We start from the raw sequence: 115,343 nt of genomic DNA, 5'->3' as shown, positions 1-115,343 counted from the left end.
CTTCTGGCTGTCGCCGCAGACCTTCGCGGTGGGTGTGATCGGGCCTGGCAACGTCGGTGCCGCGCTGCTGGACCAGCTGCTGGCCGCGCGCCCGCAGTTGCTGGCCAAGGCCAATGTCGACCTGCGCCTGCGCGCACTGGCCTCGCGTTCGCGCATGCGGCTGGATGCGGATGGGCTGCATGCCGACTGGCGCGAAGCCCTTCAGCAGGCGGGTGAGCCCAGCGATCTGGATCGCTTCACCGAACACCTGCTGGCCGCGCACCTGCCGCATGCGGTGGTGATCGACTGCAGTGGCAGTGCCGAGGTGGCCGAGCGCTATGAGGGCTGGTTGGCAGCCGGCATCCACGTGGTCACCCCGAACAAACAGGCCGGCGCCGGGCCGCTGCCGCGCTACCAGCGCATCCGCGCCGCGGCGGCGGCCAGTGGTGCGCGTTTCCGCTACGAGGCCACGGTGGGCGCGGGCCTGCCGGTGATCACCACGCTGCGTGACCTGGTCGATACCGGTGACGAGGTGCTGGCCATCGAAGGCATCTTCTCCGGCACGCTGGCCTGGCTGTTCAACCGCTTCGATGGCAGCCAGCCGTTCTCGCAGCTGGTCGCGCAGGCGCGGTCGATGGGCTACACCGAGCCGGACCCGCGTGACGATCTTTCGGGCGTGGACGTGGCGCGCAAGCTGGTGATCCTGGCCCGCGAAGCCGGCCACCCGCTCAGTCTTGAGCAGGTGGAAGTGGAAAGCCTGGTGCCGGCGCTGCTGCGCGAGGGCAGCGTGGATGACTTCATGGCGCGGCTGGGCGAGTCCGACGCCAGCCTGCTGCAACGCCTGCAGGATGCGCGGGCGCGTGGCGCGGTGCTGCGCTATGTGGCACAGCTGGGTGCCGACGGCGCCTCGGTGGGGCTGCAGGAACTGCCGGCCGATCATGCCTTCGCCAACCTGCGGCTGACCGACAACGTGGTGCAGTTCCGCACCCGTCGCTACTGCGACAACCCGTTGGTGGTGCAGGGGCCGGGTGCGGGTCCGGAGGTGACGGCAGCGGGTGTGTTCGCGGACCTGCTGCGGGTCGCCGCCGGTGAAGGAGCGCGGCTGTGATCGCACGTGCGTTCGCGCCTGCCTCGGTGGCCAACGTGGCAGTGGGCTTTGACATTCTCGGCCATGCCATTGCCGGTATCGGCGATACCGTGAGCGTGCGCCGCATCGACGAGCCGGCGGTGCGGATCGATGCGATCCGTGGCAGTGCCGTCGCGCTGCCACTGGACGCCGCCGGCAACACCGCCGGGGCTGCGCTGATGTCGCTGCGCGAAGGCCTGGGCCTGGATTTCGGATTCGCGGTGGAGATCGACAAGGGCATCCCGTTCGGTTCCGGCATGGGCGGTTCGGCAGCGTCGAGTGTCGCGGCGCTGGTCGCCGCCAATGCGCTGCTGCAGGCCCCGTTGCCGCGCGAAGCGCTGTACCCCTACGCGCTGGACGGTGAGGCGGTGGCCAGTGGTGGCCGTCACGGTGACAACGTCGGCCCGCTGCTGCTGGGTGGTCTGGCGCTGTGTACGGCCGATCGCCTGTTGCCGGTCCCGGTGCCTGCCAGCTGGCACAGCCTGCTGGTGCATCCGCACGCGGTGCTGGAAACGCGCCGTGCCCGCCAGGCCCTGCAGGGCAGCTATGCGCTGGGCGAGTTCGTGGCCCAGAGCGCGAACCTCGCGCTGGTGCTCAGTGGTTGCCATCGCAGTGATGCGACGCTGGTACGCGCGGGACTGCGCGACGTGCTGATCGAACCGCGACGGGCCGGATTGATTGCCGGCTTCGAGGCCGCCCGTGATGCAGCGCTGTCGGCCCATGCAATGGGCGCGGGCATCTCCGGTGCCGGACCCAGTGTGTTCGCCTGGTTCGAGGATGCCGACCAGGCCCGTGCCGCCGTGGCGCCGGTGCAGGCAGCGTTCGCTGCGGCCGGCTTCGGCAGTGACGCCTGGGTATCGCCGCTGGATGCGCCGGGAGCCCGGCTGTGCTGAATCCTTCCCCTTCTCTGGAAACCGATCCCATGCAATTTGTTTCGACCCGCGGCCAGTCGCCCGCCGTTGGCCTCAGCGCGGCGATCGCCGCCGGATTGGCGCCCGATGGCGGGCTGTATGTTCCCGCGCATCTGCCGGCCGCGCGCGAGCTGCAGGCCGGGGCGACCCTGGCCGATACCGCCGCCGATCTGCTGGCACCGTTCTTTGCGGGCGATGCACTCGAGACTGCGCTTCCGGGGATCTGCCGCGAAGCGTTCGACTTCCCGGTACCGCTGCGTGCGCTCGGCGAGGGTGACCATGTGCTGGAGCTGTTCCATGGGCCGACGGCGGCATTCAAGGATATCGGCGCGCGCTTCCTGGCCGGTACGCTGTCGCGCCTGCAGGGCGGCAAGGATCGCGATCTGACGATCGTCGTCGCCACGTCCGGCGATACGGGTGCCGCCGTTGCGGCGGCCTTCCATCGCCAGCCGGGCGTGCGCGTGGTGGTGCTGTATCCGGAGGGCCGCGTGTCTCCGCGCCAGGCGCATCAGCTCGGTTGTTTCGGCGACAACATCCAGGCCCTGCGCGTGACGGGCGCATTCGACGATTGCCAGGCGATGGTCAAGCAGGCGCTGGCCGACCGCGAACTGCAGGCGCAGGTGCCGTTGAGCTCGGCCAACAGCATCAGCCTGGGCCGACTGCTGCCGCAGATGAGCTACTACGCGCATGCAGCGTTGACCCACTACGCCGCGCATCGTCGCCGGCTCAACCTGGTGGTGCCGACCGGCAATCTGGGCAACGCGATGGCGGCCGTGCTGGCGCGCGCGCTGGGCGTGCCGATCGGCCAGGTCGTGCTGGCCACCAATGCCAATGCCGTGCTGCCGGCGTACTTCAATGGTGGCGACTACCAGCCGCAGGCCAGTGTGGCGACGGTGGCCAATGCAATGGACGTGGGTGCGCCGAGCAACTTCGAGCGACTGCGCTGGCTCTACCACGGCGACGACGCAGAGCTGCGTGCAGCTTTCCGCGCGTTCGCGGTGGATGACGTGACCATCCGCGCGACGATTGCGGCAGCGCATGCCAGCCGCGGCGAGCTGTTCTGCCCGCACACGGCGACGGCGGTGAAGGTGCTGCAGGATCTGCGCGCGCGCGGTGCCAAGGGCGACTGGGCGGTGGTGGCTACGGCGCATCCAGCCAAGTTCGAGGCTGTGGTCGAGCCGCTGATCGGCGAAACGGTGGCGGTGCCGCCTGCGCTGGATGCGTTGCTGCAGCGACCGGCGCACGCCGAACCATTGGCGGCAGATTACGCGGCGTTGCGCGAGGTGTTGCTGCGTTGATCGCAGATGGAGGCGGTTGCCGGCCAGCGGCCGGCACCACCCGTGTTGCATCCTTCCGGTAGTGCCGGCCGCTGGCCGGCAACCCAACCAGCCGCGATACGGTCAGATCAACCCTTCACCGGCCAGCGTGCGCAGCCCATCCTCGTCGAGGATCTCCACCACGTTCAGGTGGGGCAGGGCGATCAGCCCCTGCTGGCGCAGCTTGGTGAAGGTGCGGCTGACCGTTTCCATGGTCAGGCCCAGATGGTCGGCGATATCGCCGCGGCCCATCGGCAGCGACACGCGCAGGCCGTCGCCCCCCAGCTTGGCCTCGCGCGCGGCCAGGCGCAGCAGGAAATCGGCCAGCTTCTCGGCCGGCTGCAGGCGTGCCAGCGCCAGCGCAGCATCCTGTGCGGCATCCAGTTCCTGGCAGGCGCGCTGCAGCAGCTTGCGCTCCAGGTGCGGGAAGCGGCTGCGCAGGGCCTTCATCTGTGGCAGCGCGACGCGGCACACGCGGCTGTCGGCGATGGCCTCGATGTCGTAGCGGTGGTGGTCGCTGCCGCTCAGGCCCAGGTAGTCGCCGGGCAGCACGAAACCGTTGATCTGGCGCCGGCCGTCGGCCAGGGTGCGCACCAGGCGCAGTGCGCCGGCGGTCAATGTATAGACATGGTCGCGCTCTTCGCCGGTGCGGGCCAGCGTGCTGCCCATGCTGACCTGCTGCGAGACGGTGACCTGTTCCAGCGCCTGCACTTCGTCTGGCGACAGCGCCGAGCACACCGCAAGGTGCCGAACCGAGCAGTGCAGGCAGTCCAGCGTGGTGCAGGACGGCGAGGCGGGATCGTTGGTGGCGGGCGGAGCGCCGGAAGGCCGTGACATGTTGCGGGGGGCGTATCGCGGGCGGGGAGGGCCTTATGATACTTCAAGCGGCCGTTCGACCCTGCCGGAGGCGGGGGCGCTAGAATGTTGCCCCCTCCCACGTCCCGTTCCAGCAGGAGTTCCGCCCGTGATCAAGCCCCGTACCCCGCCCGGCACCCTTGAGCTGCTGCCGCGCGAGCAGATTGCGTTCCAGCGCATGCTGGACGTCATCCGCCGCAACTACGAGCGCTTCGGGTTCCTGCCGGTGGAGACGCCGGTGTTCGAGCTGTCCGACGTGCTGCTGACCAAGTCCGGTGGTGAGACCGAGCGCCAGGTGTATTTCGTGCAGTCCACCGGCGCGCTGGCCAACGCGGCCGAGTCGGGCGACCGTTCGCTGCCGGAAATGGCGCTGCGCTTCGACCTGACCGTGCCGCTGGCACGCTACGTGGCCGAGCACGAACACGAACTGACCTTCCCGTTCCGCCGTTACCAGATGCAGCGCGTGTACCGCGGCGAGCGTGCCCAGCGCGGTCGTTTCCGCGAGTTCTACCAGTGCGACATCGACGTGATCGGCAAGGACAGCCTGAGCGTGCGGTACGACGCTGAAGTGCTGGCGGTCATCCATGCGGTGTTCTCGGAACTGCGCATCGGTGACTTCAGCATCCAGCTGAACAACCGCAAGCTGATGCGCGGCTTCTTCGAGAGCCTGGGCGTGGCTGAAGGCGAGCGCCAGCTGGCGGTGCTGCGCGAAGTGGACAAGCTGGACAAGCGTGGCGCCGATTACGTTCGCGAGACGCTGGTGGGCGAGGGCTTCAACATCCCGGCAGAACAGGTCGAGAAGATCCTGGCCTTCGTCGCTGTGCGTTCGCAGGGCCATGCCGATGCGCTGGCGCAGCTGGCCACGCTGGAAGCCGACGCCGGTTCTTCGGAGATCCTGCGTACCGGCGTCGCCGAACTGCGCGAAGTGCTGCAGCTGGTGCAGGCGCTGGGCGTGCCGGAAACCGCATACTGCCTGAACTTCTCCATTGCGCGCGGCCTGGACTATTACACCGGCACCGTCTACGAGACCACGCTGACCGACCACCCGCAGATCGGCTCGATCTGTTCGGGCGGCCGTTACGAAGACCTGGCCAGCCACTACAGCAAGTCGAAGCTGCCGGGCGTGGGTATCTCCATCGGCCTGTCGCGCCTGTTCTGGCAGCTGCGCGAGGCGGGCCTGATCGACGGCATCGAAGCCAGCAGCGTGCAGGCGCTGGTGGCGCTGATGGACGAGCAGGGCATGCCGCAGTCGCTGGACATCGCGCGCCGCCTGCGCGCCGGTGGCATCAATACCGAAGTGCAGATGGAGCCGAAGAAGATCGGCAAGCAGTTCCAGTACGCGGCCAAGGCCGGCATCCGCTTCGTGGTGCTGGCCGGTGAAGACGAGCTCGCGCGCGGCGTGGTGGCGGTGAAGGACCTGCTGCGTGAACAGCAGTTCGAAGTGTCGCGCGACGAGCTGGCCAGCACCCTGCTGGTGGAGCTGGAGCAGTCCAGGGCGATGGTGTGAAGCCGGCCGTCGCAGGGGTACTCACCGTGCTCCTGTTGGCGGGCTGCCAGAGTGACCCGGTGCTGCGCAGTGATCGGCTGGGCCCGGCGCAGTACCGGCTGCAGGTTGATCGCTGTCACGTGATCGACCGCGCGCAGCTTGAGGGCGACCTGCGGGCCCTGGCCTCGCGGACGTGCCCGGCGGGTGCAGGGGCGTTGCAGAACATCCAGTCCCTGCCGAGCCGGCAGGGCAGCCTGTTCGGGGAGTGCCCGCGGCGCGGGACGCTGCAGGCGGAGGTGCGTTGCCTGCCCTGAGTCGAGCCAGGTTGTTGATTTGAAAGCAGAACGCCCGCCCTTTGGTGGGCGTTCTGCATTTCCGGCATCCGGTCCAGGGGTCAGATCCGTTTTCCTTTGGAAAACGGATCTGACCCCTGGAGGCTCCGATTTGACGCACTGCGCAAGAATGCGCTAATGTACTAACGCGCTATTACATTGATGCATGGACCCGACCCCGTGAAAGCCCGCCTCGAGATTGCCGCCAAAGACCCGAAGGCCGACCTGGAAGCCCTGGCCCGGGCCTTTGCCGCGCTGCGCGAGCCGGAGCAGGTCGAGGCCTTCCTGCGCGACCTGTGCACCCCGGCCGAGCTGGAGGCCATGGCCGACCGCTGGAAGGTGGTGCCGCTGCTGCAGCAGGGCGTGCCGTACCGCGAGATCCACGAGCGCACCGGCGTCAGCGTGACCACCACCGGACGGGTGGCACGCACGCTCGAGCATGGCCATCGAGGCTATGCCGCCGCCATCGACCGCCTTGCTTCGCGCTGATCCGCGCCCCGTTCCGAACTTCGAGACCTCCCCCATGAGTGCAACCCAGGCAGCGCCGGCACGAGACCGGCTGCGTATCGCCATCCAGAAGAGTGGCCGGCTGGCCGAGCCCGCCCGCAACCTGCTCAGCGCCTGTGGTCTGAGCTGGCGCGAAAGCCGCGACAAGCTGTTCTGCTACGGCGAATCGCTGCCGGTGGACCTGTTGCTGGTGCGCGACGACGACATCCCCGGCCTGATCGCCGATGGCGTCTGCGACCTCGGCATCGTCGGTCGCAATGAACTGGACGAGCAGGCCGCAGCGCGTCGCCAGATCGGCCTGCCGGACGCCTACCAGGCGCTGCGCGGGCTGGGCTTCGGCCAGTGCCGGCTGATGCTGGCGGTGCCCGAGGAATGGCAGTGGCAGGGTCCGGCGCAGCTGGCCGGCACCCGCATCGCCACCAGCTACCCGGCCATCCTCAAGCAGTGGCTGGCGGAGCAGGGCGTGGACGCGCAGGTGGTCGAGCTGTCCGGGTCGGTGGAAATCGCCCCGCGCCTGGGTACCGCCGACCTGATCTGCGATCTGGTCTCCAGCGGCGCCACGCTGCGTGCCAACCAGTTGACCCCGGTACACAACCTGCTCGACAGCGAGGCGGTGCTGGCTGGTGCGATGCGCGTGCCGGATGACGCACGTGCATCGCTGCGCGCGATGCTGCTGCGCCGCCTCGACGGCGTGGTGCAGCGCCAGGACCGCAAGCTGCTGATGTTCCGTGCCAGCGAAGATCGCGTCGACGCGCTGGCGCAGCTGCTGGCCGATGCCGAGCCGCTGGTGCGGCTGCCGGCCGATGGTGGCGCGCTGCGCCTGCAGACCATGTGCCCCGGCCCGCTGAGCTGGCAGCGCATGGAAGAACTCGAGCGCGCGGGCGCGCAGGGCCTGATGGTACTGAGCGTGGAGCGATCGCTGGCATGAACCGTCTGATCTGGTCCCGGCTTGATGAGGCCGCGCGCAGCGCGGCATTGACCCGCCCGGTGCAGGCCGTGGCGCAGCAGACCCGCGATGCCGTAGCGGCCCTGATCGCGCAGGTGCGTGCACAGGGCGACGATGCGCTGCGTGCGATTACGGCGCGTTTCGATGGCGTCGAGCTGGCCTCGTTTGAAGTTTCCGAAGCCGAATTCGCCGCTGCCGAAGCCGCCGTGCCCGCCGAACTGCGACAGGCGATGGTGGACGCCGCCGAACGCATTGCGCGCTTCCACGCCGCTGGCATGGGCAAAGGCTATGCAGTTGAAACCGCGCCGGGCGTGGTCTGCGAACGCATGCTGCGCCCGATCGGCCGGGTGGGCCTGTACGTACCGGCTGGCAGCGCGCCGTTGCCGTCCACCGCGTTGATGCTGGGCGTTCCGGCGCAGCTGGCCGGTTGCCCGCAGGTGGTGCTGTGCACCCCGCCGCGCGCCGACGGCAGTGCCGATCCGGCAGTGCTGGTAGCCGCCCGCCTGACCGGCGTGCAGCGCGTGTTCAAGCTGGGCGGCGCGCAGGCGATCGCGGCGATGGCCTATGGCACGGCCAGCATTCCGGCCTGCGACAAGCTGTTCGGGCCGGGCAACAGCTTCGTTACCGAAGCCAAGCAGCAGGTCGCACAGGACGGCGCCGCCGCCATCGACATGCCTGCCGGTCCTTCGGAGGTGCTGGTGATTGCCGATGCTGGCGCCAATCCGGCGTTCGTCGCCGCCGACCTGCTGTCGCAGGCCGAGCACGGTCCGGATTCTCAGGTGCTGCTGCTGACCGACGACGCCGTGATGCTGGCGGCGGTCGAAGCCGAGGTTGAGCGCCAGGTGGCCCTGCTGCCGCGCCAGCAGATCGCGCGCCAGGCACTGTCGGCATCGCGGCTGGTGCAGGTCGATGCGTTGGACGAGGCGTTCGCGATCAGCAACCGCTATGCACCAGAGCACCTGATCCTGGCCCTGCGTGATCCGCGCGCATGGCTGGACAAGGTGCAGGCGGCCGGCTCGGTGTTCCTGGGCGATTACACCCCCGAAGCACTGGGTGACTACTGCAGCGGCACCAACCACGTATTGCCCACCGCCGGTGCCGCGCGTGCCTACAGCGGCGTGAGCGTTGCCAGCTTCCAGAACCTGATCAGCGTGCAGAGCGCCAGCGCCGCCGGCCTGGCCGCGATCGGCGGCTGCGCGCGCATCATCGCCCGTGCCGAAGGCCTGGATGCGCACGAGCGTGCCGTTGCGTTGCGCATGGAGGTGGCGGCATGAGCGCGGCGATCGATGAGGTGCTGGCACTGGTGCGCCCGGACCTGCAGGCCTTCGCCGGCTACAGCTCGGCACGCAGCGCGGCGGTGCAGGGCGAGGTCTGGTTGAATGCCAATGAGTCGGCCTGGGCCAATGCGGCCGATCCCGCAGGCAGCAGCCGGCGCTATCCGGAGCCGCAGCCGCTCGCGCTGCGCGAGGGACTGGCGGCGCTGTACGGCGTGACGCCACAGCAGCTGCTGATCGGTCGCGGCAGCGACGAAGCCATTGATCTGCTGGTGCGCGCGCTGTGCGTGCCGGGTCGCGATGGCGTGCTGGTCACGCCGCCGGTGTTTGGCATGTACGCCGTCTGCGCACGCCTGCAGGGTGCCGCCTTGATTGAAGTGCCGCTGGTGGACAGCGAGGATGGACTGCGCACCGATCTGGATGCGGTGATCGACGCGGCCAAGGCGCAGGGTGCCAAGCTGGTGTTCCTGTGTGCGCCGTCGAACCCGGCCGGCAGTGACATCGCCCTGGATGAGGTCGAGCGCGTGGCGGTTGCGCTGCGCGGGCAGGCGCTGGTCGTGGTGGACGAGGCCTATGTCGAGTATGCACAACGGCCGTCGGCGACCACGTTGCTGGCCGCGCACGCCAATCTGGCGGTGCTGCGCACGCTGTCGAAGGCGCACGCGCTCGCGGCCGCCCGCGTTGGCACGCTGATCGCTGCCCCGGAGCTGATTGCCCTGCTGCGTCGCTGCCAGGCGCCGTACCCGGTGCCGACGCCGTGCGCGGAACTGGCCGTGCAGGCACTGCAGCCGGCCGCGCTGGCGCGCACCGCCGAGCGCGTGACCACGGTGATCGCCGAGCGCGAGCGCCTGCGTGCAGCCCTGGTCGGCCTGCCCGGCGTGTGCCGGGTGTATGCCTCGGCCGGCAACTACCTGCTGGTCCGCTTCGCCGATCCCCAGTCCGCGTTCGATACGCTGCTGGCTGCGGGCGTGGTGGTGCGCGACCAGCGCGCTGCGCCGCAGCTGGGTGATGCGCTGCGCATCAGCATCGGCAGCCCCGAAGAGAATGACCGCGTGCTTGCGGCCCTGTCGGCGCGGAGGGCCGCAGCATGACCCCGATCCTGTTCATTGACCGCGACGGCACTCTCATCGAGGAGCCGTCCGACTTCCAGATCGACGCCTACGAAAAGCTGCGCTTCGTGCCGCAGGTGATCCCGGCGCTGCTGAAGCTGCGTGATGCCGGCTACCAGTTCGTGATCGTCACCAACCAGGACGGCCTCGGCAGCGACAGCTACCCGCGCGCCAGCTTCGATGGCCCCAACGACCTGATGCTGCAGATCTTCGAGAGCCAGGGCATCACCTTCCGTGACGTGCTGATCGATTCCAGCTGGCCGCAGGACAATGCGCCGACCCGCAAGCCGGGCATCGGCCTGATGACCGCCTACCTGCAGGACCGCAGCATCGACTGGGCACGCTCGGGCATGGTCGGTGACCGGATCACCGACCTGCAGTTTGCCGCCAACCTCAACATCCGTGGTTTCCAGCTGCGCACCGCGCAGTTTGGTGGGCAGTGGGACTGGCCGGGAATCGCCCATGCGCTGGCCGACGCGCCGCGCACCGCCGTTGTCCAGCGCAGCACCAAAGAAACGAAGATCCGCGTTGAGCTGGACCTGGACCGCGCGGGCGATGCACGCATTGCCACCGGCCTGCCGTTCTTCGACCACATGCTGGAGCAGATCGGCAAGCACGGCGGCTTCGCGCTGGACATCCAGGCCGAGGGTGACCTGCACATCGACGAGCACCACACCATCGAGGACACCGGGCTGGCCCTGGGCCAGGCCCTGCGCGAGGCGTTGGGCGACAAGCGCGGCATTGGCCGTTACGGCTTCACCCTGCCCATGGACGAGACCCTGGCCAGCGCTGCGCTGGACTTCAGCGGCCGTCCCTATTTCGTGTTCGAGGGCGAGTTCAAGCGCGAGCGCGTGGGCGATATGCCGACCGAGCTGGTGCCGCACTTCTTCCGTTCGCTGTGCGATGCCAGCGGTTTGAACCTCAACCTGCAGGTGCGCGGCGACAATGATCACCACAAGGTGGAGGCCTGCTTCAAGGCGCTGGCGCGCGCGCTGCGTCCGGCGCTGGCCCGGCAGGGCACGGCACTGCCGAGTACCAAGGGGGCGTTGTGAGCGATGTTGCGCTGATCGATGCCGGTGGCGCCAACCTGGGCTCGGTGCGCTACGCACTGGAGCGCCTGGGCGCGACGGTGCGGCTGGTGCGCGATGCGGACGGCCTGGTTGGTGCGCGGCGGGTGATCCTGCCCGGCGTCGGCGCCGCCGGTCCCGGCATGCAGCGCCTGCACGCTCAGGGCCTGGTGGAACCGCTGCAGCGACTGGAGGTGCCGTTGATGGGCATCTGCCTTGGCATGCAGCTGCTGTTCGAACGCTCCGAGGAAGCGGGCGTAGAGACACTGGGACTGATTCCGGGCGTGGTACGCAAGCTGGTGCCGGCCTGTGGCATCCGCGTGCCGCACATGGGCTGGAACCGCCTGCTGCCGCTGCGCGAATCGCTGTTGCTGCAGGGCGTGCCGGAACGCGCCAGCGCCTACTTCGTGCACAGCTATGCGGCGCCGCTCAATACCCACACCGTCGCTGCCTGCGACCACGGTGGCCTGTTCACCGCCGTGGTGGAGCAGGGGCGCTACTACGGCGCACAGTTCCATCCCGAGCGCTCCGGCGAGACCGGCTCGCTGATGCTGCGCAACTTCCTCGAGGGCACTGCTGCATGAGTTTCATCGTCTACCCCGCGCTGGATATCCGCGACGGCCGCGTGGTGCGGCTGCGCCAGGGCGACTACGCGCAGGAAACCTCCTATGGGGATGACCCTGTGCCGCGCGCGCAGGCCTTCGCCGCGCAGGGCGCGCAGTGGATGCACCTGGTCGACCTGGATGCCGCACGGGCCGGTGGCTACACGCTGGCGCCGCTGTTGGCATCCATTCGCGCGCAGACCCCGCTGCAGGTGCAGACCGGCGGTGGCGTGCGCGGCCGCGACGATGTGGCGCGCATCCTCGAAGCTGGCGCCGGCCGCGTGGTGGTGGGTTCGCTGGCGGTGCGTCGTCCCGATGAAGTGGTCGGCTGGCTGGAGGAATTCGGCGCCGATCGCATCACGATTGCGCTGGACGCGCGCCAGGACGCCCAGGGGCAATGGCAGCTGCCGGTGCACGGATGGACCAAGAATGCCGGGGTGACCCTGGATGACCTGGCCCGGCGCTACGCACGCGCCGGCATGCGCCATCTGCTGTGCACCGACATCGCCCGCGACGGCATGCTGGCCGGGCCCAACATCAGCCTGTACCAGCACCTGTCGGCGCTGTTGCCGGGTGTGGCGGTGCAGGCGTCCGGTGGCATCCGTGACGTGGCCGATGTGGCCGAGGCGCGTGCTGCCGGCTGCGGCGGTGCCATCCTCGGCAAGGCACTGCTGGAGCAGCGCATGGACCTGAGCGAGGCGTTGGCATGTTGAGCCGCCGCATCATTCCGTGCCTGGACGTGCGCGATGGCCGCGTGGTCAAGGGCGTGCGCTTCCGCGATCACGTCGACATGGGCGACATCGCCGAGTTGGCGCAGCGCTATCGCGACCAGGGCGCGGACGAGCTGGTGTTCTATGACATCGGCGCCAGTCCCGAAGCGCGTTCGGTGGACGTGGCGTGGATCGAGCGCATCGCGCGCCTGATCGACATTCCGTTCTGCGTGGCCGGTGGCATCGACAGCGTGGAAACCGCGCGCCGCGTGCTGTTCGCCGGTGCCGACAAGGTGTCGATCAATTCGCCGGCGCTGGGCCGGCCGGAGCTGATCACCGAGCTGGCGGACGAGTTCGGCGTGCAGTGCGTTGTGGTGGGGGTCGATTCGGTGCGCGAGGCCGACGGGCAATGGCGGGTGCGTCGTTTCAGCGGCGATCCGGACAAGACCCAGGCGGTGCCGCTGCGCACGCTCGACTGGATCGTCGAAGCGCAACGGCGTGGAGCCGGTGAGATCGTGCTGAACTGCATGGACAGCGACGGTGTGCGCCGTGGCTACGATGTCGTGCAGCTGCAGCAGGCGCGGGCGCTGTGCCAGGTGCCGCTGATTGCATCCGGTGGTGCCGGAGCGATGGAGCACTTCGCCGACGCCTTCGACCAGGCCGACGTCGACGGTGCGTTGGCGGCCAGTGTGTTCCACAGCGGCACCATCGCCATTCCAGAATTGAAGCGCTACCTGCGCGGACAGCAGATCGAGGTGCGGGATGTCTATTGAAGTGAGGCCATCGCTGGATGCGCTGCAGGCGCTGGACTGGGGCAAGGGCGACGGCCTGCTGCCGGCCGTGGTGCAGGATGCCGATACCCTGCAGGTGCTGATGCTGGGCTATGTCAGCGCCGAATCGCTGGCGGCTACGCTGGCCATCGGCCACATGACCTTTTTCAGCCGCAGCAAGCAGCGGTTGTGGACCAAGGGCGAGCAGTCCGGCAACGTGCTGGTGGTGCAGTCGATCCGTGTCGACTGCGACGCCGATACGCTGCTGGTGATGGCGCGCCCGGCCGGGCCGACCTGCCACACCGGTGCCGAGAGCTGTTTCGACCAGGCGCCGAAGGATTTCCTGGGTGGGCTGGGCCAGCTGGTGGCCATGCGTGACGCGCAGCGCCCTCCCGGCAGCTACACCACCAGCCTGTTTGAAGGCGGCATCCGCCGCATCGCGCAGAAGGTGGGTGAGGAGGGCGTGGAGACCGCATTGGCCGCCGTGGCGCAGGATGATGAGGCATTGCTGGGCGAGGCGTCGGACCTGCTGTACCACCTGCTGGTGCTGCTGCGCGCGCGCGGGCTGTCGCTGGATGATGCGCGCGCGGTGCTGGAAAAACGCCATCGTTGAAGCGTGGTAGTGCCGGCCGCTGGCCGGCAACCAGCCGATGCCCGACGATCATGAGGTTGCCGGCCAGCGGCCGGCACTACCGGGAATGCGTCACCGCGTGCGCGATGTCATCAACGGAATCTACAATAGGCGGTCTTTCTTTCCCGGACCGCCCATGAAACTGCCTGCCGCCTGGCTGTGCTGCCTGTTGCTGACCTCGCCGGCCTGGGCCGCGGACACCGTGGTCAGCGGCAAGGTCTATCTGGAGCGTGACGGCAAGCCCGGCCGCGGTGCGACCGATCCGGGCCTGGCCGGGGTGCAGGTTTCCAACGGCGAGACCATCGTCAAGACTGCCGCTGACGGCAGCTACAGCCTGCCGGTGCGCGACGGCCAGACCGTATTCGTGATCAAGCCCGATGCCTACGCCTTCCCGAAGGCGGCGGACGGCCTGCCTTCGTTCTGGCGCCACTACCGCCCGAACGGCTCGCCGGCGCTGAAGTACGGCGGCATCGCCGCGACCAGCGACGTCACCCGCAACTGGGACTTCGCCCTGCAGTCGGATCGGCATGACAGCCGTCGTGGTTTCCAGATGCTGGTATTCACCGATTCGCAGACCGCCAGCCTGAGGGACATCGGCTACTACCAGCAGTCGATCGTGGCGCCACTGGTCGGCCAGACCAGGGCACGCATGGGCACCACCCTGGGCGACATCGTCAACGACGACCTGACCCTGTACCCGGCGATCAACAAGGTCACCACCGAACTCGGCGTGCCGTGGTTCCACGTGCCGGGCAACCATGACCTCGACTTCGATGCGGCCAGCGACGAACACTCACTGGACAGCTGGCGCAACATCTACGGCCCGGACACCTACGCGGTGGAAGAGGGCGGCGCCAGTTTCGTGTTCCTGGACGACGTGGTGTACGACCCCAAGGCCAGGCCGAAGTACATCGGCGGCCTGCGCGAAGACCAGTTCGCCTTCCTCGCCAGCTACCTGAAGGGCCTGCACAAGGACCGCCTGCTGGTGCTGGGCATGCACATCCCGCTGTTCGACGCGGCGCCGGGGCGCGAGACCTTCCGCCATGCTGACCGCCAGCGCCTGTTCGACCTGCTGAAGGACTTCCGCAACGTACTGGTGCTCAGCGGCCACAGCCACACCCAGCAGCACGTCTACCACGGCAAGGCCGAGGGCTGGAACGGCGACAAGCCACTGCACGAATACAACGTCGGTGCCAACTGCGGTGCGTTCTGGTCGGGCGTGAAGAATGCCGCTGGCGTGCCGGACAGCACCATGAGCGACGGCACGCCGAAGGGCTATGCATTGCTCGACGTGGCCGGCAACGGCAGCTATCGCCTGCAGTACCGCGTGGCCGGCAGGCCGGCCAGCGAGCAGGTCGGCCTGCACGCGCCGAAGGTGCTGCGCCAGGGGGCCTACCCGGCGTGGGGTGTCTACGCCAACGTCTACATGGGCGAGGATCGGAGCGTGGTCGAGTACCGTGTCGATGGCGGCGCCTGGCAGCCGATGAAGCAGGTCAGCCAGCCCGACCCGCGCCTGATGGTGGAGAACGTGGCCGATGATCTGGCCAGCAGCCTGCGCGGCTACGACCGTTCGCCGGAGGCCACTGCGTCGCCGCACCTGTGGCGTGGCGCGCTGCCGACCGATCTTGCAGTGGGCAGCCATAAGGTCGAGGTACGCTCCACCCAGCCTGATGGCGCAGTGTTCACCGCCACCACCAGCTACAGCCTGCAGACTGCCCAGCCCTGACCCCCGCGCACCAGCGCTCCAGCGAAAGGCCCCCGCATGGATATCCGCTTCATGGCCGGCACCACGCCGGTGACCCTCAGCCGCCACTGGTTCACCGGCGCGATGCTGCTGCAGAGCGCCACCGAGAAGGTCTGGGTGCAGCACCCGCTGCATCCGGGCACCCACTTCTCGTTCTCGCTGGTACAGTCGTGGCTGCGCCACATCGCCGGCCACGAAGTGCTGGTCGAGCGCACCCGGCCGCTGTTGTTCGCCGGCTTCCGCCCACAGCGCCTGCGCGTGCTGGTGGATGGGGTGCAGGTGGCCGAACAGGAAGGCATGTAGGTTCACCTGAACCACCGGCGCGCTAGGCAAAGCCGTCCCGATGCCTGAGAATCGGGGCGATTCAATCGATCCAAGCAGGCCAGCGTGACCATCGCAGCAGCGTCAACGGTTTCCTCCGACTCCGCCCGCGGCGGTCTTCCGCGCCGTCTGGTCGTCGCCGATGTCGGCGGCACCTTTGCCCGGCTCGCGCTGGCAGAAACCCGACCCGGCCAGACGCCGCTGCTGGGCAGCCACCGTACCTATGCCTGTGCCGAGCATTCCAGCCTGGCCGCGATCCTGGCCGATTTCACCGCCGGCCTCGGCCAACCGGTGCAGACCGCGGTGGTCGCCATCGCTGGCCTGCTGGATGGCGATGTGCTGATCAACTCGAACCTGCCGTGGACGGTCTCGCTGTCGGCCACCCGCGCGCAGTCCGGGCTGCACGAACTGCAGCTGATCAATGATTTCGAAGCGGTGGCGCTGGCCATCCCCTACCTGCAGCCGGAAACCCTGGTGCCACTGAACGGCGACGCCGATCCGGCGCAGGCCTTCCCGGCGCTGGTGCTGGGCGCGGGTACCGGGCTGGGCGCCGCGCTGCGTTTCGCTGATGGCGAGCGTCCGGTGCTGGCCAGCGAGATCGGTCATGCCGCGCTGGGCGCCGGCAACGCGCTGGAACTGCAGGTGCTGGGCCGTCTGCTGCAGCGTTGGCCGCACGTGGACAACGAGCGCGTGCTGTCCGGCAGCGGCCTGATGAACCTGTATCCGTGCCTGTGCGAACTGCGCGGCGTCACCCCGGTGTGGAACAGTACGGAGGCGCTGATCGGCGCCGCGCGTGGCGGTGAGGATGCACTGGCGGTGGAAACGTTGCAGGTCTTCTGTGCGTGGCTGGGCAGCCTGGCCGGCGACGCGGCGATCGCCGTCGGCGCGCGCTCGGTGTACCTGGCCGGTGGCATTTCCGCGCATGTGCAGGATTTCCTGGCCGATGGCCGCTTCCGTGAGCGCTTCCTCAACAAGGGCGTGCTGACCGAGGTGCTGCGCCAGGTGCCGGTGTGGCGCGTGGAGCATGGCCAGCTGGGCGTGCTCGGCGCAGCGGTCTGGCACGCCGCACGGCAGCCCACGCACGACTGATCGGCAGGGTTGGCATCGGGCCGGCCGTGCATTGCAGACTGGGAGGGGAAAATGGTGGATCGCAGGCAGTTCCTGCAGGCCGGTGCACTGGCCGCAGGCATGGCGGCATTGCCGGGCGTGCAGGCGCGCACGCAGGGTGGGGCCCGGGTGGTCTCCACCTGGGACTTCGGCGTACCGGCCAACCAGGCCGCGTGGAAGGTGCTGGCGCAGGGTGGCAGCGCGCTGGATGCGGTGGAGGCGGGCGCACGCTGGGCCGAGAGCGAGCTGTGCAACCCTACCGTTGGCCATTGCGGCAATCCGGATCGCGACGGCGTGCTGAGCCTGGATGCGAGCATCATGGACGGCGATGGCCGTTGTGGTGCAGTGGCCGCGCTGGTGGACATCCTGCATCCGGTGTCGGTGGCCCGCAAAGTGATGGAGAACAGCCCGCATGTGCTGCTGGTCGGCGAGGGCGCGCAGCAGTTCGCGGTGCAGCAGGGGTTCGAGCGCAAGCATCTGCTGACGCCGCAGGCCGAAGCGGCCTGGCGCGAGTGGCTGAAGACCGAGAAGTACCAGCCGCAGATCAATGCCGAGCGCCGTGGCATTCCCGGCAACAGCGACAACCACGACACCATCGGCATGCTGGCACTGGATGCCAAGGGCCAGCTGGCCGGTGCCTGCACCACCAGCGGCATGGCGTGGAAACTGCACGGTCGCGTTGGCGACAGTCCGATCATCGGCGCCGGCCTGTACGTCGACAACGACGTCGGCGCGGCAACTGCTTCGGGGGTGGGTGAAGAGATGATCCGCAACGCGGCTTCGTTCCTGGTGGTCGAGCTGATGCGCCAGGGGCGTTCACCGGCGCAGGCCTGCCGTGAAGCCATCGACCGCGTGGTGCGCAAGCGCCCGGAAGCGAGCAGAACGTTGCAGGTGTGCTTCCTGGCCATGAACAAGCAGGGCGAGGTCGGCGCCTATGCGCTGCATCGTGGCTTCGTCTATGCGGTGTGCGATGCGCAGCGCCAGGATGACCTGCGTGACTCGCCGTCGATCTACACGAGCACCCAGGCGTGAGTACGCGGCTGACCCTGGAGATCGCCAGCAACTCGCTGGCCTCGGCGCTGGCTGCGCAGGCTGGCGGCGCCGACCGCATCGAACTGTTCGACAACCTGGCCGAGGGCGGCACCACGCCGTCGTTCGCCAGCATCGCGATGGCCCGCGAGCGCCTGTCGATTCCGCTGTTCGTGCTGGTGCGGCCACGCCCGGGCGACTTCCACTACGACGCGCTGGAAACCGAACTGATGCTGCGTGACATCGCGCAGTGCCGCGCGCTGGGTTGCGATGGCGTGGTGATCGGCGCGCTGGACGTGCAGGGCGGCATCGACCTGGCGCTGTGCCGGGAACTGGTGCAGGCCGCCGGGCCGTTGCAGGTGACCTTCCATCGCGCCTTCGACGCCGCCCGCGATCTGCCGGCGGCGCTGGAGCAGGTGATCGGGCTGGGCTGCCAGCGCGTGCTGACCTCGGGCGGGCAGGCCAGCGCCGAGGCCGGTGCCGATGTGCTGGCGGGCCTGGTCACCCAGGCGGCGGGGCGCATCACGGTGATGGCTGGCGCCGGATTGGCCCCGGGCAACATCGCAACCGTCGCGCGGCAGACCGGCTGTACCGAACTGCACGCCTCCGCAAAAGGCCTGCGCCGCTCGGCGATGCAGTTCCAGAACCCGGCGCTGCGCGGTCTGGACCCGGACTGGAGCCAGACCGCCACCGCTACCGTGGCCGCGCTGCGGCAGGCGCTGGACGGCTGATCGAATCCGTCGGGCATGGCCCGGGGTCAGATCCCTTCTGCGAAGGGATCTGACCCCTGTCGCAACCCCGGCCGCAGGCACGCGACGGACAAAACCGTTCCGCGCGCGGTTGTCGTGATCATGTCACTACTTCGTGCGCCGTTCTGTCAGCGATGTTTCGCAACTCTTTGATTGTTCTGGACACCGGCAGCCGATAGCGGCAATCCGCCGGCTGTTGCTGCGTTGCCGCATGCCGGGCGTGGTTCAGCTGTGCTTTAGTTTGGATCGATCCACAGGGGAGGTGCCATATCGGTCGTGAACCGATCCAAGCGCCTGGATCCGTCGTAGTGCCGCGCCACCGTCCGCCCGTGCGTCCACATCTTCGAAGAGCAACCACCCATGGCTCAGATCGTCCACAAGCGTCGCCACCTGCTGTCCCAGGCCCTGATCCTGGCCCTGTTGCCGCTGGCAGCCAGCGCGCAGGAAGCTGCCAGTTCGTCCACCAAGGATCTGGACGCGGTCACCGTCACCGGCTCGCGCATCAAGCGCGCCAGCGTCGAGGGCCCGGCGCCGGTCAACGTGATCACCGCCGCGCAGATCCAGAAGGAAGGCTTTGTCAGCGTGTACGACGCGCTGAAGACCCTCACCGAGGCCACAGGCACCGTTGAAGCCGCATCGCAATGGGGCTCGCATACGCCCAATGCCAGCGGCCTGAACCTGCGCGGGATGGGCCCGAACCGCTCGCTGCTGCTGGTCAATGGCCGTCGTGTAGCGGATTACCCGCTGCCCTACGGTGGCGAAACCAACTTCTCCAACTACGGCAACATTCCGGCCGCGGCGGTGGAGCGCATTGAAGTGCTGACCGGTGGCGCCTCGGCCATCTACGGTTCGGATGCGATCGCCGGCGTGGTCAACGTCATCCTCAAAACCAACTACGACGGCGACGAAGTGCGCGTGCGCGGCGGCACTTCCACCGAAGGCGGACGTGATACCTGGGATCTGTCCTGGGCCGGTGGCAAGACCGGCGACAACTGGAGCGTGACCTACGCGCTGCAGTACACCAAGCGCGACCCGCTGTTCGGGCGTGATCGCCCGCAGATGGACGATGCCGACGATGCGCCGTACCCGTCCTGGAACATGGAACAACGCAAGGTCGGCTTCCGTCCCACCGCCGGTCTGGCGCTGATCGATCCGACCACGGGCCAGCGCCTGGCGCCGCCCACCGGCACCTGCGAAAAATTCGACGGCGAGTATTACACCGCCGATCGATTGGTCTACAACTACGCCGCCAACCGCATCACCAACACCGGCCGCCTGTGCGGCATGAGCGCCGACTACGCCAACTGGCTGCTTACCGGCGGCGCCGAGAACGTGTCCGGAAACCTGTACGCCACCTTCGATTTCAGCAATGACCTGCAGGCCTGGACCAACCTGGCGGTGTATCGCTCCGAAGCGATCTGGGGCACCAATCCGCCCGGCGTGTCGCTGATCGACGATGACAACGGCTATTACTGGGATGCCAACCGCAACCGGCCGATCCTGGGCGTGCGCCAGTTCACCCCGAACGAAGTCGGGGGCCTGGATACGCTGCGCAACACCAACCGCGAACTGTCCTGGGACTGGAGCGCGGGCCTGCGCGGGCGTCTGGCCGACCGTTTTGACTGGAGTGCCACGGTGGGGCGTTCCTATTACCGCGTGGAAGAACGGCAGAACGTGGTCGACAAGCAGAAGTCGTATGACTACTTCCTTGGCCCGCGCCTGGGCACCACCGCCGATGGCGAGGCGATCTATGCGTTGAACGAATCGCGCTGGTGGAACCCGCTGACGCCGGACCAGTACTGGCAGATGGGGACCGTGGCGAAGAACCGCGCGGCGTCATGGGTCAACCAGGCGTCGGCGGATATCACCGGCGAGCTGTTCCAGGGCTGGGCCGGCCCGATTTCGTTTGCGGCGGTGGCTGAAGTCGCGCAGCAGGGCTATCACCTCAGTCCGGACCCGCGCGCTGGCATCGACTTCGACCTGCAGAATGTCGATCGCGGCGGCGGTGAGCGTACCCGCTACTCGGCCGGCGTCGAGTTCAAGATCCCGCTGTTGGACAGCGTGACCGCCACTGCGGCCGCGCGCTACGACCGCTATGGCAACTACAAGGCCGATGACAGCAGCGAAGCGCTGGACATCGGCAGCCAGAAGGAAACCACCTGGAACGTCGGCCTGGAATGGCGCCCGGTCGAATCGCTGCTGGTGCGTGGCTCATACGCCACCAGCTTCCATGCGCCGGACATGCATTACCTGCTGGGCCAGCCGAGCAGTTCGGAAGTGCAGACCTATGACCGCCTGCGCTGCATCCAGAGCGGCGCGTACCTGGTCAACAACTGTGGCGTGGGCAACACCGACGTCTGGTACACGTTCGACGTGAACCGGCGTGGGACGCCGCTGCTGCGCTCGGAGACCGGTGATTCGTGGACGGTCGGCTTCGTCTGGGACGTGCTGCCGAACCTGTCGGTCAGTGCCGACTACTGGGCGATCAAGCTGGAAGACATGATCGTCGACGTCGGCGCCGATGAGGTGCTGGCCAGCGAGGCCGGCTGCCTGACCGGCAAGAACATGGACGGTACGCCATGGGCCAACCCGGCCGGTGGCGAGTACTGCGCCGGCATCCTGGCCCGCGTGAACCGTGACAGCAACGGTCGCCTGGTATCGATCGAGCGCGGCCCGTTCAACCTGGCCAGCCGCGAGGTGCGCGGCATCGACCTGACCGCGCGCTATCGCCTGGAAACCGCGCGGTGGGGCAGCTTCCAGCTGGGCGTGAACTACACCAACCAGATCTCGACCAAGGAGCAACGCTACGCCGCCGACCCGAATCCGGAACGCCGCGATCGCGACCTGCGCAGCAAGCTGCGCGCGAGCCTGGCCTGGCAGCGCGGCAACTGGAACGCCAACGTCTATGCCGACCGCATCGGTTCGGTGCCGGGCGTGCGCTACCACTGGGGTACCGACCGCCTGGACAACCCTGGTGGCTGCCTGCCGTTCGCCGATGGCTACGTGCCCAGTGACAGCCCGTCGCTGAACTGCCTGGAGCCGGCACGGCTGCCGGATGGTTCGGTGAACCCGAACCCCAACGCCGGGCAGCAGACGGCGCGCTACTACGGTCGAGTGGGGCCGTTCATCACCTGGAACTTCAACGTGGGCTACCAGGTGACCGAACACGCGAAGGTAAACGTGTACGTCAACAACGCCTTCAACGCCGCCAGCTGGAACCACAAGGACCCGTACAAGCTGGATTACGACTTCGCTCCGACCCGCCTGCTGGGCGCGGTCGGCCGCGAGTTCGCGTTGGAGTATGTGTTCACCTTCTGAGGTGACCTGCCTCCGCCGGTAGGTCCACGCCATGCGTGGATATGGACACCCGGGTGCCCATTCAGGAAATGCGGACAGGCTGGATTTGACCTTCCCACGATGGCAAGGTTTAGCCTGTCCGCATCCAGAAGGAGCCCCGGGAATCCGATCATGAGCACGCCCCGCGCCGCTGCAGCCCCCGCAAGCCCTGCCACCATCAGCCTGCCCATCGAGGGCATGACCTGTGCCAGCTGTGTCGGCCGGGTCGAGGCGGCGCTGTCCAGGGTCGAAGGTGTGGGCAGTGTTTCGGTCAATCTGGCCACCGAGCGCGCGGATATCCGCCCGTCCGGTCCGGTCGATCGGGCCGCGTTGATCCAGGCGGTGGAGCGGGTGGGCTACGACGTGCCCGCTGCCACCACCGAGCTGTCGGTCGAGGGCATGACCTGTGCGTCCTGCGTGGGCCGAGTCGAACGTGCGCTGTTGGCCGTGCCCGGCGTCAGCCAGGCCAGCGTGAACCTGGCCACGGAGCGCGCCACGGTGCGTGGCGTGGCGGAAGTTGCAGCGCTGGTCGCCGCGATCGACAAGGCCGGCTATGACGCACGCGTGATTGAAGCCGGCGTGCAGTCCGATGACGAGGCCGCGGAAAAGAAGGATGCCGAGCGCGCCGAACTGAAGCGCGACCTGATCGTGGCGTCCGCGCTGGCGCTGCCGGTGTTCGTGCTGGAGATGGGGTCGCACCTGATCCCCGGCATGCACGAATGGGTGATGTCCACCATCGGCATGCAGGCCAGCTGGTACCTGCAGTTCGTGCTGACCGCGCTGGTGCTCGCCATCCCGGGCCGCCGCTTCTACCAGAAGGGCATCCCCGCGCTGCTGCGGCTGGCGCCGGACATGAATTCGCTGGTGGCGGTGGGCACTGCCGCAGCGTTTGGCTACTCGGTGGTGGCGACGTTCCTGCCGACGCTGTTGCCGGCGGGCACGGTGAACGTCTACTACGAAGCAGCGGCGGTGATCGTTGCGCTGATCCTGCTCGGCCGCTTCCTTGAGGCCCGGGCCAAGGGCCGCACCTCCGAGGCGATCAAGCGACTGGTCAATCTGCAGGCGAAGGTTGCCCACGTGGTCCGTGACGGCCGGACGGTGGATGTCCCGGTCAATGAAGTGCTGAGCGGCGACGTGGTGGAAGTGCGCCCGGGCGAGCGCGTGCCGGTCGACGGCGAAGTGGTCGAGGGCCGCAGCTACATCGACGAGTCGATGATCAGCGGCGAGCCGATCCCGGTCGAGAAGCAGCCGGGCAGCAGCGTGGTGGGCGGTACGGTCAACCAGAAGGGCGCACTGACGGTACGTGCCACGGCGGTGGGCGCGCAGACCATGCTGGCGCAGATCATCCGCATGGTCGAACAGGCGCAGGGCTCGAAGCTGCCGATCCAGGCGGTGGTCGACAAGGTCACCCTGTGGTTCGTGCCGGCGGTGATGCTGGCCGCGCTGGCGACCTTCGCAGTCTGGCTGATCTTCGGGCCCTCGCCAGCGCTGAGCTTCGCGCTGGTCAATGCGGTGGCGGTGCTGATCATTGCCTGCCCGTGCGCGATGGGGTTGGCGACGCCGACCTCGATCATGGTCGGGACCGGCCGTGGCGCCGAGATGGGTGTGCTGTTCCGCAAGGGTGAAGCGCTCCAGTTGTTGAAGGATGCACAGGTGGTGGCGGTGGACAAGACCGGCACGCTGACCGAAGGGCGCCCGCGCCTGACCGATCTGGAGATTGCTGCCGGCTTCGATCACAACACGGTGCTGGCGGCAGTTGCCGCAACGGAGTCGCGCTCGGAGCATCCCATCGCCCGCGCGATTGTTGATGCCGCGACCGGCCAGGGCATCGCGTTGCCGGGCATGGTCGACTTCGAATCGGTCACCGGCATGGGCGTGCGGGCCAGTGTCGAGGGTGCACGCGTGGAGGTCGGTGCCGATCGCTTCATGCGCGACCTGGGCGTGGACATCACTTTGTTTGCGACGCTGGCGGCAGAGCTGGGCACCCAGGGCAAGTCGCCGCTGTATGCCGCCATCGACGGCCGCCTGGCCGCAATCATCGCGGTATCCGATCCGATCAAGCCGAGCACGCCGGCCGCAATCGCGGCACTGCATCAGCTCGGCCTTAAGGTGGCGATGATCACCGGTGACAACGCTGGTACCGCGCAGGCGATCGCGCGCCAGCTCGGCATCGACGAAGTGGTGGCCGAGGTGCTGCCGGAAGGCAAGGTCGAGGCGGTGCGCCGCTTGAAGGCCACACATGGCCATGTCGCCTTCGTCGGCGACGGCATCAACGATGCGCCGGCGCTGGCCGAGGCCGATGTCGGCCTGGCCATCGGCACCGGCACCGATATCGCGGTCGAGTCGGCCGATGTGGTGCTGATGTCGGGCAACCTGCAGGGCGTGCCGAATGCCATTGCACTATCGAAGGCAACGCTGGGCAACATCCGCCAGAACCTGTTCTGGGCCTTCGCTTACAACACCGCATTGATTCCGGTGGCGGCCGGCGTGCTGTATCCGGTCTGGGGCGTGCTGCTGTCGCCGGTGTTCGCGGCCGGTGCGATGGCACTGTCCAGCGTGTTCGTGCTTGGCAACGCGCTGCGCCTGCGCCGCTTCCAGCCGCCGATGGCGGACGCCCCCGCCGTCACTCAGTGAGGGGGATGCCATGAACATCGGTGAAGCCGCCAAGGCCTCCAGCGTGTCGGCGAAGATGATCCGCTACTACGAACAGATCGGCCTGATTCCCGCCGCTGATAGAACCGAGTCGGGCTACCGGGCGTATTCGCAGGCGGATATCCACCGCCTGCGCTTCATCCGCCGCGCGCGCGACCTCGGCTTCCAGGTGGCCGAGATCGGCGACCTGCTGGGCCTGTGGAACGACACCTCGCGGCACAGCGCCGACGTCAAGCACCTGGCCGAACAGCACATTGCCGACCTGGAACAGCGCATCGAGCACATGCGGCAGATGGCCGACACGCTGAAATCGCTGATCAGTTGTTGTGCGGGCGACGAGCGCCCGGAGTGCCCGATCCTGCAGCGGCTGGGTGAGGATGATCAGACGCCGGTGCCGGTCGATACCGCGAAGACCGGTGCGGTGCGGCGGCGTACGCACAAGCATTGACTCGATATCGCATGCATGAAAAAGCCTGCCGGGTGCAGCAGCACCGGGCGGGCTTTTCTGTGTGAGACGGGGGCAGGGGATCAGGCAGTACGCGGCGGGAAGCCGGCATCGTTCACCGCGGCGAACACCTGTTCCTGCGACGCGGTGGTCTGCACCTTGACCAGCCCGGTCGGCGGATCGGCCACCACGCTGGCGTTCGGATCGATCTGCTGGATCGCACGGGTCACGCTGCGCGCACAGCCGCCGCAGGTCATGCCGTCGACATGGAATTCCATCTGTAGCTCCTTCGCTGCTCTTGGGATGGGACCAGTGTGCACCTTCCAACGATGGCAGGGTCAAGCGTCGGGCTGAACGACGAACAAGGCGCGGACAAAAAAAACGGCAGCCACCTGTACCAGCGCGGCTGCCGTGGAGGAACGTCCCCGCCAGGGCAGGGCATGGGTTGCACCGGGGCGCGCCCGGGCAACCCGGTGTTGCCTTAGAACTTCCAGGTAGCGCCGAAGTACAGCTGGCGGCCTGCATAGGTATTGGAGATCAGGCGTGCCTTGGTGTCGCTTCCCAGGTGCACGCGCTGCTCCGACTTGGTGGCATTGATCACCGAGGCGGTCAGGGTCCAGTCCGGGGTCAGGTTGTAGGCCACGTTCAGGTCCAGCTGGTCATACGGCTCGGTGTAGACGGTGAGGCCATTGTTGAGCCCACCGACCACCTGGCCGCGACGGTTGAACGAGGCGCGCGCGAGGAATTTCTCGTTCTCGTAGAAGACCGTCACGTTGGCCTGGTTCTTGGCGCTGCCGACCAGCGGCGAGGAGCCGATTTCCTGCCCGTCCAGAACAATGGAAGCCAGGTTGGTGTCGTTGTAGGTGTAGTTGGCCTGCACGCCGAAGCCGAAATCGAAGGTGTACTGGCCATACAGCTCGACGCCCTGCGATACACCATCGCGGCCATTGGCCTGGGTCTCGTAGCGCTGCACGTTCACCGCTTCACCGTTGATGACCATGGGCGTGTCGCGCACCACCGGCAGGGTGAAGTTGTCCACGTTCTTGCGGAACAGGCTGGCGCCGGCGACCGCGCCCGGCTGGAAGTACCACTCCAGGCCCAGGTCGAACTGGGTGGCCTTGAACGGCTCCAGCTGCTTGTTGCTGCCCTGGCCGACCCAGCCTGCGGTCGATGCGCCACCGGCAACGCGGCGATCATTGACGTACTCCTCGCTGTAGTAGCTCAGTGCGCCCGGTGCTGCGATGTCGGTGTAGCCAGGGCGGGCGATCACCTTTGATGCGGCACCACGCAGCACCAGCGTGTCGGTGATGTCCCATGCAATGTTGAAACTCGGCAGCACGTCGGTGTAGGTGCGGTCCACGCCGATCAGGCTGTAGGTCTTGCTCTGCGCCAGGTCGTGCGGCAGGCGCACGAAGCCGCTCTCGCAGCTGTAGGTCGGGTAGGCCGCAGCGGCGGGGTCGGTGCACGCCATCGGCGCGCCGGACGCGTTGTCCAGGAAGTAGTCGTTGAACTTCTCGATCGAGTCGGAAGACTGCGCGAACTGCTTGGTGCGCACCACACGCACGCCGACATTGCCGCGCAGGCGCTCGGTGCGGAAGTTGGCCTGGAAGTAGCCGGAGTAGATCTTCTCGTTGACGTTGTAGACGAAGTCTTCCTCGGTACGGTTGTGCGAACCACCGTAGGTCTTGTTCAGATAGTCGATGTACGCCGGGTAGTTGATGCCCGGGAACACGTTGGCATTGAAGCCACCGGCAATGTTGCTGATCGGGTTCGACAGGAAGAAGCCGGGCTGCGCATCGCCGGCAGTCGGATCGCAGCCACTCTGGTAGCGGCTGTTGTCATAGTCGGCCGGGTCACGGCCCGGGCATACCCAGTAGGTGTTGCCGGTGTTGCGGTGGACCTTGCCATCACGGTATTTGGCACCGAACTGGATCGAATCCAGCCAACCGGACTCGAACAGCTTGGTCACGTCGGCCTGGAAGTAGTTCTGCTTGACCTCGGTGCGCTTCCACGACGAATCGGTCGAGCCGGTGTCGACTTCGGCGATGCCGTTCATCAATTGCTGCTGCAGGTCGGGCGAGAAGGTGGCAGACGGCGTGCCGGTCAGGTCCCATGCGCTGTACTGGTTACCGGACAGGTAGTCGTTGCCGACCTTGCGGCGCGGCTTGGCCGACATGCGGAAGTTCATCGACGGACCACCTTCGGACCAGGTGCGGCCACCGGTGAACGAGGCCTTCCACAGCGGGCTGATGTCCCAGTCGATGGTCAGGTCGGCGGTCTGCGACAGCGCCTTTTCCTTGCTGTAGCCACCGGTCAGCTGCGGTGTCGGAATCGTGCAGTCGTCCGGGCCCCAGCCGCCGGGCTTGAGGCCGGCGGCCTTGGCCTGGTCTTCGCTGCAGTAGTAGGTCTTTCCAGCCAGCTTTTCGAATTGGGCACCCGTGACGGTGTTGCCGCTGGCATCGAAGTCCAGGCCATTGAGAAGGCGGCCTCCGGCCCAGTTGCCGTCCTGGTTGTAGCGCGCCATGCTCCATTCCGGAATCTTCAGCATGTTCTGGGTGTAGTCACCCTGCAGCTCGAAGCGGAAGTAGTTGGCGGTCATCGTGACGTTGTCGACCGGCTTGAACTGGAAGGTCAGCTGGCCGCCCTTGCGCTCGCGCTTTTCTTCCTTCACCGCGAAGTTCACCGAGGTCGGCATGAAGAAGTCGCTGTAGTTGCCGCCGGTCTGGTTGTTGAAACCGGACTTGCCCCACCAGTAGTGGATGCCATCCTGCTGCTGCACGTTGCCATAGGCGTCGCGTGCCTTGCCGGCGCCGTACCACTGGTAGTCCTCGGTGCTGGCCTCCATGGTGCGGGTGGTGCGCTTCTGCTGGGTCACGCCGACCAGCACGCCGAAGCGCTCATCCTTGCTGTGCCACGAATACAGGGCCGAGGCCTGCGGGTCGATATCGTGGTGGGTATCGGAGGAGGTGCCCTCGAGCGTGACGAAGCCCGAGTTGGACTCCATGTCCAGCGGACGGCGCGTGTGCAGGATGACCGTGCCGCCGATGCCGCCTTCGTCGATGCGGGCTTCCGGGGACTTGAACAGCTCGGCGCTGGACAGCATGTTCGACGGAAGCAGGGTGTAGTTGAACGAACGGGTGGCTTCGTCGTTGGTTTCCGACGTGGCCACGTAGTTGCCATTCAACTGGGTCAGCGTCAGGTCCGGCGCAAGGCCGCGCACGCTGACACTCTTGCCTTCACCACCGCTGCGGGTGATGACCACGCCGGGCACGCGCTGCAGTGCGTCGGCCACGTTCTTGTCGGGGAACTTGCCGACGTCCTCGGCGGTGATCACTTCGACAACGGCGTTGGCGTCGCGCTTCTGCTCAAGGCTCTTTTCGATGGCGTAGCGGTAGCCGGTGACCTGGACGCTGTCCAGAGTCGTGGCGTCCTGCGAGCCGGTGGACGTGGCCTGCTGCGCGGCGGCGCCTGCCGGAATGACGGCGGCAGCCAGGGCCAGCGCGATGGCCAGCGACAATGCGTCCTGGCCGTGCGTACGTGTTGAATGCTTCATTCCCATCTCTCCCTCTCTCCTGGATTGATCCGGTGACGTGGCACGGACAACTTGAATCGATCTAATTTGAAGTGAATTTGTCGCTGTCGCCATGCAGTGGCAGTAGCACCGCACGCGTGGCCTGGTGTACGTCCTGTTGCTGCTCCCCCAACTCCCGGCCATCGCAGCGTCGTCTTGGATCGATCTAAGCGATGGGCGGGCGATTTTTAGCATGGGTCGTCCTTGGGCGCATGCTGCTCCGCAATATGGTACTGGCGTGGCGTAGGGATGACGGTTTGCTGAAATCAGTGAAATCGTTTTCGTGCGCAGGGAGGGGGGCGGCAGGGCTGCGCCCTGCACCTGCGGGTAGTGCCGGCCGCTGGCCGGCAAGAGCCAAAGCCAAAGCGGCTCTGGGTTGTCTGGGTTTGGCGGTGCGGTGTGGACTGGCAGGACAGGCCGTAAACCCTTCCATGGGGGCTCGATGGCGCCATCCATGGCGCCAACGGTCCTGCCAGCCCACACCGCCCCACCTTTGACAGTTTCCCGGTGACGGTTGGACTGATCCTGGAACGACATGGGGTCCTGGGGTCAGATCCGTTTTCCAAAGGAAAACGGATCTGACCCCAATCGATTTCGTTGTCTGACAGAGATTCATCCACGCATGGCGTGGATCCATCCACAGATCGCGGAAATCTGTCGAAGGCGGGGTGGGTCCGGTTGCGGGGGTGTCCGCGGCATGGATGCCGCGGGCAAGCCCCCAAGGATGGGTCTACGGCGTCCCTCGCAACCGGACCCACCCCGCCATTCCACGGATCGCCGGCTTTTGCTGTTGCTTCGGCTGTTGCTTCTGAGGTTGCCGGCCAGCGGCCGGCACTACCGCGGGTGCAGGGCGCAGCCCTGCCGAACCCCCTCATGCTGCGCCGCAGAATGCATTCGGCTGAACCTGCATGCTCTACTTGAATCGATCTAAATCCACGGTCACGTGGGTCGGGCGTCATTCCAGGGGGAGCCTTCTGCCGGTCCAGGCAGAGCTCAGCGGAACGGTGCCGGAAGGCCCGGGCCGTCTGTCTCTGCGTCATCGACTACAGGAACCCGACATGCGTCCAGTGCCGTCCGCTCCCGCCGTCCCATCATCCTCGCGCCCGCTGGTGCGCCTGGCCTGCCTGATTGCGCTGTCGGCGGCGCCGATGCTGCTGCAGGCCGCGCCGGCAGCGCTGGAGCGCGAGGTCAATACCTTCATCGGCAGCAAGGACGACGGCAATACGTTCCCGGGCGCGTCGGCGCCGTTCGGCCTGATCCAGGTCAGCCCGATCGGCAGCCACTATTCGGGTTGGCGCTATGACGACGAGAAGATCCGTGGCTTCGGCCACTCCTTCATCTCCGGTGCCGGCTGCTGGGAACAGGGCGGCCAGGTGTCGGTGCTGCCGGTCACGGGCTCGATCGGTCCGGGCGGCGATTTCGATACCGGCAACGCCAGGCAGTTCGACCACAAGGCCTACGCCGCGTCCTACACCCACGATGGCGAGGTCGGCCAGGCCGGCTACTATAAGGTGCGGCTGACCAGCTACGGCGGCATCGATGCCGAGGCGACCGCGCGTACCCGTGCTGCGGCCGAGCGCTACACCTTCAGCCAGCGCAGTGGCGATGGCCACGTGCTGGTCAATGTCGGCCAGGCCAACGAGCGCCATTCGGTGATCGGCAGCGTGGTCGATGTGGTCGGCGACCGCGTGGTCGAGGGCAAGCTGGTCACCAAGAGTTTCTGCGGCGGCCATCAGTACACCACCTGGTTCCGCATCGAGTTCGACCGTCCGTTCAAGGCGCATGGCACCTGGGGTGAGGGCGGCGGCCTGCCGGGCGCGCGCCACAGCATGGAAGGCGAGCAGAAGCCGAACGGTGCCTGGCTCAGCTTCGACCTGGCCAAGGGCCAGTCGGTGACGGCGGTCAGCGCGATCTCGCACGTGGATGCCGAAGGCGCGCGCACCAACCTGCGTGCCGAGGGCATGCAGGGTGGGTCGCTGCTCGGTTTCGACCGCATGCGCGCGCTGTCGCAGCAGGACTGGCGTGAGCAGCTGGGCCGTGTACGCGTGCAGGGCGGCACCGCCGATGACCGCACCGTGTTCTACAGCGCGGTCTACCACGCGCTGCTGCAGCCGATGACCGGCAACGATGCCGATGGCCGCTACCGCGGCTATGACGATGGCATCCACCGTGCCGATGGCTGGACCTATTACGAGTACTTCTCGCTGTGGGATACCTACCGCGCGCAGAACCAGTGGCTGGCACTTACCCGCCCGGACGTGGCGCGTGACATCGGCCGTACCCTGCTGGCGATCGATGAGCAGGGCGGTTGGCTGCCGCGCTGGGGCTATGCCAACTTCGAAACCAACATCATGACCGGCGATCCGGTCACCCCGTTCATGGTCGACCTGTGGCGCTTCGGTGCACTCAAGGGCCGTGAATCGCAGGCGTGGGATGCGCTGCGCCGCAATGCCTTCGGCACGCCGCCGCTGAACTCGCGCATGGCCGGCCGCTCCGGCAACCCGACTTACCTGGACAAGGGCTACGTGGCCTATGACCGTGCATTCCCGTCCAAGGGCATGGACGTCGATCCGCACCACGGTGGTTCGGCCACGCTGGAGTACGCGCTGGCCGACTGCGCGCTCTCGCAGATGGCCGACGGCCTGGGCCATGCCCAGGATGCGGCGACGCTGCGCGAGCGCGGCCGCAACTGGCGCAAGGTGTGGGACCCGCAGGTGCGCGACGCCGAGACCGGCTTCACCGGGTTCCCGCGCCCGCGTACCGAGGACGGCCAGTGGTACACCCCGTCCGACGGCCATTACAGCCCGCGTTCGCACCACGGTTTCCACGAGGGCACGGCGTGGCAGTACCAGTGGCTGGCGCAGCAGGACGTGCCGGGCCTGGTCGAAGCGATGGACGGCCGCGAGCAGGCGGGCCGCCGCCTCGATGCGTTCTTCGCGATGGACGCGCTGCAGGCCGATCCGCTCAATGCCGCCCGCAAGGCGTGGGTGGTCGGGCCGTACAGCTACTACAACCAGTTCCGCTACAACCCGAACAACGAGCCGGACCTGCACTCGCCGTGGCTGTACACGCTGATCGGCCAGCCGTGGAAGACCGCGGCCGTGGTGCGTGCGGCGCAGCAGCTGTTCACCAATGCCCCCAACGGCGTGACCGGCAACGATGACCTCGGCACGATGTCGGCCTGGTACCTGTTCAGTGCCATCGGCGTGTACCCGGCGGTGCCGGGCAGCGGCCAGTTCCTGCTGCACACCCCGCGCTTCAGCAAGGTGGAAGTGGACATGGGCAATGGCCGCACCCTGCGCATCGACGCGCCGGGCGCCGATGGCCGCCGCCTGCAGTATGTGCAGGGCGTGCAGGTCGATGGCCAGGCGCATGCACCGGTGTGGCTGGACTGGAACCGCCTGCAGCAGGGCCCGCGCGTGCGCTTTGCGCTGGATGCGAAGGTGCCGGAGCAGGGCTGGGGCACGGCGGTGAAGGACCTGCCGGTATCCTGGTGCGCGGCACCGGGCAGCCAGCTGCGCTGAGCCGGACTGTGCCGTTCGCGGTGACCCAGCGAACGGCACGGCACGACACGGCCCTGATCCATTAGGCTTGAGCCTCCAGCGGAGTCCGGGAAGACGATGAACGACAACGGCAGCAGTCCCAGCAAGCGCGCCGGCAAGGCGGTGACGGTGACCGACATCGCGCGTGCGATCGGCGTGTCACGGGCAACCGTGTCGCTGGTGCTGCGCGGCAGCCCGCTGGTCAATGTCGATACCCGCGCCAAGGTCGAGGCCGAGCTGCGCCGCCAGCGCTATGTCTACAACCGCGCGGCGGCCAACCTGCGCCGGCGCACCTCGTCGAGCATCGCGCTGGTGATCAACGACCTGTCCAACCCGTTCTTCGCCGAATTCGCGTCCGGCGTGGACGAGGCACTGGGCGGGCGCGGTTACGTGACGTTGCTGGGCAGCACCGGGGAATCGCCGGAGCGCCAGCAGGCCGTGCTGTCCACGCTGATGGAGCACACCCCGGCCGGCCTGATCCTGTCGCCGGCCGAGGGCAGCGACACCGCGCAGTTGCGGCAGGCGCTGGGCGCCAATGCCAACGTGCTGCTGTTCAACCGTGAACTGGCCGGGGCTGACTGGGACTTCCTGACCCTGGACAACCAGCACGGCGCCTATCTGGCCACGCGCCACCTGATCGAGCGCGGCCATCGCCAGATCGCCTTCTTCGGCGGCCACGCCGCATCCAGTTCCTGCCACCAGCGCCGCGCCGGTTTCCAGCAGGCGCTGGCCGAGGCCGGGCTGTCGCTGCCGCCGGGTTGGATGATCGAGTCGGCGCCGAACCGCCTGGAAGCAGCAGCGCGCACCGATGAACTGTTTGCCGATGGCCATCGTCCGAGTGCGGCGGTCTGCTACAACGACACCGTCGCGCTGGGCCTGATGCTGGGCTTGAACTCGCGTGGCATCCGTCCCGGTGGCGACTTTGCCGTTACTGGTTTCGACGACATTTCCGAGGCTGCGGTGGCGGTGCCACCGTTGACCACGCTCACTGCCGACCCGCGCGAGCGTGGCCGGCAAGCGGCCGCGCTGCTGCTGCAACGGCTGGACGAACCGGATGCGCCGCCACGGCGCACGATCGCGCCGGTGCAGCTGCGCATCCGCGAAAGCAGTGCTGCGCGACCGAATTGATTCCTTCCGCATACCCCTTCCACGCAACAACGACCTTCCGCGCATCGAGGCGCGTACCGCATGCCGATCTCCGCAACGCCCCGTCCATCGGGTTCCTCGGGCAACGCACCCGCCGTCACCAACGGCAAGGCGTTGGCTGTCGTCACCACGATCTTCTTCATGTGGGGCTTCCTGACCTGCCTCAATGACATCCTTATCCCGCACCTGAAGGCGGTGTTCGAGCTGAACTACGCCAAGGCGATGCTGGTGCAGTTCACCTTCTTCGGCACCTATTTCCTGATGTCGCTGCCGGCGGGGCGGCTGGTGGCGGCGCTGGGCTACAAGAAGGGCATCGTCGCCGGCCTGGTGATCGCCGGCATCGGCGCGCTGGGCTTCTGGCCGGCGGCCGAACTGCGCGTCTATGGCGCCTTCCTCGGCGCACTGTTCGTGCTGGCCACCGGCATTACCGTGCTGCAGGTGGCCGCCAACCCCTACGTCGCGCTGCTGGGCCCGGAGCAGACCAGCTCCAGCCGCCTGACCCTGGCGCAGGCGCTGAACTCGCTGGGCACGGCAATCGCCCCGATCTTCGGCGGCATGCTGATCCTGTCCAACACGGTCAAGAGCGCTGACGACATCGCGGCGCTGCCGGCCGCCGAGCAGCTGGCCTACCGTGCCGCCGAGGCGCAGGCTGTGCAGGGTCCGTACGTGGGCCTGGCGGTGGCGCTGGTGCTGCTGGCGCTGTTCGTATTCCTGTTCCGCCTGCCGGCGCTGAGCGACGCCACCGAGCAGGCCGACCAGGGCCACCACCACAGCTACCTGGATGCGCTGCGCAAGCGCCACCTGCTGCTGGGCGTGCTGGGCATCTTCTTCTACGTCGGCGCCGAAGTGTCGATTGGCAGCTTCCTGGTCAACTACCTGTCGATGCCGAACATCGGTGGCTTCAGCGAGCAGCAGGCCACGCATTACGTGTCGGCCTACTGGACGATGGCGATGATTGGCCGCTTCGCCGGTTCGGCGCTGCTGGCGCGCTTCTCGCCCAGCCGTCTGCTGGCGATCTTCGCGCTGGTCAACGTGGCGCTGCTGGTCACCACCATGCTGAGCTCCGGCAACGTCGCGCTGTACTCGGTGGTGGCCATCGGCCTGTTCAACTCGATCATGTTCCCGACCATCTTCGCGCTGAGCATCGAGCGCCTCGGCCCGCTGACCAACAAGGGGTCCAGCCTGCTGATCATGGCCATCGTCGGCGGTGCCGTGGTGCCGTACCTGCAGGGCGTGCTGGCCGACCACATCGGCGTGCAGGCCAGCTTCATCCTGCCGCTGCTGTGCTACGGCTACATCATTTTCTACGGACTGGTCGGCGCGCGTACGCCGGCCTCCGCAACGCAGGGAGGCTGAGTCCGGAATGGGTGCCATCGTTTGCTTCGGCGAAATTTTGATCGATCTACTAGCACAGCCGCCGGCCTCGGCCGACACCCCGCGTGCGTTCCTGCAGTACGCCGGTGGGGCGCCGGCCAACGTCGCGGTGGCGGCTGCGCGGCTGGGTGCGAAGACCCAGTTCGTCGGCATGCTGGGCCGCGACATGTTCGGCGACTTCCTGGCCGACAGCCTGGTCGAGCACGGCGTGGGTACCGATTACATCGTGCGCACCGACGCGGCCAAGACCGCACTGGCCTTCGTGGCCCTGGATGCCAATGGCGAGCGCAGCTTCAGCTTCTACCGCCCGCCGGCGGCTGACCTGCTGTTCCGTGACAGCGACTTCCAGGCGGCGTGCCTCGACAGCGCGCAGTGCTTCCACGTCTGTTCCAACAGCCTGACCGAGCCGGCCATCGCCGAGGCGACCTTCGCCGGCATGGACCGTGCCCGCGGTGCCGGTGCGGTGGTCAGCCTGGACCTCAACCTGCGTCCTGCCCTGTGGCCGGCGAACGAGGACCCGACGCCGCGCCTGTGGCAGGCGCTGGAACGCGCCGACCTGGTCAAGCTGTCGCGCGAAGAGCTGGACTACCTGGCCGCGCCGCTGGGCGCCGATGGCGAGGCGGCGGTGCTGCGGCGCCTGCTGGCCGCGCGGGCGCGCTGGGTGATCGTCACCGATGGTGCAGCGACGCTGCACTGGTACACCCGCGACAACCACGGCACCGTCACCAGCTTCCGCGTGGCCACGGTCGACACCACCGCGGCCGGTGATGCCTTCGTCGGTGGCGTGCTGGTCGGCCTGCTGGAGCGCGGCGGGGCCGGTGCCGGTTTTACCGCCTTCTGCCAGGACCCCGAGGCGATCACCGCCACGCTGCGCTTTGGCGCAGCGGTCGGCGCGCTGGCTGTTACCCGCAAGGGCGCGTTTGCCGCGATGCCCTCGCTCGATGAAGTGCAGCAGCTGCTGCAGGCACAGGACATTACTGCATGAGCACCTCGCCCGATTTCCGTTCGCCCGCGTTCCTGCGCGCGCACATCGCCGATACCATGGCGTTCTACCACCCGCGCTGCATCGATCCCAACGGTGGCTTCTTCCACTACTTCCGTGATGACGGCAGCATCTACGATGCCAGCCATCGCCACCTGGTGAGCAGCACCCGTTTCGTCTTCAACTACGCGATGGCCTACCGCGAGTTCGGCAATGCCGAGTACCGCGACGCGGTCGAGCACGGCGTGCGCTACCTGCGCGAGGTGCACCGCAACCCCGCCACCGGCGGCTATGCCTGGACCCTGCGTGATGGCAAGGTCGAGGACGACATGAACCACTGCTACGGCGTAGCCTTCGTGCTGCTGGCCTACAGCTGTGCGCTGAAGGCAGGCATCGAACAGGCCCGCGCGTGGATGGACGAGACCTGGCAGCTGCTGGAAGCGCGCTTCTGGGAACCGCAGCACGGGCTCTACAGGGATGAAGCGGACGGCCAGTGGAACTTCACCGGCTACCGTGGACAGAACGCCAACATGCACATGTGCGAGGCGATGCTGGCCGCGTTCGAGGCCAGTGGCGAGCAGCGCTATGTGGAGCGCGCGCTGCAGCTGGCCGACAACATGACCCGCCGCCAGGCGGCCAAGGCCGGCGGGCTGGTCTGGGAGCACTACGATGAGAACTGGGAGATCGACTGGGACTACAACCTGGACGACCCCAAGCACCTGTTCCGCCCGTGGGGCTTCCAGCCGGGGCACCAGACCGAGTGGGCCAAGCTGCTGCTGATCCTCGATCGCCACGTGCAGGCCGACTGGCTGGTGCCGACCGCGCAGCACCTGTTCGACATGGCCGTGGCGCGCAGCTGGGACGAAGCGCGAGGCGGCCTGTACTACGGCTTCGCACCGGAATCGCGCCGGCAGCCGGGCATGGATGGCGCGCCGATCGGCGGCGACAGCTTCGTCTGCGACGACGACAAGTACTTCTGGGTGCAGGCGGAGACGCTGGCGACCGCCGCGCTGATGGCCAAGCGCACCGGTGATGACCGCTACTGGCAGTGGTACGAGCGCATCTGGGCGTACGCGTGGGAGCACTTCGTCGACCATCAGTTCGGCGCCTGGTTCCGCATCCTCGATGCCGACAACCGCAAGTACAGCGACGAGAAGAGCCCGGCCGGCAAGGTGGATTACCACACCATGGGCGCGTGCTACGAAGTGTTGAACGTGGTGCGTTGAGGCGCGTGTCGCCATACGCATGATGAATCGGAATCAGTAGCGCCGGGCCACGCCCGGCGGAAGAACAGGAGCTCCGCGTGCATCGTCTTTCCCTCGTTGTCCGTCTGCTCCTGCTGCTGGTCGCAACGTCGGCCTTCCCGGCAACTGCAGCGCCTCTGCAGGCACAGTGGGAGTTCCGCATGCTGCCCGGCGACGCGCAGGGCGCAGCTCATCCAGGCCTGCAGCAATGGCGTACGGCGACGGTGCCGGGCAGCGTGCACACCGACCTGCTGGCGCATGCGCTGATCCGCGACCCGTACGTGGGTGCGCCCGAAGCGGAGCTGCAATGGATCGGCCTGGCGGCCTGGGAGTACCGCGCGCGCTTCGACGTGGACGCGGCGATGCTGGCCAAGCCCAATGCCGAACTGCGCTTCGACGGGCTGGACACTTATGCCGAAGTCAGCCTCAACGGCAAGCCGCTGCTGCGCGCGGACAACGCGCACCGGACCTGGCGCGCGCGCGTGGAAGGGCATCTGCGCGCCAGGGGCAATGAACTGCAGATCGTGTTCCGTTCGCCAATCCGCACCCTGTTGCCGGGCGTGGAGGCAATGCCACACAAGATCGCTGGCAACTACCCGTCGCCGTATGGCGATGAGCCGAAGGACGCGATGGTCGGCAACTTCGCGCGCAAGCCGGCCTACCACTTCGGCTGGGACTGGGGCCCGCGTTATGTCACCGCCGGGGTCTGGCGCGGGGTCGACCTGCAGGCCTGGGATACGCACCGCCTGACCAGTCTTGCCGTGCGCACCGATGCATTGAGCGCGGAGCAGGCGAAGCTGGCGGTGCTGCTGCAGGTGGAGCAGGGCAGCGCCACCGGTTCTGCGGTCGTCAATGTGGAAGTCCTCGATCCGCAGGGTCGCAGCGTGGCCCAGCAGCAGCGCACCGTACTGCTGAAGCCCGGGCAGAACAGTGTTGAACTACCGATTGAACTGGCGGAACCGAAGCGGTGGTGGCCGGTCGGCCATGGTGCGCAGGATCGCTATACCGTGCAGGCGCGCCTGAATGGCGGTGCCGACGCAACGCTGGTGCGCGAGCAGCGCATCGGCCTGCGCACGGTCGAACTGCGCCGCGAAGAGGACGGCAAGGGCGGGCAGGGCTTCGCCTTCGTCATCAACGGCGTGCAGATCTTCGCCAAGGGCGCCAACGTCATTCCGTTCGATGCCTTCCCCGCACGCGTCGACGCAGCACGCCTGCGCCAGGTGCTGACCGCCGCGCGCGACGCCAACATGAACATGCTGCGCAACTGGGGCGGTGGCTACTACGAGGACGACGCGTTCTTCGACATCGCCGATGAGCTGGGCCTGCTGGTCTGGCAGGACTTCATGTTCGGCGGCGGCATGCAGCCGGGCTACGATCCGGCCTTCCGTGCCAGCGTGGTGGCCGAGGCGCGCGACAACGTGCGCCGGCTGCGCCATCACCCCAGCATCGTGCTGTGGTGTGGCAACAACGAGGAAGAAACCGCCTGGAAGGACTGGGGTCACGGCCGCGACCTGAAGGCGGCCGACCCGGCATTTGCGGCGAAGGTCTGGCAGGGCTATGTCGACCTGTTCGGCAACGACCTGCGCCAGGTGGTGGGCGAGGAAGGACTGGGCGTACCGTACTGGTCCAGTTCGCCCAGCAACGATCTGGACGAGAAGGCCAACGATTCGACCCGCGGCGACAAGCACTACTGGCAGGTCTGGGGCAATCCGGCGCTGCCGGTGCAGGCCTACCTGCGTGAGACGCCGCGCTTCATGTCCGAGTACGGGCTGCAGGCGTGGCCGTCGGTGGCGACGGTGGACCAGATCGCCACCCGCGCCGAGCAGCGCATCGACAGCCCGGTGATCCGCGCGCACCAGAAATTCATGGCCGGCGAGGGCAACAGCCGCCTGCTGCACTACATCGAACAGGGCTATGGCACGCCGAAGGACTTCGAGGACTTCGTCTACCTCAGCCAGGTCATGCAGGCCGATGGCATCGCACTGGCGGCGCTGCATCATCGCGCCTCCCGGCCATACACGATGGGTTCGCTGTACTGGCAGCTCAACGATGTCTGGCCAGGCGCCTCGTGGTCCAGCGTGGATTACTTCGGCCGCTGGAAGGCGCTGCACTTCGCCGCGCGGCGCTTCTTCGCGCCGGTCACGGTAGCCGCGCTGCGCGATGAGGGCAGCACGCGGGTACGCCTGATCAATGACGGTGCGGCGCTGGATGCACGTTGGCGGCTGCGGGTGATGGACGTGGAAGGGAAGGTGCTGCGCCGTCGCGAGGATGCGGTGACGCTGGCGGCGTCGGGTGTGACCTCGATCGGTGATTTCCGCGATGCCGAATTGTTGTCCGGTGCCGACCCGAAGCGCACGGTGGCCGTGTTCGAGCTGCTGCAGAACGGGGCGGTGAGCGCGCGGCAGGTGGTCGGATTCGTCGAAGCCAAGGACCAGATGTTGCCGCGGCAGAAGCTCAAGGCCACGTTGTCCATCGAAGGTGACCACTATCGACTGCGGCTGGAAAGCGCGGCTTACGTGCGCGCGACGTGGATCGACTTCGGTGCGCTGGACGTGCAGGTCGAAGAAAACCTGCTGGATCTGCTGCCGGGTGAAACCCGCGATATCGCGGTGCGTGGCCCGGTGGATCTGGTTACCCTGCGCGAGGCGCTGAGGGTGAAGACCCTCAACGAGCGTTGAGGGATATCCCGCTTTGGTAGGTGCCAACCTTGGTTGGCACACCAGGAGCTTGCCAACCAAGGTTGGCCTCTACCATTTTGCTTACAGCTGGATCTGCTGGAAGTTCTCGACCCGCTCGTGGCCGTTGGCGGCCTGGCCGATGCGCGGCATCGGGTAATCATCCAGGCGATCGATCAGGCGGGTCTGCAGGCCGGCTTCGCGGGCGGCGTCCAATTCCTCCACCACATCCGACAGGAACAGGATCTCGCCGGCCGGCACGCCGATCGCCTGCACGATGCGGTGGTAGCTGTCGGCCTCGCGCTTGCCGCCGATCTCGGTATCGAACCAGCCCGACACCAGCGGGCTGAGGTCACCGGCATCGCTGAAACCGAAGAACAGCTTCTGCGCCGGCACCGAGCCGGAGGAGTACACGTACAGCGGCAGGCCGGCGGCATGCCAGCCCTTCAGCACCGGCGCCACTTCCGGGTAGAAGTGCGCGGTGTAGTCGCCGCGGCGGTAGCCTTCATCCCAGATCAGGCCCTGCAGCGCCTTCAGCGCGGTGTGCTTGCGGTCCTGGTCGACCCAGCCCTGCAGCGTCTCGGCCACCAGGCTGTCCTGGCAGGCGCCGCCGATCTCGGTAGCCACCGCGTCCAGCCAGCGGCGGACCTCCGGCTGCTGGCCATGTTCGGCAACGAACGCCGGCAAGGCCTGGCGGGCATAGGGGAACAGCACGTTCTTGACGAACGAGATGCTGCTGGTGGTGCCTTCGATGTCGGTCAGGATGACGCGGGGCTGCATGGATCAGGACGCCTGGGTAGGTACGTAACGGGGGAACTTCTGCGCGATGTCGGTGCCGGTGAAATGACCCACCCAGCCGTCCGGCTCGGTGAAGAAGCGGATCGCCACGAAGCTCGGTTCATCGCCCATGTCGAACCAGTGGGTGGTGCCATCGGGCACGGCGATCAGGTCGTCCTTCACGCATTCGATCTCATAGACCTTGTCACCCACGTGCAGGGTGAACAGGCCGGAGCCTGCGACGAAGAAGCGCACCTCGTCTTCCTTGTGGAAGTGCTCGTCGAGGAACTTCTTCCGCAGCTCGGCGCGGTTCGGGTTGTCCGGGGCGATCGAGGCGACGTCCACGCTCTTGAAGCCGCGCTCGGCGACCAGGCGGTCGATGTCCGCACGGTAGGCAGCGAACACTTCCTCCTGGCTGGCGCCCGGCGCGACCGGCGCGGTGGCCTGCCAGCGCTCGAAGGTGACGCCGATCTTCTGCAGTTCGGCAGCGATGACCGCGCCGTCCTGGGTGTCCAGCAGCGGCGATTCGGGGCGGGTGTCGTCGTAGATGCGCAGTCGGCTCATGGCGGCAGCTTGAACGTCTCGGGGGGAAGACAGGGTATCAGGGTGGGGCGAGCTGCAGATTCCGGATCGGCATCTGCACCTGCGCGCGGGTTCAGCCGCGCAGCTTGCGCAGTTCCAGTTCGCAGTGGAACAGGAATTCGAAGGCTTCCAGATGACGGCGCGCTTCGGCCATGTCGCGGCCCCAGGCGTACAGGCCGTGGCCGTCGATCAGGTAGCCCCACAGGTTCTGGCGGTCGAGCAGATCATCGACCTGCTTCGAAAGCACGTTCATGTCCTGGGTGTTGGCGAATACCGGCACGTCGATGGCCATCTCGTGGGTGCTGTTGCCGGCGAAGGCCTTCAGCAGTTCGTAGCCTTCCAGTTGCACATGACCCTGCGGCGCGTACAGGCGCGAGGCAATGGTCTGCACCGGCGAATGGGTGTGCAGTACGCAGCCGATTTCCGGGAAGCGGCGGTACAGCTGGGTGTGCAGCAGGGTTTCGGCGGAGGGGCGCAGCGGGCGGCCGACGGCCTTGCCATCGAAGTCCACCACCATGATGTCGTCCTCGATCAGGCGGCCCTTGTCCTTGCCCGAGACGGTGATCGCGGCGTGGCGGTCGTCCAGGCGGTGGGAGAAGTTGCTGCTGGTGGCCGGGGTCCAGCCGGCCTGGGCCAGTTCGCGGACGTTGTCGATCAGCAGCTGGGCCAGTTCGCCCAGGCGGGCGGTGTCGTAGGGGAAGGTGGTGGTGTCCATGGACGGCATTTTACGTGATCCGGCCCGATGCTGGGCCCGCGCGGCGACCGCCTGCCTGTTGCGTGGGCAACGCGAAGCGGTGTGCTGGCAGGCGGCGCGCAGGGGTTGGATCGAGGCAAGCACAGCGCTGGCTGAATGGGGAGGGCAGCGCTCCCGCTGGAAGCGATTCCGGTCGTGGACAGCCCTCTTGCCGCGAAACATCATCGGATTGCCGCAGAAGTTCCGGCGAGCGCCAAGAAAAGGAGTACTTCGATGATCGCGCGCGCGATGGGGATGATGGGGGTGATTGGCATCATGCTTGCCAGCAGTGGCTGCACGATGGAATGGGTGAAGATGGATGCGGGTGCGCGGTCATTCGGCCCCGCCCATTCGAGTTGCAGGGCGCAGGCCGACGATCACTGGCCGGTCAGGAATGAAGTGGCCACGCGCACTGTCTACGAAGACCGCAAGGTGCCCTGCAGGCTTGATGAAGTCTGCGCCATTGACGGCAAGTACAACATGGTACCCATGCCGAAAGAGGAGAGTTACATCGTGGACGTCAACGCGTCCGACCGCAGCAGCGAGTTCAATGCCTGTATGGCCGGTGCCGGCTGGCAGCAGCAGCTCATCTGGTTCAATCGCCGCTAGGCGGAGCCGGCGCGGCGGACGACAGCGGCTCGACCGGTTGCTGCTCAACAGACTCGAGGCAACAGTGGCCAGCGGAGAATGACCTGGCTATGCGAACCGTTCAGGCGTCGAGGCTGGAGACGAGCAGGGAGCAGGACAAGAACACGTACGACGTGGATCGAAAGTACGAGCGCGTGCAGCGACCGGAAATCGAGAAGAATGATGGAGATGGCTACGTGTATGCGACTGGCCGTGGCTGCGGGGCTTGCGCTGTTGACCAGAGGTTGTGCGACCGAATGGGCCCGCTTCAGTGATCATGCTGATCCGCTGGAAGAGTCGCGGTGGCGCTGCAGGGCAGAGGCCAACGAGAAGTGGCCGGAGAAGATGGACGTTGTCGAGCGCACCGAGGAGATCGAGGTACTGACGGTCTGCAAGGAAGGCGAGACATGCGACGTGGATGGCAAATACAAGAAGATGCTGATGCCAAAGACCGAGCGCTACACCGTGGACGTCAACGCCAAGGAGAATCACGAGCACTTCATGGGCTGCATGGGCGGCGCAGGCTGGATACAGAAGACCATCTGGTTTGGCCGCAGATGATCATCGTCGGGCGCCCTGGTCGCTGGGAATGACCATCATCCACGCATGGCGTGGATCTACCGGACGTGCCGGGAAAGTGTCAGGGGCGGGGAGGCATGGGTTCGCGGGGGTGTCCGCGGCATGGATGCCGCGGCCAAGCCTCCAGGGATGGATTCACGGCGTCCCCCGCTAACCCATGCCTCCCCGCCAAACCCTCAACCCAGCTGTTGCTCTGGAAGTTGCTCCGGCTCCGGCGGGTGCAGGGCCGCAGGCCCTGCAATCCCTTCATTTCGCGCGCAGGCGGCTGTGCCGGAACCCGTAGCAGAAATAGATCACGAAACCGACGAACGTCCACACCCCCATCAGCATCCAGTTGTGCATCGTCATCGCCGACAGCAGCGCCAGGCAGCTCAACACGCCCAGGCTGCAGATCAGCCACGCCATCGGCATGCGGAACGGGCGCGGCAGGTCCGGCTGGGTACGGCGCAGGATCAGCACGCCGGCGCAGACTGCGGCGAACGCGATCAGCGTGCCCATCGAGGTCAGCTCGCCCAGGATGTCCAGCGGGAACAGCGCCGCCAGCAGCGCGATGCCGATGCCGGTGATCACGGTGTTGATGTGCGGAGTGCGGTACTTCGGGTGGATCCTGGTGAACACCGGCGGCAGCAGGCCGTCGCGACCCATGATCATGAAGATGCGTGGCTGGCCGATGATCATCACCAGCACCACCGAGGACAGGCCGACCAGCGCGCCGACCTCGACCACCCAGCGCAGCCAGCCCAGCTGCGGATGCGCGGCCACGGCAGTCACCACCGGCTCGTCGGTGCCGAGCAGCTGGAACGGCACCAGGCCGGTCATCACCGCGGCCATCGCGATGTAGAGCACGGTGCAGATCACCAGCGACAGCATCATGCCGAACGGCATGTCACGCTGCGGATTCTTCGATTCCTGCGCCGCCACCGACACCGCTTCGAAACCGATGTAGGCGAAGAACACCATCGCCGCGCCACGCAGCACGCCTTCCATGCCGTACTTGCCAGGCCCTTCGTTGGCGGGAATGAACGGCGTCCAGTTGCTGGTGTCCACGTACTTCCAGCCGACCACGATGACCAGCAGGATCAGGCCGGTCTTGAGCACGACCATCGCCATGTTCATCGCCGAGGACTTGCTGATGCCGACGTAGCACAGCCAGGTCAGCAGCAGTACCAGCGCAGCGGCCGGCAGGTTGGCGATCGCGCCGGTGGGGCGCAGCTGTGCATCGAGTGGGGCGCTGACCAGCGCCGCCGGTAGATGGATGCCGAACTGGCTGAGCAGGCTGAGGAAATAACCGGTCCAGCTGACCGCGACCGCCGAGGCGGAGACGCCGTACTCGAGCACCAGCATCCAGCCGATGAACCAGGCCGAGAGCTCGCCGAAGGTGGCGTAGGTGTAGGTGTAGGCGCTGCCGGAGACCGGCACCATCGAGGCGAATTCGGCGTAGGCCAGCGCGCAGAAGGCGCAGCAGATGGCGGCCAGCACGAAGGACAGCATGATCGCCGGGCCGGCGTGGTTGGCGGCGGCCTGGCCGGTGATGACGAAGATGCCGCCGCCGATCACCGCGCCGATGCCAAGGGCGGTCAGCCCCCAGGGGCCAAGGTGGCGACGCAGGCTCAGGCCGTTGGCGTCTTCATGGGCGGCATGCGGATGCTTGGTGGCCCACAGTTGCTTGAACATGTGTGGTGGTCTTGTCGAAGCGCGCCATGGGCGGCGCGCGGGAAAACGGACGGGCCGGCGCGAGGCCGGCCCGAAGGCGGATCAGGGCGACTTGGCCAGCTTGCTGTTGCGGATGCCGTAGCCCAGGTAGATCAGCAGGCCCAGCAGCGTCCAGCCAACGAACAGGTGCCAATGCACCACGAACGCCTGCCAGAACAGGAACAGGCAGGTGGCCGCACCGAGCGGGCAGATGATCCACACCATCGGCACGCGGAACGGGCGGTGCAGGTCCGGCTTGGAATAGCGCAGTACCAGCACGCCGATGCAGACCGTGGCAAACGCCAGCAGGGTGCCCATCGAGACCAGCTCGCCCAGCACGTTCAGCGGCACCAGGCCGGCCAGCGCGGCGGCGATCACGCCGACCACGATGGTGGCGACGTACGGGGTGCGGAAACGGGCATGGACCTTGCCGAAGAACTTCGGCAGCAGGCCGTCGCGGGAGATGGTATAGGCGATGCGGGTCTGGCCCATCATCATCACCAGCACCACCGAGGACAGGCCGGCGATGGCGCCGACTTCCACGAACGTCTTCAGCCAGGACAGGGTCGGGTAGGGCTCCAGGGCGGTGGCCACCGGCTTGTCGGTGCCCAGCAGGTGGTACGGCATCATGCCGGTCAGCACCGCACAGACGATGATGTAGACGATCGTGCACACGGCCAGCGAGCCGAGCAGGCCGATCGGCATGTTGCGTTGCGGGTCCTTGGTCTCGCCAGCAGCGGTGGAGACCGCATCGAAGCCGATGTACGCGAAGAACACGATGGTGGCGGCGCGGAAGATGCCGCTCCAGCCGAACTCACCCGGCACGCCGGTGTTTTCCGGAATAAACGGGTGCCAGTTGGCCGGGTCGATGTGGGCCGCGCCGATGCCGATGAACAGGCAGATGACAGTGACCTTGATCGCCACGATGATGGCGTTGACGAACGCCGACTGGGTCACGCCGACGTACAGCAGGCCGGACACCGCCGCCACGATCAGCACCGCCGGCAGGTTGAACAGCTTGCCGGAGGAGACGAACTCGCTGCCGGTCCAGGCGATGGGCGCGGCGCTGAGCATGTCCGGGAAGGGCATGTGCAGCGTGGTGGTGATGAAGCTGATCAGGTAGGCCGACCAGCCCACCGCGACCGAGGCCGAGGCGAACAGGTACTCCAGCACCAGGCACCAGCCGATGAACCAGGCCATTCCTTCGCCGAGGGTGGCGTAGGAATAGGAGTAGGCACTGCCGGAGACCGGCATCATCGCCGCGAACTCGGCATAGCACAGGCCTGCCAGCGCACAGGCGAAACCGGCCAGCACGAACGACAGCATGACCGCCGGGCCCGCGTGGTTGGCTGCGGCCTGGCCGGTCAGCACGAAGATGCCTGCGCCGATCACCGCACCCACGCCCAGCAGGATGAGGTGTTTAGCCGTGAGGGTCCGTTTCAACGTGGCTTCGCCGTCCAGGCTGCCTTCGATGGGTTCGCCGGCATCGACGTGCCCGGCCGGCTCGACCGGCTTGACCCTCAACAGAGCTTTCAGCATGCAGTACTTCCTAGTGATCGGATGGGTGGGCGGCCGATACGTTGCCGGCTGCCTTGAATGGTGAAGGCCGTGCGAACGGCCCGCTGTACCTTAGCCAAAGCTGAAGCCAACGCACAAGCGCAATCGCAACAATGAACGGCGATAATGAGCAGTATTTTTCCGAACCGCCCCCATTCATGAGCCAGACCGCCGAAACCCTTGCCGCGCTTGACGATCGCCTGCGCGGCCTGCTCCGGGACTACGCGCGCCGCGAACCCGCCCACGACGCCCTGGCTGCCGAATTCGGCACATTGCTGGATGATCCGGAAGATCCGTTCCGCCGCGAGCGCCTGGCCGGCCACTTCACCGCCAGCTGCTGGCTGGTCAGCGCCGATGGCCAGCGCCTGCTGCTCACCCACCACCGCAAGCTGCAGCGCTGGCTGCAGCTGGGCGGCCACGCCGACGGCGACCGTGACCTGGCCCGGGTGGCGCTGAAGGAAGCCGAGGAGGAGTCGGGGCTGAGCGACCTGGTGCTGGAAGACCCGGCCATCTTCGATCTGGACAAGCACTGGATTCCGGAGCGCAAGGACGTGCCGGGGCACTGGCACTACGACGTGCGTTTCGTGATCCGGGCGCTGGGGGGCGAGGCCTTCGTGCTCAGCGAGGAATCGCTGGACCTGGCCTGGCGGCCGGTGACCGAGGTCGCGGCCGACCCCGAATCGGATGAATCCATGCAGCGCATGGCGCGCCGTTGGCTGGCGCGTTGAAAAAAGGGGACGGAGGGGATTAAGTCGTTAATGCATAAACGACTTAATCCCCTCCGTCCCCTTTTTACCTAGTACAGGATGCGCGTCCGCAGCGTGCCTGGAATCGCGGCCAGTTCGTCGCGGACGGCGGCGGCCTGCGCCTCGCTGGCGGTGATGTCAATCACCACGTAACCCACCTTCGGGTCGGTGCGCAGGAACTGGCCGTCGATGTTGACGTTGTGGCGCGAGAAGATCTCGTTGACCCTGGACAGCACGCCCGGCACGTTCTGGTGGATGTGCAGCAGGCGCAGGCTGTCTTCGTGTTCGGGCAGGGTCACTTCCGGGAAGTTGACCGCCGACAGCGTGCTGCCGTTGTCGCTGTAGCGCACCAGCTTGGCCGCCACCTCCACGCCGATGTTGTCCTGCGCTTCCAGCGTGCTGCCGCCCACGTGCGGGGTCAGGATCACGTTGTCGTGGCGGGTCAGCGGCGATTCGAAGATATCGCCATTGCCCTTCGGTTCGACCGGGAACACGTCCAGCGCGGCGCCACCGACGTGGCCGCTGGCCAGGGCCGCATCCAGTGCATCGATGTCGACCACGGTGCCGCGCGCGGCATTGATCAGGTGCGCGCCCTTGCGCATCTTCGCGAGCTCGGTGCTGCCGATCATCCATTGCGTGGCTGGGGTCTCCGGCACATGCAGGGTGACGATGTCAGCGCGTGCCAGCAGGTCGTCCAGGCTGGCCGCTGCACGGGCATTGCCCAGTGCCAGCTTGGTTTCCACGTCGTGGAAGATCACCTGCATGCCCAGCGATTCGGCCAGCACGCCGACCTGGGTGCCGATGTGGCCGTAACCGATGATGCCCAGCGTCTTGCCGCGCACTTCATGGCTGCCGCTGGCCGACTTCGACCAGCCGCCGCGATGGCATTCGGCGTTCTTCTGCGGAATGCCGCGGGTCAGCATGATCGCCTCGGCGATCACCAGCTCGGCCACGCTGCGGGTGTTGGAGTAGGGCGCGTTGAACACTGGGATGCCGGCCAGCTCGGCCGCGTCCAGGTCGACCTGGTTGGTGCCGATGCAGAAGCAGCCCACCGCGATCAGGCGCTTGGCCTCGGCCAGCACCTCGGCGCTGAGCTGGGTGCGCGAGCGGATGCCGACGATGTGCGCCTCGGCGATGCGCGCCTTCAGTTCGTCCTCGGGCAGCGCCTTGGTGTGCGCCTCGATCTGGCTGTAGCCGGCGGCGCTGAACACCTCCACGGCGGTCTGGCTGACCCCCTCCAGCAACAGCACGCGGATATCCTGCTTCGGGAACGAGGTCTTCTTCGGCGACATGGGGCAACACGGCCAGTGGGACAGGGGCTGACCACTATGCCAGATCGAAGCGCCCATGGTGCAGTGCGCAATTGGTTGCATCCGTAGCTATCTGTATCGCTGCGGGGCTGGACGCTGGCGCGTACCGCTGGCACGCTTGCCCGTCTTCACGCACCGCGTTGGACCGTCATGACCGATTCCCGCATTGCCTCGCTGCAGCAGGCCTGTCCCGGCCTGAAGCTGAAGACCGACCCGGCCGACCTGGAGCATTACGGGCGCGACTGGACCCGGCGCTGGACGCCAGCGCCGCTGGCGATCGCACTGCCGGCCACGGTCGAGGAAGTACAGGCGGTGATGCGCTGGAGTGCGGGCGAGGGCGTGGCCGTGGTGCCGTCCGGCGGCCGTACCGGCCTTTCCGGTGGCGCGGTGGCCGCCAACGGCGAGCTGGTGCTCAGCCTGGAACGGATGAACAAGGCACTGGCCTACGACGCGGTCGATCGCACCCTGGTGGTGCAGGCCGGCATGCCGCTGGAGGCCGTGCACAACGCCGCGCTGGACCACGGCCTGATCTACCCGGTGGACTTCGCTGCGCGCGGGTCGTGCACGATCGGTGGCAACATCGCCACCAATGCCGGCGGCATCCGCGTGATCCGCTATGGCAATACCCGCGAGTGGATCGCCGGGCTGAAGGTGGTTACCGCCAGCGGCGAACTGCTGGAACTCAACAAGGGACTGATCAAGAACTCCAGCGGCTATGACTTCCGCCAGCTGCTGATCGGTTCGGAAGGCACGTTGGGCGTGATCGTCGAGGCGACAGTGAAACTCACCGATCCGCCGCCAGCCAGCAACGTGATGCTGCTGGCAGTACCCAGCTTCGAGGTGCTGATGCAGGTGTTCGCCGCGTTCCGCGCGCGCCTGCAGCTGCAGGCCTTCGAATTCTTCACCGACCGGGCGCTGGAGCACGTGCTGGCGCATGGCGCGCAGGCACCGTTCGACGAGGTGCATCCGTACTACGTCGTCACCGAGTTCGCGGCCAACGACGAGGCACAGGAAGCCGCGGCGATGGCGGCCTTCGAGGACTGCATGGGCAACGGCTGGGTCAGCGACGGTGTGATCAGTGCCAGCGATGCCCAGGCCGCCCAGCTGTGGCGCCTGCGCGAAGGCATCACCGAGTCGCTGGCGCGCTACAAGCCCTACAAGAATGACGTCTCGGTGCGGATCTCGGCGATGCCGGCGTTCCTGGCCGAGACCCAGGCACTGATCGGGCAGGCCTACCCGCACTTCGACGTGGTCTGGTTCGGCCATATCGGCGATGGCAACCTGCACATCAACGTGCTCAAGCCGGACGACACCAGCGACGCCGACTTCGTGGCGCAGTGCGAGCACGTGACCAAGCTGCTGGCGCAGGTGCTGGCCCGCTTCGATGGCAGCATCTCGGCCGAGCACGGCATCGGACTGGTCAAGAAGGGCTACCTGGACAGCACCCGCGGCCCCGCCGAGATCGCGCTCATGAAGGCGGTCAAACGCGCGTTCGATCCCCAAGCGCGGCTGAATCCCGGCAAGCTGTTCGACGCCTGAGCCGGGCAAATCCTTCACGTACCCGTTACGCTCCACGCACCTTCACAACCGGCTTCGAACCGATGACCCGTCCGCTCCTGCTGCTCGCCCTGCTGTCCCTGCCGCTGGCCGGCTTCGCTTCCAGCTTCGCTGGCACCTCGGCCGGTTCGGCGACCGGTGCCTCCTCCGGTTCCTCGGGCAGCAGCTCGGGCGACGACAAGGTGGTGCGGGCCGCGCGCGACGATGCCGCTGCGTTCGTCGCCAGCGACGGCCAGATCCGTGGCGCCCGCCTGCAGGCCGCGCTGGTCCACCTGCGCGAGCAGAGCGCTGCCGCACAGCAGCAGAGCGACCTGGAACTGGCCCGCGCGCTGCTGGCGCGTTGATGCGGGCTGCATGACCTCGGCGTCATCGCTTTCTGCAGAGCCGAGCCATGCCCGGCTGGATGCCCGGCGCACCCGGATCGCAACAGCAGCCGAGCAAGGCTCGGCTCTACGGAACCACAGCGGGCGGTGCGGGTGGATCGCCGCATTGGCATGGCTGCTCATCCCTTCCGTCCACGCGGCTGATCGGCTGCAGCTCGATCCCTCCGGTCTCGATCCGGCGCAACAGCAGCTCGCCAGCCAGACCCTGGCCGACGTGCAGTCCCTGCTGCCGGAAGGCCTGCTGCGCGCTTTGCCGGCTCAGGTGCAGGTGCGCTGGAGTGATGACCTTCCCGCCGAGGTGCACGGGCGCGCTTTCGCCGGCCGCATTACGTTGCGCCGCACCCTGCTGGATGACGGCATGCCCGGCAACCGCCGTGCGCGCCGCAGTGCGCTGGTGCATGAACTGACCCACGTCGCCGACCGTGGCGGTGCGAACTGGTCGCAGAGCGTGCGATGGCGTGACCTTGCGGGCTGGCAGCGCAAGCCCTGGCACCTCGGCCGGGGCGACAACGATTTCCGTGATCGCAGCCCGGATGTCTATGAACTGGCGAACCCGGCCGAGTACCTGGCCGTGAATGCCGAGCATTTCGTGCTCGACGGCGAGTTCGCCTGCCGGCGGCCCGCGTTGGCGCAGTGGTACCAGGCGCATTTCGGAACGCCGCCGTCGCTGCCACAGCCGCGGTGCGCCACGACGCTGCCCCTGCTGCAGGCCGAATCGGAGGAGGGCGCTGCATCGCTGCTGCAGCTCGACCCGGCGCGCGTCTACGCGGTGGACTACCTGTTCGCCGAAGGCAGTGCGCAGCCGATGAGTCGCTGGGGCCACAGCATGCTGCGGCTGGTGATCTGCAAGCCGGGCCGCGTACCTGGGCCGGACTGCCGCCTGGACCTGGAGTACCACCGCGTGCTGTCGTTCCGCGCGTTCGTGGGCGACGTGCAGATATCCAACTGGCGTGGCCTGACCGGCGGCTATCCGTCGCGGCTGTTCGTGCTGCCCCTGCAGCAGGTGGTGGACGAGTACACCAAGGTCGAGCTGCGCGGGCTGCAGTCGCTGCCGCTGCAGCTGGGCCGCAGCGAAATCGCCAGCCTGCTCGAGCGCACCGCGCAGGTGCACTGGAGCTATGACGGGCGCTATTACTTCGTCAGCAACAACTGCGCGGTGGAAACCGCCAAGCTGCTGCAGGCCGGGGTGCCGCGCCTTGGCGAGGCGGGCCTGGCCCAACTGAGCCCGCGCGGCCTGAAGCGGCGACTGGTGCGGCTGGATGTGCTCGACGAGAGGGTACTGGCGGACCGCACTGCAGCGCAGGCGCAGGGCTACTACTTCGCCTCGGCGCGCGACCACTACCAGCAGTTGTTCGCAGTGGCCGTGGCCCAGCTGGCCTTGCCCGCTCGTGATGTGCGCGGCTGGTTGAAGCTGTCTGCACAGCAACGCGCACCGTGGCTGCTGCAGGGTGACCTGCGTGCCAGTGCCGGCCTGTTGCTGCTGGAACAGGCCGCGCAGCGGCGCGCCGAGTTGCGCGCACGCGATGTGCTCAAGCGGCAGCTGCTGGCCGCACCGGACAGCGCTGAAACGCGCAGCCTGCGCGGGTTGCTGGAGCAGAGCGGGCAGTGGCTGCGCCCGGGGACGCTGCTGCAGGATGACGGCTATGGATTGCCGCTGGGCGACGAGCAGGCGCTGCTGTCCGCGGCCGTGGCCACTGCCAGTGCGCAGGCGGTCCCGGCGTGGCAGGCATTGCGCGTCCAGCTGCGCCAGCAGCTGCCGACCCGCCAACGCGAGGAAATGGATGCGATCGACGCCAATCTGGCCGCACTCGGTGCACACCTGCGTACGCAGGCAGCCCGCCCGGCTATTGGCGCGGCAGTTCGATGACGAAGCGGCTGCCGCAGGCGCTGCCTGGGCTGCAGTAGACGCGGCCACCGTGCGCGTCGGCGATGGCCTTGACCACCGCCAGGCCGAGCCCGCTGCCGCCGCCCTGTCGCGAGCGCGAACCGTCGCCACGCATGAACGGGGTGAAGATATCCGCGTGCAGTTCCGGGTCGATGCCCGGGCCCTCGTCTTCGATCGCCACCTGCACATGGCCGGGCGTGTCATGCACTGCAATCCGCACCTTGCCCGGACTGGCATAGCGCCGCGCGTTCTCCAGCAGCGCCAGCAATGCCTGGCGCAGGCGGGTCGGGTCGCAGTGCGCGTTGTGTTCCTCGCGGCTGGTTTCCAGCTCCAGCACGAAGCCGGCGGCGCGGAACTGTGGATCGACCAGGGTCATCACCGAATGCACCTCGGCCACCACGTCGGTGCGCGCGCGACGCACGTCCAGCCTCGCGTTGTCGGACAGGCTCAGCACGCGCAGGTCCTCGATCAGCCGTGACAGCCCTTCGACCTGGGCCAGCAGGCTGCGGAACTGCGACTCGTCTGGCTGGAACACACCCTCTGCCAGCCCCTGCAGGCGCCCGCGCAGGATCGTCACTGGCGTGCGCAGCTCATGGGCGATGGCCGCGTGCCACATCGCGCGCTCGCTCTCCATGTGCTGCAGGCGGCGCGCCATCGCATTGAAGTCCTCGACCAGGGTCGCCACTTCGCCCGGCGAATTTTCCTCGACGCTGGCGCGTGCACCCAGGTCGCCGCCGGCGAGCGCACGCACGCTGTCCACCAGCGAATTCAACGGCGACAGGATGCGGTGGGCGAGGCGGAACGAGGCGGCGATGGCCAGCGCCAGCCCGGTCAGGATCACGCCCACCATCCATGCCAGTTCCGGGCCGGTCGGCAGCCAGCTTTCAGGCTCCTCGGCACTGCCGGGGAAGAACTCGACCAGCACCGCGTACAGCAGCCACGATGACAGGATCATCATCACGATGACGCCGATCACCATCAGCGACATCGAAACGATGATGTGGCGGCTCAGCCCGGAGCGGCGCAGGGAGGGCATCAGCGATCGGCCATCAGCCGGTAGCCGACGCCACGCACGCTGGCTGGGACGTTGACCATGCCCACTTCATCCAGCTTGCGGCGCAGCTTGCTGACATGGCTGTCGACGGTGCGCTCCAGTGCTTCGCTTTCCGGCAGGCATTCGTGCATCAGCTCGCTGCGGCTGAAGATGCGCGTCGGCGCCAGCGCCATGCAGTGCAGCAGCTTGAACTCGGTGAGGGTGAGCAGCACTTCGTGGCTGTAGCCTTCGCCCTCCACGTGCACCGCGTGGGTGGCCGAGTCGATCAGCAGCGGGCCGACGCGCAACGCGGTGGGTGCGTCCACGCGCGCGGCGCGCAGCGTGCGCCGCAGTACGGCGCGCACGCGCGCGGCGACTTCGGCCGGGTTGAAGGGCTTGACCACGTAGTCATCAGCGCCCATCCGCAGCGCGGTCAGCTTGTCCAGGTCTTGGTCCAGTGCGGTCAGCATGATCACCGGCGTCTCGCCGCGCTGGCGCAGCTGGGTCAGCACGCTCCAGCCGTCCAGGCGCGGCAGCTGTACATCGAGCAGGACCAGGTCGGGCCGGGCGCTGCGGTGCAGGTCCAGTGCGCTGTGGCCATCGGCGGCGCGCAGCGTGCGCAGTCCTTCGCGTTCCAGGTAGGCGCAGAGAATGTCAGCGATCTCGGCCTCATCCTCGACGATCAGGACGAGGGCGGCGAGGGCAGGGGAGGCATGCATGCAGGGGCGGGGCCGTAAGGTGCTTGCCTCCATCGTATCTCCACAGTTCCTCCATCGAAACCCCATCATCGCCACGCAGACTGCGCGCTTCAGAACCTATCCGCCGCCTGCGCGGCATTGTGCACAGCAATGAGAACCTTCAGGACTCCGGTCGCGTTGATCGCGGCCCTCGCCTTGGCCATGACGGCCTGCTCCACTCCCGAAGCCACCCCCGAGGCGGCGCCGCGCGTCAGCGTGATCAGCGTCGGCCCGCAGGTGGTGCAGCGTGACGACGAACTGCCAGGCCGCGTCGCGGCGGTGCGCACCGCGCAGATCCGCGCACAGGTGGGCGGCATCGTGCAGCGGCGCCTGTTCGACCAGGGGGCGGAAGTCAGTGCCGGCCAGGCCTTGTTCCAGATTGACCCGGCAGCGTTCCGGGCCGACGTCGATTCGGCGCTGGCCGCACTGCAGCGCAGTGAGGCGGCGTTGGGCCGCAGTCGCGTGCAGTCGCAGCGCCTGCACGCCCTGGCTGCCGCGCAGGCGGTCAGCCAGCAGCATCGGGACGACGCCAGCGCCGAGTACGAGCAGGCACGCGCGGCAGTGAATGAAGCGCGCGCGATTCTGTCCCGTCGCCAGCTCGACCTGCGCTATGCCACGGTCAGCGCACCGATTGCCGGCCGTATCGATCAGGCATTGGTGACCGAAGGTGCGCTGGTCGGCGTGGCCGATGCCGAGCCGATGGCCGTGGTACAGCAGATCGACCAGGTCTACGTGGATGTGCGCCAGCCGGCGGCGCAGCTGGAGTCGCTGCAGCGCAGTGCGGCCAGCGGCGGCAAGCTGCCGGTGACGATCATCGGTGCCGCCGGCAAGCCGCTGCCCGAGCGTGGCCAGCTGCTGTTCTCCGGTATCAATGTCGATGCACGGACGGGTGATGTGATCCTGCGCATCCTGGTGGACAACCCGCGCCGGCAGCTGCTGCCCGGCATGTATGTGCGCGCGAGGGTGCCGCGGGGTGCCCCGGCCAGCGCGTTGACCGTGCCACAGCAGGCGGTGCTGCGCAGCGCCGGTGGCCAGGCCTATGCCTGGGTGATCGGCGCCGACGGCAGGGCGGTGATCCGCACGCTGGAGGTGGACGGCAGCGTCGATCGCCAGTGGCTGGTGCGCGCGGGCCTGAAGGCCGGCGAGAAAGTGGTGGTCGAGGGCCAGGAGCGCCTGCAGGAAGGCGTGGCGGTCGATGCGCGCGACTGGCAGAAGCCGGTCGCCAGCGCCGGTGCGGTGCAGGCCGGCAGCAAGGGCTGAGCCTTTCCCGGGACAGCCCCTCCAGGAAAATCCAACATGGCACGTTTCTTCATCGATCGCCCGGTGTTCGCCTGGGTGCTGGCGATCTTCATCATCCTGGCCGGCGCGCTGGCGATTCCGCGCCTGGCCGTGGAGCGCTATCCGGCGGTCGCGCCGCCCAGCGTCAGCATCTATGCCAGCTACCCGGGTGCGAGCCCGCAGACGTTGAACGATGCGGTGGTCGGCCTGATCGAGCGCGAGCTGTCCAGCGTCAAGCACCTGCTGTACTTCGAATCGTCGGTGGACACTTCCGGCGAAGCCTCGATCACCGCCACCTTCAAGCCCGGCACCAATCCGGAGCTGGCGCAGGTGGACGTGCAGAACCGGATCAAGGCGATCGAGCCGCGCCTGCCGCGCAGCGTGCGGCAGAACGGCCTGTTCGTGGAGGCCGCCGATTCCGGCTTCCTGATGCTGGTCGGCCTGCGTTCGCCGGATGCCAGCGTCAGCGAGGCGGCGCTGGGCGATTTCATGGCGCGCAACATCATCGAAGAGCTGCGCCGCATCGATGGCGTCGGTCGCGTGCAGTTGTTCGGTGCCGAGCAGGCGATGCGCGTGTGGCTGGACCCGACCCGGTTGACCGGCTACGGCCTGACCATGGGCGATGTGGCCACTGCCATCGAGCAGCAGAACCTGGAGATCTCGCCGGGGCGCATTGGTGATTCGCCGGGTGTTCCAGGCCAGCGCATCACCGTGCCGCTCAGCGCCGACGGCCAGTTGTCCACGCCGGAACAGTTCGCGGCGATCGTACTGCGCGCCGGGGCCGACGGTTCACGGGTGGTGCTGGGTGATGTCGCCCGCGTCGAACTGGGCGCGCAGAGCTATGCCTGGGGCACCCGCGAGGACGGCCATCCGGCCACCGCCGCCGGGGTGCAGCTGCGGCCGGGCGCGAATGCGGTGCGCACGGCGTCGGCGGTCCGTGAGCGCATGGCCGAGCTGGCGCCGCTGTTGCCGCGCGGCGTGGAGGCGAGCATCCCGTTCGACACCGCGCCGTTCGTCAAGATCTCGATCCAGAAGGTGGTGCAGACGCTGCTGGAGGCGATGCTGCTGGTGTTCGCGGTGATGTACCTGTTCCTGCAGAACTGGCGCTACACGCTGATTCCAGCGCTGGTCGCACCGATCGCGCTGCTCGGTACCTTCGCGGTGATGCTGGCACTGGGCTTCTCGATCAACGTGCTGACCATGTTCGGCATGGTGCTGGCGATCGGCATCATCGTCGACGACGCGATCGTGGTGGTCGAGGGCGTGGAGCGGATCATGGCCGAGGAGGGCCTGCCGCCACGCGAGGCGACCATCAAGGCGATGCGCGAGCTGACCGGCGCGGTGATCGGCATCACCCTGGTGCTGACCGCGGTGTTCATTCCGATGGCCTTGGCCAGCGGCTCGGTGGGCGCAATCTACCGCCAGTTCACCGTGGCGATGGCGGTGTCGATCCTGTTCTCGGCACTGCTGGCACTGAGCCTGACACCGGCGCTGTGCGCGACCCTGCTGCGCCCGAACACCCACGGCCATCATGGTCGTGGCGGGCTGTTCGGCGCCTTCAATCGTGGCTTCGAGGCGTTGACCGGGCGCTACCAGCGTGGCGTGGCCTCCGTGCTGCAGCGAAGCGGCCGGGTGATGGGCGTGTTCGCCGCGCTGGTGGCGGCGCTGCTGCTGGGCCTGCACTGGCTGCCGGGCGCGTTCCTGCCGGAAGAGGACCAGGGCTATTTCATGACCTCGATCCAGCTGCCGGCCGAAGCCACCGCCGAACGCACGCTGGCGGTGGTCGAAGCCTACGAACGGCACGTGGCCTCGCGCCCGGGCATCGGCTCCAACCAGTCGATCCTCGGTTACAGCTTCTCCGGTTCCGGCCCGAGCGCGGCGCTGACCTACACCATGCTGAAGGACTGGGGCGAGCGTGCTGGCGCCACCGCGGCCGGCGAGGTGGAGGCTGCGCAGCAGGCGATGGCCACGGTTGCCGAGGGCGAGGTGATGAGTGTGATGCCCCCGGCGATCGACAGCCTTGGCCGTTCGTCCGGGTTCTCGCTGGCCCTGCAGGCGCGTACCGGGCAGAGCCAGGCCGAGCTGCGCGCGGCCCTGCAGCAGCTGCTGAAGCTGGCCGAGGCCAGCCCGCTGCTGTCGGAGGTGCATGCCGATGGCCTGCCGGCAGGTACCAGCGTGCGGCTGGACATTGATCGCGCCAAGGCCGAGGCGATGGGCGTGGGCTTCGAGCACATCAGCAGCACGCTGTCAGCGGCGATGGGCTCGCAGTACGTCAATGATTTCCCCAACAAGGGCCGGTTGCAGCAGGTGATCCTGCAGGCCGACGCGCCGCATCGCATGGAACTGGAGGACGTGCTGAAATTGTACGTGCGCAACAGCGAGGGCGGCATGGTGGCGTTGTCGGAACTGGTGACCCCGAACTGGACCGAGGCGCCGCTGCAGCTGCAGCGCTACCTCGGCTTCCCGGCGTTGAATCTGTCCGGCGCACCGGCCTCCGGCGTGTCGACCGGCCAGGCCATGGCGGAGATGGAGCGGTTGGCCGGGAAGCTGCCGTCCGGTTTTGCCCTGCAGTGGACCAGCCAGTCGCTGCAGGAGCGTGAGTCGGGGGCGCAGGCGCCGTGGCTGCTGTTGTTGTCGATGCTGGTGGTGTTCCTGGTGCTGGCGGCGCTGTACGAGAGCTGGTCGATTCCGCTGGCGGTGATGCTGGTGGTGCCACTCGGCCTGCTCGGTGCGGTCGCCGCGGTGCTGTTGCGTGGCATGCCCAACGATGTGTTCTTCAAGGTCGGCATGATCACCGTGATCGGGCTGTCTGCGAAGAACGCGATCCTCATTGTCGAGTTCGCGCGGCAGCTGCAGCAGCAGGGGCGCGGCCTGGTCGAGGCGGCATTGGAGGCGGCCAGGCTGCGCCTGCGCCCGATCGTGATGACCTCGCTGGCATTCGCGCTGGGCGTGGTGCCGCTGATGCTGGCGCAGGGCGCGTCGAAGGAAACCCAGCAGGCGATTGGAACCGGTGTGTTCGGCGGGATGGTCAGTGCGACCGTGCTGGCCGTGTTCTTCGTGCCGGTCTTCTATGTAGTGGTGCAGGGCGCGCGGCAGTGGATCGCGCAGCGCCTGCGCAGGCGCCGGCCGATGCCGGGAGGAACCGTGGATGGAACGGAACATCGTTGAAGATCTGCATGAGCAACAGTTGATGGCGCTGGAGCAGCGCCTGTGCGCGGCGCTGCTGGAAAATGACCACGATGCGTTGAACGCGCTGGTATCGCCGGCCTTGTTCATGATGGAAGGCCACGGCGGCCGCATGCTCGATCTGCCATGGCTGGGCGATTGGCTGGCCGGCAGCCTGCAGGTGCGAAGCCTGCAGCTGCACGCGGTGGAGACGCTGCTGTGTGGCCGCCTGGCGTTGCTGTCCAGCGACGTGCGGTTGTCCGTATGGCGGCAGGGCCGGGAGCGTGAAGTGAAGCTGCGCCTGCTGCGGGTCTGGACCTGCAGTTCCGGCGGCAGCGGTGCGCAGCTGTTGTCGATGGCGGTACTGGCCGCGTGAGTACGGTCAGGCCGCTTTCAGGCCGCGCTCACCGGCAGGTGGTAGGGTCGAAGGTCTCTGTAGTGTCGACAAGGAGTCGAGCCATGCGTGTAGTTCCCAGTCTGTTGGCAGCCTCGCTCGGGTTGGTGCTGGCCGCGTGCCAGCCGGCCCAGGCACCCGCTGCGGGCGGCACCGATGCCGCGCCGCCGGCGGCGCCCGAACCGGCTGCCAGCACCAGCGCCGGTACCGGCAGCGAGACCACGTACCAGTGTGGTGATCTGAGCGTGCGCGCGGCCTTCAATGGCGAGGATGCGGCCACGGTGGTGATCGGCGAACGTACCTTCGCCATGACCTCCGAACGTGCGGCGTCGGGTGCCAGGTACGGTGATGGCCAGGGCAACAGCTTCTGGACCAAGGGCAGCGATGACGGCCTGTTGAGCCTGAAGGGCGAGACGGACCGCGAGTGCCATGCGGTCGAAGCGACCGAAGGCGATGGCAGCGCGGGCACGGCCGCGTTCCGCGCCACGGGCAACGAGCCGGGCTGGTTGGCGGTCGTCGATGGCGACGCGCCGGGCCTGCAGGTGGAAGTTGACTATGGCGAGCGTCGCTTCGACGTCGCCACGCCCACCGAAGGTGCTGACGGTTGGAGTGGCAAGGCGTCCGACGGAACCGACGTCAAGCTCAGCTTCCAGCGCACCACCTGCCAGGACGACATGAGCGGCGAGGCGTTCGATGCCAAGGTGAACCTGACCATCGGCACCCGCCAGTACCACGGCTGCGGCAACTTCGGCGCGAAGCAGCCGTAAGCCTTCTGTAGAGCCGAGCCCACGCTCGGCTCTACACGATCGCTACATCCGATGCGCTGCCCGCTGCCTGCGGCGAGCATGCCGCAAGCAGGGACAGGCAGCCGATCAGCGCAAGGCGCTTAGTCGGCGCGGCCAGCGAATTCGCCGGTGGCGGTGTTCACCAGCACGCGTTCGCCGTTGACGATGTATTCCGGCACCATGATCTCGATGCCGGTGTTGAGTTTGGCCGGCTTCGGGCGCTTGGTGGCAGTGCCGCCCTTCAGTTCCGGCGGGGTCTCGATCACTTCCAGCACCACCGAGGCCGGCAGCTGGATCGCCACCGGCTGCTCGTCGATCACCTGCACGTAGATGCCGGTCAGGCCGTCGGTGATGTAGCCGGCGTCATCGCCGATCACGTCCGCGTCCAGGGTGTAGGGGGTGTAGTCCTCGTCATCGAGGAACACGAAGGCATCGCCGTCCTTGTACGAATAGGTGGACTGGCGGCGCAGCAGTTCGACCTCGACCAAGTTGTCGTCGGCATCGAAGCTGGCATCGAGCTTGTTGCCGCCCGGCACGCTGTACATGATGAAGCGGAAGCGGACGTTGCCGCCGCGACCCTGCGGCGAGCTGCGCTCGATGTCGCGGATCTGGTACACGCCGTTGTTGTACTCGACGACGTTGCCCTTCTTGATGTCGTTGGCTTTCATGGTGATCTAGGTCGTTGGGGGAGGGCGCCGTCCCGGCGCCCGGGGGGAATCACTTCGGAGCGAGGCGGGTAGCGCCGTCCAGGCGGATGGTCTCGCCGTTGAGGTAGGTGTTGCCGAGGATGAAGCCGACCAGGCTGGCGAAGTCTTCCGGCTTGCCCAGGCGCGACGGGAACGGGATCGAGGCGGCCAGCGACTGCTGCACGGCTTCGGGCATGCCATCGACCATCGGCGTCCAGAACACGCCAGGAGCAATCGTATTGACGCGGATGCCGAAGCGCGACAGTTCGCGCGCCATCGGCAGCGTCATCGACACCACGCCGCCCTTGCTGGCCGCATACGCGGCCTGGCCGATCTGTCCTTCATAGGCAGCGATGCTGGCGGTGTTGATGATCACGCCGCGCTCGCCGTCTTCGCCGGCGTCGTTGTGCTGCATGCGGTTGGCCGCGGCCTTGGCGACGTTGAAGCTGCCGACCAGGTTGACCATCACCGTGCCCTGGAAGCCGGCCAGCGGCATCGGGCCTTCCTTGCCGAGCACGCGACCGGCGCCGAGGATGCCGGCGCAGTTCATCGCCACGTTCAGGCCGCCGAGGAAATCGTGGGCCTGGTCGATGGCTGCAGCCACGGCCGCCTCATCGCTGACATTGACATTGAAATAGCGGGCCTTGTCGGCACCCAGCCCGGCAACGGCAGCTGCACCCTTGTCGTCGTTGAGGTCGAACAGAGCCACCTTGCCGCCCTGGGCGACGAGGTGCTGGGCCACGGCCAGGCCGAGGCCGGAGACGCCGCCAGTGATCACGGCACGTACGGAAGACAGCTGCATTGAACGGTCCTGCAGGTTCGAGAACCGCCGATTCTAACGGAAGCGGCGACCGTCGCCGTTGTGCGCTGCGCCGCCCGAGCGGGAGCGGCGCAGCGGGGTGCTCAGCCGGTCGCTGCGAGCGCCTGGCCGGTGCGGCTGGCGGTGGCGCGGCCGAGCAGGCCGGCCAGCCAGCGGCCGGTCTCGGCCAGTGCCGGCAGGTCCACGCCGCTGTCCAGGCCCAGGCCCTGCAGCAGGTAGACCACGTCCTCGCTGGCGACGTTGCCGCTGGCCCCCTTCGCGTACGGGCAGCCACCGGCGCCCGAGACTGCACTGTCGACCACGCGCACGCCTGCTTCCAGGCAGGTGGCGATGTTGGCGATGGCCTGGCCGTAGGTGTCGTGGAAGTGCACGGCCAAGGCTTCCATCGGGATCTCGGCAGCGACCGCCTGCAGCATCGCCCGTGCCTTGCGTGGGGTGCCGACGCCGATGGTGTCGCCCAGCGAGATTTCGTAACAGCCCATCTGGTGCAGCGCGCGCGCCACCCGCACCACGTCGGCCAGCGGCACCTCGCCCTGGTAGGGGCAGCCGAGCACGGTGGAGACGTAGCCGCGCACGCGCACGCCATCGGCGGCGGCGCGGCGCAGGATCGGCTCGAACCGGGCCAGCGATTCGTCGATGCCGGCATTGGTGTTGGTGCGGTTGAAGGCCTCGGACGCAGCGGTGAACACCGCCACTTCCTCCACGCCCACCGCGCGGGCGCGGTCGTAGCCCTGTTCGTTCGGCACCAGTACCGGGTAGTGGATGCCCGGCCGGCGCTGGATGCCCGCGTAGACCTCGGCGGCATCGGCCAGCTGCGGAATCCACTTCGGGCTGACGAAACTGGTCGCCTCGATGCTGCGCAGGCCGGTGGCCGACAAGCGGTTGATCAGTTCGATCTTGTCGGCGGTGGACACCGACTGCTTTTCGTTCTGAAGGCCGTCACGCGGGCCGACCTCGACGATGCGGACGTAGTCGCTCATGCAGCCACCTCGCCGATGGGGCGATGGCAGACCGCTTCGATGTTGTTGCCGTCCGGGTCGAGCACGAAGGCGGCGTAGTAATCCGGGTGGTACCACGGGCGCAGGCCCGGCGCGCCGTTGTCGCGGCCACCGGCGGCGAGGGCGGCGGCGTGGAAGGCGTCCACCTGCGCGCGGCTGGCGCAGGCGAAGGCCACGTGCACGCCCTGGCTGGCGGTGCCGCCATTGCCGAGCCAGAAGAACGGCTTGCCGTCGCTGCCGAAGCCGATGTGGTCGTGGTCGCCGGTCTGTTCGGCGCTCACTTCCATCACCACGCCGATCTGCAGCGGCGCCAGCGCCTGCAGGAAGAAGGTCTTGCTGCGCGCCAGGTCGGCGCTGGTCAAACCAAGATGATCGAGCATGTTCAGGCTTCCGTGACCCAATGGGGGGCGCGCTTGTCGAGGAAGGCGCCCAGGCCTTCCTGGCCCTCGGCGGACACCCGCAGGCGCGCGATCAGGGCGGCATTGTCCCGATCCAGCGCATCGCGGTCATCGCTGTCGCGGACCTGCCGGACCAGCTGCTTGGCGGTGGACGAGGCGATCGGGCCGGCCTTGTCGAGCAGGGCCAGCTGGCGCTCCAGCGCCTCATCCAGGCGCTCGGGCTCGACCAGCTGGTGGACCAGGCCGATGCGCAGTGCGGTATCGGCGTCGAAGTGCTCGCCGGTGGCGAACCAGCGCCGCGCCTGGCGCGGGCCGATGGCCTCGATCACATAGGGCGAGATCACCGCCGGCAGCAGGCCAAGGCGGCTTTCGGTCAGGCCGAAGCGGGCCGAGGTGCTGGCGATGGCAATGTCGCAGCAGGCAACCAGGCCGACGCCGCCACCGAAGGCCGCGCCGTGGACCCGGGCCAGGGTCGGTTTGGGCAGCTCGTCCAGGGTGCGCATCAGCCGTGCCAGTGCCAGCGAGTCCTCGCGGTTGTCGGCCTCGCTGGCCGCCGCCATGCCGCGCATCCACTGCATGTCGGCACCGGCCGAGAAGGAGGCGCCGTGACCGGCCACCACCACGGCCCGGACCGAATCATCGCGGCCGGCGGCTTCCAGCGCGGCGGTCAGCCGGGCGATCAGGCTGGCGTCAAAGGCGTTGTGCAGCTCCGGCCGGTTCAGCCAGAGGGTGAGGACGGCGCCACGGCGCTCGATCTGCAAAGCATCGTTCATGGGATTCCAGGGTCACTCCATACCTGTATGGATCATAGCGGGCCATTGGTCATGGGCCATGACGCGACGCGGGAATGTTAGAATCGAGAACCATTTACATCCAGCAGAGAACACGCTAGATGACGCTGTCCGAACTGCCGCTGCACACCTCGGCCGTGGTCGAGTCCGTGCAGGACCTGCATGCCAACGATGCCATTGCCCGTCGCCTGCGCGAGCTGGGTTTCGTGAACGGCGAGGAAGTGCGCCTGGTGGCCAAGGGCCCGGTGGGCGGCGAGCCGCTGCTGGTGCAGGTCGGGTTCACCCGGTTCGCGCTGCGGATCAGTGAAGCCAAGCGGGTCGTGGTCGACGCCGCCAGCCAGGAACGACGTGCATGACCGCAATCGCCGCCACCGCCCCCTTGCGCATCGCGCTGGTCGGTAACCCCAACAGCGGCAAGACCGCGCTGTTCAACCAGCTGACCGGCAGCCGGCAGAAGGTCGCCAACTACACCGGCGTCACCGTCGAGCGCAAGGAGGGCCGCCTGCGCGCGCCGTCCGGCCGTGAATTCGCCGTGCTCGACCTGCCGGGCGCCTACAGCCTGCATCCGGCCAGCCTGGACGAGGCAATCACCCGTGACCTGTGCCGGGGCTTCTACCCGGGCGAGGCCGCGCCGGACGTGCTGCTGTGCGTGATCGACGCCACCAACCTGCGCCTGCACCTGCGCTTCGCGCTGGAGCTGCGCGAACTGGGCAAGCCGATGGTGGTGGCCCTGAACATGGTCGACGCGGCCCAGCGCCGCGGCATCCAGGTGGATGTGGCCGCGCTGGAGCGCGAACTGGGCGTGCCGGTGGTGGAGACCGTGGCGGTGCGCAAGCAGGGCGCCAAGGCCCTGGTCGAGCGCCTGGACGCCATGGTGCCGCACCTGGATGCACCGGTGCCGGGCCCGGAAAGTGGCATCGATTACCACGCCAAGGTGCGCGGGATCCTGTCAGTCGCCGTGCGCATGCCGGCACGGACCGCGAAGATCGACGACGCGCTGGACCGCTGGCTGCTGCACCCGGTGTTCGGCCTGGTCAGCCTGGCGGTGGTGATGTTCCTGATCTTCCAGGCGGTGTACGCCTGGGCGACGCCGCTGATGGACGGCATCGAGGCTGGCTTCGCCTGGCTCGGCACCTTTGTTGGCAGCCTGCTGCCGGAAGGCCCGCTGGCCAGCCTGCTGACCGACGGCATCATCGCAGGCGTCGGCGGCGTGGTGGTGTTCCTGCCGCAGATCCTGATCCTGTTCTTCTTCATCCTGGTGCTGGAGGAGTCCGGCTACCTGCCGCGTGCGGCGTTCCTGCTCGACCGCATGATGGCGGCCGCCGGCCTGTCCGGCCGCTCGTTCATCCCGCTGCTGTCCAGCTTCGCCTGCGCGGTGCCGGGCATCATGTCCACGCGCAGCATCCAGGACCCGCGTGACCGCCTGGCCACGATCCTGGTGGCGCCGCTGATGACCTGCTCGGCGCGCCTGCCGGTGTACGCGCTGCTGATCGGTGCGTTCATTCCGCAGAAGACGGTGTGGGGCGTGTTCAACCAGCAGGGCCTGGTGCTGTTCGGCCTGTATGCGGCGGGCATTCTCAGCGCGCTGGCGATGTCGTGGATCATGAAGAAGTGGCGTCGCGACAAGAGCGAGCACCCGCTGATGCTGGAGCTGCCGTCGTACCGCCTGCCGCATGTGCGCGACCTGGCGGTGGGGCTGTACGAGCGCGGCATGATCTTCCTCAAGCGCGTCGGCGGCATCATCCTGGCGCTGACCATCCTGCTGTGGGTGCTGCTGTCGTTCCCGGCGGCACCGGCCGACGCCACGATGCCAGCCATCGACTACAGCTACGCCGGCCAGATCGGCCATGCGATGGCGGTGTTCTTCGCGCCGCTGGGCTTCAACTGGCAGATCTGCATCGCGCTGATCCCGGGCCTGGCCGCGCGCGAGGTGGCGGTGTCTTCGCTGGCCACCGTGTATGCGCTGTCGGCCGCCGATGACGATGCCGCCAGCCAGGCGCTGACCCCGCTGATCAGCGATGGCTGGTCGCTGGCGACCGCGCTGTCGCTGCTGGTCTGGTACATCTACGCCCCGATGTGCATCTCGACGCTGGCCACCATCAAGCGCGAGACCAATTCGTGGAAGCAGATGGGCTTTGCCGCGTTCTACCTGTTCGCAGCGGCTTATGTGGCCGCACTGATCACCTACCAGGTGACCAGGGCGCTGGGAGGCGGCTGATGGATGCCGGCCTGCTGATCCAGTACCTGATCATCGCGGTGGCTGTGCTGGTCAGTGCCTGGGTGGTGCTGAAGAAGCAGTTCCCCGGCACCGTGCGCACGCTGCGCGGTGCGTTGGCGTTGGCCCTGTTGAAGCCGGGCCGCGCGGCCTGGCTGCAGGCGCTGGGGCGGAAGATCGCGCCGCCGGCAACGGGCGATGGTGGTGCCTGTGGCGGTTGCGACAGCTGCGGGCCGAGCAAGAAGTGAAGTAGCGTCGAGCCTGTTCGGCTGCGGCCGCCTGGTGGGCGCGAACCTTCGCCCTGTGGGTGCGAACCTTGGCCCTGTGGGTGCGAACCTTGGTTCGCACGCTCTCGGGGTTCAGACCTCTCTGCGGATGATCGCCCGGAAGTTCCCGTCCCGGTTCAATCGCCGCACCGATTCCCTGTTCCCATGGGCTGCCGCGAAACCCGCCACGTCGGCCAGGGCATCGAGCAGCAGGGCCTTCAACGCGTCGCGGTTACCGGCCTCCAGCAGATCTTCAAGATCCTGCTGGATGAAGGTCCGGCGCAGGCCCGGCGTTTCTTCGATCCGCCAGTCGACATGGGGCGTGGGGATGCTGGAGCGGTAGCGGAAAGCCGTTTCAAGATCGTCAGGCGCGAGCGGATACGCGAGCAGTTCCGGAAAGTAGAGTCCAGCATTCACATAGAAGCCCCGGCTTTCGCTGGCGCGCTGGTGATTCACGACAAGCAGCGCGGCGTCCAGCAAGCGGTAGCGGGTCGTCGACGTCCCGGCAAAGCCGGTCTTCCTGGCGCACTTGCTGAAGACAGTCGAGGATTTCATGGGCTTTGCCTGGGCCGTAACAAGGGCCCACAGCCTTGAGGCGCAGTGCCTGACGGTCAATTGGCAAACGCGACACCCGCAACGAGCGCCCCAGGTGGGTGCGAACGCTCCAGGTGGGTGCGAACCTTGGTTCGCACGCTCTTCCAGCTAGTTGGCCCGTGAGCCCAGCTCCGCTGCCAACGCCAGCCACCGGTTGCGTTGCTCCGGCGAGCTGCTGCGCACCGCACCGAGTCGGCTGACCCGCACCGGGCGGATGCCGCAGAATTCCAGAATAGTGGCGCGGATCTGGGTGATGCCCGGGTCGCGGTAGATCCAGCGGTAATACCAGGGCGGCGTATCCAGCGTGGTGATCACCCGTGCGCTGCGACCGGCCAGCAGCCGGTCCCACCACACTGAATCGCGCCGGTAGCGGAAGGCGTACCCCGGCAGCAGCACGCGATCGAAGAAGCCCTTCAGCAGCGCCGGCATCGCGCCCCACCAGGTGGGATAGACCAGCACCAGATGGTCGCAGGCCTCGATCGCATCCGCAGTGTCCTGCAGGTCGGCTTCCAGCGGCTGGATCTGGCGGTAGCCATGGCGCAGCACCGGATCGAACTCGAGTTCGCCCAGTGCGATCAGGCGCACCCGATGGCCAGCATTCTCGGCGGCGGTGGCGTAGCGCTGGGCGAGGGCACCGCACAGGCCGTCGCGGTCGGGATGGCCGAGCAGGATCAGGATGGAACGGGACACGGCAACCTCGGGCAATGGAAAGTGCGCGAGGTTGGGCTATGCCCTTGGGGCAGAGTCAACGACCAGCGGCGCAGCCGCTGGGTTCCAGGATGCAGTCACCGCTTCCGGAGTGCAGCCACTGCCGCAGCTCGTCGCTGACCTGCTGCAGGTCCAGCTCGACCTGCGCCAGCCGTGCCCGCTCGCTGGCGATGCGGCTGCGTTGTTGCTCAAGCAGGGCCAGCACCGCGGGCCAGTCGAGCCGTCCGTCGCGACCCTGCAGGCGGGAGACCGCGGCCAGGGTGATGCCCAGCGCCAACGCCTGGCGGATCAGCTGCACCCAGGCCACATCCTGTTCGCTGTAGTCGCGATAGCGGTTCAGCCGCGGCACCGGCGGCAGTAGTCCGCGCGCCTCGTACAGGCGGATGGCCTTGGCGCTGGCGCCGGTCAGGCGGCTGACCTCGGAAATGCGCATTGGCTCAGTCCCGCACCAGCCCGCCATCGACCACCAGGTTCTGCCCGGTCACCGCGCGCGACCAGGGGCTGGCGAAGAACAGCGCGGCATCGGCGAATTCTGCTGGCGTGGTAACGCTGCGCAGTGGCGTGTTGGTGGCGATGTAGTCGAACACCGCCTCCGGCGTGGCAGCGCTGGCATCGGTGGTGCGCAGCAGGCCGCCGGACAGCATGTTCACGGTGATGCCATGTGGGCCGAGGTCGCCGGCCAGCGTGCGCGTGAGGGACAGTAGCGCGGCCTTGGCGGCGGTGTAGTCGTGGTAGGGCACGACCGGGTTCTGGAACAGGTTGGTGCCGATGTTGATGATGCGGCCGAAGCGGCGGGCCTGCATGCCGGGCAGGGCGGCCTGCACGGTGTTCAGCGCGCCGCGCACGCTGCCCTCGAACTGCGCCTGGAAGGCCGGCCAGCCGATGTTGGCGGCACCATCGCGGGCATCACCATTGAACGAGAACGCGGCGAGCGCGTTGTTGACCACGGTGGTGACGCCCTGGCCGAAGTGGGCCAGGGCGTGCTGCAGCATTGCATCGACCTGGCCGCGGTCGGTGACGTCGGCCGGCAGCGCGATCGCCTGTCCGCCCAGCTCGGCGGCCAGCGCCCGTGCGGGGCCTTCGCTGCGGTGGTAGTTGACGATGACGCGCGCACCCTGCGCCGCGAACGCGCGGGCGATGTGCTGGCCTAGGCCGCGGCCGGCACCGGTGACCAGCACCAGCTGTTCGCTGATCTGCATGAAGGGGCTGCCATCCATTGCATGAAAGGGCATGCAGCGTAGCAGTGATGGCGCTTGCCGGAGCAGGCGTGCTGCCGCTAGCCTGCAGGCATGAACCAGACTCCCCTGCGATTGCTCATTCACGGCGCCTCCGGGCGCATGGGCCAAGCCCTGCTGCGGCTGGCCGCCGAACATCCCGAAACCCTGCAGATCGTGGCCGCAGTGACCGGCCGTGCGCCGGCACAGCGCGTGGTCGACGGCGTTCCGTTCTTCGGCGCCAGTGAGCTGCCCGGCGCGCCGGTGTTCGATGTGGCGATCGACTTCAGCCTGCCGGAGGGCTTCGACCCGATGCTGGCGCTGTGCGTGGAGCGGGGTGCAGGGCTGGTGTCGGGCACCACCGGTATCTCCAGCACGCAGCGCCAGGCGCTGGAGGCCGCGGCGGCGAAGATCCCGCTGGTATGGGCCTCGAACTTCAGCCTGGGCGTGGCGGTACTGGACGAGCTGGTGGAGCGCGCGGCGCAGGCGCTGGCCGGCTGGGACTGCGACATCGTCGAATCGCACCACACCCAGAAGAAGGATGCGCCATCGGGCACCGCGCTGACCCTGGGCGCGGCCGCGCAACGGGGCGGGGCGGAGCCGCACTACGCCAGCCTGCGTGCCGGTGACATCGTGGGCGAGCACCTGGTGCAGTTCACCGGTCTGGGCGAGCGCATCGAGCTGGTGCATCGGGCCACCAACCGCGACATTTTCGCCCGCGGCGCCCTGTTCGCCGCCCGCCAGCTGCAGGGGCGGGCGCCGGGCAGCTACCGGGTAAGGGATCTGCTGCAGTAGGGCGGGCTGATTCCTGGGGTCGGATCCCTTTCCTGCGGAAAGGGCTCTGACCCCATCCGAGGGCGCCTGGGGTCAGAGCCTTTCCCATTCGGGAAATGGATCCGACCCCGCCTCCGGCCCGCATACGCCATCGGATTGAAATGAATGCGCAATCGCCTGTTCATGAAGCGCGATAACCGCTGGCGCGAGCGCCCCGGCAGCGCTACAATTCGCACTCGCCGAATCACGAAAGCCGGACCGGTCCCAGACCGTACGTCCGCGCTTTTTTGCAACCGGATTTCCGTGAAGCGCAGGCGTGACTTCGGCAGCCCCCTCGGTAGCCAAAGTGAGATTCCCGTGACCCAAGCCGCAATCCTCGTCCTCGAAGACGGCACCGTATTCGAGGGCGAATCCGTAGGCGCGCCCGGCCTGTCCGTCGGTGAGGTGGTGTTCAACACCGCCATGACCGGCTACCAGGAAGTGCTGACCGACCCGTCCTACGCCCGGCAGATGGTCACGCTGACCTATCCGCATATCGGTAACACCGGCATGACCGACCAGGACAACGAAGCGTCCAAGGTGTGGTCGGCCGGCCTGATCGTGCGCGACGTTCCGCGCCGCCCCAGCAACTGGCGCAGCCAGGTGTCGCTGCAGGACTGGCTGATCCAGCGTGGCGTGGTCGCCATCGCCGGCATCGACACCCGCAAGCTGACCCGCATCCTGCGCGAGAAGGGCGCGCAGAACGGTGCGCTGATGGCCGGCGACATCGACGTGGAAAAGGCACTGGAAGCCGCCCGCAAGTTCCCGGGGCTGAAGGGCATGGATCTGGCCAAGGTCGTCACTACCGAGAAGACCTACACCTGGACCGAGGGCCAGCTGGACCTGGATGCCAACGCTTTCGTCAGCGTGCCGGCCCGGTTCAAGGTCGTGGCCTACGACTTCGGCGTGAAGACCAACATCCTGCGCATGCTGGCCGAGCGTGGCTGCGAAGTGACCGTGGTACCGGCGCAGACCCCGGCCGCCGAAGTGCTGGCCCTGAAGCCGGACGGCGTGTTCCTGTCCAACGGCCCGGGTGACCCGGAGCCGTGTGACTACGCCATCGAAGCGATCAAGACCTTCATCGATGTGAAGATCCCGACCTTCGGCATCTGCCTGGGCCACCAGCTGCTGGGCCTGGCCTCGGGCGCGCAGACCATGAAGATGGGCCATGGCCACCACGGTGCCAATCACCCGGTGCAGGACCTGGACAGCGGCCGGGTGATGATCACCTCGCAGAACCACGGTTTCGCGATCGATGAAGCGACCCTGCCGCCGACCCTGCGCGTGACCCACCGCTCGTTGTTCGACGGCACCAATCAGGGTGTCGCCCGCACCGACGTGCCGGCGTTCTCGTTCCAGGGCCACCCGGAAGCGTCGCCGGGCCCGACCGATGTCGGTCCGCTGTTCGACCGCTTCGTGGTGCTGATGGAGCAGGCCAAGGCGTGATCAGTACGCCGCCGGCCCCCCGGTGGCGTCGCGATGGACCGTAAACCCCGCATCGCTGCTGCCGCTGGCGCGGCGCTGCGGATCAAGATTCCTGATCGACAGCGTGCGATCACTCCCCCTTGTCACGCTGTACTGACTTAGAGAAGAAAATGCCCAAGCGCACTGACCTCAAGACCATCCTCATCATCGGTGCTGGCCCGATCGTCATCGGCCAGGCCTGCGAGTTCGACTACTCCGGCGCCCAGGCCTGCAAGGCCCTGCGTGACGAGGGTTACCGCGTGGTGCTGGTCAACAGCAACCCGGCAACGATCATGACCGACCCGGAGATGGCCGACGCCGTCTACATCGAGCCGATCAACTGGCAGACGGTCGAGAAGATCATCGCCAAGGAAAAGCCCGATGCGCTGCTGCCGACCATGGGCGGCCAGACCGCGCTGAACTGCGCGCTGGACCTGGCCGACAACGGCGTGCTGGAGAAGTACAACGTCGAACTGATCGGCGCCAAGCGCGAAGCGATCCGCATGGCCGAAGACCGCGAGCTGTTCCGCGTGGCCATGGGTGAGATCGGCCTGGAATGCCCGACCGCCGCCGTCGCCCACACCCTGGACGAAGCGCTGGAGATCCAGACCCGCGTCGGCTACCCGACCATCATCCGCCCCAGCTTCACCCTGGGCGGCAGCGGTGGCGGCATCGCCTACAACCGCGAAGAGCTGGTCGAGATCGTCAGCCGCGGCCTGGAACTGTCGCCGACCACCGAGGTGCTGGTGGAAGAGTCGGTGCTGGGCTGGAAGGAGTTCGAGATGGAAGTGGTCCGCGATACCGCGGACAACTGCATCATCGTCTGCTCGATCGAAAACCTGGACCCGATGGGCGTGCACACCGGTGACTCGATCACCGTGGCGCCGGCGCAGACCCTGACGGACAAGGAGTACCAGCGCCTGCGCGATGCCTCCATCGCCGTGCTGCGCAAGATCGGCGTCGATACCGGTGGCTCGAACGTGCAGTTCGGCATCAACCCGAAGACCGGCCGCGTGGTCGTCATCGAGATGAACCCGCGCGTGTCGCGTTCCTCGGCGCTGGCCTCCAAGGCCACCGGCTTCCCGATCGCCAAGGTCGCCGCCAAGCTGGCCGTGGGTTACACCCTGGACGAACTGAAGAACGAAATCACCGGTGGCCTGACCCCGGCCTCGTTCGAGCCGTCGATCGACTACGTCGTCACCAAGATCCCGCGTTTCGCCTTCGAGAAGTTCCCGGCCGCCGACGCCCGCCTGACCACCCAGATGAAGTCGGTGGGCGAGGTGATGGCGATGGGCCGTACCTTCCAGGAGTCGGTGCAGAAGGCCCTGCGTGGCCTGGAAACCGGCAAGGTTGGCTTCGACCCGACCGGCCTGGACCTGGCCAACGAAGACGACCTGCAGACCCTGCGTCGCGAGTTGAAGGCGCCGGGCCCGGAGCGCCTGTTCTTCGTCGCCGACGCGTTCCGCGCCGGCATGAGCGTGGAAGAGATCTACGCACTGTCGTTCATCGACCACTGGTTCCTGGACCAGATCGAGGAAATCATCGCTGCAGAAGGCGAAGTCGCTGCCGGTGGCATCGACGCGCTGGACGCCGCACGCCTGCGCAAGCTGAAGCGCGCTGGCTTCTCCGACGCACGCCTGGCGCAGCTGACCGGTACCAACGAAGCCGCCATCCGCGCGCTGCGTCGTGCGCACAAGGTACGCCCGGTCTACAAGCGCGTGGATTCCTGTGCCGGTGAATTCTCCACCGGTACCGCCTACCTGTACTCGACCTACGAGGACGAGTGCGAGGCCGCGCCGAGCAACCGCGACAAGATCATGATCCTGGGCGGTGGCCCGAACCGCATCGGCCAGGGCATCGAGTTCGACTACTGCTGCGTGCACGCGGCACTGGCGCTGCGCGAGGATGGCTATGAAACCATCATGGTCAACTGCAATCCGGAAACCGTGTCGACCGACTACGACACCTCCGACCGCCTGTACTTCGAACCGCTGACCCTGGAAGACGTGCTGGAGATCGTCGAGCTGGAACAGCCGAAGGGCGTGATCGTGCAGTACGGCGGCCAGACCCCGCTGAAGCTGGCGCGCGCGCTGGAAGCCAACGGCGTGCCGGTGATCGGCACCAGCCCGGACTCGATCGACCTGGCCGAAGACCGTGAGCGCTTCCAGCAGCTGGTCGACACGCTGGGCCTGAAGCAGCCGCCGAACCGTATCGCCCGCAACGACCAGGAAGCCCTGCTGCTGGCCCGCGAGATCGGCTACCCGCTGGTGGTGCGCCCGAGCTACGTGCTGGGCGGCCGTGCGATGGAAATCGTCTACGGCGAAGCCGACCTGGCCCGCTACGTGCGCGACGCGGTGAAGGTGTCCAACGATTCGCCGGTGCTGCTGGACCGCTTCCTCGACAATGCTGTCGAGTGCGACGTCGACATCATCGCCGACAAGGATGGCAACGTCCTGATCGGTGGCGTGATGGAGCACATCGAAGAAGCTGGCGTGCACTCGGGCGATTCCTCCTGCTCGCTGCCGCCGTACTCGCTGTCGGCTGAAACCCAGGCCGAGCTGCGCCGCCAGGTGGTGGAGCTGGCCAAGGCCCTGAACGTGGTCGGCCTGATGAACACCCAGTTCGCGATCCAGACCAGCGACGAGGGTGCCGACACCATCTACCTGTTGGAAGTGAACCCGCGTGCCTCGCGCACCGTGCCGTTCGTGTCCAAGGCCACCGGCATGCCGCTGGCCAAGATCGCCGCCCGCTGCATGGCCGGCAAGACGCTGGCCGAGCAGGGCGCGACCAAGGAAATCGTGCCGGACTACTACTCGGTGAAGGAAGCGATCTTCCCGTTCGCCAAGTTCCAGGGCGTCGACCCGATCCTCGGGCCGGAGATGCGCTCCACCGGTGAGGTGATGGGCGTGGGCCGCACCTTCAACGCCGCCTTCGCGCGGGCGCAGGAAGCCGGCGGCATCAAGGCCCCGCCGGTTGGCAAGGCCTTCGTCTCGGTGCGTGATCCGGACAAGAAGCGCGTGCTGCCGGTGGCCAAGGCGCTGCTGGCGCGCGGCTACAGCCTGGTCGCCACCCGTGGCACCGCCGCCTGGCTGCAGCAGCACGGCATGGACTGCGAGATCATCAACAAGGTGGTCGAAGGCCGTCCGCACATCGTCGACTCGATCAAGAACGGCGAGATCGTCTACATCGTCAACACGACCGAAGGTCGTTCGGCGATCAACGACTCGTTCTCGATCCGTCGCGAGGCGCTGCAGCATCGCGTCACCTACTCGACCACCATTGCCGGCGCCAAGGCGCTGGTGGATTCACTGGAATTCCGCGGCACCGGTCCGGTCTGGTCGCTGCAGGAGCTGCACAAGGAGTTGAATGCATGAGAGCCCCCATCACCATGAAGGGCGCGCAGAAGCTGCGCGACGAACTGGATCACCTGAAGTCGGTCAAGCGCCCGAAGGTGATCGCCGCCATCGCCGAAGCGCGTGAGCATGGCGACCTGAAGGAGAACGCCGAGTACCACGCCGCGCGCGAGGAACAGGGCTTCATCGAAGGCCGCATCAAGCAGCTGGAAGGCGAGCTGTCGCACGCCGAGATCATCGACGTGAGCAAGCTCAACGCCGGCTCCAAGGTGGTGTTCGGCGCCAGCGTGACGCTGGCCGACGTGGAAACCGACGAAGAGAAGAAGTACCAGATCGTCGGTGACCTGGAAGCGGACATCAAGCTGGGCCTGATCGCGATTTCCTCGCCGGTGGCGCGCGCGATGATCGGCAAGCTGGAAGGCGATTCGATCGTGATCGACGCCCCGGCCGGCCAGCGCGAGTACGAGATCGTCAGCGTCAGCTACGTGGACTGACACGGTGGCAACGGCGACCCTGCTGTTGCCGGCCCGCAGCCGCTTTGCCGCGGCTGCGTTGCCGGACGATGTGGCACGTGCGCTCGGCCGTGCCACGACCGTGCAGGTCGCGCCGGGCGAACGCGCGCAGCTGACGCGCCATTTCGCGGTTGCCGCGCCGCACTGGCCGGTGGCCGCGTTGACCCGCCAGCGCGACGTCGGCGATGCGGCCGGCGCCAGCTGGCTGCGTGCCGATCCGGCCTGCATGGTGCCGGACATGCATGGCGCGCGGATGATGGCCTACGGCGAAACGCTGCGGCCGACGCTGGCCGACAGCCTGGCCCTGCTGCCGGTGCTGCAGCCCTTGTTTGCCGATGCCGGGTTCGTGCTTGACGCACCGGACCCGTCGCGCTGGTACCTGCGGCTTCCAATCGACCTGGTGCTGCCGGACTTCAATAGTCCGGACGAGGTGCTGGGCGATGACCTGTTCTCGCATCTGCCGGAGGGCGAGGGCGGCCGTCGCTGGCGGGCGCTGATGACCGAAGCGCAGGTACTGCTGCACAACCATTCCTGGAACCAGCAGCGCGCCGCGCAGGGACAACAGCCGATCAATTCGCTGTGGTTCTGGGGCGGTGGCGTGATGCCGGTGTCGGTCAGCACGCCGCACGCACAGGTGCGCAGCCGCGATGCGCTGCTGCAGGGCCTGGCCCTGGCGGCTGGCGTAGCCGTCGATGGCGACCAGGCGGTGGATGCACTGGTCGACCTGCGCCAGCTGCGTTCGCTGCAGCAGCTCGGCAATGATGCAATCCGGCCGCTGCTGGCCGCGCTCAAGCGTGGCGAGCTGCAGCGGCTGGTGCTCGATTTCGAGGACGGCCTGCAGTTCCAGCTGGGCCGCGGCCAGCGCTGGCAGTTCTGGAAGAAGCCGCGGCAGCTTCACGATTGATCGGGGTCGACCGATCGGGGTCGGATCCGTTTTCCATCGACCGATCGGGGTCGGATCCGTTTTCCGTCGGAAAACGGCTCTGACCCCCAGGGTCTGTCGGGGTTGCCGACCAGCGGCCGGCACTACCGCAGGTAGCGGCGCCTCAACGGACCTCGCTGACCACCGTCGGCAGTGTCCAGTGCCCGCCGAGCATATTGCGACACTGGCCCGTCGTGAAATCGCTGCTCTTCACGAAGCGCTCCCCGTCCCACACCCAGTCATTGGCGGAGATGCAATCGCCGACACCGCGGCCTCGGGAGCGGCCTCGCAGCGTAGCGTCATCGCGGTCAAAATCTTCGGCCAGGTTGGTGACAAAGGTCGCCTGGTACGGCGATCTGTCCCGCACCACCCAGTAGGCGTTGCTCATGTTGTAGGCACCCACGAAGCAACTGGTGCTTGCCAGTACATGCTGGGCGTCCAGTCGCTGGATCTCGATCTCATCTGTCCCGCCATCGCTCAGGCGGCCGCACTCATCCGGCTTCGGCAGGCTGGCGATCAGCGCCTTGCGCAGGCCCGGTGCCTTGGCCAGCGCCGCGTCCGAGGCGCGCGGTGCCATCAGCGTGCCGCGCACGATCACTGGTACCGGCAACGCCGCAGGCACGCTCGCTTCGGGCTTGTCGCCACGCCGCACCAGCGCACCGGGCGTGCCCAGCCGGCCCTGGGCCTCGTCCATCTTCAGCAGTACGGCCGCTGCGCCGCTGTCGGAGATCGGCCACGCCTTGCCCTTGCCGTCGATGATCTCGATGCGTGCCTGGCGCGGCAGTGCGCGACCAGTGCATCGGTCTGTGCCTGCTGCAACAACACGTTGTCCCCGTCGCCGGTGTCGTGCACCGGGCCCAGGTCCTTGCCGTTCAGGCGCAGGCGCAGCGCCCCGGTCGGCGTCGGGCTTTCGCCATCCTCGCCATTGCGCAGCCGCGCGAGCACCTTCGTAGCCGGGCCGCCCGCGCGTTCCAGCATCAGGCTGAGCAGATTGCCGGGTTCTTCCGGGCTGTAGCCGGCGGCGCGGCAGGTGCGGGTGTTGTCACAGGCCAGCGACCAGTCGTTGTGCTGGAACTGCACGCCGGCCTTCGGTTCGGGTGTGGCGGCGTGGGCGGCCGGGGCCAGGGCGAGGCCCAGCAGCGCGGGAAGCAGCGTGCGATGCATGCGTTGAAGTCCATTTCCGGGCCGACAAGCATGGAAGATATGCTGGCAGATTCCAAATGCTCGCGATCGGGGTGGAGCCTCCTGCGGGCAGAGAGATCCGACCCCGCGCTATCATGGGGATGTCTTCCGCAACCCGGCGATGCCGATGTCCCTTGCCGCCGATGCTGCGCACTCCTCCTCCGATACGCCGATGATCCGCCGCCGCGATGCGGTCGTACCCGGCAGCTGGCCAGAGGGCACGCTGCCACTGCTGGCGCGCCTGTATGCCAGCCGTGGCGCAGGTACGCCAGAGCTGGCGCTGCCGAAACTGGGCAGCCTCCACGCGCCCGAGTTGCTGACCGGCATCGATGATGCGGTGGGTCTGCTGATCGAGGCCATCGCCAATGACAGGCGCATCCTGGTGGTCGGCGATTTCGATTGCGATGGCGCCACCGCCTGTGCGGTCGGCGTGCGCGGCCTGCGCATGCTCGGCGCGCAGCACGTCTTCCACGCGGTGCCGAACCGCATGGTGCATGGCTATGGCCTGTCGCCGTCGCTGGTGGAGGAACTGGCCGCGCTGCAGCCGGACCTGCTGGTGACTGTAGATCACGGCATCGCCTGCCATGCGGGCGTGACCGCCGCCAAGGCGCGCGGCTGGCAGGTGCTGGTCACCGACCATCACCTTCCCGGGCCGCAGCTGCCGCCGGCCGATGTCATCGTCGATCCCAATCTCGACGGTGATGCGTTCCCCAGCAAGTCACTGGCCGGCGTCGGCGTGATCTTCTACGTGCTGATGGCGCTGCGCCGGCACATGCGCGAGGCCGGCGTCTTCGCCGATGGCAAGGGGCCGGACCTGACCACGCTGCTGGACCTGGTGGCGGTCGGTACCGTCGCCGACCTGGTGGCGCTGGATCCGAACAACCGGGCACTGGTCAGCGCGGGCCTGCGGCGCCTGCGCGCGGGGCAGGGCTGTGTCGGCCTGCGTGCGCTGATCGAAGCCAGCGGCCGTGATGCCGCGCGGCTCACTGCCACCGACATTGGCTTCGCGCTCGGCCCGCGCCTGAATGCCGCGGGCCGGCTGGAAGACATGGCGCTGGGCATCGCGCTGCTGCTGACCGAAGACCCGCGCCAGGCGCGGGAGATCGCGCAGACGCTGGAGCAGATCAACGCAGAACGTCGTGCGGTGCAGCAGTCGATGACCGATGACGCCGAGCAGGCGTTGACCCGCGTGGTGCTCGACATGTCGGGGCAGCGACCGGTGGCGGCCTGCCTGTTCGATGCCGACTGGCATCCGGGTGTGGTTGGCCTGGTCGCATCGAAGATGAAGGATCGCCTGCATCGTCCGGTGATTGCCTTCGCGCCGGCCGAACCTGGCGCCGACACCCTGCGAGGCTCGGCGCGCTCCATTCCCGGCCTGCACATCCGTGACGCCCTTGCGCTGGTCGATGCGCGCCAACCGGGCCTGATCGAACGCTTCGGCGGCCACGCCATGGCGGCCGGGCTCAGCCTGCGGCGTGACCACGTCGATGACTTCAAGGCCGCCTTCGTCGCCGTGGTGCTGGAAATGCTCGACCCGGCGGCACTGCAGCAGCAGGTGCTCAGTGACGGCGAACTGGCGGCGGACGAGCTGGACCATCGCCACGCCGAGGCATTGCGCCTGGCTGGACCGTGGGGCCAGGGCTTCCCCGAGCCGCTGTTCGACGGCCACTTCGAAGTGGCCAACTGGCGCGTGCTGAAGGAGCGTCACCTGAAGCTGGAACTGCGCCTGCCCGGCGTACCCGGCACGGTCAACGCCATCCATTTCGGCGGCTGGCACGGCAACGCGCCATCACGTCACGTCCACCTGGCCTACCGGCTGGCCTGCGATGACTACCGTGGCGGCAGCGCCATCCAGCTGATCGTGGAGCACTGCCTGCCCGCATAGAAAAAGGGGACGGAGGGGATTAAGTCGCTTGTGCCTTGTTTGCCACTTGCGACTTAATCCCCTCCGTCCCCTTTTTGGGGGCGCCAACCCCATTACGGTTGCTGGTGCGTTCAAAGGTTCACGATCCCACTGGAGTCCGCTCATGGTCTTCGTCCGTTGCTGCACTGTGTTGTTGCTGGCCCTCGCGGCCTGGCCCGCTGGCGCGCAGTCGCCGCCGATCTCCCGGCCGCAGGCCAGCATGCCTCTGCTGATTGCCCCGGCCGCCGAGCAGGCGGTGCAGCTGCGACACGCCCGCATCGAAGGCGAAGTCCAGGCCGGCATCGCCCAGACCCGGATCACACTGGAATTCCACAACCCGAACCGGCGCGTGCTGGAGGGCGAGCTGCAGTTCCCGCTGGCCGACGGTCAGCAGGTCAGCGGCTTCGCGCTGGATATCAACGGCGAGATGCGTGACGCGGTGCCGGTGCCCAAGGATCGCGGCCGCCAGGTGTTCGAGGAGATCGCCCGTCGCGGGGTCGACCCGGGCCTGCTGGAACAGACCGCTGGCAACCAGTTCCGGTTGCGCATCTACCCGCTGCCGGCCGGCGGTAGCCGGCGCGTGGAGCTGGTGATTCGCGAGCCGTTGGCCTTCGCCGGCCAAGGCTGGCAGTGGACACTGCCGCTGCAGTTCGCCGCCGGTGCAGCCTCGGTTGAGCTGAAACTGCAGGCCCCCGACACGGCCACCGCGGGTACGGCGCCCTTCCGCATCAGCGCGGGCCAGCTGCAGTGGCAGGGCAGGGGCGCGCAGCTGCCGCAGCAGCTGCAGTGGAGCCTGCCGGCAGCCCGACAGGCACAGGTGCAGGCGGCGCCCTGGCAGGACGGCCATTACCTGTTGGCGCAGCTGCCGGTGGTGGCCAGCAGCACGCCGCGCACGTTGCCCAGCGAGATCGGCCTGCTGTGGGACGGCTCCGGTTCGGCGGGACAGCGCGATCGCTCGCGTGAGTTCGCCCTGCTGGATCGCTACTTCGCTGCGATGGGTGACGGCACCGTGGCCTTGACCGTGCTGCGCGATCGCGCCGAGCCGGTGCGTCGATTCCGCATCCGCGCCGGCAACTGGAACGAGCTGCGCGCAGCACTGCAGGCCGTGCGTCCGGACGGCGCCAGCGCACTGGCGCAGTGGCAGCCGCAGCCGGGCGTGAAGGAATACCTGCTGGTCAGCGATGGCCTGCTGACCTATGGGCCGGAACAGCTGCCGGCGATGGCGCCGGACCAACGCCTGTTTGCGGTCAGCAGCGCCGGTGCGCGCACCGATGCGGTGCGGCTGCGTGGTTGGAGCGAAGCGCATGGCGGCCGCTTCGTTGCGCTGGGCAAGGATGTCGAATTGGCCGCCCGTGAGCTGCTGTCGTCGCCGCTGGATGTGCAGGTCGATGCAGGGCGCGGCGTGCAGGACGTGGTGATCGATCGTCGCAGTGAAGCCCAGGGCTGGTTGTGGCTGCATGCACGACTGGCGGCCGACGGTGTGCCGATGCGGGTGCGCGTGGGTGGCGGCGAATGGCAGGCGCTGCCCGCCACGCAGAAGAGCAAAGACGGTGAACTGCTGGCAGGCTTGTGGGCGCAGGCGCGCCTGCAGCAGCTGGCCGCCGACCGCCGTGGCAACCGTGAGGCGATGCAGCGCCTGTCACAACAGTTCGGCCTGGTCGGGCCGGATACCTCGCTGATCGTGCTGGAGACGCTGGAGGACTACCTGCGCTATGCGATCCGCCCTTCGGGCACGTTGCGCGCCGAGTACGACGCCAGGTTTGCAGTGCAGGTAAGTGATCGCGCCGCAGCCGATCGCCAGCGCCTGGATGAGGTGGCGGCACGCTGGAAGGAGCGCCAGCAGTGGTGGAACCGCAGCTGGCCGAAGGGTGTGCCGCCGCAGCCGAAGGGCGGGGCACTCGAAGTGGCCTCCGCGGACTACGCGATGGAATCAGCGCCGGTGGCGATGCTCGCCGCGCCGGCCCCGGCGGCACCACCCGCCCCGGCACCGATGGCCGCCGCCGCCGAGCAGCGCATGGAAGCCAGCAGCGCGCGTGCGCGTCGCTCAGCGCCTGCATCGAACAAGGCCCTGGATTCAATCACAGTCACTGGTGGCCGTGTCGCTGCGCCCGCTGCTGCCAACGACGGCCAACTCGGCATCCAGCTGGCGGCCTGGCAGCCGGACTCGGCCATCGCCCGGCGCCTGCGCGAGGGCCCGCCGTCGCAACTCTACGACCGCTATCTGGCCGAGCGCGATGCCCACGCCGACAGCAGCGCGTTCTTCCTCGATGTGGCCGACCTGCTGCGGGGGCAGGGCCAGCGCGAACTGGCACTGCGGGTACTGTCGAACCTGGCCGAGATGGATCTGGACAACCGGCATCTGCTGCGCGTGCTCGGCTACCGGCTGATGCAGGCTGATGCCCCGGCACTGGCGGTGCCGGTGTTCGAGCAGGTGCTGGCGATGGGCCAGGAAGAACCGCAGAGCTTCCGCGACCTGGGCCTGGCGCTGGCAGCGGCCGGCAAGCCGCAGCAGGCGCTGGCGCCGCTGTACCAGGTGGTGGTGCGGCCGTGGGACAGCCGCTTCGATGGCATCGCCCTGATCGCATTGGATGAGCTGACCAACCTGGTGGCGCGCAGCACGCCACGGCTGGATACCTCGGCCATCGACCCGCGCCTGCTGCAGGCAATGCCGCTGGACCTGCGCGTGGTGCTGTCCTGGGATGCCGACAACAGCGACATGGACCTGTGGGTGACCGACCCGAACGGCGAGCGTGCCTACTACGGCAACCGCCAGACCTACCAGGGCGGGCGGATGTCGCAGGACTTCACCGGCGGCTATGGCCCCGAGCAGTTCTCGCTGCGCAACGCCAAGCCGGGCAAGTACAAGGTCGAGGCGAACTATTTCGGCAGTCGCCAGCAACTGGTGACCGGTGCGACGACGCTGATGCTGCGCCTGACCACCCATTGGGGCACGGCCAAGCAGAAGGACCAGATGGTGACGATGCGGCTGAAGGATCGCGCCGAAACCGTGCTGGTGGGCGAGTTCGAGGTGCGTTGACCGCTCGGACACCCGTGTAGAGTCGAGCTGGCTCGACTGCCTTGATGTAGCGCCGGGCACATGCGCGGCTCATGGCAGAGGCAGCCGAGCGCGGGCTCGGCTCTACACTACTGCGGTGCGCGCCATTGGCGCCGCCGGCGGATTCGCACGCAGGCCGAACAGGGGCCGCAGCCAACGCACGCGACGGATCAGCAACTCATGGATCAGCAGGCAGCCGCCGACAGTACCGGCCAGCAGCAGGGCCGGTTCCATCCACGGGCCCAACTGAAGTGGCTTGAGCCAGAACAGCAGCACGATGATCAGGCTCTGGTGCAGCATGTACCAGGGATAGATCGCCTCGGTGCAGTACGGCAGCCAGCGGAACGGGCGATCGAGGAAGACCTTTCCCCAGCCGAGGATGGCCAGCAGCGCGGTCCATACGTAAAGCGACTGGCTGGCCCGGCCCTGCAGGTCCCAGAACGGTTCGGGCCATTGCCGCAGCGGGGAATCGGCGGGCAATACCTGGCCGAGGATGCGCAACCCCAGATACCAGCCGACGGCAGCCAGCGCCAGCCATAGCGTGGTGCGGCGCAGGGCGACCACGCGCTCCCAGAACACCGGTTCACGACCCAGCAGGTAGCCGGCCAGGAACACCGTCGCGTACTTCGCGTGCTGGTACCAGTCGCCGAGCAGGGCATTGGTGGACGGGTAGATCGGCTCCAGCCAGATCACCCAGGCCAGCAGCAGGGCGGACGGAAGGCCGATCAGCAGCATCGGCGATGCTGCGCAGAGCGCCATCGCGCGGCGAACCACCGCCGTTCCCAGCAATGGCATCAACAGGGCCAAGGCCAGCGTGTAGTTCCACAGATAGGCCAGGTACCACAGGTGGTTCCAGGTGATGCCGTACTGCCAGCCGGCGAAGCTGCCTTCCGGCCACGGCCGCACCTGCCAGTAGCGCAGCAGGAACTGGCCGAAGCCGGGTGCCACGTGGCCGTTGGCCACGCCTTCGCAATAGGGCTGGATCGGCACGATCACGAACATGCCGAACAGCAGCGGCAGCAGCAGCCGCCAGGTGCGCAGGCCGGCGAAGCGCAGCAACCTGCCTTCCGGCCGCATCAGCGCGATGGCGATACCCGAGATCAGGAACAGCAGCGACATCCGCCAGCGGTTGACGAACAGCATCGGCCACTGCAGCCATTCGGCGGTATGCACGCTCTTGAGGTGAAAGCCCCAGTCGTCCACGTAGGCCATGGCGGTGTGGTAGAGGATCAGCAGGGCGAAGGCGAACACGCGCAGGGCGTCGATGTCGTAGCGTCGGGTCATGGTGGTGGTGTGCCGGAGAATCGAGCCAAGGTGACGCCGCCCGGTCCGTGCGGCGACTGGCAAGGGGCCGCTGGAACCGACGCAGTGACCAATGGCGGGGGGGGTGGGATCAATGGAGCCGCTACCCTTTGTCCCTTGAGGCAGGCTGGAGCACCGCAACGACATGGATGCAGCAATGACCCAAGGCCGACCATCGCGCTGGCGTACTTCAACCCGCCTGCTGGTATGGGCGGCGATCCTGTCGGCCTCGGCAGTGACCAATGCGCTGGTGGAAGTGATGGACGCCAGTCGCCGCGGCGCCGATCTCGGGCTGTGGGAGCCGATGATCTGGGAGTTCAGCAGCCTCGGCCTGGTCCTGTTGACCCTGCCGCTGCTGTGGTGGGGCTGCGAGCGCTGGCCGCTGCATGCCGATACCTGGAAGCGGCGATTGCCGCTGTATCTGCTGGCCAGCGTCGGCTGGTCGCTGCTGCATGTGGTGGGGATGGTGCTGCTGCGGCACCTGGCCTACGGGTCGCTGGGCCATCGCTACCAGGATGATGCCGGCTGGCTGGAGCGCTTTGCCTACGAATACCTGAAGGATGTACGCACGTTTGCGATGTTCGTGGCACTGGAGCACTTTGCCAGCTGGTTCGGCCGGCGCAGGCAGGGCGAGGCGAGCCTGCTGGCCGAGCCGGACGTCGGCCCGCCGGTGGAGCCGGTCGAGCGCCCCCAGCACTTCCTGGTGCGCAAGCTGGGCAAGGAGTTCCTGGTCGCCACGGCGGACGTGGAGTATGCCCAGGCCGCGGGGAACTATGTGAACCTGCGGGTACGCGGCCACGACTATCCGCTGCGGATCATCATGGCGGTGCTGGAGCAGCGGCTCGACCCGGGCGAGTTCCTGCGCCCGCACCGCAGCTGGCTGATCCATCGGGGCCAGCTGCGCTCGATCGAGCCGCTGGACGGTGGCGAGGCCCTGCTGCACATGGCCGACGGGGCGAAAGTGCCGTGCAGCCGGCGCCAGCTGCCGCTGCTGCGGCAGGCGCTGGGGGCAGGGTGAGGCCCTCATTCCGGGCACCCGCAGCCTGCGGTATCATTACCAGTCATCTTTTGAATGCACGACCGCCGACATGATCGAACTGAATCCTGTCCGCCAGCGCATCACCGATCTGACTGATCGCGTGCTGTCGCTTCGGGGGTATCTTTGACTACGACGCCAAGAAAGAGCGTCTTGAAGAAGTAACGCGGGAGCTGGAAAGCCCCGACGTCTGGAACAACGCCGAGTACGCCCAGAACCTGGGCCGCGAACGTTCCAGCCTGGAAAAGACCGTGGGCGGCATCGCCTCGGTGCTCGATGGCCTGAACGACGCCACCGAGCTGCTGGAGCTGGCCGAGTCCGAGCAGGACGAGGAAACCGCTCTGGCCGTGGTCGCCGACCTCGACAAGCACCAGGCTCACGTGGAGAAGCTGGAGTTCCAGCGCATGTTCTCCGGCGAGATGGACAATGCGGCCGCGTTCGTCGACATCCAGGCCGGTGCCGGTGGTACCGAAGCCCAGGACTGGGCCGAGATCCTGCTGCGCATGTACCTGCGCTGGTGTGAATCGCGTGGCTGGAAGACCGAGCTGATGGAAGTCTCCGGCGGCGACGTTGCTGGCATCAAGTCGGCCACGCTGCGCGTGGAAGGCGACTATGCCTATGGCTGGCTGAAGACCGAGACCGGTGTGCACCGCCTGGTGCGCAAGTCGCCGTTCGACTCGGACAATCGCCGCCACACCAGCTTCACCTCGGTGTTCGTGTCGCCGGAAATCGACGACAACATCGACATCACCATCAACCCGGCCGACCTGCGTACCGACGTGTACCGTTCGTCCGGTGCCGGTGGCCAGCACGTGAACAAGACCGAGTCGGCGGTGCGCATCACCCACATCCCGACCAACATTGTCGTGGCCTGCCAGACCGGCCGCAGCCAGCACCAGAACCGCGACAACGCGATGAAGATGCTGGCCGCCAAGCTGTACGAGCTGGAGATCCAGAAGCGCAACGCCGAGAAGGACGCGGTGGAAGCCACCAAGTCCGACATCGGCTGGGGCAGCCAGATCCGCAACTACGTGCTCGACCAGAGCCGCATCAAGGACCTGCGCACCGGCATCGAGCGCTCGGATACGCAGAAGGTGCTCGACGGCGACCTGGACGAGTTCGTCGAGGCCAGCCTGAAGGCCGGCCTGGCCGTGGGCTCCAAGCGCGTCGATGCCTGATCGACGCGCCTGCGCGGATAGCATCGCCTTCCGCAACGGAGGGCGATGATGCGCAGCGAAAGTGAACGCAAGGAACTGGGCGGCTTCCTCAAGGCCTGCCGTGCCCGTGTCGACCCCGCCACGCTCGGCCTGCCGGCCGGGCGCCGGCGTACCCCGGGCCTGAAACGCGAGGAAGTCGCGCTGGCGATCGGGGTCAGTGTCAGCTGGTACACCTGGATCGAGCAGGGCCGTGAAGTGCGCGCCTCGCCCGAGGTGCTGGAGCGCCTGGCGCAGGTGCTGCGCATGAGCGACGACGAACGCGCCTACGCGTTCGCGCTGTCCGGCTACGGCGTGCCGCTGGAATCACCGGACGAGAGCGTGACCGACGGCTTGCGCCAGCTGGTGGAGGCGATGCAGCCGATCCCGGCCTATGTGCGCAACACCCGCTTCGATATCCTGGCCTGGAACCCGGCCATCGCCGAGCTGTTCGTGGACTACAGCCAACTGGCGCCGCATGAGCGCAACACGCTGCGGCTGATGTTCCTGTACCCGCCGTACCGCACGCTGATCCTCAACTGGGAAGAAATGACCCGCGGCCTGCTGGCAGGCTTCCGTGCGGCGATGGCGCAAGCGCCGGACAAGGCGCCGTTCCTGGCGCTGGTGGAGGACATCGCGGCGCACAGCGAGGAGTTCCGCCAGTGGTGGCCGGAGCACGACGTGCGTCGGTTCGATGAAGGGGCGAAGAAGCTGAACCATCCCACGCGCGGGTTGCTGGACCTGCAGTACGTGGCGCTGGTGCCGGAGAGCCGGCACGACCTTTCCCTGGTGACTTACCTGCCGCGAAGGTAGTGGGTGTTCGGCAGGGCTTGCAGCCCTGCACCTGCTCAATGCAACGGCCAAAGCCAGAGCCAGAGCTAGAGCTGGATTCCGTGGGTTGGCGGGGCGGTGTCGGAGCGCGGGGACGCCGTAAACCCGTCCCTGGGGGCTTGGCAGCCGCATCCATGCGGCTGACACCCCGCACGCCGACACCGCCCCACCTTTGAAAGGTTCACGCGGCTGTTGGTAGGTGTCGACCTTGGTCGACACATCTGTCAGATATCGAAAGAAATTCCGGGGTCAGATCCGTTTTCCCATGGAAAACGGATCTGACCCCAAGAGCATTTCCGACAGATCGCGGAAAACCGTCGAAGGCGGGGTGGGTCCGGTTGCGGGAGTGTCCGCGGCATGGATGCCGCGGCCAAGCCCCCATGGAAGGGTTTACGGCGTCTCCCGCAACCGGACCCACCCCGCCATCCCTCAGGAAACCAGCTTCTGCTGTTGCTGTTGCTCTGGATCGTAGCGGGTGCAGGGCGCAGCCCTGCCGACACCCCCCATTCAGACAGGTAAGTGCCGGTCACAGGATAAGCAGACGCCTTGTTGCCTCCGCCAATCGGGTCCACATTCCTGTGCAGAAGACGGGCCACCGCCCGTTGTCGAGACACCAGGAGACCTGCATGTCCGCTGCCCCCACCACCGCCATTTCCCGCGATCCGGCTACCGGCCAGCAGATCGCCAGCCATCCCTTCGCCACCGATGCCGAACTGGATGCGATCCTCGAGCGTGGCCAGGCCGGCTTCGCCGCCTGGAGCGCCAGCAGCCTCGAACAGCGGGCCACAGTGCTGCGTGCGATGGCCGCCGTACTGCGCCGTGACCGTGAAAAGCTGGCCGCGCTGGCCACTGCCGAAATGGGCAAGGTCCAGGCCGAAGCACTGGCCGAGATCGAGAAGTGTGCCGTGCTGTGCGACTGGTACGCCGACCACGGTGCGCAGTTCCTGCGCGACGAGCCGACCCAGGTGCCCGACGACAAGGCTTACGTGTCCTACCTGCCGCTGGGCGTGGTGCTGGGCATCATGCCGTGGAATTTCCCGTACTGGCAGGTGATGCGCGCGGCGGTACCGATCCTGATGGGCGGCAACGGCTTCCTGCTGAAGCCGGCCGAGAACATCGTCGGCACCGCGCAGCTGCTCGATGCCGCCTGGCGTGATGCCGGGCTGCCGGAAGGCACCTTCATCGCCGCCAACATCAGCCGCGAGGGTACCAGCCGTGCGATCGCCGATGACCGCATCGCCGCCGTCACCCTGACCGGCAGCGTGGCCGCAGGCCGCAGCATCGCCGCCCAGGCCGGGCAGGCGCTGAAGAAGGTGGTGCTGGAACTGGGCGGCTCGGATCCGTTCATCGTGCTGGCCGACGCTGACCTGGATGCGGCCGTCGATGCGGCGGTGACCTCGCGCTTCCAGAACACCGGGCAGGTCTGCATTGCCGGCAAGCGCATCATCGTTGAAGACGCGGTGTACGACCGCTTCGTGGCGCAGTTCTGCCAGAAGGTGCAGGCGCTGACCATCGGTGATGGCCGTGAAGCGGGCAATCGCATTGGTCCGATGGCACGCCAGGACCTGCTGGAACAGTTGGACGCGCAGGTGCGCGCCTCGGTGGACGCAGGCGCGAAGCTGCTCGTCGGCGGCCATCAGCTCGATCGTCCGGGCGCGTTCTATGCGCCCACCGTGCTGGCGGACGTGGAGCCGGGCATGCAGGCCTTTGATACGGAAACGTTCGGGCCGGTGGCCTCGATCAGCCGCGCTCGCGATGCCGACCACGCGGTGGAACTGGCCAACCAGAGCGAGTTCGGCCTCAGCGGCAACCTGTGGACCGGTGACCGCGCGCGGGCCATGCAGCTGGCGCGCCGGCTGCAGACCGGCGGTGTGTTCGTCAACGGCTTCTCCGCTTCCGACCCTCGCGTGCCGATCGGCGGTGTGAAGAAGAGCGGCTTCGGCCGCGAGCTCTCGCACTTCGGCATCCGTGAATTCGTCAACGCGCAGACAGTGTGGTTCGACAAGCATTGACGCGCGGCTCTCATCTCTCATCCTTCCTGCAACGATCCACCATCAGTCCAGCACAAAGGACGGCATCCGATGTCCAAGGGTTCAGATCTGCTCGTCGCCGCACTTGAGAACGAAGGCGTCGAGCGCATTTTCGGCATTCCCGGCGAAGAAAACCTCGACGTGGTCGAGTCTCTCCGCCATTCCAGCATCGAACTGGTCATCACCCGCCACGAACAGGCGGCGGTGTTCATGGCGGCCACTTACGGCCGCCTGACCGGCAAGCCGGGCGTATGCCTGGCCACGCTCGGCCCGGGCGCGCTCAACTTCACCACCGGCGCCGCCTATGCGCTGCTGGGTGCGTGGCCGGTGATCATGATCACCGGCCAGAAGGGCATCGTCGCCAGCAAGCAGGCGCGCTTCCAGATCGTCGACATCGTCGGCACGATGAAGCCGCTGACCAAACAGGCGCGGCAGATCGTCTCGGCACGCACCATTCCGACCATCGTCCGCGAGGCGTTCCGTGTCGCCCAGGAAGAGCGCCCGGGCCCGGTGTTGCTGGAGCTGCCCGAAGACATTGCTGCCGATGAGGTCGAGGGCGTGGCGCTGATTCCGCCGCACGCGGTGGACCGTCCCATTGCCAGCCCGGAGGCGCTGGATCGGGCAGCAGAGCTCATCCGCAATGCAAAGCGGCCGCTGCTGATGATCGCTTCGGCGGCCTCGCGGCCGCAGTCCAGCGACGCGCTGTCCGCGTTCGTGCTGCGCGCCGGCATCCCGTTCTTCACCACGCAGATGGGCAAGGGCGCGGTGGCCGGTGGTTCAGGCCTGTACATGGGCACCGCGGCGCTGACCGAGCGCGATTACGTGCACATGGCGATCGACCAGGCCGACGTGATCGTGACCATCGGCCACGAGGTCACCGAGAAGCCGCCATTCGTGATGCGCCCGGGTGGGCCGACGGTGATCCATATCGGGTACTCGCAGGCGGCGGTGGAACAGGTGTATTTCCCGCAGGTGGAGGTGATCGGCGATATCGGTCGTTCGCTGACCCAGCTGGCCGACCGCATCGAGGGCGCGGTGCCGAATGCCGCTGCGCTGCTGCCGCTGCGCGCGACCATCCTCGAGCACCTGGCCGACCGGGCCGAAGAGGCCGGGTTCACCCCGCAGCGGCTGGTGCACGACGTGCGCCAGGTGATGCCGCCGGATGGCATCGTGGCGCTGGACAACGGCATGTACAAGATCTGGTTCGCGCGCAACTACCGCACCCAGGTGGCCAACACGCTGCTGCTGGACAACGCGCTGGCGACGATGGGCGCGGGCCTGCCGTCGGCGATCATGGCCTCGATCCTGTATCCGCAGCGGCGGGTGCTGGCGGTGTGCGGCGACGGCGGCTTCATGATGAACAGCCAGGAGCTGGAGACGGCCCGCCGGCTGGGCCTGAACCTGGTGGTGCTGATCCTCAACGACGGTGCCTACGGCATGATCCGCTGGAAGCAGGCCGTGGACGGATTCACCGACTACGGCATGACCTTCAGCAACCCCGATTTCGTGAAGTACGCCGAGGCCTATGGCTGCAAGGGCCACGAGGTGACGGCCATCGAGCAGTTCATCCCGACCCTGGAAGCGGCCTTCAACGAGGGCGGGGTGCACCTGGTGTCGGTGCCGGTGGACTATTCGGAGAACCAGCGGGTGCTGGTGGATGAGTTGCGCCAGGCGTTCCCCGGCAACAGGTAGCGGCGGAGCAGGGCCGGCCGATCCGCCCGGTAGGTGTCGACCTTGGTCGACACGCACGGCGCCAACCAAGGTTGGCGGCTACCGGGGCGGGCCCGGCCCAGGGCTGGGGCTGGGCGGTTTTGGTATGCTGGGCAACCGGCTGTGCCGGGCGCTGCATCCCCCCTCACTACACGATTCCCGCAGATCCATGAGCGAAGCTACCGATACCCCCCCCGTCGACGAAAACAAGTTGATCGCCGAGCGCCGTGAGAAACTCAAAGCGCTGCGTGGGCAGGGCATCGCGTACCCGAACGACTTCCGTCGCGAGGACTTCGCCGGCCGCCTGCAGGAAGAATTCGCAGATGCCGAAACCTGGACCGCCGAGGCCCTGGAAGGCAACGGCCGCCAGGTGAAGATGGCGGGCCGCCTGATGGCCAAGCGCATCATGGGCAAGGCCAGCTTCGCGCAGATCCAGGACGAGTCCGGCCGCATCCAGCTGTTCCTGCAGGGCGCGGTGCTGGGCGATGCCTATACCGCCTTCAAGGGCTGGGACGTGGGCGACATCATCGCCGTCGAAGGCGGCCTGACCCGTACCAAGACCGGCGAGCTGTCGGTCAAGGCCGAATCGATCCGCCTGCTGACCAAGTCGCTGCGCCCGCTGCCGGACAAGTGGCATGGCCTGGCCGACGTCGAGCAGCGTTACCGCCAGCGTTACGTCGACCTGATCGTGACCCCGGAGTCGCGCGCGGTGTTCATCAAGCGCTCGAAGATCATCCGCGCCATGCGCGCGTGGCTGGACAACCGCGACTTCCTGGAAGTCGAGACGCCGATGATGCATTACATCCCTGGCGGCGCGGCAGCCAAGCCGTTCACCACCCACCACAATGCGCTGGACCTGGACCTGTACCTGCGCGTGGCGCCGGAGCTGTACCTCAAGCGCCTGACCGTGGGTGGCCTGGAGCGCGTGTACGAGATCAACCGCAATTTCCGCAATGAAGGCGTCAGCACCCGCCACAACCCGGAATTCACCATGATGGAGCTGTACGAGGCCTATGCCACGTACAACGAGATCATGGACCTGACCGAAGGCGTGATCCGTGACGTGGCCAAGGCCGTCAACGGTGGCACCGAGGTCGAATGGGACGGCGCGAAGATCGACCTGGGCCCGGCATTCCGCCGCTGGCGCATGGACGAGGCGGTGCGCCACCACAATCCGGAAATCTCTGCGGCGGACTGCACCGACCGCGACGCGCTGCTGCGCCATTGCGAGCGCCTGAAGATCCGCGTCAAGCCGTCCTACGGCTGGGGCAAGCTGCTGCTGGAGATCTTCGAGGCCACCGTCGAGCACACCCTGATCCAGCCGACCTTCATCACTGACCATCCGGTGGAGGTCTCGCCGCTGGCCCGTGCCAACGACAATGACCCGGGCTACACCGACCGCTTCGAGCTGTTCGTCAACGGCAAGGAGCTGGCCAACGGCTTCTCCGAGCTGAACGATCCGGAAGACCAGGCCCAGCGCTTCCAGGCCCAGGTGGCGGCGAAGGAAGGTGGCGATGACGAGGCCATGCACTACGACGCCGACTACATCCGTGCGCTGGAGTACGGCATGGCACCGACCGGCGGCCTCGGCATCGGCGTGGATCGCCTGGTGATGCTGCTGACCGGCAGCAGCTCGATCCGCGATGTACTGCTGTTCCCGTACATGCGTCCGGAGCAGTAAGTCGCCTTTTTGACTCCCGATTGTGCGCGCCGTCCCGAAACGAGACGGCGCGATTGACGCGTCCCGCACTCGGCGTATCGTAATTGCACTACCTTGACGCCTGTTATGGCTTGATCGGCGCCAGGGGGAGGGCACGGTGTGGGGAGTCCGCTTCACATTGTGATGACGATCATGAATCGGGACGCATGACACGGGAGTCAGGCCGATGCAGGGTGCGAGCGTTCGCAGCGGCAGAGTATCCTCGCCTGCTGATGATCCAGCGTGGTCGAGAAACCAGGCAGAGTACGCGTTGAACATCGTCATCGTTGACGACCAGACTTCGGCCCGGACGATGCTGCGTCACGTCATCGAAGACATCGCGCCGGAACTGAGCGTGTATGACTTCGGAGACCCGCTGACCGCATTGGCCTGGTGCGAAGCCCATCCGGTCGACCTGCTGCTGCTCGATTACCGCATGCCGGAGATGGATGGGCTGGAATTCGCCCGTCGTTTCCGTCGCCTGCCCAAGCACCGCGACATTCCGGTGATCCTGATCACCGTGGTCGGTGACGAGCCGATCCGGCAGGCGGCACTGGAAGCAGGCGTCATCGACTTCCTGGTCAAGCCGATCCGCCCGCGCGAGCTGCGTGCGCGCTGCTACAACCTGCTGCAGCTGCGCCAGCAGACCGAGAACGTGAAGCAGCGGGCGCTGTCGCTGGAGCAGCGCCTGCTGGCCAGCATGCATGAGGTCGAAGAGCGCGAGCGCGAGACGCTGTCGCGGCTGGCACGCGCGATCGAGTTCCGTGATGCCGGCACCAGCGCCTACCTGGAGCGCATGGCGCGCGTGGCCGGACTGATCGCCGAACAGCTCGGGCTGCCCGAAGAGGAGGTGCGCCTGATCGAAATGGCTGCGCCGCTGCATGACATGGGCAAGATCGCCATTCCCGATGCGGTGCTGCTCAAGCAGGGCAAGCTCAACGAGGAAGAGCTGGCGATCATGCGCCGGCACCCGCGGATTGGCCATGAACTGCTGAGCGGCAGCCAGAATCGCTTCATCCAGGTTGGCGCGTTGATCGCACTGCGTCATCATGAGCGCTACGACGGCAGTGGCTATCCCGATGGGCTGGTCGGCGACGCGATTCCGCTGGAAGCGCGCATCGTGGCCGTCGCCGATGTCTTCGACGCCCTGATTTCGCCCCGTCCGTACAAGGAAGCATGGACCATGGAAGCCACCCTGGCTTATCTCTACGCCCAGCGTGGCCGCCTGTTCGATCCCCGATGCGTGGACGCGCTGCTGCGCGGCCGCGAACAGCTCGACCAGATCTGCGCCGAGCATTCGATGGCGTCCGCGCGCCCGGGGCTGGGCGCGTGAAACGCCTGTTGTCGCAGCTGCGGCTGCGCCTGTCCCAGCGCCAGGACAGCGAGCACGGCCAGCAGATCGTCCGCATCGTGCTGATCAGCCTGATCCTGGCCTACGTACTGTTGCCGGCACCGCGCCACGATCTGCCGCACACCCAGTACGTCGGTGTGCTGGCGATCGTGCTGACCGGCCTGAGCCTGTCACTGTTGCTGTTCGGCTGGCTGCTGTGGCGGCCGGCGCGTTCCGATCCCCGCCGCGTGCTGGGGATGCTGGCTGACTACGGCCTCATTGCTGCCGGCATGGTGCAGATGGGTGAGCCGCTGGCCTGGGTCTACATCGTGGTGATGTGGGTGACGGTCGGCAATGGCATGCGCTTTGGCAACCACTATCTGTACGTGGCGGTGGCCATGGCGATGGTGAGCTTCGGTTGCACCGTGATGCTGACGCCTTACTGGCAACAGAATTTCCGCCTGGCCATCGGCCTCTGGCTGGGCCTGGCAGCGGTGCCGCTGTACTTCTCGACATTGCTGCGGCAGTTGACCGAAGCGATGGCCGAGGCGCGCCGCGCCAGCGAGGCCAAGAGCCGGTTCCTGGCCAACATGAGCCATGAGTTCCGCACGCCGTTGAACGGTCTCAACGGCATGACCGAAGTGCTGGCCACCACGCGCCTGGATGACGAGCAGCGCGAGTGCCTCAACACCATCCAGGCGTCGTCGCGCAGCCTGCTGGCACTGGTGGAGGAAGTGCTGGACATCTCGGCCATCGAGGCCGGCAAGCTGCGCGTGGTGGCCGAGGACTTCGCCGTGGCCGACGTGATCCAGGCGATCGGTCTGATCCTGTTGCCACAGGCCAAGGCCAAACGGCTGGATTACCGGGTGAAGGTGGCCGATGGTGTGCCGCCATGCGTGCGCGGCGATGTCGGGCACCTGCGGCAGATCCTGCTGAACCTGGCCGGCAACGCGGTCAAGTTCACCGACCATGGCCGGGTCGAGATACGTGTCGGCGTGGTGCAGGCCGATGCCAGCGGGGCGGTGCGGTTGCGCTTCGACATCCTCGACACCGGCATCGGCGTGCCACCTGCCATGCGTGCACGGCTGTTCGACGCGTTCGAGCAGGCCGATGTCAGCATGGCGCGCCGCCACGAGGGGACCGGGCTGGGCACGACCATCGCCAAGGGCCTGGTCGAGGCGATGGACGGTGACATCGGCTATCTGGAAAACCCGCCGCGCGGCAGCCACTTCTGGGTCGAGCTGCCGTTCGCGCCGCCGCAGCCGCAGGTGCCGGGCGCGGTACCGAGCCTGAGCGGCGAAGAAGACGCGGGCCCGGGCGGCAACGTGATCGCTTTTGCCGATCCGTTCCTGCGCCATCGCGCCCGCGTGCGCAGCATGCAGATCCTGGTGGCCGACGACCACGAGGCCAACCGCATGGTCCTGCAGCGCCTGCTGCAGAAGGCCGGCCATCGCGTGCTGTGCGTGGACGGCGGTGAGGCGGTGCTGGATGCGCTGGCCGACAGCGAGTTCGACGCGGTCATCGTCGATCTGCACATGCCGGGCATGAGCGGGCTGGACATGCTCAAGGAACTGCGGGTGATGCAGGCCGGCGGCGGTCCGCGCACGCCGGTACTGGTACTCAGTGCGGATGTAACGCCGGAGGCGATCCAGCGCTGTACCCAGGCCGGCGCACATGCCTTCCTGGCCAAGCCCGTCGTTGCGGTGCGCCTGCTCGATACGCTGGCCGAGATCGCCAGCAATGCCCAGCTGAAGACCATGGCCGCACCGGTGGTGCGACCGGCGGCGCCGCTGCAGGATGGCGTGCTCGACAGCAGCGTGCTGGACGAACTGGCTTCGCTGGGCATGGGCGAGGGCTTCGAACGTGAGTTCATCCGCCAGTGCCTGGAGGACGTGGCGAGCTGCATGGGCAAGGCCGAGCAGGCCGGCGAGGCCACGCAGTGGGATGTGTTCCGCGAACAATCCCACGCGATCAAGGGCGTGGCCAGCAACCTCGGCCTGATGCGCGCGTCCAACCGTGCCGGCGAGCTGATGCGGATGGCCGACTGGCAGCTCAAGACCGAATGGCGTCCGCGCCTGGGCATCCTGCAGGAGGCGATCAAGGAAGGCCGGCGCGCGCTGGACGCGCGGGCCGAACGCCGCATGCGCGGCGCCGCCGATGATGGTGAAGCGCGCTGAGGCGTGGCGTGGACCCAAAAAAAGCCCGGTGGCCAGCCGGGCTTGAACCCATCCTGGGGGAGGGGAGGAATCAGGCCGCGTCGAGACTGGCGCGACGGGTCTGGGCCTTGATCAGGCGATCCATGGTGCGCAGCGAGCGGTCGCCGAGTGCGAGGGCGGAATCGACCCATACCTTGGTGATCTCCAGCAGTTCGTCGTAGCTGACCGGCTGGGCGATGGCGCGTGCGGCATTCATCGCCAGATAGGACTGCGGCGTGCGCTGCTGCTGGCGGATCAGTTCCTCGACCGCCGCCCGGCCTTCGCCCTTCTTCACCAGCACGTCGACCACGCCCATGGCATGCATCTCCTCGGCACTGTAGACCCGGCCGTCGAGGATGATCTTCTCGGCCAGATGGGGGGACACGCGCCGGCACAGGAAGGAGTACGCACCCATGCCCGGGAACAGGCCGAACAGCACCTCCGGCAGGCCCAGTCCGCTGCCTTCCTCGGCGACGATGGTGTGGCAGGCCAGGGCCATTTCCAGGCCGCCGCCGAGGGCGTCACCCTGGATCAGCGCGATCGAACGGACATCGCCACCGAACCCGGTATGCAGGTGGTGCACGCCCTCCACGCAGCGCTGGGCGTAGTTCAGCAGGAGGTCGCGGTTGCCTTCGCGGATCAGGCGGGTGAACAGGTCCAGGTCGCCGCCCAGGTTGTAGGCGACGGCATCGGAGGCCAGCACGAAATGCCGCAATGTCCCGTTGTGGCGTTCGGCAGGGCTGCGGGTGATGGCCGCCATGTAGCTCCACATTTCGTCGAGCATGTCCTTGCGGCAGCAGGGGCGGATCCCGGTGGCGGCATCGGCGTGCATGAACAGCCAGTGGGCAGCGCCGTCGGCGCTGTCTTCGGTACGGATGGTGGCGAACGGTGAGCCGCTTGAAGGCAGCTTTTCGATGGTACTCATGGAAGGGTCCTCGGCATGCGGCCCGCAGTGTCAGGTGGGTGGCCGGCGGGCCGAACGGTCCACACACGCGGCGATGCTACACCGCCTCAGCGGCGTCGCATGCGAAAGGGCCCGGGACGTTTCCGCCCCGGGCCCTGCACTGTCCAAATTGCCGCAAACCCTTACTGGGCGGGCGTATCGCGGAGTTCGCGACGGAGGATCTTGCCGACGTTGGTCTTCGGCAGCTCCTTTCGGAATTCAACGATTTTGGGGTGCTTGTAGCCGGTCAGGTTGGCCCGGGCATGCTCCTTGACCATTTCGGCGGTCAGGTTCGGGTCCTTCTTCACGATGACCACCTTCACCACCTCGCCGGACTTGTCGTCCGGGACGCCGACTGCGGCCACTTCCAGCACGCCCGGCATCATCGCGATCACGTCCTCGACTTCGTTCGGGTACACGTTGAAGCCGGACACCAGGATCATGTCCTTCTTGCGGTCGACGATGTAGAAGAAGCCGTGTTCGTCCATCTTGGCCATGTCGCCGGTATGCAGCCAGCCGTCCGCGTCGATGGCCTTGGCCGTTTCCTCCGGGCGCTGCCAGTAGCCCTTCATCACCTGCGGGCCCTTGATGCAGAGCTCGCCGACCTCGCCCAGCGGCAGGATGGCACTGTTGTCATCCTTGATGCAGGCATCGGTGGAGGGGATCGGCAGGCCGATCGAGCCGTTGTACTCGGTCAGGGTAAGCGGGTTGATGCAGGCTGCCGGCGAGGTCTCGGTCAGGCCATAGGCCTCGACCAGGGTCACGCCGGTGACCTTCTTCCAGCGCTCGGCGACGGCGCGCTGCACCGCCATGCCGCCGCCCAGGGTGACCTTCAGCGAGGAGAAGTCGACCGTGTCGAAACCGGGGGTGTTGAGCAGGCCGTTGAACAGCGTGTTGACGCCGGTGATGGCGGTGAAACGCACCGACTTGAGCTCCTTGACGAAGCCCTTCATGTCGCGCGGGTTGGTGATCAGGTGATTGCAGCCACCGAACTTCATGAAGACCAGGCCGTTCGCGGTCAGCGCGAAGATGTGGTACAGCGGCAGGGCGGTGATGATCCACTCCTTGCCCATCTCGATGCCGGACGCACTGATCCAGGCCGAGGCCTGCTGCATGTTGGCAATCAGGTTGCGGTTGGTCAGCATCGCGCCCTTGGCCACGCCGGTGGTACCGCCGGTGTACTGCAGGAAGGCGATGTCGTCGTGGTCGATCTCGACCTTGGGCAGGCTGTGGCGGCTGCCGAGCTTGAGCGCCTGGCGGAAGCGCACCGCGCCCTTGAGATGGTAGTTGGGCACCATCTTCTTGATGTACTTCAGCACGAAGTTGACGATCACGCCCTTGGCGCCGAGCAGGTCGCCCAGGCCGGTGGTGACCACATGCTTGACCGGCGTATCGGCGATGACCTGCTCGACGGTGTCGCCGAAGTTGTCGACCACCACCAGCGCGGTCACGCCGGCATCGACCAGCTGGTGCTTGAGCTCGCGGGCGGTGTACAGCGGGTTGACGTTGACCACGGTCAGGCCGGCGCGCAGCACGCCGAAGGTGGCCACCGGGTACTGCAGGCAGTTGGGCATCATCAGGGCGACGCGGTCACCCTTCTTGAGCTTGAGCTCACCGAGCAGGTAGGCCGCGAACTGTTCGACCAGCGCGTCGGTCTCGCCGTAGGTGAGGACCTTGCCGAAGCTGGAGTAGGCGGGACGGTCGCGGAATTTCGCGACGGAAGCGTCGAAGACCGAAGCTACCGAATGGAACTCGTTGACGTCGATCTCGGCGGGAACGCCTTTCGGATAGCTCTGCAGCCAGGGACGATCCAGACTCATATTCCCCCTCCAGGAATCGTGATGTATTAGGTCCGGCCCTGAGCGTATCGACAACGGCCGGTCATTGCAGCATACCCCGCCGTAGGGAAAACGCGAAGAGGGTTTCGCGGAGGCTGCAACGGTAGGTGCCGACCTTGGTCGGCACAGGATGGCGAGGGGCGCTGTGAGGCGTGCCCACCAAGGTGGGCACCTACCGATTCGGGGTGTAGGACGGCCGAAGAGCCGGCTGCGTCAACCCTGCTTGCGAACGGGTGCGCCGTTGGCCTTGTAGTACGGCGCGGTGCTACGGGCGAGCGGGGTGCGGCCGCGGATCACGTCGGCCAGCTTCTCGGCCATCATGATGGTCGGCGCGTTGAGGTTGCCGGTCACCACCTGCGGCATGATCGAGGCATCGACGATGCGCAGGCCTTCCAGCCCGTGTACGCGGCCCTGGCCATCGACCACCGCCATCGGATCGTCGGCATGGCCCATCTTGTTCGAGCACGACGGGTGATAGGCAGTCTCGGCGTGCTCGCGCACGAACGCATCGATCTGCGCGTCGGTCTGCAGCGCGCTTCCCGGCGAGATTTCGCGGCCGCTGTACGGGGCCAGCGCCGGCTGCGCGAAGATCTCGCGGGTGATGCGGATCGCCGCACGGAACTCGCGCCAGTCCTGGTCGTGCGACATGTAGTTGAACAGGATGCTCGGATGTTCGCGCGGGTCCTTCGAGCGCACGTGGATGCGGCCGCGGCTGGGTGAGCGCATCGAACCGACGTGCATCTGGAAGCTGTGCGCCTTGATCGGGTTGGAGCCGTTGTAATTGATCGCCACCGGCAGGAAGTGGTACTGCAGGTTCGGCCAGTCGAATTCGGCGTCGCTGCGGATGAAGCCACCGGCCTCGAACTGGTTGCTGGCGCCGATGCCGGTGCCCAGGAACAGCCACTCGGCACCGATCGCCGGCTGGTTGTACAGCTTCAGTGCCGGCGCCAGCGACACCGGCTTCTTGCACTCGTACTGCAGGTACATCTCAAGGTGGTCCTGCAGGTTGGCGCCGACGCCCGGCAGGTGGTGCACCAGGTCGATGTCCAGGCTGCGCAGCAGGTCGGCCGGGCCGACGCCCGAGCGCTGCAGGATCTGCGGCGAGGCGATGGCGCCGCCGCACAGCAGCACTTCGCGGCGGGCGGTGGCGCGCTGCGGCTGGTCGCTGTGCAGCCACTGCACGCCCACGGCGCGCTTGCCCGAGAACAGAATGCGGTCGGTCAGCGCGTGGGTGACGATGGTCAGGTTCGGGCGCGGCTTGGCCAGGTCCAGGTAGCCGCGGGCGGTGCTGGAACGACGGCCCTTCGGGGTCACCGTGCGGTCCATCGGGCCGAAACCTTCCTGCTGGTAGCCGTTGAGGTCGTCGGTGCGCGGGTAGCCAGCCTGCACGCCGGCTTCGACCATCGCAGCGAACAGCTCGTTGTTGCCGGCCTTGGGCGTGGTAACGCGCAGCGGGCCGTCGCCACCGTGGTAGTCATTGGGGCCGATATCACGGGTTTCGGCCTTGCGGAAGTAGGGCAGGCAGTCCAGGTAGGTCCAGTCTTCCAGGCCCGGCATGCTGGCCCAGTTGTCATAGTCCATCGCGTTGCCGCGGATGTAGCACATGCCGTTGATCAGCGACGAGCCGCCCAGGCCCTTGCCGCGGCCGCAGTCCATGCGGCGGTTGTTCATGAAGGGCTCCGGATCGGTCTTGTACGCCCAGTTGTAGCGCTTGCCCTGCAGTGGGAAGGCCAGTGCCGCCGGCATCTGGGTACGGAAGTCGAGCCGGTAGTCCGGGCCACCGGCTTCCAGCAGCAGCACGCTGACATCGGCATCTTCGGTGAGGCGGGTAGCCAGCACGTTGCCGGCCGAACCGGCGCCGATGATGATGTAGTCGTACTCGTTGTGGGTGCTCATGGGTGTCTCCTGCAGGCCGGGGCGCGCTGCATGCAGGCGTCCCGGCGGGATGTCGGATCGGCGCGGTGGCCGGACGATGGGGCGTGCTGGCGGCGCGCCGGTCAGAACACGCTGGCGTAGTCGCCCAGCTCGACCTGCACCGACTTGATGCGGGTGTAGTGGCCGAGGGTCGAGATGCCGTTCTCGCGGCCGACGCCGGATTCCTTGTAGCCACCGACCGGCATTTCGGCCGGCGATTCGCCCCAGGTGTTGATCCAGCAGATGCCGGCTTCCAGGCGGTGGATGATGCGGTGGGCGCGGCTGACGTCCTTGCTGACCACGCCGGCGGCGAGGCCGAAGGTGGTGTCGTTGGCACGACGCACCACTTCGTCTTCGTCGTCGTAGGCGAGGATGCTCATCACCGGCCCGAAGATCTCTTCCCGGACAATCGTCATGTCATCGCGGCAGTCGGAGAACACGGTCGGCAGCACGTACGCGCCATTGGCCAGCGCGCCTTCGGTGGCACGGCCGCCGCCGGTCAGCAGGCGGGCGCCTTCGGCCTTGCCGCTTTCGATGTAGCGCAGCACGTTTTCCATGTGCGGGAAGCTGGTCAGCGGGCCGAAGTTGGTCTCGGCGGCCATCGGGTCGCCGATGCGGATGCGCTTGACGCGCTCGACAACGGCGGCCTCGAACGCGGCCAGCATGCTGCGCGGCACGAACACGCGGGTGCCGTTGGTGCAGACCTGGCCGGAGCTGAAGAAGTTGGCCATCACCGCGATGTCGGCGGCGCGGTCCAGATCGGCGTCATCGCAGATCACCAGCGGCGACTTGCCGCCCAGCTCCATGGTCACTTCCTTCAGCGACGAGGACGCCGCGCTGGCCATGACCTTCTTGCCGGTGGCGACGCCGCCGGTGAAGGAAATCTTCTCGATCACCGGGTGCTCGGTCAGCCACTGGCCGATTTCGCGGCCCGGGCCCTGCACGACGTTGAACACGCCGGCCGGCACGCCGGCTTCGGTGTAGATCTCGGCCAGCCGGATCGCGGTCAACGGGGTCACTTCGGACGGCTTGAACACCATCGCATTGCCGGCGGCGAGGGCCGGGGCCGACTTCCACATGGCGATCTGGATCGGGTAGTTCCAGGCGCCGATGCCGGCCACCACGCCCAGCGGTTCGCGGCGGGTGTAGAAGAAGCTCGATTCGCGCAGCGGCAGCTGGATGCCTTCGATGGCGGTGGCCAGGCCAGCGTAGTACTCGACCACGTCGGCGCCGGTGACGATGTCCACGGTGGTGGTCTCGGCCAGCGCCTTGCCGGTGTCCAGGGTTTCCAGGTGGGCCAGTTCGTCGTTGCGCTCGCGCAGGAGCTCGACGGCGCGGCGCAGGATGCGCGAGCGCTCCATGGCCGTCATCGCGGCCCACACCTTCTGGCCTTCGGCCGCGCTCTGCACGGCGCGCTCGACGTCGGCCTGGCTGGCAACCTGCACTTCGGCGATCACCTCACCGGTGGCCGGGTTGACGGTCTTGAAGGTCTTGCCGCTGGTGGCATCGACGCGCTGGCCGTGGATGTAGAGCTGTTGGACGGGCAGGGTGGTCATGGGGCGTACTCCTTGGAAGGGGGCGGGTGCTGAAGCGCTTATAGCGCGGCAGCCTGCAACTGGAAGTCGATGTAGCCGTAGGCGATGCGCCGCGACTTGTCGGCGTTGAACTGGCCGCCGACCAGGCTGCCACGCAGCCACAGGCCGTCGATCATCGCGGCCAGGCCACGGGCGGCCAGGCGGGCCTGCGGGTGGGGCAGCAGGCGGTTGAACTGGTGGCACAGGTTGGAGAACAGGCGCTGGTCGTTGGCGCGCTGCAGCCGGGCCAGTTCCGGCTGGTGCATGCTGGCGGCCCAGAACGTGAGCCAGACGCGCATTGCGGTACCGTTGATCTGGCTGTCGTCGAAGTTGCCATCGACGATGGCACGCAACTGCTCGCGGGGGTCATCGCTGGCCTCGGCGCGGTAGCGGGCGACGGCGTCCTTCAGTTCGCGCAGGATCTGCCGCATTGCAGCATTGAGCAGGCCGTCCTTGTCGCCAAAGTAGTGGGCGACGATGCCGCTGGACAGCCCTGCCTTCTTCGCGATGGTGGCGACGGTCGCGTCGGCCATGCCGATCTCGTCGATGGTCTGGAAAGTGGCCCGGATCAGCTGTTCGCGCCGTACCGGTTCCACGCCCTTCTTCGGCATTGTCTCTCCACGGATTGCGACCCGAAGGATCGGCTACCCGCCATTATGCTTTTTATTGATTGAACGTTCAATCAATAAACCCTAGGATGCGCTCGCGCCCCACGCCATGGGCCCGGTTTACCGGTCCGGCCCCGCCCATGTGCTCCCCCGGACTGATGAGACGATCCCATGTCTTCCCTGGCTCATCCCAAGCGTTCGCCCCTGCGCTTGAACCGTTTTGTGTTTCTCAGCTCCTCGGTGTCGATCGGCATCCTCGGGCTGCTCACCGTTCTCTATCCCGAAGGCAGCGAGCACTGGCTGCAATGGGCGCAGGCCGAGGTGTCGGCCGCGTTCGGCTGGTGGTACATGCTGCTGATCGTGCTGTGCCTGGGCTTCGTGCTGTGGCTGGCGTTCTCGCCGTATGGCCGCATCCGCCTGGGCCACAACGAGGAGTCACCGGCCTTCGGCTACGTCGCCTGGGTCTCGATGCTGTTCTCGGCCGGCATCGGCATCGCGCTGCTGTACTACGGCGCCTACGAGCCGCTGGACCATTTCCTGCATCCGCCCGGGCAACCCGGCGGGACCGTGGCCGCCGGCCGCGAAGCGATGGTGCTGACCTTCCTGCACTGGGGCCTGCACGGCTGGGCGCTGTACGCGCTGGTCGGCGTGGCGCTGGGCTACTTCGCGTACCGCCGCGACCTGCCGCTGGCGCTGCGCTCGGCGCTGTACCCGATCTTCGGTGAGCGCATCCACGGTCGCATCGGCGACATGGTCGATGGTTTCGGCATCCTGGCCACGCTGATCTCGATGGTGACCAACCTCGGCATCGGCGCGCTGGTGGTGCAGTCCGGCCTGGTCTACCTGTTCCACATCCCGGATACGCCGCAGGTGCTGGTGGCCATCGTGCTGGTGATGATGGTGGTGGCCACCATCGGCGTGGTCGCCGGTGTGGAAAAGGGCATTGCCTGGCTGTCCAACCTCAATGTGCGCCTGCTGTGTGGCCTGCTGCTGTTCGTGCTGGTCACCGGCCCGACCCTGCACCTGTTCGATGGCCTGATCCAGAATACTGGTGATTATCTCGGCGCGTTCGTGCGCAAGAGCTTCGACATGTACCTCAACGACCCGAAGGGCCGTGAGTGGATGGGGTCGTGGACGCTGTTCTACTGGGCCTGGTGGATCGCCTGGGCGCCGTTCGTCGGCCTTTTCGTGGCGCGCATCTCGCGTGGCCGCACCATCCGCGAAGTGATCATGGGCGTGCTGCTGATCCCGCTCGGCTTCACCCTGGCGTGGCTGTCGATCTTCGGCAACACCGCCATCGACCTGGTGCTCAACCATGGCCAGGCGATCCTGGGTGACGTGGCCCAGCACGATGCGGCGATGACGCTGTTCAAGCTGCTGGAATACCTGCCCGGCGCGCCGTACGTGGCCGGTGCTGCGGTGGTGATCGGCTTCGTGCTGTTCCTGACCCCGGTCGACTCGGGCACGCTGATGATCGCCAACCTGTGCACCCGTCGCGTTGACGATGGTGTGGAAGACGGCCATGACGCGCCGATCTGGCTGCGCGTGTTCTGGGCGGCCGGCATTACCGTGGCCAGCGTCGGCCTGCTGCTGGCGGGCAATTTCAGTGCGATGCAGACGGCGGTGGTGCTGTGTGGCCTGCCGTTCTCGTTCACCCTGGCGTTCTACATGTGGGGCCTGCTGAAGGCGCTGCGCACCGACCCGGACGCACCCCGCCGCTGAGCGCCTCTGTAGAGCCGAGCCCATGCTCGGCTGCTGTTGGCGCAGAAGCAGCCGAGCGCAGGCTCGGCTCTACAGGGGGGCATCGCAGACGGAAAGGGCCGGACCCGCAAGGATCCGGCCCTTTTCCGTTACTTGGCTGCCAGCTGGCGCAGCACGTACTGCAGCAGGCCGCCATGACGGAAGTACTCGACTTCCTTCGGGGTCAGCAGCATCACCGAGACCTCGAAGGTCTTCTTCGTGCCATCGGCCTTGGTCGCGGTGACCGTGGCGCGCTTGCTGGCACCGTCCTGCAGGCCGGTGATGTCGATCACTTCCGAGCCGTCCAGGCCCAGGCTCTGCGCGTTCTCGCCGTTGCGGAACTGCAGCGGCAGCACGCCCATGCCGACCAGGTTGGAGCGGTGGATGCGCTCGAAGCTTTCGGCGATGACCGCCTTCACCCCCAGCAGCAGGGTGCCCTTGGCCGCCCAGTCGCGCGACGAACCGGTGCCGTATTCCTTGCCGGCCAGCACCACCAGCGGCACCTTGTCGGCCTTGTACTTCATGGCCGCATCGTAGATCGCCAGCTTCTCCGGCTGGCCACCGCCGGCGGGGTAGTACAGGGTGTTGCCGCCTTCCTCGCCACCGAACATCAGGTTCTTGATGCGGATGTTGGCGAAGGTGCCGCGGACCATCACGTCATCGTTGCCGCGGCGGCTGCCGTAGCTGTTGAAGTCGGCCGGCTGCACGCCGCGTTCCTGCAGGAAGCGGCCCGCCGGCGAGTCCTTCTTGATGTTGCCGGCCGGGGAGATGTGGTCGGTGGTGATCGAATCGCCGAACAGGCCCATCACGCGTGCGCCGTGCACGTCGTCGATGCTGCCGGTCTGCATGGTCATGCCATCGAAGTACGGCGGGTTCTTGATGTAGGTGGACGCATCGCTCCACGCGTACAGGTTGCCGTCCGGCGAGGCGATGGTGTTCCAGCGGGTATCACCCTTGAACACGTCGGCGTAGTTCTGCTTGAACATCTCCGGGCCGATGGTGGCGGCGATGACGTCGCCGATTTCCTTGTTGCTCGGCCAGATGTCGCGCAGGAACACCGGCTGGCCATCGCTGCCGGTACCCAGCGGCTGGGTGGTCAGGTCGATGTCGGTGGTGCCGGCGATGGCGTAGGCCACCACCAGCGGCGGGCTGGCCAGGTAGTTCATCTTCACTTCGGGGTGCACGCGGCCCTCGAAGTTGCGATTGCCCGACAGCACCGAGGTGACCACCAGGTCGCCGGTGGCGATGCCGGCGCTGACTTCGGTCGGCAGCGGGCCGGAGTTGCCGATGCAGGTGGTGCAGCCGTAGCCGACCACGTAGAAGCCGATCTTTTCCAGCTCCTTCAGTACGCCGGCCTTTTCCAGGTAATCGGTGACCACCCGCGAGCCCGGCCCGAGCGAGGTCTTCACCCACGGCTGGCGGTTCAGGCCCTTGGCGGCCGCATTGCGGGCCAGCAGGCCGGCACCGATCATCACCGCCGGGTTGGAGGTGTTGGTGCAGGAGGTGATGGCGGCGATGACCACCGCGCCATCCTTCAGCCGCACCTTGCGGCCTTCGATCTCGATGTCGGCGAAGCCCTTGGCCAGCTGCTCGTTGCCGACCGCGGCGCCGCCGCCTTCGTTGACGAACGAGGAGACGTCGTCGCTGCGCTTGTCACGGTTGGCGGTCATGCCGACCAGGGCTTCACGGTAGTTCTTCTGCACGTCTTCCAGCAGCACGCGGTCCTGCGGGCGCTTCGGGCCGGCCAGCGACGGCTTCACCGTGCCCATGTCCAGTTCCAGCGTGGTGCTGTACTGGGCGTGCGGGCTGCCCGGCTCGTGCCACAGGCCCTGTGCCTTGGCGTAGGCCTCGACCAGGTTGATCTGCTCTTCGCTGCGGCCGGACAGGCGCAGGTAGTTCAGCGATTCGGCGTCGATCGGGAAGATGCCGCAGGTGGCGCCGTACTCCGGGGCCATGTTGCCGATGGTGGCACGGTCGGCCAGCGGCAGGTGCTGCAGGCCGTCACCGTAGAACTCGACGAACTTGCCGACGACGCCCAGCTTGCGCAGCATCTGGGTGACGGTCAGCACCAGGTCCGTAGCGGTGGCACCCTCGGGCAGCTTGCCGGTCAGCTTGAAGCCGACCACCTGCGGGATCAGCATCGACGACGGTTGGCCGAGCATGGCGGCCTCGGCTTCGATGCCGCCCACGCCCCAGCCAAGCACGCCGATGCCGTTGATCATGGTGGTGTGGCTGTCGGTACCGAACACGGTATCGGGGTAGGCGACCGCCTTGCCGTCCTTGTCGGCGGTCATCACTACGCGGGCCAGGTTCTCCAGGTTCACCTGGTGGACGATGCCGGTGTTCGGCGGCACCACCTTGAAGTTGTCGAAGGCCTTCTGGCCCCAGCGCAGGAAGCCGTAGCGTTCCTGGTTGCGCTGGAACTCGATCTTGCCGTTGAGGTCCAGCGCGTCCGGCTTGCCGAACACATCGACCTGCACCGAGTGGTCGATGACCAGTTCGGAGGGGATCTGCGGGTTGATCTGCTCCGGCGAGCCGCCCAGCTTGACGACCGCGTCGCGCATCGCGGCCAGGTCGACCACGCAGGGCACGCCGGTGAAGTCCTGCAGGACCACGCGCGCCGGCATGAAGGCGATCTCGGTGTCCGGCTCGGTCGCCGGGTTCCAGCGGGCCACGGCTTCGATGTGGTCCTTGCCGACGGTGATACCGCCGTCCTCGTGCCGGAGCAGGTTCTCCAGCAGGATCTTCATCGAGTAGGGCAGGTGGGAGATATCGAAGCGCTGGCCCAGCGTGGGCAGGCTGAAGTAGTCGTAGGTCTTGCCGCCGACGTTCAGCTGGCTGCGGGTGGAGAACGAATCGCTCATGTGGGGTAACTCCTTCTTGCGGATGGCTTGCAGTGGCCCGCGCATGGGCGGGCCTGCTTGCGGTCGCCGCGGGCCTGACGGCCCCGGTCGTCCCAGTATGAACCTCAGACTGAATGGATTCATCCGGGCCGGGTTCCGGCCTGCGGCATCGGTTCCAGACTACAGGGGAAGGTGTATGGCGTATGTCACGTTTGTGGCCGATCCTTTGCGAGGCAAGGGCTGGCGGGGCGCCGGTCCTGTTCAGGGTGGAAGTATGCCCGGGGAAGTATGTATAATTTGTGCATACTCTGGAGGGCCTACCGATGGAAGCCACTGTTGCAGAACGCGGACAGATCACCCTGCCCAAGGCGGTGCGTGATGCCCTCGGCCTGACCAAGGGCACGCTGCTGAAGGTCGAGCTGGACGGCAGCCGCATCATCCTGCGCAAGAGTGTTGACGATGCGATTTCACGGGCGCGCGGCAAGTTTGCGCTGGACGGCTTCGAATCGTCCGACGCAGCGGTACGCGCGGTGCGTGACGAGGAATAAGCCGTGATGATCGCCGTCGATTCACCGGTGCTGGTCGAGCTGCTCAGCAATGGTCCGCAGGCCGATGCCGTGGAAGCCATCCTCCGGCAGAGCCTGGTCGGTGGCCGCGTGGTGGTCTGTGGCGCGACCCTGGCCGAGGTCTGCGCATCGCTGCGCGGCGGCGCCGAGGTGCTCGAAGCGCTGGAAGAAATGGGCGTGCACTTCAACCCGATGGAAGCCAAGTCGGCGCTGCGCGCCGGCGAGATGCACCGCCGTCATCGCCAGCGCGGCGGCAGCCGCCGCAGCCTGGACGAATTCATGGTCGGCGCCCACGCACTGCTGCAGTGTGACGGCCTGATCACCTGGAACGACACGTTTTACCGCGACTACTTCAAGGGCCTGAAGCTGATCGTGCCGCACGCCTGAGCCCACTTTGTTATTTCAACCTACGCATTACCCGGGAGTTGTCATGTTGGAAGCCTACCGCCACCACGTCGCCGAGCGCGCTGCGCTTGGCATCCCGCCGCTGCCGCTGAGCGCGCAGCAGACGGCCGATGTCATCGAACTGCTGAAGAACCCGCCGCAGGGCGAGGCCGAGTTCCTGCTCGACCTGCTGACCCATCGCGTGCCGGCCGGTGTCGATGACGCGGCCAAGGTCAAGGCCTCTTACCTGGCGGCGATCGCCCTGGGCAGCGAGCAGAACCCGCTGATCAGCCGCGAGCGCGCCACCGAACTGCTGGGCACCATGCTCGGCGGTTACAACGTGGCCCCGCTGGTGCAGCTGCTGGACGACGCCAGCGTCGGCACCATCGCCGCCAACGGCCTGAAGAAGACCCTGCTGGTGTTCGATGCGTTCCATGACGTGCAGGAAAAGGCCAAGGCCGGCAACGCCAATGCCCAGGCCGTGCTGCAGAGCTGGGCCGATGCCGAGTGGTTCACCAGCAACCCGGAAGTGCCGCAGAGCCTGACCATCACCGTGTTCAAGGTGCCGGGCGAGACCAACACCGACGACCTGTCGCCGGCACCGGACGCGACCACCCGCCCGGACATTCCGATGCACGCCCTCGCGATGCTGAAGAACAAGCGCGACGACGCGCCGTTCACCCCGGAAGAAGACGGCAAGCGCGGCCCGATCCAGCAGATCCTTGACCTGAAGGACAAGGGCCATCTGGTCGCCTACGTCGGCGACGTGGTCGGCACCGGTTCCTCGCGCAAGTCGGCCACCAACAGCGTGCTGTGGTGGACCGGCGACGACATTCCGTTCATCCCGAACAAGCGCGCCGGTGGCGTCTGCCTGGGTTCGAAGATCGCCCCGATCTTCTACAACACCATGGAAGATGCCGGCGCGCTGCCGATCGAGCTGGACGTATCGAAGATGGAACACGGCGATGTGGTCGAGCTGCGTCCGTACGAAGGCAAGGCGCTGAAGAACGGTGAAGTGATCGCCGAGTTCCAGGTCAAGTCCGACGTGCTGTTCGACGAAGTGCGTGCCGGTGGCCGCATTCCGCTGATCATCGGCCGTGGCCTGACCGGCAAGGCGCGCGAAGCGCTGGGCCTGGCCCCGACCGATCTGTTCCGCCTGCCGGTGCAGCCGGTCGACACCGGCAAGGGCTTCTCGCTGGCGCAGAAGATGGTCGGCCGCGCCTGTGGCCTGCCGGAAGGCCAGGGCATGCGCCCGGGCACCTACTGCGAACCGAAGATGACCTCGGTGGGCTCGCAGGACACCACCGGCCCGATGACCCGCGACGAGCTGAAGGACCTGGCGTGCCTGGGCTTCTCGGCCGACCTGGTGATGCAGTCGTTCTGCCATACCGCCGCGTACCCGAAGCCGGTGGACGTGAAGACCCACCACACCCTGCCGGAGTTCATCTCCACCCGTGGCGGCGTCTCGCTGCGCCCGGGCGACGGCGTGATCCACAGCTGGCTCAACCGCATGCTGCTGCCGGACACCGTCGGCACCGGTGGTGACTCGCACACCCGTTTCCCGGTGGGTATTTCGTTCCCGGCCGGTTCGGGCCTGGTCGCCTTCGCCGCGGCCACCGGCGTGATGCCGCTGGACATGCCGGAGTCGGTGCTGGTGCGCTTCAAGGGCAAGATGCAGCCGGGCGTGACCCTGCGTGACCTGGTCAACGCGATCCCGTTGTACGCGATCAAGTCCGGCCTGCTGACCGTGGCCAAGGCTGGCAAGAAGAACATCTTCTCCGGCCGCATCCTGGAAATCGAAGGCCTGCCGGAGCTGAAGGTCGAACAGGCGTTCGAGCTGTCCGATGCCTCGGCCGAGCGTTCGGCGGCCGGTTGCTCGGTGCGCCTGAACAAGGAACCGATCATCGAGTACCTGACCAGCAACATCACGCTGCTGAAGTGGATGATTGCCGAGGGTTACCAGGACCCGCGTTCGCTGCAGCGTCGCATCGAGAAGATGGAAGCGTGGCTGGCCAACCCGCAGCTGCTGGAGCCGGATGCCGACGCCGAGTACGCCGCCGTCATCGAGATCGACCTGGCCGACATCCACGAGCCGATCGTGGCCTGCCCGAACGACCCGGACGACGTGAAGACCCTGTCCGAGGTGGCCGGCGCCAAGATCGACGAAGTGTTCATCGGTTCGTGCATGACCAACATCGGTCACTTCCGTGCGGCGGCCAAACTGCTGGAAGGCAAGCGTGACCTGCCGACCCGCCTGTGGGTGGCCCCGCCGACCAAGATGGATGCTTCGGAGCTGACCAAGGAAGGCGTGTACGGCACCTTCGGCGCTACCGGCGCGCGCATGGAAATGCCGGGCTGCTCGCTGTGCATGGGCAACCAGGCGCAGATCCGCGAAGGCTCCACCGCGATGTCGACCTCGACCCGCAACTTCCCGAACCGCCTGGGCCGCAACACCAACGTGTACCTGGGTTCGGCCGAACTGGCCGCGATCTGCTCGCGTCTGGGCCGCATCCCGACCAAGGAAGAGTACATGGCCGATGTGGGCGTGATCGCCGCCAGCGGCGCGGAGATCTACCGCTACATGAACTTCGACCAGATCGAGGAATACCAGGACGTGGCCAAGACGGTCGCTGCCTGATGCGGTAACTGAAAACCCCCGGCTCGCGCCGGGGGTTTTTTTGTGAGCGGACGACGCATGGTAGTGCCGGCCGCTGGCCGGCAACCCGTTGAAACGAAGAACCTCCGGTGAAAGCCGGGTTTCTATTGTGCCCGGCCAGGCGGCCTAGCCCATGCGCATCGCGGTTCGGGTCTGCTCCTGGACGTGGTCTTGCTGACCGACCTGCTGTGCCTGCGCAATCTGTTCGGCCTTGGCGATCGACTGCTCCACCGGCGTATTGATTGCCTCGCTGATCGGAACCGACGCCCGCAGGTGTGCCGGATTGTCCGGTGCTCCCTGCACAACGAACATGCGAGGGCCCGAGCCATCGCTGGGTGGACTGCCCAGGACCACATGATCAACGCGTTCGAGGCCGCTGCTCTTGGCCGTCGCAAGCAGGCTGGCCGTCATGCGCTCACTGGTTTCAACGAAGCTGCGCCCGTGCCTGGCATCCACGGCGGATACACTATCGCGGATCTGCTGGTAGAGCGCATGGTCTGGATGGCCTTCCTTCCTGGGATCCAAGCCTGCCTTGTCCACGGTTGACTCAATGCTCTCCTGCAATGGACTCCTGGGAGAGAAGCCGGGATTGCCGAGAGAGGGCGAGCCCTTGTCGGTTGCATCCTGGGTCAGTTGCTCCCCCGGCCTGAGCGCATTCTGGGCCCGCTGCTCCGCTTCAGCCTCGCGGCGGGCATATGCACCGGCTTCCTCAATACCGCGCAGGTAATTGACCCCGTCGCGCAGCAGGCCAGGTCCGCCGCCGACCAGCATGGTCGCGCCTGCGCGCAACTGATGAACATCACTGCGGTAGTCGGCAATCCTGCGCAGGTCTTCGGGATCTGTGATCCGGGCCTGGGGATTGTCCAGTACAGACGGCACCGGGCCCTTGTCGGTCACGCGATCAAGGAAATGAACCAATCGATGGGAGTCGCCCAACTGGACCGCCACTGCGGCGGACATGACATGGCCGCTTTTCATCCCAGGTGTTCCAAGCGAGGCGATGCGCTGGCCGTGCTCGGCGTTGCGCAGGACCTCCAGTTCCCTGGGCAGCGCATACATCTCGACCTTGCCGTAATGAGGACCGCCCGCGCTGACCAGGTCGCCGGCCATCACATGGTTGGTGAAGGGCGCCGCGTTGGCCGGCTGGCCCTCAGGAAGGCGATACGCCAGCCCGGCAGCACCGTAAGGATTGAATGCGTCGCCGGGGAGGTTGTAGTGGTGTGCAGTGATCTGGGCGAGCGCGCCGCCCAGCGAGTGGCCGGTGACGTACACCGGACCATACCCATTCTCTTTAGCCAGATCGATCGCCTGCTTGGTCAGTGCGAGGGCATCACCGAGTTGTGCGTTGACTCTTGCGGTGACCATCGCAGCGTCGATGCCGCCGTCAATCAGAGGCTGGCGATCAAACTCGGTACCGCGATGGGTGACGATTACTTCTTTGGATTCGAGATTATGGTAAATGACGCCTTGGTAGCCGGTGGCGGAGTTTAGGCTGGCCAATACACGATATTCCGTCCCGGCAATGGTAACAATGGCCTTGGGCGCAGGGAGCGGATCCTTGTAGACATGATCTGAGAGGGCTGCATTTGCTCCAGGATTCATTGGGCTGTTCCTTCAGTCCGTGTGGAGATTTCGATTGGGAAGTAATCCTTTCGCTTATCTTGAGGCATCTTCTCGTACCAAGTCGAAGGCTCGGTAGGCGTCCACTCTGGCGATCCCCCTGAAGTCATGGGGCGTAAGGCGCGATGTACGTAGGTAGTAGCGAGTTTCTCGGTTTCAAGCTTTGTGAATGAAGTCCATGCGGTTGCTTGGATAGGGCGATCATCGATGATGAAGGCGAATGAAGCTTCCACGAGCACGGGTGTCCAAGTGCACGGGCCGCGGCCGTAATAGTCGGCAACTTCCATGCCATCGTTGAATACAACACTGCTGAATTCAGTGGCACTGAGGCGCTGTGCCTGAAGCTCAACCTTGTGCTGGTTCGGCTCGTACTGCACCCCCTCCCAATTGTTGACCGGAGGGAGACAGAGTGGGTCTATCTCATACGTGACGAAGACCGAAGGAACGGGGACATCCACGGGTGCATCGTGGACCCGAATCACAATCGGCAGCGCATCCTTTGGCGCCGGATTCTCGCGATAGACCGGGTATGAGCGTTCCTTGTTGCAGCCCGGAACGGCCAGTGTGATCGAGGCGATCAACGCAACGTGAGCAAGGGGCGGGAGAACTTTCAGCATGAGCGGTCCATGTCGCTGCAGGATTTTCCTTGATCCCTGGAACATGCGGTCTCATCACGAACGACGGCGCCCCATCCGGGCAAATGCGACAGGTTGCGCAGTGGGTATTGCCCGTTACCCGGATCTCCCTCCCTGCGTACCCGAGCAGCGCGGCCTTGCGGGGTAACGTTCATCGGCGTTCCATTGCTGTGCGATACCTGACTATACGACCCGCTCCAGCCGCGCTCCAAGTCGGTGTCCTGCGGGCCTCCCGTTTGGCGCGCATGGCTTGCGGCAGGGTCCAGCCTCGAGCAGCGCCGTTGAAACATCAATGGTCGAAGGTGCTGCCGGCGGATCGGCAATTGCGCCTGACGTCTCTTGGAGGTGTCCAGAAGGGTGCAGAGCCGAGCGTGGGCTCGGCTCTACAGGGGCCTTTCAGCCGCGGGCGAGGGCGAGCAGTCGCTCGGCGATCCGCTCCAGTGGCACCTGTTCCTCGGCCGCGCCCAGCTTGAACGCGGCGCCGGGCATGCCCCAGACCACGCTGGTCGCTTCGTCCTGCACCAGCGTCGGCGCGCCGGCCTGGCGCATTTCCAGCAGGCCGCGTGCGCCGTCGTCGCCCATGCCGGTGAGGATGGCACCGATCGCATTGCCACCGGCGCTCTGCGCGACCGAGCGGAACAGCACGTCCACCGCGGGCTTGTGGCGGTTCACTGCCGGGCCGTCGTCGACGCGGCAGCGCCAGCGCGCACCGTCGCGGATGATCCGCAGGTGCTTGCCGCCGGGTGGAAGGTAGGCGTGGCCGGGCAGTACTGCTTCGCCGTCGCTGGCCTCGCGCACGGCCATCGCCGAGTGGCGGTCCAGTCGCTCGGCGAAGGCACTGCTGAAGCTTGCCGGCAGGTGCTGGGTCATCACCACGGCGGGCGCGTCGGCCGGCATGCCCTCCAGTACCACGCGAAGCGCTTCGGTGCCGCCCGCCGAGGAGCCGATCGCGATCAGCCGGTCGGTGGTGCGGAACTGCGGCGCGGCCGGGCGTATCGCGGGCGCGGCGTCCAGCATGAGCTTCGGCGCGGCAGCGCGCACCAGCGGACGTACCCGCGAGCGCGCCGCCATCTTGACCTTGGCGATGATCTCGTCGGCGTAGCCCTGCAGGCCGCGGGCCACGTCCAACTTCGGCTTGGACACGAAATCCACGGCGCCCAGCGCCAGTGCCTGCAGGGTGGTGTCGGCGCCGCGCTCGGTCAGCGAGGAGATCATCACCACCGGCAACGGGTGCAGGCGCATCAGGTTTTCCAGGAACGCCAGCCCGTCCATGCGCGGCATTTCCACGTCCAGGGTGATCACGTCCGGGGCCAGTCGCTTGATCTTTTCACGGGCCAGCAGCGGGTCGGCGGCGGTGCCGACCACGTCGATGGCGGGATCGCTGGACAGGATTTCCGTGAGCATCTGCCGCACGACGGCGGAGTCGTCGACGATCAGGACCCGGCAGGGGGCGTTGCCGGTCAAGGTCATTCGAACAGCTCCACGCCGCCGGTGACCGGGGCCTTGGACAGGCGCGCACGCACGGCCGATTCGGTCGCGGCGACTTCGGCTTCGTGTGCATGCGGCAGGCGCTGCACGACCACGCGGCCGGTATCGGCGAAGAACCAGATCTTGCGCGGATGGATGCCGCACAGATCCTCGGCGATGATCGGAATGTGCTCGGCCTGCAGGTACTGGCGCACGAACTCGGCGTTACGGGTGCCGACCGGATTGCTGGTGAATCCCTTGAGCACGTTGGCGCCGCCGAACACCTTGGCCTCGATGCGCTTGCGGTGTGCGCCGCGCTTGAGCATGTCGTTGATCAGCAGTTCCATCGCATAGCTGCCATAGCGCGCGGGTGCGCCGTCGCCGGCGTTGCCTTCGGGCAGCAGGAAATGGTTCATGCCACCGATTTTCAGCACGGGGTCGCGCAGGCAGGCGGCCACGCAGGAACCCAGCGTTGTGGTCAGCGCGGTGGTGTCGTCCACCACCAGATACTGGGTCGGCAGCAGCTTGGCGGCGATGGTCTTGAAGCGCGCATCCTGGTAGCGCATCACATCGTCGGTACGCAGCGAGGCATTCATGCGCCGGCCTTTGCCGCACGGCGGTACAGGGTGCGGCCGCAGGGCTGGATCAGGTCGGCGGCGTGCAGGTAGTTCTCCGAGTGGCCGGTGTAGAGCAGGCCGTCATCGGCCAGGTGCTGGACCAGGCGACCAAGGATGGCGCGCTGGGTCGGCTTGTCGAAGTAGATCATCACGTTGCGGCAGAACAGCGCGTCGAACGGGCCGCCGACGTCGTAGCGCGGGGCGAGCAGGTTCAATGGGCGGAACTCGATCAGTTCGCGCAGCGCCGGCAGCACGCGGCACTGGCCCTCGTTGGGGCCGCTGCCGCGCTGGAAGTAGCGGCGGCGCAGGTCCGGATCGAGGCTGGCGACGCGATCGATGTTGTAGACGCCGCGGCCGGCGGTGGCCAGCACCTGGGTATCGACGTCGGTGGCAATGATGCGTACCGGCGGCTTCAACGTGCCGAAGGCCTCGCAGGCGGTGATCGCCATCGAGTAGGGCTCTTCGCCGGTGGACGCCGCGCACGACCACAGCAGCAGTGGGGTGCGGCTGGAGCGCTGTTGGAGTTCCTCGCGCAGCTTGTCGAAGTGATGCGGTTCGCGGAAGAACGAGGTCAGGTTGGTGGTCAGCGCGTTGGTGAACGCCTGCCATTCGTCACCATCTTCCTGCTCCAGGTGGTCCAGGTACTGCTGGAAGCTGCGCATGCCCAGCGTGCGCAGGCGGCGCGACAGGCGGCCATAGACCATGTCGCGCTTTGCCGGCGCGAGGGCGATGCCCACGCGCTGGTAGATCAGGTCGCAGACGCGGCGGAAATCGCGGTCGGCGAACTCGAATTCGCGCGGGCCGGTGACGATGGGGGTAGGACTTTGCACGGGGGACGTGTCCATCGGCAGAGGCGGCGGCCGCAGCCGCCGCGGGTGGGTCTCAGAATTCCTGCCAGTCGCTGTCGCTGGCGGCGAAGGTGCTGGCGTTGCTGCTGCGGCGGACCGGAGCGGGCGTGCTGGTCGGCTGCGGGCGTGCCACGGTGGTGGCACGGGCCGGCTCCGCGCGCGCGGCCACGGCCTTCACTGCGGCGGACACCTGGTTGTCGAGGCGGAAGATCGCCACGGCGTCAGCCAGCTGGCCGGCCTGGTCTTCCATCGCGCGTGCCGCAGCAGTGGCTTCTTCCACCAGCGCAGCATTCTGCTGGGTGGTTTCGTCCATCTGCACCACGGTCTGGTTGACCTGCTCGATGCCCGCCGACTGTTCCTGCGAGGCCGCGGAGATCTCGGCCATGATGTCGGTCACGCGCTGCACCGAGGCGACGATCTCGCCCATGGTGCTGCCGGCCTGGTGGACCAGGCTGGAGCCTTCGGCAACCTTGCCGACCGAGTCGTCGATCAGGCCCTTGATCTCCTTGGCG

At 67.2% G+C, this 115,343-nt stretch carries 93 protein-coding genes and 1 pseudogene (1 of these 94 running past the window's edge); 60 read left to right on the top strand and 34 right to left on the bottom strand.

Annotated features, from left to right (window positions below):
* The 3 genes in view from thrA to thrC are tightly spaced (at most 29 nt apart) and all read left to right on the top strand, a layout consistent with a single transcriptional unit that may run on beyond the window.
* Nucleotides 1-1,087 carry the final stretch of a bifunctional aspartate kinase/homoserine dehydrogenase I gene (thrA, locus tag AC5QAB_RS18450; RefSeq protein WP_197561172.1) on the top strand. 1,418 nt of this gene lie to the left of the window's left edge, so only the last 1,087 of its 2,505 coding nucleotides appear in the window; its start codon lies beyond the left edge, outside the window; it ends in the stop codon at nt 1,085-1,087.
* Nucleotides 1,084-1,998 carry a homoserine kinase gene (locus AC5QAB_RS18445; RefSeq protein ID WP_197561171.1) on the top strand — a complete coding sequence of 305 codons (915 nt, stop codon included), beginning with the start codon at nt 1,084-1,086 and terminating at the stop codon, nt 1,996-1,998. The genes thrA and AC5QAB_RS18445 overlap by 4 nt, the downstream gene beginning before the upstream one ends.
* A 29-nt stretch (nt 1,999-2,027) precedes the next feature.
* Nucleotides 2,028-3,314, top strand: a complete 1,287-nt coding sequence (gene thrC, locus AC5QAB_RS18440; protein WP_049440821.1) for a threonine synthase — start codon at nt 2,028-2,030, stop codon at nt 3,312-3,314.
* A 102-nt stretch (nt 3,315-3,416) separates the two neighbouring features.
* Here thrC and AC5QAB_RS18435 read toward each other — a convergent pair whose 3' ends face one another.
* Entirely contained in the window at nt 3,417-4,169 is a 753-nt protein-coding gene (locus tag AC5QAB_RS18435) for a Crp/Fnr family transcriptional regulator (protein WP_010482595.1), read from the bottom strand.
* A gap of 127 nt (nt 4,170-4,296) precedes the next feature.
* On the opposite strand from AC5QAB_RS18435, the gene hisS reads away from it, so the two are divergent.
* The 19 genes from hisS (at nt 4,297) to cueR (ending at nt 25,007) form a co-directional block, all read left to right on the top strand.
* A complete protein-coding gene (gene hisS / locus AC5QAB_RS18430; protein ID WP_032958002.1) occupies nt 4,297-5,694 on the top strand; it encodes a histidine--tRNA ligase in 1,398 nt (465 codons plus the stop codon).
* A gap of 26 nt (nt 5,695-5,720) precedes the next feature.
* On the top strand, nt 5,721-5,987 hold the full coding sequence (locus AC5QAB_RS18425) for a hypothetical protein (protein WP_229767322.1): 267 nt from the start codon (nt 5,721-5,723) through the stop codon (nt 5,985-5,987).
* Between the two features lie 180 nt (nt 5,988-6,167).
* Nucleotides 6,168-6,494, top strand: coding sequence for a YerC/YecD family TrpR-related protein (locus tag AC5QAB_RS18420; protein ID WP_241883817.1), 327 nt, complete (start codon nt 6,168-6,170; stop codon nt 6,492-6,494).
* Between the two features lie 34 nt (nt 6,495-6,528).
* Nucleotides 6,529-7,440: an ATP phosphoribosyltransferase gene (hisG, locus tag AC5QAB_RS18415; RefSeq protein ID WP_032957997.1), complete on the top strand. Its 912-nt coding sequence runs from the start codon at nt 6,529-6,531 to the stop codon at nt 7,438-7,440.
* Nucleotides 7,437-8,732, top strand: a complete 1,296-nt coding sequence (hisD, locus tag AC5QAB_RS18410) for a histidinol dehydrogenase (RefSeq protein WP_032957995.1) — start codon at nt 7,437-7,439, stop codon at nt 8,730-8,732. The genes hisG and hisD overlap by 4 nt, the downstream gene beginning before the upstream one ends.
* Nucleotides 8,729-9,823 carry a histidinol-phosphate transaminase gene (gene hisC, locus AC5QAB_RS18405; protein WP_049440829.1) on the top strand — a complete coding sequence of 365 codons (1,095 nt, stop codon included), beginning with the start codon at nt 8,729-8,731 and terminating at the stop codon, nt 9,821-9,823. The genes hisD and hisC overlap by 4 nt, the downstream gene beginning before the upstream one ends.
* Nucleotides 9,820-10,893 carry a bifunctional histidinol-phosphatase/imidazoleglycerol-phosphate dehydratase HisB gene (hisB, locus tag AC5QAB_RS18400; protein WP_197561170.1) on the top strand — a complete coding sequence of 358 codons (1,074 nt, stop codon included), beginning with the start codon at nt 9,820-9,822 and terminating at the stop codon, nt 10,891-10,893. Before hisC ends, hisB begins: the two co-directional genes overlap by 4 nt.
* A complete protein-coding gene (gene hisH, locus AC5QAB_RS18395; protein WP_032957991.1) occupies nt 10,890-11,492 on the top strand; it encodes an imidazole glycerol phosphate synthase subunit HisH in 603 nt (200 codons plus the stop codon). Before hisB ends, hisH begins: the two co-directional genes overlap by 4 nt.
* Nucleotides 11,489-12,223 (top strand): 1-(5-phosphoribosyl)-5-[(5-phosphoribosylamino)methylideneamino]imidazole-4-carboxamide isomerase, encoded by a 735-nt coding sequence (gene hisA, locus AC5QAB_RS18390; RefSeq protein ID WP_164110610.1) that lies wholly within the window; start codon nt 11,489-11,491, stop codon nt 12,221-12,223. The genes hisH and hisA overlap by 4 nt, the downstream gene beginning before the upstream one ends.
* Nucleotides 12,217-12,993 (top strand): imidazole glycerol phosphate synthase subunit HisF, encoded by a 777-nt coding sequence (hisF, locus tag AC5QAB_RS18385; protein ID WP_164110612.1) that lies wholly within the window; start codon nt 12,217-12,219, stop codon nt 12,991-12,993. The genes hisA and hisF overlap by 7 nt, the downstream gene beginning before the upstream one ends.
* Complete coding sequence (gene hisIE, locus AC5QAB_RS18380; protein ID WP_014646954.1) at nt 12,983-13,603, top strand: bifunctional phosphoribosyl-AMP cyclohydrolase/phosphoribosyl-ATP diphosphatase HisIE; 621 nt, start codon at nt 12,983-12,985, stop codon at nt 13,601-13,603. The genes hisF and hisIE overlap by 11 nt, the downstream gene beginning before the upstream one ends.
* A 154-nt stretch (nt 13,604-13,757) precedes the next feature.
* Entirely contained in the window at nt 13,758-15,347 is a 1,590-nt protein-coding gene (locus AC5QAB_RS18375; RefSeq protein ID WP_197561915.1) for a calcineurin-like phosphoesterase C-terminal domain-containing protein, read from the top strand.
* A 36-nt stretch (nt 15,348-15,383) separates the two neighbouring features.
* Nucleotides 15,384-15,668, top strand: coding sequence for a hypothetical protein (locus AC5QAB_RS18370; protein ID WP_005409434.1), 285 nt, complete (start codon nt 15,384-15,386; stop codon nt 15,666-15,668).
* Between the two features lie 84 nt (nt 15,669-15,752).
* Nucleotides 15,753-16,775: a glucokinase gene (locus AC5QAB_RS18365; RefSeq protein ID WP_032957988.1), complete on the top strand. Its 1,023-nt coding sequence runs from the start codon at nt 15,753-15,755 to the stop codon at nt 16,773-16,775.
* A 51-nt stretch (nt 16,776-16,826) separates the two neighbouring features.
* A complete protein-coding gene (locus AC5QAB_RS18360) occupies nt 16,827-17,825 on the top strand; it encodes a glycosylasparaginase (RefSeq protein ID WP_041863371.1) in 999 nt (332 codons plus the stop codon).
* Nucleotides 17,822-18,553 carry a copper homeostasis protein CutC gene (locus tag AC5QAB_RS18355; RefSeq protein ID WP_164167546.1) on the top strand — a complete coding sequence of 244 codons (732 nt, stop codon included), beginning with the start codon at nt 17,822-17,824 and terminating at the stop codon, nt 18,551-18,553. The genes AC5QAB_RS18360 and AC5QAB_RS18355 overlap by 4 nt, the downstream gene beginning before the upstream one ends.
* Nucleotides 18,554-18,931: 378 nt before the next feature.
* Nucleotides 18,932-21,889, top strand: coding sequence for a TonB-dependent receptor domain-containing protein (locus tag AC5QAB_RS18350; protein WP_197561914.1), 2,958 nt, complete (start codon nt 18,932-18,934; stop codon nt 21,887-21,889).
* A 150-nt stretch (nt 21,890-22,039) separates the two neighbouring features.
* Nucleotides 22,040-24,541, top strand: coding sequence for a heavy metal translocating P-type ATPase (locus tag AC5QAB_RS18345; protein WP_495233543.1), 2,502 nt, complete (start codon nt 22,040-22,042; stop codon nt 24,539-24,541).
* A 10-nt stretch (nt 24,542-24,551) separates the two neighbouring features.
* Complete coding sequence (gene cueR / locus AC5QAB_RS18340) at nt 24,552-25,007, top strand: Cu(I)-responsive transcriptional regulator (RefSeq protein ID WP_142234655.1); 456 nt, start codon at nt 24,552-24,554, stop codon at nt 25,005-25,007.
* Nucleotides 25,008-25,087: 80 nt separating this feature from the next.
* Here the strand turns inward: cueR and AC5QAB_RS18335 are convergent, their stop codons facing one another.
* Together AC5QAB_RS18335 and AC5QAB_RS18330 are read right to left on the bottom strand one after the other, a co-directional pair.
* On the bottom strand, nt 25,088-25,282 hold the full coding sequence (locus AC5QAB_RS18335) for a heavy-metal-associated domain-containing protein (RefSeq protein ID WP_008267227.1): 195 nt from the start codon (nt 25,280-25,282) through the stop codon (nt 25,088-25,090).
* Between the two features lie 203 nt (nt 25,283-25,485).
* Nucleotides 25,486-28,563: a TonB-dependent receptor gene (locus AC5QAB_RS18330; protein ID WP_197561912.1), complete on the bottom strand. Its 3,078-nt coding sequence runs from the start codon at nt 28,561-28,563 to the stop codon at nt 25,486-25,488.
* 1,070 nt (nt 28,564-29,633) lie between these two features.
* Between AC5QAB_RS18330 and AC5QAB_RS18325 the strand changes: the two genes are divergently transcribed.
* The 6 genes from AC5QAB_RS18325 to AC5QAB_RS18300 all read left to right on the top strand — a co-directional run bounded on the left by AC5QAB_RS18325 (nt 29,634) and on the right by AC5QAB_RS18300 (nt 39,541).
* Complete coding sequence (locus AC5QAB_RS18325; protein WP_197562206.1) at nt 29,634-32,099, top strand: GH92 family glycosyl hydrolase; 2,466 nt, start codon at nt 29,634-29,636, stop codon at nt 32,097-32,099.
* 96 nt (nt 32,100-32,195) lie between these two features.
* On the top strand, nt 32,196-33,245 hold the full coding sequence (locus AC5QAB_RS18320; protein ID WP_197561288.1) for a LacI family DNA-binding transcriptional regulator: 1,050 nt from the start codon (nt 32,196-32,198) through the stop codon (nt 33,243-33,245).
* Between the two features lie 60 nt (nt 33,246-33,305).
* A complete protein-coding gene (gene fucP, locus AC5QAB_RS18315) occupies nt 33,306-34,619 on the top strand; it encodes an L-fucose:H+ symporter permease (RefSeq protein ID WP_032957977.1) in 1,314 nt (437 codons plus the stop codon).
* Nucleotides 34,620-34,626: 7 nt separating this feature from the next.
* Nucleotides 34,627-35,622 (top strand): carbohydrate kinase family protein, encoded by a 996-nt coding sequence (locus tag AC5QAB_RS18310; RefSeq protein ID WP_069118411.1) that lies wholly within the window; start codon nt 34,627-34,629, stop codon nt 35,620-35,622.
* On the top strand, nt 35,619-36,845 hold the full coding sequence (locus AC5QAB_RS18305) for an AGE family epimerase/isomerase (protein ID WP_197561289.1): 1,227 nt from the start codon (nt 35,619-35,621) through the stop codon (nt 36,843-36,845). Before AC5QAB_RS18310 ends, AC5QAB_RS18305 begins: the two co-directional genes overlap by 4 nt.
* A gap of 77 nt (nt 36,846-36,922) precedes the next feature.
* Nucleotides 36,923-39,541 carry a beta-mannosidase gene (locus tag AC5QAB_RS18300; protein ID WP_495233542.1) on the top strand — a complete coding sequence of 873 codons (2,619 nt, stop codon included), beginning with the start codon at nt 36,923-36,925 and terminating at the stop codon, nt 39,539-39,541.
* 81 nt (nt 39,542-39,622) lie between these two features.
* On the opposite strand, the gene mtnC is transcribed toward AC5QAB_RS18300, so the two are convergent.
* The 3 genes from mtnC to AC5QAB_RS18285 form a co-directional block, all read right to left on the bottom strand.
* Nucleotides 39,623-40,318, bottom strand: coding sequence for an acireductone synthase (mtnC, locus tag AC5QAB_RS18295; protein ID WP_197561291.1), 696 nt, complete (start codon nt 40,316-40,318; stop codon nt 39,623-39,625).
* 3 nt (nt 40,319-40,321) lie between these two features.
* Nucleotides 40,322-40,879 carry a 1,2-dihydroxy-3-keto-5-methylthiopentene dioxygenase gene (locus AC5QAB_RS18290; RefSeq protein WP_005409451.1) on the bottom strand — a complete coding sequence of 186 codons (558 nt, stop codon included), beginning with the start codon at nt 40,877-40,879 and terminating at the stop codon, nt 40,322-40,324.
* A gap of 91 nt (nt 40,880-40,970) precedes the next feature.
* Nucleotides 40,971-41,612 (bottom strand): methylthioribulose 1-phosphate dehydratase, encoded by a 642-nt coding sequence (locus AC5QAB_RS18285; RefSeq protein ID WP_197561304.1) that lies wholly within the window; start codon nt 41,610-41,612, stop codon nt 40,971-40,973.
* A 252-nt stretch (nt 41,613-41,864) separates the two neighbouring features.
* On the opposite strand from AC5QAB_RS18285, the gene AC5QAB_RS18280 reads away from it, so the two are divergent.
* Both AC5QAB_RS18280 and AC5QAB_RS18275 read left to right on the top strand, forming a co-directional pair.
* On the top strand, nt 41,865-42,239 hold the full coding sequence (locus AC5QAB_RS18280) for a hypothetical protein (RefSeq protein ID WP_005413186.1): 375 nt from the start codon (nt 41,865-41,867) through the stop codon (nt 42,237-42,239).
* 219 nt (nt 42,240-42,458) lie between these two features.
* Complete coding sequence (locus tag AC5QAB_RS18275) at nt 42,459-42,818, top strand: hypothetical protein (RefSeq protein ID WP_495233541.1); 360 nt, start codon at nt 42,459-42,461, stop codon at nt 42,816-42,818.
* A gap of 264 nt (nt 42,819-43,082) precedes the next feature.
* On the opposite strand, the gene AC5QAB_RS18270 is transcribed toward AC5QAB_RS18275, so the two are convergent.
* Both AC5QAB_RS18270 and AC5QAB_RS18265 read right to left on the bottom strand, forming a co-directional pair.
* Entirely contained in the window at nt 43,083-44,510 is a 1,428-nt protein-coding gene (locus AC5QAB_RS18270; RefSeq protein WP_495233540.1) for an amino acid permease, read from the bottom strand.
* Between the two features lie 81 nt (nt 44,511-44,591).
* On the bottom strand, nt 44,592-46,067 hold the full coding sequence (locus AC5QAB_RS18265) for an amino acid permease (RefSeq protein WP_014646972.1): 1,476 nt from the start codon (nt 46,065-46,067) through the stop codon (nt 44,592-44,594).
* Nucleotides 46,068-46,198: 131 nt separating this feature from the next.
* Here AC5QAB_RS18265 and AC5QAB_RS18260 point away from each other — a divergent pair, with 131 nt between their 5' ends.
* Nucleotides 46,199-46,813, top strand: a complete 615-nt coding sequence (locus AC5QAB_RS18260) for an NUDIX domain-containing protein (RefSeq protein WP_197561293.1) — start codon at nt 46,199-46,201, stop codon at nt 46,811-46,813.
* A 68-nt stretch (nt 46,814-46,881) separates the two neighbouring features.
* On the opposite strand, the gene serA is transcribed toward AC5QAB_RS18260, so the two are convergent.
* Nucleotides 46,882-48,123, bottom strand: a complete 1,242-nt coding sequence (gene serA, locus AC5QAB_RS18255) for a phosphoglycerate dehydrogenase (protein ID WP_005416356.1) — start codon at nt 48,121-48,123, stop codon at nt 46,882-46,884.
* Between the two features lie 168 nt (nt 48,124-48,291).
* Between serA and AC5QAB_RS18250 the strand changes: the two genes are divergently transcribed.
* The 3 genes from AC5QAB_RS18250 to AC5QAB_RS18240 all read left to right on the top strand — a co-directional run bounded on the left by AC5QAB_RS18250 (nt 48,292) and on the right by AC5QAB_RS18240 (nt 51,948).
* On the top strand, nt 48,292-49,680 hold the full coding sequence (locus AC5QAB_RS18250) for an FAD-linked oxidase C-terminal domain-containing protein (RefSeq protein ID WP_197561294.1): 1,389 nt from the start codon (nt 48,292-48,294) through the stop codon (nt 49,678-49,680).
* Nucleotides 49,681-49,742: 62 nt separating this feature from the next.
* Complete coding sequence (locus AC5QAB_RS18245) at nt 49,743-50,042, top strand: DUF2388 domain-containing protein (protein WP_014646975.1); 300 nt, start codon at nt 49,743-49,745, stop codon at nt 50,040-50,042.
* A gap of 10 nt (nt 50,043-50,052) precedes the next feature.
* Entirely contained in the window at nt 50,053-51,948 is a 1,896-nt protein-coding gene (locus tag AC5QAB_RS18240; protein WP_495233539.1) for a DUF7844 domain-containing protein, read from the top strand.
* Here AC5QAB_RS18240 and AC5QAB_RS18235 read toward each other — a convergent pair.
* Both AC5QAB_RS18235 and AC5QAB_RS18230 read right to left on the bottom strand, forming a co-directional pair.
* Nucleotides 51,926-53,002: an ATP-binding protein gene (locus AC5QAB_RS18235; RefSeq protein WP_197561296.1), complete on the bottom strand. Its 1,077-nt coding sequence runs from the start codon at nt 53,000-53,002 to the stop codon at nt 51,926-51,928. The genes AC5QAB_RS18240 and AC5QAB_RS18235 overlap by 23 nt on opposite strands.
* Nucleotides 53,002-53,718 carry a response regulator gene (locus tag AC5QAB_RS18230; RefSeq protein WP_014646978.1) on the bottom strand — a complete coding sequence of 239 codons (717 nt, stop codon included), beginning with the start codon at nt 53,716-53,718 and terminating at the stop codon, nt 53,002-53,004. Before AC5QAB_RS18230 ends, AC5QAB_RS18235 begins: the two co-directional genes overlap by 1 nt.
* Before the next feature lie 129 nt (nt 53,719-53,847).
* On the opposite strand from AC5QAB_RS18230, the gene AC5QAB_RS18225 reads away from it, so the two are divergent.
* From AC5QAB_RS18225 to AC5QAB_RS18210, 4 genes are all read left to right on the top strand, one after another.
* Nucleotides 53,848-54,996, top strand: a complete 1,149-nt coding sequence (locus AC5QAB_RS18225; RefSeq protein WP_197561297.1) for an efflux RND transporter periplasmic adaptor subunit — start codon at nt 53,848-53,850, stop codon at nt 54,994-54,996.
* A 36-nt stretch (nt 54,997-55,032) separates the two neighbouring features.
* A complete protein-coding gene (locus AC5QAB_RS18220; RefSeq protein ID WP_197561298.1) occupies nt 55,033-58,182 on the top strand; it encodes a multidrug efflux RND transporter permease subunit in 3,150 nt (1,049 codons plus the stop codon).
* A complete protein-coding gene (locus AC5QAB_RS18215; protein WP_049408771.1) occupies nt 58,163-58,555 on the top strand; it encodes a nuclear transport factor 2 family protein in 393 nt (130 codons plus the stop codon). The genes AC5QAB_RS18220 and AC5QAB_RS18215 overlap by 20 nt, the downstream gene beginning before the upstream one ends.
* Before the next feature lie 83 nt (nt 58,556-58,638).
* Nucleotides 58,639-59,340 (top strand): COG3650 family protein, encoded by a 702-nt coding sequence (locus AC5QAB_RS18210; RefSeq protein ID WP_197561299.1) that lies wholly within the window; start codon nt 58,639-58,641, stop codon nt 59,338-59,340.
* Between the two features lie 119 nt (nt 59,341-59,459).
* On the opposite strand, the gene yeiP is transcribed toward AC5QAB_RS18210, so the two are convergent.
* The 5 genes from yeiP to AC5QAB_RS18185 form a co-directional block, all read right to left on the bottom strand.
* Nucleotides 59,460-60,026, bottom strand: a complete 567-nt coding sequence (gene yeiP / locus AC5QAB_RS18205) for an elongation factor P-like protein YeiP (RefSeq protein ID WP_005409468.1) — start codon at nt 60,024-60,026, stop codon at nt 59,460-59,462.
* Nucleotides 60,027-60,075: 49 nt separating this feature from the next.
* Entirely contained in the window at nt 60,076-60,846 is a 771-nt protein-coding gene (locus tag AC5QAB_RS18200) for an SDR family oxidoreductase (RefSeq protein ID WP_014646983.1), read from the bottom strand.
* A gap of 101 nt (nt 60,847-60,947) precedes the next feature.
* Nucleotides 60,948-61,844, bottom strand: coding sequence for a hydroxymethylglutaryl-CoA lyase (locus AC5QAB_RS18195; protein WP_049440083.1), 897 nt, complete (start codon nt 61,842-61,844; stop codon nt 60,948-60,950).
* Nucleotides 61,841-62,242: a VOC family protein gene (locus tag AC5QAB_RS18190; RefSeq protein ID WP_197561300.1), complete on the bottom strand. Its 402-nt coding sequence runs from the start codon at nt 62,240-62,242 to the stop codon at nt 61,841-61,843. The genes AC5QAB_RS18195 and AC5QAB_RS18190 overlap by 4 nt, the downstream gene beginning before the upstream one ends.
* Before the next feature lie 2 nt (nt 62,243-62,244).
* Entirely contained in the window at nt 62,245-63,033 is a 789-nt protein-coding gene (locus AC5QAB_RS18185; RefSeq protein ID WP_100449967.1) for an enoyl-CoA hydratase/isomerase family protein, read from the bottom strand.
* A gap of 119 nt (nt 63,034-63,152) precedes the next feature.
* Between AC5QAB_RS18185 and AC5QAB_RS18180 the strand changes: the two genes are divergently transcribed.
* Genes AC5QAB_RS18180 through AC5QAB_RS18170 form a run of 3 tightly spaced genes read left to right on the top strand, consistent with a single transcriptional unit; the run spans nt 63,153 to nt 65,514 of the window.
* Nucleotides 63,153-63,407, top strand: coding sequence for a FeoA family protein (locus AC5QAB_RS18180; RefSeq protein WP_005416370.1), 255 nt, complete (start codon nt 63,153-63,155; stop codon nt 63,405-63,407).
* Nucleotides 63,404-65,269: a ferrous iron transporter B gene (feoB, locus tag AC5QAB_RS18175; RefSeq protein ID WP_134967180.1), complete on the top strand. Its 1,866-nt coding sequence runs from the start codon at nt 63,404-63,406 to the stop codon at nt 65,267-65,269. The genes AC5QAB_RS18180 and feoB overlap by 4 nt, the downstream gene beginning before the upstream one ends.
* Nucleotides 65,269-65,514 (top strand): DUF6587 family protein, encoded by a 246-nt coding sequence (locus AC5QAB_RS18170; protein ID WP_197561301.1) that lies wholly within the window; start codon nt 65,269-65,271, stop codon nt 65,512-65,514. Before feoB ends, AC5QAB_RS18170 begins: the two co-directional genes overlap by 1 nt.
* 111 nt (nt 65,515-65,625) lie before the next feature.
* On the opposite strand, the gene AC5QAB_RS18165 is transcribed toward AC5QAB_RS18170, so the two are convergent.
* The 4 genes from AC5QAB_RS18165 to AC5QAB_RS18150 form a co-directional block, all read right to left on the bottom strand.
* Complete coding sequence (locus AC5QAB_RS18165) at nt 65,626-66,087, bottom strand: DUF4304 domain-containing protein (RefSeq protein WP_049408775.1); 462 nt, start codon at nt 66,085-66,087, stop codon at nt 65,626-65,628.
* A gap of 147 nt (nt 66,088-66,234) precedes the next feature.
* Complete coding sequence (locus AC5QAB_RS18160; RefSeq protein ID WP_197561302.1) at nt 66,235-66,816, bottom strand: NAD(P)H-dependent oxidoreductase; 582 nt, start codon at nt 66,814-66,816, stop codon at nt 66,235-66,237.
* Nucleotides 66,817-66,871: 55 nt separating this feature from the next.
* Nucleotides 66,872-67,267 carry a MerR family transcriptional regulator gene (locus AC5QAB_RS18155; RefSeq protein WP_053495356.1) on the bottom strand — a complete coding sequence of 132 codons (396 nt, stop codon included), beginning with the start codon at nt 67,265-67,267 and terminating at the stop codon, nt 66,872-66,874.
* A gap of 4 nt (nt 67,268-67,271) precedes the next feature.
* A complete protein-coding gene (locus tag AC5QAB_RS18150) occupies nt 67,272-68,033 on the bottom strand; it encodes a 3-oxoacyl-ACP reductase (RefSeq protein ID WP_495233538.1) in 762 nt (253 codons plus the stop codon).
* A gap of 90 nt (nt 68,034-68,123) precedes the next feature.
* On the opposite strand from AC5QAB_RS18150, the gene dapB reads away from it, so the two are divergent.
* The 5 genes from dapB (at nt 68,124) to AC5QAB_RS18125 (ending at nt 75,094) form a co-directional block, all read left to right on the top strand.
* Nucleotides 68,124-68,843: a 4-hydroxy-tetrahydrodipicolinate reductase gene (dapB, locus tag AC5QAB_RS18145; protein WP_080052982.1), complete on the top strand. Its 720-nt coding sequence runs from the start codon at nt 68,124-68,126 to the stop codon at nt 68,841-68,843.
* Nucleotides 68,844-69,179: 336 nt separating this feature from the next.
* Nucleotides 69,180-70,307, top strand: a complete 1,128-nt coding sequence (carA, locus tag AC5QAB_RS18140; RefSeq protein ID WP_014646993.1) for a glutamine-hydrolyzing carbamoyl-phosphate synthase small subunit — start codon at nt 69,180-69,182, stop codon at nt 70,305-70,307.
* 149 nt (nt 70,308-70,456) lie between these two features.
* Complete coding sequence (carB, locus tag AC5QAB_RS18135; protein WP_495233537.1) at nt 70,457-73,699, top strand: carbamoyl-phosphate synthase large subunit; 3,243 nt, start codon at nt 70,457-70,459, stop codon at nt 73,697-73,699.
* Nucleotides 73,700-73,707: 8 nt separating this feature from the next.
* Nucleotides 73,708-74,172 (top strand): transcription elongation factor GreA, encoded by a 465-nt coding sequence (greA, locus tag AC5QAB_RS18130; RefSeq protein ID WP_026347191.1) that lies wholly within the window; start codon nt 73,708-73,710, stop codon nt 74,170-74,172.
* Between the two features lie 4 nt (nt 74,173-74,176).
* Nucleotides 74,177-75,094 carry a phosphoglycerate mutase gene (locus tag AC5QAB_RS18125; protein ID WP_329858230.1) on the top strand — a complete coding sequence of 306 codons (918 nt, stop codon included), beginning with the start codon at nt 74,177-74,179 and terminating at the stop codon, nt 75,092-75,094.
* Nucleotides 75,095-75,236: 142 nt separating this feature from the next.
* Here the strand turns inward: AC5QAB_RS18125 and AC5QAB_RS18120 are convergent.
* A pseudogene (locus tag AC5QAB_RS18120) lies at nt 75,237-76,276 on the bottom strand (DUF1176 domain-containing protein).
* A gap of 145 nt (nt 76,277-76,421) precedes the next feature.
* On the opposite strand from AC5QAB_RS18120, the gene recJ reads away from it, so the two are divergent.
* Nucleotides 76,422-78,179 carry a single-stranded-DNA-specific exonuclease RecJ gene (recJ, locus tag AC5QAB_RS18115; protein ID WP_329858233.1) on the top strand — a complete coding sequence of 586 codons (1,758 nt, stop codon included), beginning with the start codon at nt 76,422-76,424 and terminating at the stop codon, nt 78,177-78,179.
* 142 nt (nt 78,180-78,321) lie between these two features.
* A complete protein-coding gene (locus AC5QAB_RS18110; RefSeq protein ID WP_495233536.1) occupies nt 78,322-81,234 on the top strand; it encodes a DUF2135 domain-containing protein in 2,913 nt (970 codons plus the stop codon).
* A gap of 102 nt (nt 81,235-81,336) precedes the next feature.
* Here AC5QAB_RS18110 and AC5QAB_RS18105 read toward each other — a convergent pair whose 3' ends face one another.
* Nucleotides 81,337-82,536 carry an acyltransferase family protein gene (locus AC5QAB_RS18105; protein WP_049418897.1) on the bottom strand — a complete coding sequence of 400 codons (1,200 nt, stop codon included), beginning with the start codon at nt 82,534-82,536 and terminating at the stop codon, nt 81,337-81,339.
* A gap of 175 nt (nt 82,537-82,711) precedes the next feature.
* On the opposite strand from AC5QAB_RS18105, the gene AC5QAB_RS18100 reads away from it, so the two are divergent.
* The 8 genes from AC5QAB_RS18100 (at nt 82,712) to AC5QAB_RS18065 (ending at nt 94,560) form a co-directional block, all read left to right on the top strand.
* Nucleotides 82,712-83,572, top strand: a complete 861-nt coding sequence (locus AC5QAB_RS18100; RefSeq protein ID WP_495233535.1) for a LytTR family DNA-binding domain-containing protein — start codon at nt 82,712-82,714, stop codon at nt 83,570-83,572.
* A 70-nt stretch (nt 83,573-83,642) separates the two neighbouring features.
* A protein-coding gene (prfB, locus tag AC5QAB_RS18095; protein ID WP_099479803.1) for a peptide chain release factor 2 occupies nt 83,643-84,768 on the top strand; the annotation gives its coding sequence in 2 pieces (ribosomal slippage) (nt 83,643-83,717 and nt 83,719-84,768; 1,125 coding nt in all).
* Between the two features lie 45 nt (nt 84,769-84,813).
* The gene (locus AC5QAB_RS18090; protein WP_024958346.1) at nt 84,814-85,596 is read left to right on the top strand and encodes a helix-turn-helix transcriptional regulator; all 783 of its coding nucleotides are present in this window, start codon (nt 84,814-84,816) and stop codon (nt 85,594-85,596) included.
* Nucleotides 85,597-86,240: 644 nt separating this feature from the next.
* Complete coding sequence (locus tag AC5QAB_RS18085; RefSeq protein ID WP_014647003.1) at nt 86,241-87,626, top strand: NAD-dependent succinate-semialdehyde dehydrogenase; 1,386 nt, start codon at nt 86,241-86,243, stop codon at nt 87,624-87,626.
* Nucleotides 87,627-87,695: 69 nt separating this feature from the next.
* On the top strand, nt 87,696-89,336 hold the full coding sequence (locus AC5QAB_RS18080; RefSeq protein ID WP_014647004.1) for an acetolactate synthase large subunit: 1,641 nt from the start codon (nt 87,696-87,698) through the stop codon (nt 89,334-89,336).
* A 187-nt stretch (nt 89,337-89,523) separates the two neighbouring features.
* On the top strand, nt 89,524-91,035 hold the full coding sequence (lysS, locus tag AC5QAB_RS18075; RefSeq protein WP_012480078.1) for a lysine--tRNA ligase: 1,512 nt from the start codon (nt 89,524-89,526) through the stop codon (nt 91,033-91,035).
* A gap of 205 nt (nt 91,036-91,240) precedes the next feature.
* The gene (gene rpfG, locus AC5QAB_RS18070; protein WP_032959453.1) at nt 91,241-92,386 is read left to right on the top strand and encodes a cyclic di-GMP phosphodiesterase response regulator RpfG; all 1,146 of its coding nucleotides are present in this window, start codon (nt 91,241-91,243) and stop codon (nt 92,384-92,386) included.
* Complete coding sequence (locus AC5QAB_RS18065; protein ID WP_495233534.1) at nt 92,383-94,560, top strand: response regulator; 2,178 nt, start codon at nt 92,383-92,385, stop codon at nt 94,558-94,560. Before rpfG ends, AC5QAB_RS18065 begins: the two co-directional genes overlap by 4 nt.
* A 70-nt stretch (nt 94,561-94,630) precedes the next feature.
* On the opposite strand, the gene AC5QAB_RS18060 is transcribed toward AC5QAB_RS18065, so the two are convergent.
* The 5 genes from AC5QAB_RS18060 to betI all read right to left on the bottom strand — a co-directional run bounded on the left by AC5QAB_RS18060 (nt 94,631) and on the right by betI (nt 101,458).
* Nucleotides 94,631-95,503, bottom strand: a complete 873-nt coding sequence (locus AC5QAB_RS18060; RefSeq protein ID WP_014647007.1) for a crotonase/enoyl-CoA hydratase family protein — start codon at nt 95,501-95,503, stop codon at nt 94,631-94,633.
* 161 nt (nt 95,504-95,664) lie between these two features.
* Nucleotides 95,665-97,341 carry a long-chain fatty acid--CoA ligase gene (locus AC5QAB_RS18055; protein WP_014647008.1) on the bottom strand — a complete coding sequence of 559 codons (1,677 nt, stop codon included), beginning with the start codon at nt 97,339-97,341 and terminating at the stop codon, nt 95,665-95,667.
* A gap of 231 nt (nt 97,342-97,572) precedes the next feature.
* Nucleotides 97,573-99,255, bottom strand: a complete 1,683-nt coding sequence (gene betA, locus AC5QAB_RS18050) for a choline dehydrogenase (RefSeq protein ID WP_014647009.1) — start codon at nt 99,253-99,255, stop codon at nt 97,573-97,575.
* A gap of 101 nt (nt 99,256-99,356) precedes the next feature.
* The gene (betB, locus tag AC5QAB_RS18045) at nt 99,357-100,829 is read right to left on the bottom strand and encodes a betaine-aldehyde dehydrogenase (RefSeq protein WP_014647010.1); all 1,473 of its coding nucleotides are present in this window, start codon (nt 100,827-100,829) and stop codon (nt 99,357-99,359) included.
* Nucleotides 100,830-100,867: 38 nt separating this feature from the next.
* On the bottom strand, nt 100,868-101,458 hold the full coding sequence (gene betI, locus AC5QAB_RS18040; RefSeq protein ID WP_014647011.1) for a transcriptional regulator BetI: 591 nt from the start codon (nt 101,456-101,458) through the stop codon (nt 100,868-100,870).
* Nucleotides 101,459-101,626: 168 nt separating this feature from the next.
* Between betI and AC5QAB_RS18035 the strand changes: the two genes are divergently transcribed.
* Nucleotides 101,627-103,177, top strand: coding sequence for a BCCT family transporter (locus AC5QAB_RS18035; RefSeq protein WP_197561696.1), 1,551 nt, complete (start codon nt 101,627-101,629; stop codon nt 103,175-103,177).
* 128 nt (nt 103,178-103,305) lie between these two features.
* Here the strand turns inward: AC5QAB_RS18035 and acnA are convergent, their stop codons facing one another.
* Nucleotides 103,306-106,059 (bottom strand): aconitate hydratase AcnA, encoded by a 2,754-nt coding sequence (gene acnA, locus AC5QAB_RS18030; protein ID WP_197561695.1) that lies wholly within the window; start codon nt 106,057-106,059, stop codon nt 103,306-103,308.
* Between the two features lie 302 nt (nt 106,060-106,361).
* On the opposite strand from acnA, the gene AC5QAB_RS18025 reads away from it, so the two are divergent.
* From AC5QAB_RS18025 to acnB, 3 genes are read left to right on the top strand one after another with little or no spacing between them, the layout of a single operon-like run.
* Nucleotides 106,362-106,586, top strand: a complete 225-nt coding sequence (locus AC5QAB_RS18025; RefSeq protein WP_005409505.1) for an AbrB/MazE/SpoVT family DNA-binding domain-containing protein — start codon at nt 106,362-106,364, stop codon at nt 106,584-106,586.
* Nucleotides 106,587-106,592: 6 nt separating this feature from the next.
* Complete coding sequence (locus tag AC5QAB_RS18020) at nt 106,593-106,991, top strand: type II toxin-antitoxin system VapC family toxin (RefSeq protein ID WP_005416402.1); 399 nt, start codon at nt 106,593-106,595, stop codon at nt 106,989-106,991.
* Nucleotides 106,992-107,034: 43 nt separating this feature from the next.
* Nucleotides 107,035-109,626, top strand: a complete 2,592-nt coding sequence (gene acnB / locus AC5QAB_RS18015) for a bifunctional aconitate hydratase 2/2-methylisocitrate dehydratase (RefSeq protein WP_197561694.1) — start codon at nt 107,035-107,037, stop codon at nt 109,624-109,626.
* Nucleotides 109,627-109,770: 144 nt separating this feature from the next.
* On the opposite strand, the gene AC5QAB_RS18010 is transcribed toward acnB, so the two are convergent.
* The 6 genes from AC5QAB_RS18010 to AC5QAB_RS17985 all read right to left on the bottom strand — a co-directional run.
* Nucleotides 109,771-111,246: an XVIPCD domain-containing protein gene (locus tag AC5QAB_RS18010; RefSeq protein ID WP_197561693.1), complete on the bottom strand. Its 1,476-nt coding sequence runs from the start codon at nt 111,244-111,246 to the stop codon at nt 109,771-109,773.
* Nucleotides 111,243-111,881 carry a hypothetical protein gene (locus AC5QAB_RS18005; RefSeq protein ID WP_111206958.1) on the bottom strand — a complete coding sequence of 213 codons (639 nt, stop codon included), beginning with the start codon at nt 111,879-111,881 and terminating at the stop codon, nt 111,243-111,245. Before AC5QAB_RS18005 ends, AC5QAB_RS18010 begins: the two co-directional genes overlap by 4 nt.
* Before the next feature lie 414 nt (nt 111,882-112,295).
* Entirely contained in the window at nt 112,296-113,369 is a 1,074-nt protein-coding gene (locus AC5QAB_RS18000) for a chemotaxis-specific protein-glutamate methyltransferase CheB (RefSeq protein ID WP_197561692.1), read from the bottom strand.
* Nucleotides 113,366-113,962, bottom strand: coding sequence for a chemoreceptor glutamine deamidase CheD (gene cheD, locus AC5QAB_RS17995; RefSeq protein WP_008264676.1), 597 nt, complete (start codon nt 113,960-113,962; stop codon nt 113,366-113,368). Before cheD ends, AC5QAB_RS18000 begins: the two co-directional genes overlap by 4 nt.
* Nucleotides 113,959-114,828: a CheR family methyltransferase gene (locus AC5QAB_RS17990; RefSeq protein WP_049416359.1), complete on the bottom strand. Its 870-nt coding sequence runs from the start codon at nt 114,826-114,828 to the stop codon at nt 113,959-113,961. Before AC5QAB_RS17990 ends, cheD begins: the two co-directional genes overlap by 4 nt.
* Nucleotides 114,829-114,865: 37 nt before the next feature.
* Nucleotides 114,866-115,343 (bottom strand): methyl-accepting chemotaxis protein (locus tag AC5QAB_RS17985; protein WP_495233533.1); only part of this gene is annotated, 478 nt, incomplete at its 5' end.

The sequence above is a fragment of the Stenotrophomonas sp. YJH_SMC_127 genome (assembly GCF_059372445.1).
This window is presented reverse-complemented; position numbering and strand designations above follow the sequence as displayed.

Bases quoted from the DNA above. Each gene is read 5' to 3' on its own strand.
- thrC (WP_049440821.1), top strand. From the start codon at position 2,028: ATGCAATTTGTTTCGACCCGCGGCCAGTCGCCCGCCGTTGGCCTCAGC.
- AC5QAB_RS18435 (WP_010482595.1), bottom strand. From the start codon at position 4,169: ATGTCACGGCCTTCCGGCGCTCCGCCCGCCACCAACGATCCCGCCTCG.
- AC5QAB_RS18420 (WP_241883817.1), top strand. From the start codon at position 6,168: ATGCATGGACCCGACCCCGTGAAAGCCCGCCTCGAGATTGCCGCCAAA.
- hisG (WP_032957997.1), top strand. From the start codon at position 6,529: ATGAGTGCAACCCAGGCAGCGCCGGCACGAGACCGGCTGCGTATCGCC.
- hisD (WP_032957995.1), top strand. From the start codon at position 7,437: ATGAACCGTCTGATCTGGTCCCGGCTTGATGAGGCCGCGCGCAGCGCG.
- hisC (WP_049440829.1), top strand. From the start codon at position 8,729: ATGAGCGCGGCGATCGATGAGGTGCTGGCACTGGTGCGCCCGGACCTG.
- hisB (WP_197561170.1), top strand. From the start codon at position 9,820: ATGACCCCGATCCTGTTCATTGACCGCGACGGCACTCTCATCGAGGAG.
- hisA (WP_164110610.1), top strand. From the start codon at position 11,489: ATGAGTTTCATCGTCTACCCCGCGCTGGATATCCGCGACGGCCGCGTG.
- hisF (WP_164110612.1), top strand. From the start codon at position 12,217: ATGTTGAGCCGCCGCATCATTCCGTGCCTGGACGTGCGCGATGGCCGC.
- hisIE (WP_014646954.1), top strand. From the start codon at position 12,983: ATGTCTATTGAAGTGAGGCCATCGCTGGATGCGCTGCAGGCGCTGGAC.
- AC5QAB_RS18375 (WP_197561915.1), top strand. From the start codon at position 13,758: ATGAAACTGCCTGCCGCCTGGCTGTGCTGCCTGTTGCTGACCTCGCCG.
- AC5QAB_RS18370 (WP_005409434.1), top strand. From the start codon at position 15,384: ATGGATATCCGCTTCATGGCCGGCACCACGCCGGTGACCCTCAGCCGC.
- AC5QAB_RS18360 (WP_041863371.1), top strand. From the start codon at position 16,827: ATGGTGGATCGCAGGCAGTTCCTGCAGGCCGGTGCACTGGCCGCAGGC.
- AC5QAB_RS18350 (WP_197561914.1), top strand. From the start codon at position 18,932: ATGGCTCAGATCGTCCACAAGCGTCGCCACCTGCTGTCCCAGGCCCTG.
- AC5QAB_RS18345 (WP_495233543.1), top strand. From the start codon at position 22,040: ATGAGCACGCCCCGCGCCGCTGCAGCCCCCGCAAGCCCTGCCACCATC.
- cueR (WP_142234655.1), top strand. From the start codon at position 24,552: ATGAACATCGGTGAAGCCGCCAAGGCCTCCAGCGTGTCGGCGAAGATG.
- AC5QAB_RS18335 (WP_008267227.1), bottom strand. From the start codon at position 25,282: ATGGAATTCCATGTCGACGGCATGACCTGCGGCGGCTGTGCGCGCAGC.
- AC5QAB_RS18330 (WP_197561912.1), bottom strand. From the start codon at position 28,563: ATGGGAATGAAGCATTCAACACGTACGCACGGCCAGGACGCATTGTCG.
- AC5QAB_RS18325 (WP_197562206.1), top strand. From the start codon at position 29,634: ATGCGTCCAGTGCCGTCCGCTCCCGCCGTCCCATCATCCTCGCGCCCG.
- AC5QAB_RS18320 (WP_197561288.1), top strand. From the start codon at position 32,196: ATGAACGACAACGGCAGCAGTCCCAGCAAGCGCGCCGGCAAGGCGGTG.
- fucP (WP_032957977.1), top strand. From the start codon at position 33,306: ATGCCGATCTCCGCAACGCCCCGTCCATCGGGTTCCTCGGGCAACGCA.
- AC5QAB_RS18310 (WP_069118411.1), top strand. From the start codon at position 34,627: ATGGGTGCCATCGTTTGCTTCGGCGAAATTTTGATCGATCTACTAGCA.
- AC5QAB_RS18305 (WP_197561289.1), top strand. From the start codon at position 35,619: ATGAGCACCTCGCCCGATTTCCGTTCGCCCGCGTTCCTGCGCGCGCAC.
- mtnC (WP_197561291.1), bottom strand. From the start codon at position 40,318: ATGCAGCCCCGCGTCATCCTGACCGACATCGAAGGCACCACCAGCAGC.
- AC5QAB_RS18290 (WP_005409451.1), bottom strand. From the start codon at position 40,879: ATGAGCCGACTGCGCATCTACGACGACACCCGCCCCGAATCGCCGCTG.
- AC5QAB_RS18285 (WP_197561304.1), bottom strand. From the start codon at position 41,612: ATGGACACCACCACCTTCCCCTACGACACCGCCCGCCTGGGCGAACTG.
- AC5QAB_RS18280 (WP_005413186.1), top strand. From the start codon at position 41,865: ATGATCGCGCGCGCGATGGGGATGATGGGGGTGATTGGCATCATGCTT.
- AC5QAB_RS18275 (WP_495233541.1), top strand. From the start codon at position 42,459: ATGCGACTGGCCGTGGCTGCGGGGCTTGCGCTGTTGACCAGAGGTTGT.
- AC5QAB_RS18270 (WP_495233540.1), bottom strand. From the start codon at position 44,510: ATGTTCAAGCAACTGTGGGCCACCAAGCATCCGCATGCCGCCCATGAA.
- AC5QAB_RS18265 (WP_014646972.1), bottom strand. From the start codon at position 46,067: ATGCTGAAAGCTCTGTTGAGGGTCAAGCCGGTCGAGCCGGCCGGGCAC.
- AC5QAB_RS18260 (WP_197561293.1), top strand. From the start codon at position 46,199: ATGAACGGCGATAATGAGCAGTATTTTTCCGAACCGCCCCCATTCATG.
- serA (WP_005416356.1), bottom strand. From the start codon at position 48,123: ATGTCGCCGAAGAAGACCTCGTTCCCGAAGCAGGATATCCGCGTGCTG.
- AC5QAB_RS18250 (WP_197561294.1), top strand. From the start codon at position 48,292: ATGACCGATTCCCGCATTGCCTCGCTGCAGCAGGCCTGTCCCGGCCTG.
- AC5QAB_RS18245 (WP_014646975.1), top strand. From the start codon at position 49,743: ATGACCCGTCCGCTCCTGCTGCTCGCCCTGCTGTCCCTGCCGCTGGCC.
- AC5QAB_RS18240 (WP_495233539.1), top strand. From the start codon at position 50,053: ATGACCTCGGCGTCATCGCTTTCTGCAGAGCCGAGCCATGCCCGGCTG.
- AC5QAB_RS18235 (WP_197561296.1), bottom strand. From the start codon at position 53,002: ATGCCCTCCCTGCGCCGCTCCGGGCTGAGCCGCCACATCATCGTTTCG.
- AC5QAB_RS18230 (WP_014646978.1), bottom strand. From the start codon at position 53,718: ATGCATGCCTCCCCTGCCCTCGCCGCCCTCGTCCTGATCGTCGAGGAT.
- AC5QAB_RS18225 (WP_197561297.1), top strand. From the start codon at position 53,848: ATGAGAACCTTCAGGACTCCGGTCGCGTTGATCGCGGCCCTCGCCTTG.
- AC5QAB_RS18220 (WP_197561298.1), top strand. From the start codon at position 55,033: ATGGCACGTTTCTTCATCGATCGCCCGGTGTTCGCCTGGGTGCTGGCG.
- AC5QAB_RS18215 (WP_049408771.1), top strand. From the start codon at position 58,163: ATGGAACGGAACATCGTTGAAGATCTGCATGAGCAACAGTTGATGGCG.
- AC5QAB_RS18210 (WP_197561299.1), top strand. From the start codon at position 58,639: ATGCGTGTAGTTCCCAGTCTGTTGGCAGCCTCGCTCGGGTTGGTGCTG.
- yeiP (WP_005409468.1), bottom strand. From the start codon at position 60,026: ATGAAAGCCAACGACATCAAGAAGGGCAACGTCGTCGAGTACAACAAC.
- AC5QAB_RS18200 (WP_014646983.1), bottom strand. From the start codon at position 60,846: ATGCAGCTGTCTTCCGTACGTGCCGTGATCACTGGCGGCGTCTCCGGC.
- AC5QAB_RS18195 (WP_049440083.1), bottom strand. From the start codon at position 61,844: ATGAGCGACTACGTCCGCATCGTCGAGGTCGGCCCGCGTGACGGCCTT.
- AC5QAB_RS18190 (WP_197561300.1), bottom strand. From the start codon at position 62,242: ATGCTCGATCATCTTGGTTTGACCAGCGCCGACCTGGCGCGCAGCAAG.
- AC5QAB_RS18185 (WP_100449967.1), bottom strand. From the start codon at position 63,033: ATGAACGATGCTTTGCAGATCGAGCGCCGTGGCGCCGTCCTCACCCTC.
- AC5QAB_RS18180 (WP_005416370.1), top strand. From the start codon at position 63,153: ATGACGCTGTCCGAACTGCCGCTGCACACCTCGGCCGTGGTCGAGTCC.
- feoB (WP_134967180.1), top strand. From the start codon at position 63,404: ATGACCGCAATCGCCGCCACCGCCCCCTTGCGCATCGCGCTGGTCGGT.
- AC5QAB_RS18170 (WP_197561301.1), top strand. From the start codon at position 65,269: ATGGATGCCGGCCTGCTGATCCAGTACCTGATCATCGCGGTGGCTGTG.
- AC5QAB_RS18165 (WP_049408775.1), bottom strand. From the start codon at position 66,087: ATGAAATCCTCGACTGTCTTCAGCAAGTGCGCCAGGAAGACCGGCTTT.
- AC5QAB_RS18155 (WP_053495356.1), bottom strand. From the start codon at position 67,267: ATGCGCATTTCCGAGGTCAGCCGCCTGACCGGCGCCAGCGCCAAGGCC.
- AC5QAB_RS18150 (WP_495233538.1), bottom strand. From the start codon at position 68,033: ATGCAGATCAGCGAACAGCTGGTGCTGGTCACCGGTGCCGGCCGCGGC.
- dapB (WP_080052982.1), top strand. From the start codon at position 68,124: ATGAACCAGACTCCCCTGCGATTGCTCATTCACGGCGCCTCCGGGCGC.
- carB (WP_495233537.1), top strand. From the start codon at position 70,457: ATGCCCAAGCGCACTGACCTCAAGACCATCCTCATCATCGGTGCTGGC.
- recJ (WP_329858233.1), top strand. From the start codon at position 76,422: ATGTCCCTTGCCGCCGATGCTGCGCACTCCTCCTCCGATACGCCGATG.
- AC5QAB_RS18110 (WP_495233536.1), top strand. From the start codon at position 78,322: ATGGTCTTCGTCCGTTGCTGCACTGTGTTGTTGCTGGCCCTCGCGGCC.
- AC5QAB_RS18105 (WP_049418897.1), bottom strand. From the start codon at position 82,536: ATGACCCGACGCTACGACATCGACGCCCTGCGCGTGTTCGCCTTCGCC.
- AC5QAB_RS18100 (WP_495233535.1), top strand. From the start codon at position 82,712: ATGACCCAAGGCCGACCATCGCGCTGGCGTACTTCAACCCGCCTGCTG.
- AC5QAB_RS18090 (WP_024958346.1), top strand. From the start codon at position 84,814: ATGATGCGCAGCGAAAGTGAACGCAAGGAACTGGGCGGCTTCCTCAAG.
- AC5QAB_RS18085 (WP_014647003.1), top strand. From the start codon at position 86,241: ATGTCCGCTGCCCCCACCACCGCCATTTCCCGCGATCCGGCTACCGGC.
- AC5QAB_RS18080 (WP_014647004.1), top strand. From the start codon at position 87,696: ATGTCCAAGGGTTCAGATCTGCTCGTCGCCGCACTTGAGAACGAAGGC.
- lysS (WP_012480078.1), top strand. From the start codon at position 89,524: ATGAGCGAAGCTACCGATACCCCCCCCGTCGACGAAAACAAGTTGATC.
- rpfG (WP_032959453.1), top strand. From the start codon at position 91,241: ATGCAGGGTGCGAGCGTTCGCAGCGGCAGAGTATCCTCGCCTGCTGAT.
- AC5QAB_RS18060 (WP_014647007.1), bottom strand. From the start codon at position 95,503: ATGAGTACCATCGAAAAGCTGCCTTCAAGCGGCTCACCGTTCGCCACC.
- AC5QAB_RS18055 (WP_014647008.1), bottom strand. From the start codon at position 97,341: ATGAGTCTGGATCGTCCCTGGCTGCAGAGCTATCCGAAAGGCGTTCCC.
- betA (WP_014647009.1), bottom strand. From the start codon at position 99,255: ATGAGCACCCACAACGAGTACGACTACATCATCATCGGCGCCGGTTCG.
- betB (WP_014647010.1), bottom strand. From the start codon at position 100,829: ATGACCACCCTGCCCGTCCAACAGCTCTACATCCACGGCCAGCGCGTC.
- betI (WP_014647011.1), bottom strand. From the start codon at position 101,458: ATGCCGAAGAAGGGCGTGGAACCGGTACGGCGCGAACAGCTGATCCGG.
- AC5QAB_RS18035 (WP_197561696.1), top strand. From the start codon at position 101,627: ATGTCTTCCCTGGCTCATCCCAAGCGTTCGCCCCTGCGCTTGAACCGT.
- acnA (WP_197561695.1), bottom strand. From the start codon at position 106,059: ATGAGCGATTCGTTCTCCACCCGCAGCCAGCTGAACGTCGGCGGCAAG.
- AC5QAB_RS18025 (WP_005409505.1), top strand. From the start codon at position 106,362: ATGGAAGCCACTGTTGCAGAACGCGGACAGATCACCCTGCCCAAGGCG.
- AC5QAB_RS18020 (WP_005416402.1), top strand. From the start codon at position 106,593: ATGATCGCCGTCGATTCACCGGTGCTGGTCGAGCTGCTCAGCAATGGT.
- acnB (WP_197561694.1), top strand. From the start codon at position 107,035: ATGTTGGAAGCCTACCGCCACCACGTCGCCGAGCGCGCTGCGCTTGGC.
- AC5QAB_RS18010 (WP_197561693.1), bottom strand. From the start codon at position 111,246: ATGAATCCTGGAGCAAATGCAGCCCTCTCAGATCATGTCTACAAGGAT.
- AC5QAB_RS18005 (WP_111206958.1), bottom strand. From the start codon at position 111,881: ATGCTGAAAGTTCTCCCGCCCCTTGCTCACGTTGCGTTGATCGCCTCG.
- AC5QAB_RS18000 (WP_197561692.1), bottom strand. From the start codon at position 113,369: ATGACCTTGACCGGCAACGCCCCCTGCCGGGTCCTGATCGTCGACGAC.
- cheD (WP_008264676.1), bottom strand. From the start codon at position 113,962: ATGAATGCCTCGCTGCGTACCGACGATGTGATGCGCTACCAGGATGCG.
- AC5QAB_RS17990 (WP_049416359.1), bottom strand. From the start codon at position 114,828: ATGGACACGTCCCCCGTGCAAAGTCCTACCCCCATCGTCACCGGCCCG.